Origin of the sequence: Moorena sp. SIO3A2 (assembly GCF_010672265.1) — a bacterium.
Taxonomy (GTDB): Bacteria; Cyanobacteriota; Cyanobacteriia; order Cyanobacteriales; family Coleofasciculaceae; genus Moorena; species Moorena producens.
Map to the genome: position 1 here is coordinate 173,015 of NZ_JAAHHC010000007.1, position 115,343 is coordinate 288,357.

The following is a 115,343-nucleotide window of genomic DNA, read 5'->3' on the forward strand; positions in this document are numbered from 1 at the left end:
CATTGGGGAGTTCCTGGCAAGTGCAAGTCCTGTGCCAGAAACGTTTGACCAAAGCCACCTGCTCCCAGCTTGCTGATGATTTTGTAGCGACCGCCTAGGGTGTTTGGGGAATTTATCGGTTGATTGTTCATGGTTGAGGTTTGATTCTACTCCCTATCCCAGAAGTCGCTACAGGTTTACAGGTTTCTATAAGCCGGAGTTTAATTTTAATTTTAAGCAATCAGCTATCAGCTAATGCGCTACGCGCACGCTACGCGAACAGCTATAGCAGAAGTCATTTGTCAGAAGTCATTTGTCAGAAGTCAAACTCTTGCGCTTACAAAGGGTGTGAGACTTTTGTCATGTCCTAACTGCCCTGGCGACTGCTATATCAGCTAATGCGCTACGGGGAAAGTCCCAGGGTCGAAGCCTGTGCCACGCTACTAGATCGGTGCTTTTGAATAAAATAAGCTGACGGCTGACCGCTGACGGCTGAATGCTGACGTTTAGTTCATTTATTAATTTTAACCGTATACACCCAGTCTTTGTATTTTGGTTCCCGATTTTCGGTAATTGCTGCTAGGGTATCCTTGAGCTTTTCAGTTATTGGTCTGTTTGGAGATAAGTGATAGTTTTCGATTCGTTTAACTGGAGTGATCTTTGCCGCTGTTCCACTCAGAAATACTTCATCAGCAATAAATAGTTCTGATTTATCAACTGGTCGTTGTATAGTTGGCAAGCCCATGTCTTTAGCAAGGGTTAGAATACTATCCCGAGTAATTCCTTCCAGGATATCCTGGTCGAATCCAGGGGTAATCAGCTGCCCATTTCTGACCAGAAAGATATTCATCCCAGAAGCTTCCGATACTTTTCCATCAGAATTCATCATAATGGCTTCATCAAAGCCAGACTCTACTGCTTCGCTTTTCGCCAAGGAAGAGGTAATATAAGCTCCACTAATTTTACCTCTCAAGGGTAAACTTTGGTCTTGTTGTCGATACCATGAACTAATCCGACAGCTAACTCCCTCAGGAGATAAATAATCTCCTAATTCTAATCCATAAACAAAAAAGTCTTTTTCAATATTATGCAGTCTCGGGGAAATTCCTAAATCTGAGGTATAGACAAAAGGGCGGATATAAAACGATGTAGTTGGTTTATTTTGTTTGATAAACTCAACGATAATAGTCTCGATTTTATCAGGAGGTAAATTGTAGTGTAATAACCGGGCACTATTACTTAGGCGTTGGCAATGGCGGTCTAACCGAAACAGTAAACATTGCTGTGGGTTTTCTGGGTCAGGGAGACAGCGTAATCCGCCAAAAGCTCCCGTGCCGTAGTGCAAGGCATGGGTAGCAATGGAAATTTTGGCCTCAGCGAAAGGGACAAATTTGTTCTGAAAGTAAGCAATGGGCAAAAAATCAGGCATAGTTAAAATCAGTGCTTCAAGATTAATTTATCTCAGTTTAACGAGATGCTGACAGCATGGTCTCAATGGGGTTTAGCCTTCTTGTCACCCCGTCAGGAGGAACTGGCTCCTCCCCACGACCTACCCAAAACCCTACACCGGACACCCTATCTAAGTTTCACCCTTGTTATCATCCCCTGAGCATCGGTGGGTATGGTTGACAAAAACTTTTTCATGTGCTAAGCAAAACTCAGCACTCACCACTGACCTACTCAGCACTGATAGGTGCATCTCACTTTTGTTGTTTGACCCGATGGTGCGTTACGGGCAGCAACCTAACCCGGGCGTTGAGGCTGAAAATTAGGGCGAGCTCCCCTAACGCACCCTACAGAACATTTTCAAAGATGAGATGCACCCGCACTGATCCACGATGTTCCAGTTACAAGGAGTGAAATCTTGGCTGAACCGATTTATATTCAATTGACCTGGGAAGACCCAGAAACGGGCGAGTTAAAGAAACCTGTTCTGAGACCGCCAATTGCTGTTGGTCGAGAAAATGACCATTTGCCAGAACACTTAGCAGGTCAATCTGTGTCTCATCTGGTACTTCTTGACAAGGAAATTTCCCGGTATCACGCCCTGATCACAGTGGCTAATACCCAACTCTATATTACTGACCGCAGCGCCAACGGTACGTTTATTAACGGGCGGAAGATTCGCTCTGGTATTCAACCTTTCTCAAGCAAGGACACCCTGCGGATTGGTCCGTACAAAATTACAGCGACCTTGAAACGGGAAAATGATCTCAACGCCACTGCACAGAACTTTGACCAGACGAGTCTATTAGGTGAGAAAAGTGTCACCAACTCTCTGCCCAAGAATAAACCTGTGGTTTGGTTGATTGGCTTAGTGGTACTGTTAATAATGGGAGTCGGCACTTGGTTCGTGGTCAGCGGTCTGCTGGAGGGGTTAAAACCGGGAATGCAAGATGAGAAAAACGATTCCTCTACAAATTTAGAACGGGTAGTCCACAACAGTTAGTTACCTCAACTAGTTACCTCAACTTTAGCCATGAGATTCAATAGTTATGGAAAATGAGAGCTAAATAGAACGTAACCTATGGAATCTCTTCTAAATGTTCGATTTTCCATTAACCCTTTCCCAAGAGCTAGGCTTCGGCGTTGCTTGGGATTGGTGTTGCTAGGTGTACTTACCCTACTGCTCACCCTATTACCAGCCTCTACCTTAGCACAGGAATTCTTGGCAAATGGTAAGGAGAAAGCTCCTGTGGTGGTGGATGGTATTGAGTTGTTTCAAGTGGGCAACGCTGGCAACTTTAGCGCTACTGAGCGAGCCGAGCTGATCAATCAGCGGTTAGCAAAGGAGGTGAAATCTCTACAAAAACCTGAATATGTGGACATTGAATATGTCGGGCAAAACGAGGGGATTCTTCGTACCAAGTTTACCGAGCGCATTATAGTCACGATTACCAAGGCAGATCAAATTCCTGATACTGATCCTCTTGAGCAAGCCGAGAAATGGGAGAAGCTGATTGAAAGGGCAATCCGGCAGGGCAAACAACAGCGCATGCCAGATTATAGTCGTCAGGCAGTAAGGTTTACAAGCATAGTGCTGGTGTTGTTAATCCTGTTGTACTTGCTGTTACGCTTGTTCAGGCAATTTGCCTTGCGGAAACTGACCTCCTGGCTAGGGAATCCCGCTTCTCCTTTTTTCCCTTGGCACGACCCAGCCAAATTATTTCTCGGGGCAGCCCTGTTAGGTTTACAGGTTATCCTGTGGACTACAGTTATCTTAACTATTAGTGATCTATTTCCCCAAGTTCGCAGTTGGCGTTATGAACTGTTAAACTTCCTCAAGTCTCCTGTAATTGGTCCGGGAGAAAGCAAATATTCTGCGATCCAAGTGCTGCTGTTGGTGGTATTAACCGTTGTGCTATGGTTTGGGGTTAGTGCCCTCACCAGGCTATTCAGGCATTACATCTTGGGTAAAACTGGCGCTGATTCAGGGGTGCAAGACGTGATTGCTCTCCTGACCCAGTATGTCCTGACGTTTTTGGGCATGATTATCATACTCCAAAGTTCTGGGTTGGATTTGAGTTCCCTAACCATTTTTGCTAGTGTCTTAGGGGTGGGGATTGGCTTTGGTGTGCAAAATATTGCTAACAACTTTATCAGTGGCTTAATTATCACCCTAGAGCGACCGATTCAACAGGGGGATTTTATTAAGGTAAACGATTTAGTGGGAACTGTGCAGCAAATTGGTTCCCGCAGTACAGAAATTTGCACGTTGGATAAAGTCACAATAATTGTGCCCAATGCCCGCTTTTTAGAAACTGAGGTAATTAACTGGAGTCACGGTAACCCGATTTCCCGGCTCAAGATTCCAGTAGGAGTGGCTTATGGCTCTGATGTGGAGCAGGTCAAGAAGGCACTCTTGGCAGCTGCCAAGAGTCACCCGGAAGTGTTACTGAGGCCCTATCCCCAAGTTTGGTTTCAGGAATTTGGTGAGAGTTCCCTCAAGTTTGAGCTGTTGGTCTGGACTGGAGACCCCAAGCGACAGCCTAAAATCAAGAGTGACCTCAACTACCGGATTGAGAAAAGTCTGCGTCGCTATGATATCCATATACCATTTCCTCAACGGGACCTCCATGTGCGATCGCCTCAGTTAGAGAAATTGCTCATGGCTTGGCTGGGGGAGCGTCAGCCAAAACCGCCAGAAAACCAACTCTATATTCCTAATGGGTATCAGTCTGAGCCGCCCACCCAGGATTCCTTAGTTTCAGGTTTCCTAGAGCCGATGGATGAGGTAGATCTAGACTCTTACCCTACCGCTCCTTTGCAAGAGGATATGGTAACACTGGACATTGAAACCTTGGTCGAGGAAATGCGTCAACCAGGAGGGTTGGAAATTAAAGACCGTCGCTATCGTCTCAATAGCTATGGATGCTGTTTTGTGGGGTCAGAAGCCGTAGATTGGTTGGTAAAACGGTGTAATTCTACTCGGGAAGACGCAGTGACTGTTGGACAGATACTGATTAATCGAGGTATTATTCATCATGTTGCAGATGATCATCCTTTCCGAGATGATTATTTGTTTTACCGTTTTTATCTAGATGAGAATTAAGGTCAGCTATCAGCTATCAGCTATCAGCTTTCAGCTATCAGCTATCAGCTTTCAGCTATCAGCTTTCAGCATTCAGCTATCAGCTTTCAGCTTTCAGTTATCAGCATTCAGCGATTAGCGCTTTCAGCTATCAGCTATCAGCTATCAGCATTCAGCTATCAGCATTCAGCGATTAGCGCTACGCGCACGCTACTTGAGGTGCTATTAGCTATCAGCGATTAGCGCTACGCGCACGCTACTTGAGGTGCTATTAGCTTTTAACTTACAGGCAAAGGCCAACGGCTGACCACTGACCACTGACCACTGACCACTGACCACTGAAGGCTGACCGCTGAAGGCTGACCGCTGACCGCTGACTGCTGACCGCTGACCGCTGAATACTTAAATTAATTTCAATAACATACTAAAGAATCGCGAGTATCAACACCAGTTATCAGCATTCAGCGATTAGCGCTTTCAGCTATCAGCTATCAGCTATCAGCTATCAGCTATCAGCATTCAGCGATTAGCGCTACGCGCACGCTACTTGAGGTGCTATTAGCTATCAGCGATTAGCGCTACGCGCACGCTACTTGAGGTGCTATTAGCTTTTAACTTACAGGCAAAGGCCAACGGCTGACCACTGACCACTGACCACTGACCACTGACCACTGAAGGCTGACCGCTGAAGGCTGACCGCTGACCGCTGACTGCTGACCGCTGACCGCTGAATACTTAAATTAGTTTCAATAACATCCTAAAGAGTAGCGAGTATCAACACCAGTATCAGTTATGGGATTAGTAGCAGAAGCATTTTTGCATAGCTCCCGGTATTGCTTAGAATCCAAAATTGCAAAGGTGAAGTCAGCGCCGGTAATATTTGCTCCCTTGAAGTTACATACATTAATGAATGCATAGCTAAAATCTGCTCCCTGTAGATTAGCATTAGTGAAATTAACTTTGGTAATGTTCGCACCCTTAAAGTTAACATTGCTCAAGTTGGCTGACTGTAAATTGACACTGCTAAAAACAGCGTTATGGAAGTCTTGACCGGATAAATCCTGACCGCTTAAATCAGTGTTTGCAAAGGTAGCTTTAATGGTGGCAGCGCTTTGGGCTTGGGCTGGCAGAGGCAACACTAGAATAGTTAGTGCTAGTAGAAAGGCTGCCAGGTGTAGAAAGTACTTGCAGTACTTCATGAATCGCTCTAATCCTCCTTTTGATTAAAAGTTGCTGACAAGGGTAACTATATCAATCTCTGTGAGAGTTGTGAATAGGTAAATATAGGGCAATTGTCAGCAAGGTTTGAGGGAGATTGCTTATGGTTTTAAGGCAAGAGGCAAGAGGCAAGAGGCAATAGGCAATAGGCAAGAGGCAAGAGGCAATAGGCAAGAGGCAATAGGCAAGAGGCAAGAGGCAATAGGCAAGAGGCAAGAGGCAATAGGCAATAGCGATGCATCAAGAGAAGGATATTGAGAGCATAAATGAATTGTGAGAATTTTTGTTCCCTGTTCCCTGCTCCCAGATCCGCTGTTCCCAGATCCGCTGTTCCCGTTGCTATAGACAGACATGAGTCATCTTGGTAAAGGTTTATCCCAGATTACGTATTTCAATAAGTAGTATATAAGTTACGGAATTCTGTTGGGAAGCGATTGACATGATTGTCACGCTACGCGATGAAGCGTTCGCAAAGCGTGGCCCAAAGGCCTCAGCTTCCGCGCTTATGCGATCGCATTCTGGGGCACTTTGCGATTGACCTTGGCCTTTAGGCCACGCTACGCGAATGGTCACGCTAAAAGCGATGCTCGGTACGAGCCGCTACGCGAACGCAAAAAACAGACTTTACTGAGTATTAGGACTTACGCATTTGCCCCCTAAATCCCCCAATTCTGGGGGACTTTGACATCATTACCCCCCAAAATTGGGGGGCTAGGGGGGCGAAATCAACTTAACCGCGTAAGTCCTGAGTATAAATACTTGTTTATGATCCTCTGACCCATTGCATTCCCATGTGGGTACTATAGCAAAGGAAGTATTGTTTAAGACATCGTCTTTTGATTGAAAGGGAGCAGGGAGCAAGTAATAGGCAAGCTAGCAAGAGGCAAGAGGTAAAAAATCCTGTGTACCTGATTAGGATAGAAACGCTATAGTCTTATTTTGTTTTTGTAATTTATTGTTCAAACTCCTGAATTTTTTTCATGTATTTTTTTGATGCTCCTTCAGATAATTGAAGTCTTTGTTCTTTTTTAATGCGGAAATATTCATTATAAATTTCCTGACTTTCTTTCTGCTCAAGTAAATAATCATAAGGACCTTTGCCAGACAAAAGTTTAACTAATATAGGTGAGATTTCAATAGTGACGAATAAGGCAGTGATTAGCCAATTAATATTACGAATATTCGGATCGTCTTTAGATAGTTCTTCTAAAGCAACAAGACGGGCTAAGAAGCCATCTGATTCTTTGTCAATTTCTTGATTCAGTTGTTCTAAGTTACTCTCTGGTGACTGCAAAATCAGGTTACGTTCTTGCCTAAGCTTATCTATTTGTTCCTCTTTCTCCTTAACTTTATTATCTAATTCAATAAATTGTTGTTTTATTTCATCTGCATAATTTCGTTTGTCTTTATAAACAATTCCTTTTCCAAATTGGCCTGTTCCCTGTGTACCTTCTGCTTCTGCATTAGCAACATTTTCGGCGTCTTCCCATTCATTTTTGTACTTGTTTTTTTCTTGATTTAAGGCTTTAATTTCTTGTTCTAATTCTTTTATTGGTTCGCTAACTTTTTCTTTTCTTGCATCATCTTTTTGTTGTTTTATTTTCTGATTAATTTCTTTTTCAAAAAGCCTCAATTCAAGGGGTTTAGCCACCACAAAGCTTAATAATAAGGCTATTACTAATCGAAGACTAGTTGCTGCAATAAATGACAATTTTAAATTTGATTCCGATTTTTTTCTCTTAGAGCTTAAAATTAAAAAACGATCTAAGTTAAAAACTATAAAACTCCAAAAAATTCCTCCTACACAAGAAGCTGCTACAGAACCGAATACTGTATAAAGAGCATAACCACCGGAAAAAATAGCCGTTGTTGATGTTAGCAAAACCGTGGTACCAATTGCTGTATATTTATATCGTTCTGTCAAACATTCTTTTTGGGCCAAAATATGATGATCTGCACCAGCAGACCATAGCAATAATTTTTCTAGTGAATTTAAATTATCTTTAATTGTTGGAGCCTGTATTAGGTGTTGAAGTTCAGCTGGTAAGGCAATTTCGTTTATAAAAGTACCAACCGCTTCAACACCATAAGCATTAAGAGCACTTTTGATATTTTCTGTAGCTCGTTCCTGGATTTGATCCCGTTGTTGTAAGAAGTCTAAGACATTATATTCTTGAGCATAATTACGGAAGTAATTACCAACCATCGGTTCTAATACCCTATTCACAAGGTTTTTAATGGAGCTATATTTAACCGCACCATTAGACAAGCAGCTAAGAACTCCTCCTTGTTCCTCAAATTGCTCAGAACTATTAGCATTTGGTGAACCCACACGAGAGATCATTTTAGGAGAATTTTTTGGAGCAATATTAATAACCTGTGTGACTTCAATTTTAAAAGTAAAGCCATCTTTAGAGCGAAGGTCTAAGGTTTTCAAATTAGAATCGTAGTTGGTTGCTGGTTTATCTCTATTCGTCCATTCCAAAGTTATTTCATGGGCAGGAACTATTACTATACTTTTCACTCTTGTATTGATAGGATGTGTTCCAGCTTCTATTGGTATGTTCTGAATCCCTTTATACCCAATTGGAACGATATTAAACTGATAACCATGAGTAGTTTGCTCTTGATTTGCTTGGCTATTCTTACCAACATTTGAGATTAAAACTCCAACTGTTCCAGATTTAATATTAGTTAAAGGAACTTGTTCAACTTCCACAAACCAAGGATTTAAACTCCAAAAACCTTCTTCGATAAATTCTTCTTGTAAACCTCGATAGCCACCTTTTTCAATAAACTCCTGTGGCTCCTGAAACTTATTATGTCCCTTAATAACTGCTCCCGCAATCTCCCCTCCTGGTAAGGGCTTACCATCAAAAGTGGTAACAATACCAATTTTACCTGATTCAACTCTGTAAACTTTTAATTGTTCTGGCTTCAGTCCATATTGCTTGGCATTGTCAGTAGTAACTACTGTAAATAGTTCAGTGTTTATTCTATAGTAACCTTCAGTAAGAATTGCTCGCTGTTTACCTTGTTGACCACCGTTTTTGACAAAGGCTTCAACATTCTGAAAATTATCGCAATCTACAGCTTTACCTAGTATTTGTCCTGGTGGTAGTTCAGCACCATCTTGAGCAATAACTAGCCCTATCTCCCCTGATCGAATATTAATTAATGGTACATTGTGAACTTTAAACAACTCTGTATTAATGTAGTGAATTCCAGGAGGAAGAATTGCTAATTGGTTCCCTTGTTGACCGCCGTTTTTGATAAATGCTTCAGCGTCCTGAAAAGTGCCACATTCAACAACTTTACCAAAGTTCTGACCAAGTGGAAGTGGCTCACCATCCCTTGCTTCCACTAACCCTACTTCATTAACTCCAATTTTGATAAGTTCAACTCTCTTAATTTTGAAAAGTTCTGTATTAATTGCGTATTTGCCAGTAGTAATAATCTTTAACTGTTGGCCTCTATATCCTCCATTTTTAATAAATGCTTGAGCATCTTCAAAATTGTTGCATTCAACAGCATCACCAAAGGTTTTTCCAATCGGAAGTGGCTTGCCATCTTTCGCTTCTACTAAGCCAATTTCATAGTCATTAATGTAAGTAATTGGCCTTATTTCAACAGAAAACAGTTTAGTATTAAGGCGATAAATACCATTTTTTAAAATACCTAACTGCCTACCCCGTTGACCACCATTTTTGATAAAGGCACGACCATCTTGAAAGTCATCGCATTCTTCGACAACTTTACCAAACATTTTACCTGTGGGAAGAGAATCACCATCGTTGGCTGTTACTAATCCAATTTCATCTTTATCAATCTGTATAGCCTTTTGTATGACAACTTTATACGTCAACGGAGAGCGAAAATGTCGTCCAGGACCAAGAGTATCAACCTGCCAACCCATTTCTCCATTAAGAGCAATTTGACGATTAGATGGTAAAGGACTACCAAACTTTTGATAAACAATTCCCATCTCATCTTGAGAGATTACATAAACGCCAGGTGCCCGATCAATTGCCATAACAAAAACTCCACTTAATTAGTTAACTAGTTATTTAAAATAATAGTCTTTCCCTACCTTAATCGTTATTATTTGAACGTGAGTTCGAGGAACTGGACAAAGGTGAAAGGTAAGCATTCAGCTCTCAGCTATCAGCTCTCAGCTCTCAGCTCTCAGCTTAAGCGCTACGCGCACGCTACGCGAACAGCTCTCAGCTAATGGGCTACAGATGGTGCTACTTGAGATGCTATCAGCTAATGGCTTGTGGCCACGCTACGGTAACAGTTTCTCCCCATAGCGTGAGCCTTGGCCTATGGCCACGCTACGGGAATGGCTGACGGCTGACGGCTGACGGCTGAATGCTTACGGTGAAAGAAAGGCGCTCGACTAGATTTGAAGCCATTGAGTCTCAGCCAGCTATGACCAATATTGTATCGCGTTTGGATATCACCCGTATGTTCTGTGAAGTAGACGACTTTTTTCAGTTGTTTGAGTGTTACTGGCAGCAGTTGCCCCAATTACCTTCCATTGCAGGGGAACGATCCTGTCGCTCTCGAATGAGTCGAGGGTGAGATGATGACCATCGTGATCGCTTTTCATGGTTCTGGGTTCCCTAGATTCAAAAAGTAGTATATAAGATTACGGAATTCTGTTGGGAAGCGATTGACCTTGGCCTTTAGGCCACGCTACGCGAATGGTCACGCTACGCGATGCTCGGTACGAGCCGCTACGCGAACGCATTCTCGGGCAGTTCCGGTACATGGAAAAACAGACTTAAGGAGTGACACCGAAGCGATAAGGGAAGCGTACCCATTCTCGGCCAGGGTAAACGCCTAGAAATTTGGATCAAAAGTTACAGCTAAAAGGTAAACCATAGTATGCCCAATAGTAATCCTTGTTGACGATTTCTTGGGAAAGAATAGAAATTCAATAATTCACAAATTAGAAATTTTGTCAAGCACATTTAGAGGGAGCAGGTCAGTTTTGTAAGAACAAAAGTACTATTAAGCCCTAAAACTTGGAAGTTTTGAGGTAAGCATTCAGCCGTCAGCTAATGGGCTACGCGCACGCTGCGCGAACAGCTAATGCGCGTAGCCCATTAGCTGAATGCTTACCATTAACTCAATTTTTTTTTGAAATTCGAATAAATCCCATCCTAAAGAAGTTTTTTTGTTCAAAGTCAACGAATTTTCCCCTGACTTTGAACAAAAATCAAAGTCGGATTTGCGTACGCAACCAGAATTTAGAGTACTCTCAAATCGACCTTGGATAACACGGCCAATAATTGAGCAATGTTTTGGGCTTATTGAGAATCAACCGGGTGATTAGAGATTTTTGATACTATTGTTTACTTTTTAACTGTAACTTTTGATACACAATTAGAGGCGTTTACCCTGTTTATGAGGTTTTATATGAGGTTTATGAGGTTTGATATGAGGTTTGATATGAGGTTTATGAGGTTTATGAGGTTTGATATGAGGTTTGATATGAGGTTTATGAGGTTTGATATGAGGTTTGATATGAGGTTTATGAGGTTTGATATGAGGTTTGATATGAGGTTTATGAGGTTTTATATGAGGTTTTATATGAGGTTTTATATGAGGTTTTATATGAGGTTTATGAGTTGACAAATACTTTTAATTAGAGTTAATCTTTATATCAAAGGAAGCAAACTTTCCTTTCTCGAATACAATTACGAGTTGTGAAACAGATGAAAAAAACCATACCCTTGCATGTCTAGCGCGTACTAAAGAATCAGTTGCCGTGGGAATAGGTCTTGCGTTGCAGAACAAATGAACTATGTACCATCAGAGCAAGCTTAAACCCATGAGGGGGCTAGAGATTTAGTACAAATGTTCTGCATAAGTGACATGCTCCCAAACAGACTTGAGGAGTTACACCGAGCGGAAGTACTCAACGCAATTTTATAGCTGCTATCAACAGGGAGTGCTGGGAAGATGGTGCCCGATGGTATCCTCACTAAATGGCAACAAAAAAAGAGTTGGGGCTAGGATAAATAGAATGATATATTGACTGGCCTAAAACTTTTAAAACAGGCTTTTTTTGCTTGTCAAGTCATTTTTAATACTGTCTTGTTGAGGGTTGCTCAGGGTAAGCTATTAGCCATCAGCCATCAGCTATTAGCCATCAGCTATTAGCCATCAGCTATCAGCCCTCAGATATCAGCTATCAGCCATCAGCTTATGCGCTACGCCCACGCTACTTGAGGGGCTATCAGCTCAGTTCGCTGATTGGGAGCTGATTGGGAATAGTTCCCAATCATTATTTTGGTCATCAATTCGGTCATCAAGGGTGTTATGGAAAATAGCAAAATAACCACAACCCAACTATCTTTACCCAAAGGCGGCGGAGCGATTCAGGGCATTGGAGAAACGTTTCAGGCTAACGAATTTACAGGAACAGCAGGGCTGTCGATTCCGATTCCGACAACTCCTTGCCGGGGTTTTGAACCGCAGTTGAGTGTTCAGTATAGTTCTGGTTCGGGAAACGGGCCTTTTGGTTTGGGGTTTGCTCTAGCTATTCCTATTGATATGGGGGCAGGAAGTCAAGGAATGCCAATCGCCGCTACTCGGAATAGGGTCAGCTCGCCCGATAGAGGGAACCGGAAAAACCCTAAGAAATTTGAAAGAGGGGGAATTGTTGAGGAGTTTTGGCAGCAATGGAGCCAACATCAAGAGGCTCTTTATCGGTGCTGTCTGCAGTTGATGAATTTCAACCCAACGGATGCGGAGGATGCCCTGAGCCGGGCTATGCTGAAAGCTGTTGAAAAGGTGAAAAAGTTTGCGGGGAAAATTGCTAACTTCAAGGCTTGGTTGCGGAAGCTGACTTACAACGTATGCATCGATATTATCCGAGAACGTTCTCGGGGCCCTGCGGCTGTAGAAAGCATCGAATGGGTGGGGAATACGGAGGAAATGAGTACGTCGTCTGCGGTGGAGTCGCCAGAGACCTTTCTGGAAAGGGAGGAGAGATCTATAGAGATACGAAGAGTGATCGCTTCTTTACCCGAAAGGATGCGGGAAACGTTTATTTTGCATTTTTATGAAGAGCTTACCCATACAGAAATTGCCGAGCGGCAAGGGATATCCTATGACAGCGTATGTAAGCGCATCTCAATAGCTCGCAAAAAGCTCAAACAGATGTTGAGCGCCTATTTCATTGAGTCGGAAGTGGCTGTGCCCAGCACGGCAAGCTCGGAAGCGGGTATCCAAAAGTCGGGCAAGAAATCAGAAGATTGGGCGGAAGCCTCAGTGCAGCCGAAGAAATCGCCTACCCCAGGCGAATATGGAGAAAAGCAGAAGGAAAGGTCGGCTGAAGAAAAGAAAGGGTTAGAGACGGCGACGGATTCGGCAGAAATAGAGTGCGCCGAGGTGGTAGTGGCAGAAAAACCAGAGCGTGTCGATGGTGCAGTCGGGCCAAGGGAACTGGTTGACGAGAATATTTCTAATTTGATTAATGTTAGTGACGAGCTACCCCTATGCTCAAGAGAGGCTGTTGCCTTGCCCAGTTCGATGTTGGATGAAACTTGGGCGGAAAGGGGAGGGGCGATCGCTTCGTTATCCAAGCAATTGCGCAATAGGTTTAGTTTGCATTTTTATCGAGAGCTTACCCATCCTGAAATTGCTATGGGGCAAAAGTGGATAGTCCCAAATTCGAGGATGGCTCCTGTTTCCTTGCAGGATTCTACAAGGGATGATATATGGACAGAAAAGGGAGGGGCGATCGCTTCGTTACTGGAACGAGGGCGCTCTAGGTTGATAAGGGGTTTTTATCAAGAGCTTACCCATCTAGAAAAGACAGAACAGGATTTGTGGAAAGCTGACGCTATTGTCAATACAGTCTGTTTTGTTGCTGAGTCAGGACTTACGCAAAGCCCCCTAAATAACCAAATTATGGGTAACTTTGACATCATTATTCTCCAAAATTGGGTGTTTAGGGGGGCAAAACCAACTCAACTTCGTAAGTCCTATGAGTTTGACACGGGATGAGAGATTGAATGAAAATTAAGGGGGCGATCGCCTGACTGCCTGACACATCTGTGTGAAAACTAGGCTGATCAGGTTCTACACTAGGCTGTTCACTCTAGGACTTGATTGATGGGATGAGTTCATGCATAATCTGTGTGAAGAGGTTGCCAGGATCTGCCCATGATACAAGGATACAAAAGCTCAATTGAGCGTCTGGCCAATTTATTTAAGCAAAGCCGTGATCGTTGGAAGCAAAGAGCGAGTGAGAAGCAAAAGAAATTGCGAGCACAAGAAATCCGGATTCGGGACTTAGAGAAAAGTCGAGCCCTGTGGAAACGACGAGCCCAGATAGCGGAAAAGGAAGTGCGAGGGTATCGTCAACAGACCTCATCCCCATCGCTTAGCCCCCTGTCTGATCAGACAGCAGTCCCCCCCCGTCCTTAGGCGGCTCTGCCACCGTTGGGATCGTTGAAACCCAAGGCACCCTGTTAGCCAGCCACCATTATGGAGCATTGACGATTAGCTTAGCCATCTCGTTTGTGGTTGAAAGTTTAAGCAGTTTCCGGGGAGCCTCGAAAAATTTTGCCCTATTGAGTCGGTTCATCGGTCAAATTTTACCGAGTTATAGTAGTATTCGGCAATGGGTATTGCGGATGGGACTATACTTGCTACAGCGTCCGTGCGAGTATCGTCACGACTGGCTATACATTGCCGATCTTACCCTGGAATTAGGGGCTCACAAATGCTTAGTAGTGTTAGGAATCAGCCAAGCTCGGTGGAAGCAAATCGTCGAGCAATCAGCTGGGAAATTGTGCTATCAGGACTTGTCACTACTAGCGTTAAAGGTCATGAAGAGCACTAAAGGAGACTTGATCTACCCCATCCTCGAAGCGGTTGGTGACCAGGTCGGGGTCCCCTTACAGCTTGTCTCAGACCAAGGCAGTGATCTCTATAAGGGCATTCGCTTATACCATCAAGCTCATCCTTCTGTGCAGGTGACCTATGATGTGACTCATCAAAGTGCCCGATTACTCAAAGGTGAGTTAGAGCTCGATCCAATCTATCAGCGCTTTGTCAGTCGGTGTACCCGTACTCGTCAACAGTTGCAGCAGAGTCGATTATCTTTTTTAAGACCACCCGCACAACGATCCAAAGCTCGATACTTCAATATTGACACCTTATTGAAGTGGGCCAAACTCGTATTGGCCTATCAGAAGCAGCAGGATTTCTCAAGGGTCAATCCTGGCTACTGCTTAGATTCGAGTGCCTTAAAAACCTTGAGTGAGCAGTTGACTACTGAGGTCAATGCGGCCTTAAAACCCCTTAAACAAAAGCCATTTCCTGACCAGAAAGCCTTTATTGAAGCCCTCAAAGGGTGTCTTTCAGAGGCAGTTTTCTGTGACGTTGGTTCCTTAATTTGCCAAACCGCTGACCTCGGTAGACGGTACTTTGAGGAAAAATTGGGTTGGGTGTCGGACTATCAGGAGGCCCTCGAACCCTTCAACCAGATGCTTTTCTTAGTGCGCACCCTCCAATACCAGCTTAAGCATCAAGGGTTTAACCAACACTCGAAAACAGACTTTATCAAACAAACAGCTGATTTAACCTTATCGAAACGATTAGAGGACTTTTTGGCCAAGTTAATTGCCTATATTGACCATGAAACCACAGCATTGCCTCCTAATCAGCCCCTACTTGCCTCTTCTGATCTCATCGAGTCTGTGTTTGGTAAATATAAACTGTTTTCCCAAAGGTCATCCCTGAAGCATATGGGGCATTTACTCTTGACACTGCCTCTGCTCACCACCCAGTTGACCTCTGAACTTGTTAAAACTGCCATGGAAACAGTTTCCTTCTGTGATGTCCAACATTGGTATCGACAGCACTTTGGAGAATCTCCCTTGGCCAAGCGTCGGGCTATTTTTCAGACTACAAAAATTGACATATAAACTGCATGAACTTTTATCGGCATAAGGGATTCAAACTCAACAGCCTAGTTCTACACTGTAATGACCGGATGCGCGAAAACCAGATCTGGTCGTAGTAATCAGACTTGGCTTGATGGCTAGCAAAGCATGGTTGTGGATCAAGAGGCAACAATGGTACTGGCGTTAAAAGTAGCCGACCTTTATTGACTACGCCCTTGAGCCAACGCAGACCAATTTTGAGATAGCTGAGGCCTCGAAACCAATGGGGATCTACCTGTCGCCGTAAGCCAACAAGAAGAACAGCCATGCCACGGGCGGTGGTGGCGTAAAGCAAGGCCACGGCAGCCACGGGCATAAGCCGCTAAGCGTGCAACAGCTGAGCGAATGCGAGAGTCTTCGAGCTTCTTTGGCTCCGGATTTGCGATTCTATAAATAGTTCCTCTACCCTAAAACGCAAACCGTATTGCCACAAAGAAAGTAAGGTGGGAGGCTGATCGGTAATAACGGCCCAGGGCTCCTTGACCCCTTTGACCTTGGCTAATACAAGATTACAACGATGTACTCCATCAAGCCATAGACCAACATTACGATAAAAGACAGCTTCTCCTAATGGTGGCCAGAGATAGCTGACTTCAACGGGATAGCGATGGGGGCCATGAAGCAGTACATCACAGGGCAATCGTAGGCAGTAGTGCCAATTGCTAGCTTGTAACCAACTAATCAGATCGTGGTTTGCTTTGCCCCGATGGGCTTTCAACATCACATCAGGATGTTGACTTCATAGCCACTGGCTTCGACGTAACTTGGGTCGATATGTATCGAAGGCTACTGCCGCGCTGTTGTGTTCCAGTACCCGCCATAGGAATGGTACGGCGCGACCACAACAGACCACCGATAGATGAATCATACAGTAGCGATTCCAATTGACTGTGGTATCGAGGGCAAGATCTAGACGGTGAGACTGCCAATCTTTTAAGGCGAGTAAAAAAGCGGGGAAAATAAGCGCGACTTCACACAAATGGCGAGTATTGCTCAAAAAGCGCTGCCAAGGCGCGTTCAACACTTTGGGCAAATTTGGCACGACTCGGGACATAAGGCTCCGGTGGCCGGTTGGCAAAACTATCCACTACAGATTAAGGCGCTGGCCAAAAGGCCACGCTACGCGAACACCATCCAAGCATTAGCTTTGATATGACGCAGTACGCGGTAGCGGCTGTATTGACGCAAAAAGTTAAATAGCTGATTATAAAGTTGGGTAGAGTAAGACATGCTTGCTGTTGAGCTAGTTGTGTAGTGACTCTTGCGCTTGCCTATCACTCTGCCCCAATTCTAGCAAACAACGTCATTGCAAGCTTTGAGCCACTTGTGTCAGGCAGCCAGGGCGATCGCTCTTTCCCGAATAGCTACAGGAAAGCAGGTTTTCCGAATAATCTCATCCCGACCTGACTTTGACGGGCTAAAAATGGAAAGCGAGAACTTCCGTAAGAGGAGGCAGGCAGACGAGGGAAAGGGATTGACTTGGATGGGGTATACGTAAAAAAAACGGGAATGCGGGTAAAAAATTCAGAAAATCAACAAGGAAAACGTCTGGTAGATGAGAGTGACGAAGATGACAAGGGATAAAGCTTGAGTCCAATGTGGTCAAAGCTTTCTCTGGGAGTTAGAATCACTCAGGTAATTGAGCAAAAATAAACAACACGAAACAGAGGACAAATCCAATGTTAAATTTAGTGAAAAAGACAGTTGTCACAGCCATCGCATGTCTGTTTACCATGATGCTTTTTACATCGGGATCGGCCATGGCAGGGAATTATCTGGGATTCAGCACTCCAAATTGTTCCGGCATACCAGTTCTTGAGGCTGATAATCCTATTGAAGCCTGCTTTGCTCAACCCGGTGTTGTATCATGGTGGGATTATGCCGAATGTCATCCGTGTGATTTCTGATTAAGTGCTACCCATGTAGCGATTGGAGTGGAAAAAAGCGCATTAACTGTTTTGTTATCAGAGACTAACTCAAGCCTTATAGCGCTTTTCAAGTTGATGGAATACAAAATTGTATTGACTTGCTATTCGGCTCAACAATGACCTGTAGTAAACTATCTTGAAAACCGCTGTAACACTCCACTCCTAACCCATACTCCTTAAGGGGCTCCCATTCCTTGGAAGTACCCTTAAGGGGTGAAAATACAGCTACAAGAAAGATAGACTGTATAATAGACTGTATAAGGGATAGAGCTTTTATGCCTTTGATAAAATTGAGGTGTTTATGAGGTTTGAGATTCATCAGATCAGTAGCGAGGTCTGACCAAAGTTCCATGGATCGATTCAACCCATAGAGACCCATATAATCCTATCCAAAAATAACTGTGTATTTTAACAGAACGTTTCTTTTCATTCGGGCGACAAATATACTCATTAACTCTCATTTTTTTTTGGGAAATATTTTCCCTGGAAACTGGCTAGGTTATAAGCGAGAGTAATGAGCGAAATAATAGCCATAAAACGCGGCTTATTAACTATCGTATTTTGTCAGATTATATTATCCAGTTTTGTAATGTTTGAACATTGTTTCAATACCCCAACGATTCCCATAAAGCGACTGCATCAAGACAATTATAAAGTCAGTTGACTCTTCTGGAGACTTGTCAGGATATAGCGTTTCTAGGACTCATGAGGTACAGTAACAACAATGAGTTAACCAGTTATGAATATTTTCTTGAGTCACCTTCAGCATTGCGGAGGTAATCCCATCAATTAAATCTTTATAGGTTCTTGCTCCGATTTTTTTTAAAGTACTTTTAACTTTTGATCAAAAATTTTATATCGGTTCTCTTGGTGCGCGTTCACGCTTAGCTTTGAAAAAGCGCGGGGTCGCACCGCGAAAATTCGGGAGAGTAGGGGGGTAAATAAACTAGTTTAGCTCCAGCTTCTTCAATCACTTCTCTTACCATTTCTCCCAAATGGATTTTGGCATTATCCATAACAACACAGGCATTATCCCAAAGTTTTGGTACTAATTTTGGCCGAATAAATCCTTTGATAGTTGTGAACTTCTTGTTTTATTATTTGCTTGATTGTAAGAAACCACAACAGTTTTGCGCTTAACTTAAGCAAATTCAAAAACCTTTGAATATTGCGTACTCTGCTTTCATATTTTATTGGCTGTGGAAAGAGTTTTGCCAATCTCGATAAGCTAACATTTCGATGGTCTTGCAGGAGCAAGATTAACAATTGTAGAGTTAAATATTGGCAAGTATTCAGATGAGTCTCGAAGACGGTTTGGTAGAATTGTTCGCGTAGCGTGGCCGAAAGGCCAGGGAACATTATTGATTTTGGGGAGGTCTCATACCTCCCTATTTTTATAGATAAGGATTGGCTTAAAGCATTATTTTCTCTACTTTATAGCTCCCTTGTCACCCCTTGAGAAAAACCTCACAAACGTCTCTATTTTAAGTGAGGACTTAATGCTCTATCCATTATCCAGACTGTTTTATAGCCTTGTTGTCACCCCTTGATAAAAACCCTTGACAATTAATAATATAATCGTTATGATTATATTATTAATTTCAAAACCACTTTTGAACTATGCCTGACAACTTTCGCCCGAATCAAGAAAACAATCCTGAGGAAATCACTCCTAGTAATACTCCTCAGGAACCTTCTCCAAAAAAATACCCCGTTCAGCACATTCTTAAGGGCTCCCGCCGGGCAATAAGCAACACCATGTATACCCTTTCTGCACTGCGTTATGCCCAAATTTCCGACTGGAGCCCCCTTCAGCCGACGGGAATTCCTGGCGAATTCATCACCACTATGACGAAGTACATAATTCTAGATTAGACTAACTTAGTAGGGGGGGTTTCCCCCCTAGCCCAAGAATTAAGTCTGTTCGCCTAGGGTGGCCTTTGGTCAATTGGATCGGATTATTTCTGGGTTAGTGTACGAAGTTCAGGCATAGTAAAATTTCCTAGCCGTGGAAGGTATTTCTGCGGCTATTTTTTTTGGGGAGTTTAAGGTTAGAAGGTTTAAGGTTGAAGGTTAGAAGGTTGAAGGTTAGAAGGTTAGTTAGAAGGTTGAAGGTTAGAAGGTTGAAGGTTGAAGGTTGAAGGTTAGAAGGTTGTTCGCGTAGCGTGGCCTATTGGCCAAGGTTAGTTAGAAGGTTGTTCGCGTAGCGTGGCCTATTGGCCAAGGTTATGAGGTTGTTCGCTTTTGGTGTTCGAGAAGGGTAGGTTATTAGGTTGAACGCGATGGACGCGCGTCCCGCTTTTAGCGATCGCGTGGCCTATTGGCCAAGGTGATTAGGCGTTGCATATTGTCGTGGAATGGGGATGTTGGTGGAATGGGGATGTTGGTGGAATGGGGATGTTGGTGGAATGGGGATGTTGGTGGAATGGGCATCTTGCCCGTTCCATTTCTGACGGATGAATGCTTACGGGATTCCTAAATATGATCAGACGAATACATTCCTTATCTACCGAATTCAAAACTGCTATAATAACAAAAAGAGGTAATCAATAAAATGGAAAAGCTGACGGTTACTGCTACCCAAAAAGAGTTAATTAACCTAGTTGAATCAGTCACAGAAGAAAACAAAGTTTATGAAATAGAGGTTTCTAATGGCTCTGCTGTTTTAATCTCTCGAAAAAACTATGAAAGCTTACAAGAAACATTAGAATTACTTTCCATCCCTGGAATGAGGGAAAGTCTACAAATATCCCTTGAACAAATAACCAATCATGAAACCTACTCCCTCGATGAAGTCTTGGGAGACATTGATTAATGGTTGTAAGCATTCAGCTTAAGCGCTACGCGCACGCTACGCGAACAGTTCTCAGCGTTTTTCATAACTATAAGGTAGACAGGATTTTTTTCCTGTTCCCTGTTCCCTGTTCCCTGTTCCCTGTTCCCTAAAACCCAATAATTTGCACCTCACCCAATTGCAAACCGCTGTATAATGCTCGCTAACTAACCATCACACGCCGATTGTACTCCTCAACCAACTGTGCCTCATGTTCACCATGGAAAAATGACAGCAGAGCAAACCGTCGTCCTTTAATAACATCTGTAACCTCGTGAAGCAGGGAACAGGAAAAAATCAAAGCACTGCCTGTTTCCGGCTGATATAAATCTAATCCGTATTCTGGAAATCTTAAATAGCCCCCTTCATAGTTTTCCACATTCAAATTAATAGTCATAGCAAAGCGACGGTAGGCAGTTCCTTCCGTAGCATCATCCCGATGGGGTCGAAAATATCCCCCAGTATTAGCATCATAGCAACCAATCCGAAAACTCTCAAATCGAGTAATTTCAAAATGAAAAGCTTTCTTGATTGCAGGGCGAACCTGTTGACGGATGAAATATCTTAAACGTTGATGGGTTTCCCCTTCTTGAAGAAAATGGTCTCTCCGTCTTTTATAATCATCGTCCTCAATGGGAGTCAATTCTCCCTTATGCTCAATCATTGAATAGGACTCTTGATTGCCTTCAGTTTCCCAAACATTAATTAGGGTTTGACAAAACACCCGATCCAAGACATTAGGAATAAATAAAACTGGCGCTTGATTAGTAATTTTACGGGGAGCTTCTGGAGATTTATTCATTATAGTTAATTAATTAAATAATAAAGGGAGTAGGGAGTAGGGAGTAGGTAAGAGGTAAGAGGTAAGAGGTAAGAGGTAAGAGGTAAGAGATAATAGGTAATAGGTAATAGGTAATAGGTAATAGGTAATAGGTAATAGGTAATAGGTAATAGGTAATAGGTAATAGGTAATAGGTAATAGGTAATAGGTAATAGGTAATAGGTAATAGGTAATAGGTAATAGCTAAAAAATCCTGTGTACCTCATAAGCTATAAGAAACCATATATTTAATTATCAGTAGGATGCGTTATTTCAGGCACCCTACTGGGCTGTTGCCTATGGGAGCATGTCAGTTTTGTTAATCCCTGATTCAGATCCCCCTAAATCCCCCTTAGTAAGGGGGACTTTTGAATCTAATTCCCCCCTTTTTTAAGGGGGGTTAGGGGGGATCTATATACATAATTACAAAGGTTACATGCTCCCGTTTCCTATTGCCTATTGCCTTGGGCGTAGCGCTATACTTCACCAGTCCTAGTTATATAACATGACCTGGATGAAAACCAGGTTTTGGAGGACTGTAGAGGTCTTCGAGAAATGGCGGTGGTGGTGGTCCTTCCCGCAGAATGATACAGTCGTGGGGTGGCGGTGGTCCTTCCCGCACAATGATCCAGTCCTCGATTGGAGGAGGTCCTTCTCGTATAATTGGGAAGTCTCGTATGTCATGGATCAATTTCGTCCCCCCCTTGATGTCTTTAGTTTTTTCGTGACCAAAATTGGTCACATACTCTAACGATTGATCATCACTGGGAGAATCCAGTTCGTAGATTTTAACAAAACTCGCGGAATTCCCCACCTTCTTTAAAGGTGTTGAAGTTACCGTAAGGATAGGGTCGCCTTTATGGTTAGTCGATTATGGGTAAAAGGGTTAAAACTTTTTGATTAAGGCTCCACTATCCTAAGGTTTCGTCTCTGGGATGGATAGCGAGACGAGGACTTGTTGCGAATCGTGTTATAATAAAGTTGGTCGATGACCCGCCTGACTGACTAAAAGGCTACCTTAAAGGTGTAAAAGTACTAGCAGAGCTCAGGGAAGAGACAAGCCCCGGCTGGTTGGCCATAGAGCCGTAATTCCAAGGTGAGTCTGTCGAAAAACTATACATCTGCGGAAGGCGGATGTCTGCCTGTGGACGCTGAGTAAGACCAACGCTAGCTTGCTGGTTGAGGCATCGGCGGATGAAGCGGGAAGCCCATTTGACGAATAAGACCGTCCCTGATTTGAGTTGAGATTGGAAGCCCCAGCCTCAGCGAAGCAGGCTGGGGTACTTCACCCATGTTGCAATGTAACGTTAAGTGGACAAATTTAACACTATAGCGGTTTTGAATTCGCTGAGGTACACAATTTTTTGATTTTAGGGAACAGGGAATAGGGAATAGGGAACAGGGAAAAAATCCGGCGTTGCTGATTCTGGGTATGGTTTCGCCCCCCTAGGGCGTGTTTTCTTGCCTCGGAGATCCCCCGTTGGTCCCCCTTAAAAAAGGGGGACTTTGAGTATGGCTCCCCCCTTTTTTAAGGGGGGCTGGGGGGGATCATAATCTTGCGGAAAACTTTGAAAACACGCCCTAGCCCCCCAATTTTGCGGTGCGACCCGTGGCGAATTTAATTCGCCAACGGAAAGCGCACCGGCGGGGGAACAAAACTCTCAAAGTCCCCCGCCCCCCTAACCCCCCAAGCGAGGGATTGCTCGCTTGGGGGGAATTAGCGGATGCTTCGCTTTTTTAAAGATGGGGACCCACGGGGGCTTTAACAAAACCACATGATCGCGCATTCATTCCTTGATTCAGCAACGCCAAAAATCCTGTGTACCTAATAAGTATTTAAAACGCTATATTTTAAAATTAAATTACCAAATTTATGGCTATGATTATTGACATTTATCAATTTTGTCTAAAGCAATCTTGGCTTTGAAAAGAACTCTCCAATAGGCTAAATTACTAGTCCATGCTGTTCGATGTAACAAGGTGGGAAGAGATTCTCCTGGAGTTTTAGAGTTATCAAGGGATGGTTCTAACGAGTTATTTTTATCCTGCATAGTGGTATATAGCGTTTGGATCTGGGTTGTAAACACACGAATTGCTGAAAAAGGCAAAAGGCAAAAGGCAAAAGGCAAAAGGCAAGAGGGGAAAGAGTAAATGTTGCGTAGGGTGCGTTAGGGACGGGCGAAACCTTATTTTCTCGGTAGAAAGTGTTAGGAAATTCCGTCCCGTAACGCACCACCCAAATAGCAAAAATTAGATGTACCCGAGTATGGAGTAGGAAATAGGAATAAGATTTGATTATTTAATCACTGAAAATTATTGTTGTTATTTACAATAATAAGTTGTTTTTTAGTGCTACAAGAGCTCAGTAAAATTCAGAGTTTACCGACAACTGCCGCTAAGTCTATAGGGGTTTACTAGTAAGCGTGAAGTAAATTTATAGCAATTCTCTTTCCCATGAGGGACAAAGGGATCCCCCTAAATCCCCCTTAAAAAGGGGGACTTTGAGGTTGATTATTACACCTCATACATGCAATAAACGCTATAAATTTTCTTCCCGACTCCCGATTCCCTTCCCCCCTTAATAAGGGGGGCTAGGGGGGATCCCTGCTCCCCCTTAATAAGGGGGGCTAGGGGGGATCCCTGCTCCCTAAAACCTATAAAGACGCCACTAATTCTTTTTGATCTTGCCAATGGTCTGACCACTGAATGCGATCAGCACTAAAGTGAAGGGGATCATTGTTTGGCCAAGGGGTGTTAATTGGCTCTTCAATAATTTCAAATTCACCATTATCAAAGGGAAGTCCTTGGGCTTTTACTTTAGGCACAACTCGCTCTCGAATTCCTTGAGATGCTTGAGTTAAGGCCCGATGGTGACAGTAAGGATTATTCCCTCTGCGGTCAAAGAACACATGAGCGGTCCAAGAGCAACCACCGCGACATAGTTCAGCAAATTCGCAAGTCTTGCAGAAACCCCACAGATGGGATGTCCCTTTGGGAGTATCGGCTCCTAGGTTAAACCGCAATTCTTCAGTTTCTTCAATAATTTTCCTGAGAGAGTGGTCTCGGATATTACCTCCGGTGTAAGCTGAAGTCGGTAAGGAGGGGCAACCTTTGATCGCACCATCGGCTTCAATACCCAAGGTAGAGAGTCCAGCTTGACATCCCTGCCAAAATGTCCAGGGATTGCTATCTCCTCGCCCTCGCAGTAATCGCTCGTAGGGACCGTAATAGCCTACATTATTTCCGGCCTGTACTTTCACCCCTTCCCCATAAGCCCGCTCAACTACACGAGCAATCATGGGATATAAATCCAGCAGTTCATAGGGTTGGAGCAGAATGTCGTAATTGTCAGCTGCATTTCCCATGGGTACAGTTAACTGAATCTGCCAGGCGAAGATTCCTGCATCCCTAAGCAGCTGGTAAATCTGGGGAAATTCTGGTGCGCTGAGGCGATTGATTTGAGTATTGCAGCCGAAAGGAATACCAGCTTCCTGGAGATGGCTCATGGTCTTAAATGCCCATTGCCAAGAACCCTTTCTCCCCCGTAAGCGGTCGTGGGTTGGTTCTAAGCCATCCACAGAAACGGAAACTACCCGAATTCCAGCCTCTTTCATCCGGCGGGCTGTCTCTAAACTAATCCCAAATCCACCAGTGGTCATACCACAAACCATTCCTGCCTCGGTAATGGCTTTGGCAATCTCTAGCCAGTCCGGACGTAAGAAGGCTTCACCCCCAATTAAGGTGACTTCTGTAATCCCAACTTCGGCCATCTGTCTGACCAAATCCAGAGCTTCCTCTGTAGACAGTTCTTTTTCCCGTGCATGACCAGCACGAGAACCACAGTGCTGACAAGCTAGGTTGCATTTAAGAGTAATTTCCCAAACCGCATAACTAATTCGGCGATAAGTCATAACTAAGCACGTTTGTATCTAGGTTGTAAACACACGAATTGCAGGAAAAGGCAAAAGGCAAGAGGCAATAGGTAAGAGGGGTAAGAGTGTGGGAAGTTTGGGGAGATGGGGAGATGGGGAGATGGGGAGATGGGGAGATAGGGAGATGGGGAGATAGGAAATATTTTTATAGCGTTTATCTTACTGACGAGGTACAGTAAATTTTCGTCTTACCCCGACACCCGACTCCCGATTCCCGATTCCCGACACCCGACACCCGACACCCGACACCCGACACCCGACTCCCGATTCCCTCGGTGCGCTTTCCGTAGGCGAATTAAATTCGCCACGGGTCGCACCGCTCCCGACTCCGTAGACTATGAAATATTGTCTGTGTTCGCGTCTTTTGAAATGTAAGCAATTTGATCAGGAGGTAGGGAAACCCCATACAATGCGATCGCTTGAGGAGGTTTCGGTCCAGGCTCGATGACTACTCCATAGACGGGCTGAATCGTAATAGGTGGCTTATGTTTGGGTGGCTCAATCGGATGTATAGGTCCCCATGGCCAACCACAGTAGCCTCTAAACACGCCACCAACAAGTACTTCTAGGTCTTCTTCACTGAGATGCTTGAAATTATCGTCTAAATCTCTAAGCTTATTCTCATCGAGAATTTTAGCTGTGGTAGTTTCCAAGTCTTCTGGTGTGAAATCAAAGCCAGCATCTCGCACCATGGTTTGGTAGTCTTCTGGACTTGCAGCATCTTCAAGCTGGCTACGGAAATTTTTATCAGCAGCTAAGCGCTTAAAGAAAAGGATTACACTTTCTAAAAACATAAACGTTCTCCAACCGTCAATACTATAAATAAAAATCCCATAGCATAAATTTGTCTCGCCAATCTGGCTAAATTTACAAATCTTATTAATAAAATACACAGGATTTTTTCCCGATTCCCTGTTCCCGATTCCCGATTCCCGATTCCCTGTTCTCTACTCCCTTTTGTAAGTTCATGTAGGGTGGGCAGTGCAGCAGACAGATTCAGAAGTTTGCAAAGCGCGTTGCTAGACACTGCCCACCCTACGATTAATGACTTTTGTAACTGATTAACTGCACTTGATATGACTCTGCTACCTCTACCGATCTTTTTTTTAAAACCTGGGAACTTTCACTTCACCTGTGCGTCTGGGGATGGTGTTTGGGAGGGTGTCAACTCTGATAACTAAGGAGTTGAGCTGTCTGGAAGAGTTATCTAAATCAGGAGAGTTGTGTTCTATGTCTAGTGCGTCTACTTGGAATTCCACGAGCACTGCCATGTTGCTGTTGGGAATAGTTACTGGTGTCACTGCGCCGATGGTAATTGCGGTACCAAACCAAACTAGCTTTATTGATATTCAAGGTCATTGGGCAAAACCGTTCATTGAAGGGTTGGCAGCAGAAAACCTGGTAAGTGGATATGCTAATGGCACCTTTAAACCTGATCAAGCTGTTACTTACGCTCAGTTTTCTGGGATGGTGAGCCAAGCTTTCAGCGAAAATAATTTAGCCTTGCCCAAAACATTTGATCGTGAAGCGGCTGAGTATTGGGTAAGTCGTAACCTAACTGAGCAGGATAAATCCAACCGCCAACTACGTCCATCTTCGCCACTGTCTCGGGGACAAGTATTGGTGTCATTGACTAATGGTTTGGGTTTAAATGGTTTGGGTTTATACTCTAGTAGTTCAGTAAAGAACACCCTCTCTTCCTATGAAGACCTATCCCGAATCCCTGACTATGCCAAAGATAGCGTTGCGGCTGCTACCGAAAAGGCTATGGTGGTTAACTACCCGAATGTAACCTATCTTGATTTTGGTAAACCTGCCACCCGTGCTGATGTGGCAGCCTTTATTCATCAAGCTTTGGTGAATCAAGAGGTATTAGCTCCCCTGTCTAGTCAACATCCAGCCTCTCAATATATTGCTCAGCTGACGCAAGAGACTAAACCTGTCACTGACGACAGCCTGATGGAGGAAACTGAGCCAACTGAAAAAACTGAGGGGACTGAGGGGACTGAGTCCACTGAGTCAATGACTACTAAAGATGAACTCCCAGAAACTAAGGAATATCAAGTTTCCAAAGGCACAGTGATTAATGTAGCCTACACAGTATCAGAAAAATTGGCTGTGGAGCGTGGTGAAACCATTGATATGACGCTGTTAGTGGCTGAAGACATCAAAAATGAGCAAGGAATAGTATTAATTCCAAAAGACAGCGAGATTGAGGGTCAATTAGTACCGCGTTATAGTGGTTCTCAGTTTCTTGGTACTCAGTTTGTGGCTCAAAAACTTAAAATTGGTGAATTATCCTATAACACCATCAATGCCACCTCGAAACTGGTTACTGATGCTAAGCCTGATGATACGGAGAAACAAACATTAGAAGGTGCTGCGGTTAATATTTTGACTGGTGTCTTAACTGGTGGTGATTCTAATCAAGAACCCGAGCAGCAAAATCCAATGATCATTAATCCGGAAGAGGATTTACCACTAACACTGGGTTCTGATTTATATCTGCAAGTAGCTACTAAAACGCGAGAAATGCCAGAAAGCCCAGAAGCCCCAGAAGCTATGGACACTGAAGAAATCCCAGAAGCTATGGACACTGAAGAAATGCCAGCAACACCAGAAGCCCCAGCAGTTCTTGAAGCACCAAAACTTGAGCTTCCGCAAGTGCCACCCTTACAGGTTCCAACTCGTTAACCAACCTACAAAAGTTCCTAGTTAGTGCCTAGTTAAGGACTCAGAAGAGACATGCGATCGCATGTCTCTTCAATTGTATCGAGGCAAACGCTTAACAGTCGGACAGACTATCAATACTGAGGGGAAGCATTTCTCCGTTGATCGTCAGTCCTAATAACATCGGCTCTTGGGGTTCTATAAACTTGCCAGTCAGTACACAACGCTCTTTGCGCTCAGCGATCGCTTTAATGGTGGCTCTGATATCAGACTTACAAAATTGAGGTCGATAATCACCGGACTTGTGCTGGACATAGTTCCAGAGAATATCTCGAATCAGAGCTTGATACCCCTGACTGCCAGAAAGTTCTTTGAGTTTATCTTTCAACTGTCGCTCCAGGCGGATGCTGGTAACTTCCATATCAGTGGTTGAGTTTTGACGGGTGAGTGTAGGCATTAATTTTTTCCTCCAAATATCTGGACATTCCCGTAATACAAGTGTAGTATTTAAAAAGCGGCTTGAAAATCGTTTTTCACAAATTTCGCCTTCAAACATTTCATCTTCTATGAGTCATCATTTAACCTCCTCCACCAATTGCTCAGATATCAACTGCTTCGGCGGTTCGGGATTCGGGGCAATATGGGTGGAGCTTTTGTTTAGGGGCAAATATGACTCGATCGCACAGGGAACAGTCGAGTATAGAAGGCATGATTCACAACCAATCAATTGTCGGCCAGAGATCAATCTGAAACTAAATAGACACAGCGGGAGGTATAGGCGAACGCTAGCAGTACTGACATAGCAATCAGCCTACCCTAAAAAATCTTAAACGCCCCCGCTCCTGACAAACAGAAGCGGGGGTTTGGTTTATGAGGAGTCAATCCGTGACAAGCACAACTGAGGTGTTGAGGCAATCGGTAGTGGTTTTTTCCAAAAACTACTTACCCATTAATCGAGTCAATATCAAACGAGCGATTGCTCTGTTGGTTACCGGGAAAGCTGAACCAATCGATTTCTTTGGTGGTAAGGGCTACAAAGTCCGTTCTCCTAGTGTGGTGATCTTGGTACCAAGCCATATCCGCTTGATAGTTACCGAAACTGAACCAACTTGGCGAGTTCCTCCAGTAAATCGGCGGGAGGTCTTAAGACGGGACAAGCATCGGTGCCAATACTGTGGCAGCACCAAAAAGCTAACCCTCGACCATGTCATGCCTCGGTCAAAAGGCGGGAAACACAGTTGGGACAACGTCGTTACAGCATGTGAGCGTTGTAACAGCCTTAAAGGCAACCGCACTCCCCACCAAGCGGGAATGAAATTACCCAGGCAGCCCAAAGCACCCATGCATCCAGCTGTTGCTTTTGCGGAACAGTTTTGGCGTCAACAGCAAATCAATCGGTTAGAGGAGGAAGTTACAGGTAATGCTGAAACTGATTTATACCGAAAATAGCTTTTATCTAGAGCGTTTGGCTCAATCCCTAGAAGAATGGGTAACAAAACGAACCCTTGTCTCGCTCCGTGCGGGTGCAAGTTTCTATATCGAACCCAGCACTGCGTCATTTTTGCTACCAGCTAACTTGCCCCACCTCAGGGAATTAGAGGTGTTTGTGGAGCAAGACAAAACCGATGCGATCGCATTATCGATTTGTGATGCGGAATATGTTGAAGTAAGCCTACAAGGCACCTGGCTAACGTCAGATCCAGAAGATGAAGAGGGAATTTTTGTAACAGCAATGAACTATGCTGTTGAGTTTTTTCTCTATCAGCTGTGGCAAGAGGCTAACCATCGGGCTTCTGTTCCGAAGGATTGATTAAGAGGCGCACTTAGGTGTGCCTCTTTTTTACAGTTTTCTTTTAACAGTTCTCTTTAAACTTCTCAATGTCGATAGGCACCGATTTCTGGTTGAAACGGTACCACTTCCTGGTGTACCTCTACCCCCAACTGCTCTAACATCCCTTGCAAAACTGGGTCAGGAGATAACCTTAAATAGCTAGCCGTTACTTCTAAAGGGACATGGCGATTACCCAAATGATAAGCAGCTCGCAGCAAATTCACCGGTTTTTTGGCAGTGACAGTCAGTACCGGTTCTGGTTTAGCAGCAATTCGGATCATCACCTTCGTATCTTCAGCTTCCAGTAAATCCCCATCCTGCAAGACACTGCCCCTAGGCAAACGCAAATACAAATTTTCACCATCCGCTGTTTCAAAGCGGTGGCGAGTTCGGGTACGCTCCTCGGCTGTCAAGGAGAGGGTAAAGCCGACTTTAGTATTCTGATTAGCTCTGAGGCGTTTCGTAAAGGTGAGCATGGGCAATTTACCATTGCTTAATTCAGACTTCTGTTTAAAACAAATACCAAGTGAAGTGAGCAAAGGTAAGCTATCAGCTATCAGTTATCAGTTATCAGCATTCAATTATCAGCATTCAGTTATCAGCATTCAGTTATCAGTTATCAGTTATCAGCGGTCAGTTATCAGCGGTTAGCTGATTTTATTCAAAAGCTGAATGCTTATGATGGTTGACACTCCCCGCCCTGGAAGGACGGGGATTCTTGCTTCTACGAGGTGACTTGTAAAACCCTTGCCGGAGCCAGAAAAAATAGAGGTCTCCTCGACCCAAGCGTAGTTGGTCTATGACCCAGGTTTCGGTGTGCCGGAAACGAAACCTTATCAGAGGGTCGCCTTAATCAAAAAGGTTAAAACTTTTTACTCATAGCCGACTAACTATAAAGGCGACCCTCTGAATACGGTAACTTCTAACCCCACCGTACCTAATCTAGTTAACAAGTTAGATAAACTTTTTCTTGATCTTATGTTTTCGTAGATATCCAAATCTAAGAATTTGATTATGCAATAAGCTGATATCTTAGCTTATTTTTTACATCATCTACTTATTTTAAGATCATGTTTATCTATAACATTATTTTTTTTTATCTTAACACGATGCGATCAAACCGTCAAGTCTTAATTTCAAAAAAAGCCGTCCCTAGAAGTTACCGTAAGAATAAAGAAGCCTTTAAAGGGGGCAGGCTATGAGCAGAAGGGTTAAAACTTATTAATTAAGGCTTCAAAATTCTAAGGTTTCGTCTCCTATAAGGACGGGGCTTTAAACCCAAATTTTTTGGTAAATCCCCAAACTTTCAATTATGTAACATCTCGAACTATTAAATTATCCCAAATGAGGTTTATTTTAAGCTGACCGCTGACCGCTGACCGCTGACCGCTGACCACTGACTACTGACCGCTGACCACTGACTACTGACTACTGACCGCTGACCGCTGACCGCTGACCGCTGACCGCTGACCGCTTTTGCCCACCCTACAAGCTTGACATATTGTCAATTTTGTTGTAAGCGAACTAGTTCATTGTGGATGCGCCGTTGTAACTTCTGATCCGATTGGGCGCTAACGGTAATGGAATTAAATCGAGATATGGTCAAGTCATGACTTTCAGCAATGGTTTTCGAGCGCTTACAGTAGTTTACAGCCAGATCTTGGATATTTCGACGTAGACCTGCGATGGTTTTTACTTGGGTGCAGTTAATTTCAGGAACTATCTTGTCTTTGTCTTTGGTTAATTCCTGAATATCCTCATAGACACCTTGACGATTTTGATCGATCGCCAGAACAGCTTTGGCGTAATTCTTCAATTCCTGACTCTTTACTGCATCTGACGCTACTGTGGGGATAGCTGCGGTGGGGTCAGGGTCTGGACTGGAAGAACATCCAACCAAAACCACTATCATTCCGGCAAGCCATCCCAAGGGATAGATAAATTTGTTCATTAGCCGTTTTCTGGGAGATAAGCGACCTGCAGTGGCTAGCCGAAAGCTGGATTAGCCTATTTTTTACTATTACTAGTGGCTAGCTATTATGGTTGTTTTCAAGGTAACTATACCACTATAGGTCTAAACTTGATTGATAATTCCCAGGTGTGCAACTCGTCTTACTGCTTGCCCAAGAGGAACGTTGAGACCCTTACGCTTTTCCCAAAACGATTTAATTATGGTTGACGTTATGGTTTAACTTATGGGTCAAGGGAATAAGTGGCTGATGATTCGAGCTATCCCCAGCTAAAAGCTAGCGTCAAATTTGGCTTGTTGAATACGCACTAATTCACTTTGAATCTGTTCCCGTAAACTTTGATTATCTTGCATCTGAATAGTAATTTCGTTGAATCGTTTATTTCCTCCTTCGGGAAAATACTTAGAAACAATTCCCTCTGACTGTTGGCAGTAATCTTGAGCAATCTCTTGGGCGGTGGAGGGCAGCTTATTGATGCTGTCGGAGTCATCGCAGAAAATTTCTGGTTGCTCTCCTAGGATTGTGGTGATTTTTTCATAGGCAGATGCGCGAATAGGCTCTATTTGTAATAGAACTTCAGCATATTGAGTGACGTCATTAGGACTAATGTCAGAGGTGACATCTTGAGCATAGGCTGAAGTTCTAATCACAAGGGTATAAGAGTCTTCAGAAAGCTCAGGGATAAATCCAGAGAGCAAACTAATAGCAGTAAGTCCTCCCACAAGGAGAGATTGGGAGAAAAGTTGGGTCAACCTAAGTTTTAGAGAGTTAGCAGTGAGCATGATGATAGATTAGGAGCAAAACAAACAATAACCAAAACCACTAAGGGCTAGTTTAATGTGAATTAATTTATGGGTGGTAAGTTCCTCATAAGGCAAGATATTCTGGGGATTGGGAATGTAAGCTATCAGCTATCAGCTATCAGCTATCAGCTTTGGGCTTTTGGCCAGGCTACTGGAGATGCTTTTAAATAAAATAAGCTGACGGCACCTCAAGTAGCGTGAGCTTTTAGCTCACGGCTGACGGCTGAATGCTTACTTGGTAAATATGAAGCATGAGTATAAAAAGAATTTAACCTTCAATCCTTTTAGCTAGCCTGGGTGAAGCCACTGACGGTTCTAAACTCTTGAACTGTTACAGATTTCACAAAGTTGTATCACCTTAGTTTGTAATGTTGAAAGGGGGTCTGCTCCGGTTTTGAGGTAATGGTCTAACTCCAGCAACACCCCCAGAGTGGAGATCAGTTGCTTGGGGGAAAGGAACTCCACGTCTTGTTTGAGGAAGTAAACTCGTTTGGGGTTATTGATATTGGCAGTGTTAGCGATCGCATTTGGATCAGTTTCCCCCTCACTTACCAGCAACTTCACCCACAACCAGGTACGAAACTGGGTAATTAAGGTAGCGACAATCTTTAAAGGAGGTTCATTGTGGTTGATCAAGGCAGCTAACAACTCTAAGGCTTTTGCCCCATCCCCTTGCCGAATCGCCTCTGCCAGTTGCAAGGTATTTTGAGTATTAGCCACTACCAGGGTGGCAACGGTACTTTCTGATAAGGGTTGGCTATCATACAGCGCGTAGAGTCGTAATTTTTCCAGTTCGTTGAATAACTGTCGGGTGTCATTGCTAACGGATTCGGCTAAGAGAACAGCCGCACTATTGGTTAGTTTGATCCCAAATTCAACGGAGTACGACTTGACCCGATGCACTAGCTGCTGGGTTTTCCAGGGGGGAATCAGAGCAAACTCCTGAATCTCGGCGTACTGTTGCAGTAATTTCGTGGACTTGAGTCGTGGATCTGGTCGATGGGGGGTAGTTAGTAACAAAACGGAGTGTTTAGGAATGACTGGTATAGTACGCTCTAATTCTGCCAGTAAATTGTCCGAACATTGCTGGCAAACGGTTGTATCGACTAACCACACTAGACGTCCACCCATGCCAAACGGAGGAGTCATGACTTGATTCAAGGCTTGAATTACAGCATCTGGTTGGTCTGGGGAAATTTTGTCATAGTTAAAACTAGCCCAGTTGGGGTCAACTAAGGATCGACGCAGTTTGTCCACGGCTTGAGCCATGGCAAAGTCATCCTTTCCCCAATAGAGTTGACTACTCCCCCGCATAAATGACGGGGGATTCTAATAAGGATGTTTCGTGACGGGATGAATCCACGTCACTCCACGCTGTTTTCTTATTAACTGACCACAGGACAACCCTGTGGGGACGAGTCAAAACGCCCCTACCCAGTCGGTCTAGGCTAATACCTAGCGTTCTGCTTACTTTACGTATTATATTGGCAGCACCATTACAATCCGCATTGACATACCAATTCATTGTGGTTCGGTATAAACCACGCTTAGTTCTTCTCCCTGACGGTTTCCAATCATCGGGTTTTTCACCATATTTTGGCAGATAGTCACCATCTAAGAACGATGCTTTACTGGTATAACTTTCCTCTGTTTCTATGAACTCGATTCCATACTGTTGACAAAGCTGAGCAATTCTTTCTTTGAGTCTAGCTGTAGGAATTGGCACAAACTCCGAGTTAGTCTTTTTGCCTAGCCTTATCTCATGTTTGCCTCCTTTATTCCAACCAAAAATTACTCGACCAATTTGATTTTCCAAGCAATGATTGACAACCAGTCTTGCGGCTTTGTTAATTCCATCACGCATCTGACGGTTACGTTTTTCAGTTATCGCCGCTAGGTGGTTAGACCAAAATCCTTGTGGTTTGTCTTGTTTGATTGTTGATATCTGTTTGTTATACCAACGATTCATCGATTTGATGTGCTTACCATCAATAATAAAGCTAGTTCCTACATTAGAAACACAGGTTAGCCAATTATCCAATCCTGGGTCAATACCAAGTACATTATTTATTTCTACACTTGGTGTTTCTATTCCTTTGTTATAAACCAACTCAACATAGAAACATCTATTCCTTGGCAGTATTCTTAATTCTCTGATGTCATCAAATTTAATATTGCTAGGAAGAGGTAATCTAAAACTATCAATGCCAAACCAGCACTTTACTTGTCTGCCCAATGGTATTCTTATGTTTCCATCTATTAATCTTAAGGCTTGCTTGGGATAACTGACCAATGCCAAACCTCCCTTTTTTCTATACTTGGGCAGTCTTGGTCTAGTCTCAATCTTCCCTTCTCGGTATGCTTTAATCAATTCTTTGTAGGATTTAAAGGACTCGTACACTGAACGAAGTATTTGTTGTGCTGCTTGGGAGTGAAGTGCCTTATAGTGACGATTGGTTAGGTGCGCTTTCCGTTGGCGAATTAAATTCGCCACGGGTCGCACCTCTTGTATTCTTTTTCTAGCTCAAACTTGTCGATGTAGCGATTAGCTTTAAAGTAGAGTTGACGGGCAAAGTAGATGCCCATGTTTGTCAATCTCTGAGATTGTGTGCATAAAAAGTTGAGAATTGCCAATAACTCAAGATCTGGACTCAATAAAACTTGCTGACAGCCGTACACTTGGATCACCTCCTCGCTAATTACTCATTATACTATAAACAGGACACATAAATGTGTCGGCTGTGAGGGCTCGCTCGGTTTCATCCCCTGCTTAAAAGACAGGGGCTTTCACCATCGCTTTTTGGTAAATTCCCATATCAGAACACGTAAGGGGGCAAAATTGGACGATACATATCAAAGTTATCTAAATCGGGTCACACGGCTGACCCTAACCGCAACCTATCAATCGCAGTTACTCAATATCCAAGAGTCACCCAAGTTTAAACGTCTCCCTAATGGCAGCAGAGAGCCTGCCCCTTTTCCTGGTTACACTGTAATCACACCACCTTGGGAGGAAGAGACGAATAATTCAACATTCTATAATAACATGCAGCAGCTCCAAAAAGAGCTGATCCAGCAACTAGACCCGGGTTTAATGGTACCCATACCCCCGGATAGTTTTCATTTAACCCTGGCTGACTTGATTTGGGAAAATGCTTACCGAGATGCCACGGCTGAAAATCCACAGTTTGAAACTCAACTGCTTCAGTCGATACAGGCAAGTTTCGACAAGTATGTCGGTATCAGCCAGGAAACGTCTTTAGCAAATGGTGGTAATCCCATTAGCTGGCAGCTGTTGGGCTTAATGGTCATGCCCAGAGCGATTGGTGTATGTCTAGCGCCCAAGGATGAACAGGCATACAATCGGATTGCGCAACTGCGTCGGTGTATTTATCAAAATTCTGATTTAATGGCTCTAGGTATTGAACAGCAATACCATTTTACGGCTCACATCACTCTAGGATATTTCGGAGATATCCCCCAGGAATTGGATAGCGATCGCATTAGCAATATCCTATTCGAGTTAAGTGGCCAAGCCCTAGAAGTAGAAGGGAGTGTACTATCGATTAGGCAGGCTCAATTAAGGAAGTTTGACAATATGATGCGCTTCTTGCGGGAACCGGAATGGCCAGTTTTGGAGTTTTGAGTGGGTAGCGTGCTGAGTGTTTAAGTTGGAGCAGAGTATGGGTTGGGGATTGAGATGAAAGCATTGTCGATGCATCCGATTATGGAGCAAAGTTTTGCCATTATTGACCAACAGATTGGGGAGCATCAGTTTAATCGAGCTGAGTATGCTATTGTGCGCAGGGTAATCCATAGTACGGCTGATTTTGAATTTGCCCAACTGCTTCGGTTTAGTGAAAATGCGATCGCATCTGGTATTTCTGCACTGCGGCAGGGAGCACCAATTGTTACAGATGTCGGAATGGTCAAACAGGGGATAGCCAGTATGGTGGCAAAAACCTTTGGTAATCCCCTGATCGTCGCAGTAGACCAGGCACCAGTAGCTCTGCCAGGAAAGACGCGCACGGAAACAGGTTTACTCCGATGTTTTGAGCAGTTTCCAGGGGCTATTTTTGTGATTGGTAATGCCCCTACGGCATTGTTGGCTTTATGTGAGCAGTTGCCCCACTCTCAGGTCAAACCAGCTTTGGTGATTGGCGCAACGGTTGGGTTTGTTTCAGTGCTCGAGTCGAAAGCTGCTTTGGCAAAGATATCTATCCCTCAGATTCGGGTTGAAGGAGCTAAAGGAGGGTCTCCAGTGGCTGCAGCTATTTTGAATGGATTAATGGTATTGGCTTGGGATAGTGAGTAATAAAACATCCCAAAGGTCACCCATCCATGTAGTGGGCATTGGTTTAGATGGAGCAGCTAGCTTAACTGATCAAGTCAAGGAGCTGGTGGAACGAGCGACGCTATTGGTAGGAAGTCAGCGCCATTTAGGTTATTTTCCCAACCACCAAGGGTCACAACTGGTATTGGGGAATTTTGCTGACGCTATTGAATTAATTCGTAAGCAGCTCGATAGTGCTGATCACGATACCCTAATCGTAGTGTTGGTGAGTGGTGATCCATTGTTTTTTGGCTTAGGACGATTGCTCCTAAGCCAACTTCCCCCCTCAAGGCTGAGGTTTCATCCCCATGTCAGTGCGATTCAGTTAGCCTTCAGTCGGATTAAGGTTGCTTGGCAAGATGCTAAGGTAATCAGTGCTCATGGCCGTTCTCTCGAACAACTAATCCCAGCCTTGAAGCAGGGAGTTGACAAGATTGCAGTGCTGACGGATGGCAGCAATACACCTGAAGCGATCGCTAAATTATTGCTAGCGCTAGATTTACCCAGTGGCTACCAGTTCTGGGTATGTGAAAATTTGGGAGGTATGGATGAACGGGTGCAATGTCTTGGTGTAGAAGCAGTATTGAACCAGACCTTTGCTCCCCTGAATGTGGTGGTATTACTACGTCACCCTGATTCCCTTGACCAATCCCTGGATCCAGACTCGTTACCGATACTGGGATTACCAGATCAGACATTTACTAGTTTTAGCGATCGCCCTGGTTTAATGACCAAGCGAGAAATCAGGCTGCTGTTACTAGGAGAGTTAGCACTCAAACCAGGGCAAACAGTTTGGGATATTGGTGCAGGAACAGGTTCGGTTTCCATTGAAATTGCTCGTTTATCGAAGACATCTCAGGTGTATGCTATTGAAAAAACAGCCATGGGTAGTGCTTTGATTGAGCAAAATTGTCAACGTTTAGGTGTTAATAATGTTACATCAATTCATGGATCAGCACCGGATGTTTTGAAGGATTTACCAACACCAAATCGTATTTTTATTGGCGGTAGTGGTGGAAATTTGCAATCAATTTTGGATTACTGTGATACTCGCTTAGAGCTCGATGGTATTATAGTGTTAGCGTTAGCAACAGTTGAGCATACTAATACAGCTTATAGTTGGTTTGAGTCTAAACGTTTACCTCCTTCCGAGCGCGGGATTAGAGCAAATTCCTTCCCCCCCTTATTAAGGGGGGTTAGGGGGGATCACTGGAATTATCAATGGTTACAGGTGCAGTTATCAAAGTCGGTACCTGTGGGAAAACTAACTCGGTTTAATCCTCTCAATCCGATAACTATTTTGACAGCTTGGAAGTGCTGAGTTTGAGAGTTAATAAATTCCTTTTTCTTGCGCCTTTGCTTCAAAATATTCTATTACATCAATCCTCAAAGGCAAAGTTACTGGTTGCTTTAATTTCTTGGCATAAGGATTGGGGCGGCTTTTCATGTTGGCAAGGTCATATTCTGGTTTCATGGTTTTATCATTGATAGTATTGACTTTGATTTTTAGTTGTTTTTATGAAATAATTATGATTACATATTTTAGTTATCGGTAACAAGGCATAATCAGTAATATTCGCATTTTCGAACTTATGGCTAGCAGTAAAAATCGGTCTTCTATCTCAGAATGATCTTCTTCCCAAAACTGGATCCCAGCTAGTAGCAATAGGCAATCAACCCACACAAAAGATTAAAGGGTTGGCACTTTCGGGTGGATCTCATTTTTATTCTTTGACCTAACAGTGGTGCGTTACGGGGCTGAGTGTCTCAACTCTAGCTACCGAAAAAATGAGGGCTCCCCTAACACACCCTACGGAACTACTTATCCAAAACTGATGTCCAGACCTGTAGATTCCCTAACCAAGAATTGAGCTGCCCACGATTACAACCCGCAGCTTTCCCTTCAGCCTCTAAACTAATGGAATGATTTCCTGAGGAAACAGGGCCAAGATCAATTTTACCTGAGGTCAACGGAAGCCTACTGAACTGGCCAGATGCGCCCCTCCACCCAAGGGTATCTGTAGAAGTAACACGCTCACCGTCAAGGTAGAAATGGATTTTTATTGGACTGCAATGAGTAGGGGGGACGACATACTGGACTTTTAAGACACCGCGCGTTGTTACATCTATTGCGAAGCGGTTACTGCATACTTGGCCACTGCCAGTACAACTTACTTTTTCTGGACCAAAATTTTGAGACTTGGTAATCTCCTTAGGAAATAAATTATGCCAATTCGTGATCACAGCTGCCCCCAGTAGACCAACCAGGCCAATTACAGCGACAATTATCTGTATCCTATGACTTTTATCTTGACCACTCATCCCACTTTACCAAAGGTTATGATCATCGACGTTCGATGACTTTTCGTTTTTTAGTTTTACCTAATTTATAATTATATATTATAAAGAGTAAATATTAAATGGGTGGGTGGAAATTTTTTCGAGTCTGTTACCAGTTTATGTAGTAGGGTGGGCAATGCTTTATACAAATTCACCAAGCTGGGCTTTGCACCTTGATAAACACTGCCCACCCTAAAATTAATAACTATCCTGCAAGATTCCAGTATTAATCAACTGAAATCTGGCTGGCTTAATCCACTGTCAAAAACCTGACCGATCAAGCAGTAAAATATCTAGCGATGGGGTGATAAGCTACAATTGCCGTGGTAGATTGCTCTGGATACAACTGCTCACTCTCATCCATGTATAACTTGATGCGATCGCATTCCAACAAATCCAACTGCTTGTACTGATCCTGGAGATTTGGACAAGCGGGATAGCCAAAACTATACCGTGAACCCTGATAGCGCTGAGCCAACACATCCCGAATACTATCGGGTTCTTGATCTGCGAACCCTAACTCCCGACGAATCCGAGCATGACTCCACTCCGCCAAGGCTTCAGCCATTTGTACCGCCAATCCGTGGTAATACAAATAATCGGTATATTGATCACCATCAAATAATTCCTTAGCGTACTCTGTGGCAATATCACCCACAGTTACCGCCTGCATGGGGAACACATCGAATTGACCTGCTCCTGCCAACTCCTTCGGTAAAAAGAAATCCGCTATACACAAACGCTTACCAGACCGTTGCCGAGGAAACTCAAACCGTGCCACCTCTTGCAATTCCTGCGAGTCTTTAGCACCTTCGGGATTCATCCCTTTAGCATCATAAATTATCAAGGAATTCCCCTCAGCTAAACAAGGAAAATATCCATACACCACCTGGGGATGTAACAAGTTCTCAGCAAGAGTTTTTTCCTTCCATTTGTCCAGAATTGGGTCAACCTTTTCCTTCAAAAACTGATTATACTCTTCCCTCGACTGGTCCTTTGGCTTCCTAAACTGCCATTGTCCAGCAATCAACGCCTGCAAATCCAGATACCATAAGACTTCCTCGAAGGAAATATCCTCTGGCTGAAGTATCTTGGTTCCCCAGAATGGCGGTGTTGGACGCTCAATATCCAAGGTTACCCCTTCCGAACGATTAGTATCTACAGGAGTTGAAAGGGGAGTTGCTGGTTGAGAGTTGTCTTTTGAACCATTCTCCTGCAACTTGTCAACTTTTAACTCGGAAGAAGCTTCAACCGCTACACCATTCTCTAGCTCATCGATAAAGCCTTTACTATCATCCCAGTTACCAGCTGCTTTTGCTGGCATTAACTTATCCATGAAATGGAGGTCAGAGAAGGCATCTTTACCATAAACCACCTGACCATTGTAGGTATTCTGGCAGTCCTTATGGACAAACTTTGGTGTTAGGGCAGCACCCCCTAGAATAACTGGTACCGTAATTCCCCGCTCATTAAAGGTTTCCAAATTATCCTTCATAAACGCAGTAGACTTCACCAGTAGCCCACTCATGGCAATACAGTCCGCATTGTGCTTTTCATAAGCATCAATAATATTGTCCACTGGCTGTTTAATCCCCAAGTTAATCACTTCGTAGCCATTGTTGGACAAGATGATATCCACTAAATTTTTGCCAATATCGTGAACATCTCCTTTCACCGTAGCAATTACAAAGGTACCTTTAGCATTTTTCCCGGCTTCGGATTTTTCCATATATGGCTCTAAATAGGCCACTGCTGCCTTCATGGTCTGAGCGGATTGTAATACAAACGGCAGCTGCATTTGCCCGGAACCAAATAGTTCCCCTACTACTTTCATACCGTCCAGCAAAAAGGTATTGATAATCTCCAGGGGAGGATATTTTTCTCGGGCTTTCTCCAGTTGTTCTTCTAAACCAATCCGTTCCCCATCAATAATATGACGCTTGAGCCGCTCTTCTACCGATAGGTTTTCATCCTGAGAGCGATCGCGTTTTGTAGTTTTCCCTTCAAACAGGGTAGTCAACTTGGTCAAGGGGTCATAGGTACACACATCCCCATCAAACTCCCGCTGATCATAAATCAGTTTTCGACAAACCTCTTGATGCTCTGGCTCAATCTTGGCTAAGGGTAAAATCTTACTAGCACTAACAATGGCTGCATCCATCCCCACTTGCATTGCTTCGTGCAAGAACATGGAATTAAGCACAATTCTTGCTGCTGGGTTTAGTCCGAAGGAAATATTAGAAACCCCCAGCATAACATGACACCCAGGCAATTCTTCCCGAATCCGACGAATGGATTCGATTGTCGCTTTGCCGTTTTCCCGGTCTTCCTCAATGCCTGTGGAAATTGGTAGCGCTAGTGTATCAAAGAACAATTCATGAGCTGGGATACCATATGCGATCGCATCGTTATAAGCACGTTTAGCAATTTCAAACTTTTTATCTGCTGTCCGGGCCATACCATCTTCATCGATAGTACCAATTACCACTCCCGCGCCATAAATTTTAGCTAACTCCAGTACCTTATAGAACCTAGGTTCCCCATCTTCGTAGTTAGTGGAGTTCAGGATACACTTACCCCCAACCACCTTTAAGCCAGCCTCCATCTTTTCCCATTCCGTGGAGTCCAGCATCAGGGGTAAGGTGGAATTTGTGACTAAACGGGAGGCCAATTCGTTCATATCCCGAACTCCATCCCGTCCCACATAGTCCACGTTAACATCTAGGACGTTAGCCCCTTCCCGGATTTGGGATTTAGCCAAAGATACCAATCCATCCCAATCTTCTGCATTCAGCATGGTGCGGCACTTTTTAGAACCACTAGCATTGAGCCGTTCACCAACAATTAGGAAAGAATTATCTTGCTCATAAGGCTGGGAGCTGTAAATCGATGCTGCTGACGGTTCATGCTTAGGATTTCGCTCCTTCGGGGTCAGGGTTTGGGCAAATTCTGCTAACTGTTCAATATGAGCTGGCCTAGTACCGCAACAGCCACCAATAACTTGTACTCCCAAATCCTCTACAAAATGCATCAGTGCCATCCGCAGTTCCATGGGAGTAAGCCTGTAGTGAGCGTGCCCTCCGACATTTTCCGGTAATCCAGCATTAGGGATACAAGAAACCACAAATGGGGAACACTCAGATAAGTATTTGATATGTTCCTTCATTTGCTCTGGCCCAGTGGCACAGTTAAGACCAAGGATATCAATCGGGTAAGGCTCTAGAATCGTTAGCGCCGCATTAATTTCTGACCCCACCAGCATAGTACCCATCACTTCCATAGTGATCGATACCATCAGTGGCAGTCTTGCCCCTTTTTTTTCAAATACCTCTTCTATGGCATTCAGGGCTGCCTTAATTTGGAGCACATCCTGACAAGTTTCAACGATCAGCAAATCAGAACCGCCATCATACAACCCTAAGGCTTGTTCCACATAGGCGTTCTTCAAGGTATCAAAATCAATATGTCCCAGGGTAGGGAGTTTAGTACCAGGACCCATCGACCCTGCCACAAACCTAGGTTTTTCTGGAGTGGAGTATTCCGCTGCCATCCGTTTCGCTAGTTCCGCAGCTGCTTTATTTAGGTAATAGGCTTGGTCAGCTAGATCATATTCTGCCAGTACAATCGAGGTACCCCCAAAGGTATCCGTTTCAATCACATCTGCTCCCACCTCCAGGAAGCCCCGATGCACCTTTTCCACTGCTTCTGGTTTAGTATGGACAAGGTACTCATTACATCCCTCGTACTCAGGTCCACCAAAGTCTTCAGCGGTGAGGTTTTGGGTTTGGAGAGACGTTCCAGTTGCCCCATCAAATACGATAACCGGGCGCTTTGGGCTATGGAGGTGATTGAGAAAAGGGCTATTCATAGATTCAGTTATTTGTTGACTTCAGTGGTGTGTTGACCGTTGACAGTTTACGGAATTTTATTCATTTATGTCGGCTCTTATAATTAGTTTATCAAAAATCACCCAAATTATTTTATTTAATTTTTGCTATAATTTAAATTTTAGGTCAAATTAGTTTTTTTTCAACAGTTTATGTTTATAATTTCAAGGGTTTAATTAACTTCAGTTAAAGGGTGAAACAAACAGTAATTTACAAATTACATTATCAAATAATTAGTATAAATTCAATAGTGTGCAACGTTAATAAACTAGTTTCGTAAACCCATTAAACCAGATTTATAGCGTTGATAATACTTATAGTTAACAGATGCAGCGCTAACGACTCAGTTTACGTCGGCACGGATCTCTTGGAAAAGCCCAAGGGATAGTCGGTCCCTAAAGTGCAGCACAAGTTAGGCAGCGCAGGGATTAAAAACTTGGCTATACTTTGGCTAGCCGATTGTACCAAATTCCAGAAACTGCTGAAAGACAATCTCCTCTAAAAAATGCTATAATATAGAGTAATTATGTGATGGAAAAGACCATGCAAGTTAAAGACTTGACTATTGATGAGTGTAAGCTCCTCATCCAAGAAACAGTCACTGAAACTCTAGAAGCACTGTTGAGCGATCCTGATAAAAATAAACAACTAAGACCTGAGGTTGTGCAGGAGTTGATTGATTCGCTTCACCGCACTCAACTTGGAGAGCCTGGTATTCCTGCAGAAGAAGTAGCTGAGAAACTTGGCTTGAATTGGTAATGAGCTACCGCGTAGAGTTTACAGCAAAGGCAATGGTCGGGTTGGAGTCAGTTACTTAAAAGAACGAACTAGTTTTTTTTATCCTAAAGCTGCTTTTGCCCAGTGGGTTGCTATAGCAATCCATGTCGGAATTGTGAGAATTTTTGATTCCCTATTCCCTATTCCCTATTCCCTATTCCCTATTCCCTACTCCCTACTCCCTACTCCCTATTCCCTGATTAACCCATTCAACCTAGACTCTGAATTTCAGCCAATGTGGCAATACAACTAGAAATAAATCGTCTGTAATAACTATAGAAGGCTTGATTCCCAATGGGGAAAAACACAAGGAGAAATTAACATGGCAGTTATCAACGGTGATAAGGGGAATAATACTCTCGTTGGTACTCGGTTTGACGATGAGATCAATGGTTTTGATGGCAGAGACGTACTCATCGGCAACAGAGGTGATGATACCCTAAATGGAGGGGATGATTCGGACTTACTATTTGGTGGAAGAGGTCACGATTCCCTCAACGGTGGCGGACATGATGACTTCCTGTTCGGAAACCAGGGCGATGATATTCTTGATGGCGATACTGGCAATGACAGGCTGTTTGGGGGGAGTGGCAACGATAACTTAATGGGTAGCTTTGGCAAAGATACCCTCAACGGTGGCAGTGGTGATGATACCTTAGTTGGTGTGGATATCTTTGACGAACAACCTGGTCAGTTGGAGAGGGATACCCTCACTGGTGGTTCAGGCAAAGATACCTTCGTTCTCGGAGATACTCAGACAGTTTATTATGATGATAGTCAAGTTCGATTCATCATTCAGCCCCCTCCTACAGAACCCCCACCAAGCTACGCTTTGATTACTGACTTTGAACCTGGTAAAGATGTTATTCAGCTGAAAGGAGCCATAGAGTATACATTAGAAGATGTTGAGCTTCTTAATGGCGTTTCCGGTCTAGGAATCTTCTTCGATGCTGACGGTTTTGATGGTAACGGTTCTGAGCAACTGATTGGTATTATCCAAAGCGAAGAATCCTTAGATGGCCTGCAAATTAATATTGGTCGGGCAATCACGACTATTTCTTGATTTCCCAGAAGAGAGTGTCGGAAGTGTCGCAAGTGTGGGTAAATTTTGAGTGGTAATTGGGTATCGAACGATGGGATCGCCTCAAGCAGAAAATGCGATCGCGTAACGTGGCCTTAGGTCAATCCCGTAACCTAACCTAAGCCAATCGCATTCATCCCATCCTTAGATACCCTCAACTTTTCCCTGTTCCCTTCTTTATATCTTAACTAAAAATGCTATCGCTGTTTCAGCTTCCGGCAAAAGGAGCCCCACATCTCAATACGTAGTATGAGTGTGGGAGGAATTTTGCGCAGAGTCTTTCGGCACAGGTAGGCGAGCTATGAAGCTTCTCAGTAACTCGGAGCAGGTCATCCCCCTACGATTGACCGTAGGTCACGCTACGCGAACAGCCTCTTCCTGTAATTGTCTTTTCTCAAAATTGGTCACTCTGACCACAAGCTTTTGATCTTTCATTATGGGTTGACGTTTGTTGCTACAAATGCTATCTTAATAGTAGGTCGAGAAACAGGAAAAGTCAATGAGAACGGCGTACCAGTACAGGCTAAGGTTAACCAAGCAACAGAAAGCTGATATAGAAAGGTGGTTGGACATGTTGCGCTGCCAATACAACTATTTACTTGCTGACAGGTTTAACTGGTACGAACAAAATCGCTGCTCTATTAACTCATGTCCTCTTATCTGTCATTTACCTGAACTCAGAAATAATCCTGATTACTTTTCCCAGAAGCGAACATTACCTCAACTGAAAAAAGATCGACATTGGTATAAGGAAATCCACTCTAACGTTTTGCAGGACTGCGTAAAAAGGGTAGACCTTGCCTTTAAGAGATACCTTAAGGGTGATTGCAATGGGAAACGAAGTGGGAAACCTAGATTCAAAAACAAAGCCAGATATAGGTCTTTAACCTTTTCTGCTTTTTCTAAAGAGCCCATAAAAGAAAACAAACTGAATCTTCCTAAGTTTGGTTGGGTCAAAATGATCTATCATCGCCCCATTCCTGATGGGTTCAAGATTAAGACAGCCACCCTGACCCGTAAAGCTGACGGATACTATGTGACTTTGTCGCTGCAAGATGATACCGTTCCCAGTGTAATTCCAATAGAGGAAGTGTCTAATCCTGTTGGTATAGATATGGGTCTCAAATCCTTCTTGGTGAAGTCTGATGGTTCAGAAATTCCTATACCTCAGTATTACCGAAAAGCTCAAAAGCGATTAAAGAAGATCCAAAAGGCTGTTAGCCGTTCAAAGAAGGGCAGTAATAATAGAAAGAAAGCTGTAACTAAACTAGGAAAGGCTCACAAAAAGGTAGCTGACACCCGAAAAGATTTTCATTTTAAAACTGCAAAAGAGTTATTAAACAGTCATGACTTAATTGCTCATGAAAAGTTAAATATAAAAGGCTTGGCTAAAACTAAGCTAGCTAAATCAGTTTTAGATGCTGGGTGGGGGCAATTTCTGTCAATTTTGTCAACCAAAGCCGTTCGCGTAGCGTGGCCTACGGCCATAAATGCTGGGTTGATATCAAAAGCAGTAAATCCCCGAAACACCAGTCAAAACTGTTCTAATTGTGGCCAGAAAGTTCCAAAAAAACTAGAAGACCGAATCCATTCCTGTCCTCATTGTGGATATACAGCGGACAGGGATGTAAATGCGGCCATCAATATATTGAATTTGGCGGTGGGGCATCCCGCTAGTAGTAGTGCGGCTCGTTCCTAATAGGAGCCTTTCGTAATAGAAAGGGGTATGATTAGGGGGATTCGTGAGGTCTAACCTCAAAAATCCTAACTATCCTCAGGATGTGGGTGAAAGTCCCACCCTTGTCGCGACCCTAGGCCGGGTTCCCCGGCCTAGAGTCGCGCCTCTGGAATTGGTCTTACTCAGCGTCCACAGGCAGACATCCGCCTTCCGCAGACGTATAACTTTCACGACAGACTTACCTTGGAATTACAGCACTATGACTAACCAGCTGGGGCAAGTCTCTTCCCTGAGCTCCGCTAGTACTTTTATACCTTTTGGCCTAAAACTGATAGGATATTAGACTGTTTGCAAGGTAGCCTTTTAGTCGGTCAGGCGGGTCAGCGACCAACTTTATTATAACACGAATCATCACAAGTTGTCGTCTCGCTATCCATCCCCAACCTGAACGTTCGCGTAGCGTGGCCAAAGGCCAGGTTGGGGAATTCCGCGAATCTTGTTAAAATTTTACTAGTGCATCACTACCATCGGATTCCACCTGAAAACTTAGTTGCACTTTGTACCGGGTCTCACTTAGCCTATCATCAGGGGGTTTTTCCAGGGCCAACCCATCTAATTTTTTTGGACAAATGACCAAAATTATGTACTGAGAATTTAACAGGAGGATCGCTGTCTAAATAAGTAGCGATCGCCAACTCGCTTATTAGTCATAATAATTCTACAAACTTAATAATAATTAATAAGTTGAGAAGCTCAAACAAACATTTAATTATGTCAAAATGAGGGTAAGTACGTCAGTTGTGAGTGCTGAAGGGTCAGTAAGACCAAAAATTTTGATGACTTTTTTTATTTGATTAGTTTTGTTATTATTATTTGCCCGTGGGAGTCTAACGTAACGAGAATTCCTGTTAGAATTATTTGCTCTGATTATATCCTTATATCCTATTTCCCCTAAAGCCCTTATGTGCCCAGATGTTTCTATCCCTCAACCAGACCTCAGTAGCAATGGTTCAAACTCCCAAACCATGACTAATGTCAGTGGGTCGGTCTCACCACTGGTAAACTCAATTCCGCCATTGTTAGGAGCTTCTTTAACAGAGTTAACCAGCTGGATACAAGAACAGGGACAACCGGCTTATCGAGGGCGTCAGTTACATGGATGGATTTATGAAAAAGGAGTGCGATCGCTTTCTGAAATTTCCGTCTTTCCTAAACAGTGGCGTAACACCGTAGCCGATGTCCCCATTGGTCGCTCAAGGTTACACTACCGCTTAGAAGCAAAGGATGGTACGGTAAAATACCTGCTCCAGTTATCAGATGGTCAAATTATTGAAACTGTGGGTATTCCCACACCAAAGCGTCTGACCGTTTGTGTGTCTTCTCAGGTCGGTTGTCCCATGGCTTGTGACTTCTGTGCTACTGGTAAAGGCGGATTCACTCGCAATCTGGCTCGCCATGAAATTGTCGATCAGGTTTTAACAGTGAGGGAAGATTTTCAGGAACGAGTCAGCAATGTCGTGTTTATGGGTATGGGAGAACCCTTGCTGAATACCGAAGCTGTGGTCGGTGCAGTGAAGTCTCTTAATCAGGACCTGGGGATTGGAGCGCGATCGCTTACTATTTCAACAGTTGGTATTCCCGGTCGTATCCGCCAACTCGCTCAGCATCAACTACAAGTTACCCTTGCCGTCAGTCTACACGCCTCAAATCAGCAGCTACGGGAGCAACTGATTCCTAGTGCCAAGCACTATCCTCTCAAAGCACTATTAGATGAATGTCGAGACTATGTAAACTTAACCAGTCGCCGAGTGACGTTTGAATACATCCTTTTGGGTGGACTGAATGACTGTCGAGAACATGCTGTTGAGTTGGCTAAGAACCTGAGGGGGTTTCAGAGTCATGTCAATTTGATTCCCTACAATCCCATTAGTGAAGTAGATTACCAGCGTCCTAATTACCGCAGGATTCAAGGCTTTGTTGAAGCTCTTAAGCAGCAACACATTGCTGTCAGTGTACGCCATTCCCGTGGTCTTGACAAAGACGCCGCTTGTGGACAACTTAGAGCATCTAGAAGTAGTTAGAAGTAATGTTTTAAGGTCATGTTTTAAGGTCATGTTTTAAACGTTGGTTAGATAGGATGGAGGCGAACAAAATATAAGCGATGCAGCGCGGTCTTGGGGAGCCAGTGCGGTCTTGGGGAGCCAGTGCGGTCTTGGGGGTTTCCCCCATGAGCAACTGGCGTGGTTTCCCCCATGAGCAACTGGCGTGGTTTCCCCCATGAGCGACTGCATCAAGAAGGGACGTTTTACTAACCCTTCTGTTAAAAACCTACCCTTATGAGTTCGCCCCCTCACCCCCTCATTACTTAAGCACTAGGAGCATAGATGCCAGGGGCATAAGCCTCAACCACCCTGCCAGTGCGAGAGCAGCTAATCATTAAATAATCACAGACGGGGCATTGAGTCTGGGTTAGGTGAGTGTTTTGATAATAAATCCTTTGAGCGCTACTGCCACAATTAGGACAGTAAACTTTCTGTGTTATCTGCATGTTAAACCTTGTTTGATTCAGTCAGTTATTAAAAAATGACTGCCTCTAACAAGCACCGACCCTGGTTCAACCATCTACTAGTACCGCTTTGCGAAATTCAAAATGAATTCTTCAGGTGCGACCCAAGGGCGATTTACTCGCCCTAGGAGGCGCGCACCTTAAAATTAACAAAGCTGATGATGTCAGCTTTTAGTTTGTTTTGAATGGTAGCTTTATTTGTGCCGTCTTGTACTAGTTAGGTTTGACCACTCAACTGATTAATCTGGAGGCAGTAATCGTTAATCTTTCCTTAACTATTGTAGTTAAGTCTTATTTTTTTGGTAATTAATTTAACAATACTTATTAATAGTGTTTACATGTTTTAATATTTCGGCCAAATTGGCACTCCAAGACTAGGTGATTTTTATTAAAAATAAGCTTCTCTCCTAATTGATCCCTAATTGATCCCTCAGGATTTTATGTGATTTTTTATACAAATGATTGAGAATATCTACCGTAGATAAAACGAGTTTGATGACCAAAGATGTGAGATATGATACCGTACTCGGTTGATTACTGATCATATCCGAGTACGGGTAATTGGATCGGGTAATTGGTCATTGGTAGTTGACGATTATCGATCCATCTGTTAAATGGGTTAACCAATCCGTTGCCCCATCTTCAATAGCAGACATTAGCAATAGCCCTATTGCTGGAAATTAGAGATGTCCCGACGGGATGGTTTTATGAAAAGCAAGAGTGTTATAAGGGGATAGCTTGGTAAAATTTGGGCAGTATGGTGGTAGAGAGCTTAGGAAATAGACTACTTAAGTATTAATGGCAAACAGAATATCTGATCAATTAACACTTCTAAACTAATAATGAATAAACACTATATCTTTTTTACCAGAAATACTTTACCTCAACCCAATGCTGCCCACTTAGTTCATGATGTCAATTCCGCCAATGCTGCTGCTAACCTTGGTTATTCTACTGTTTTAGTCTATCTTCACCCCCCAGAGAAATCCCTGAATCCCTTAGACTGGCTGTATCCGTTTCGGCTCCAACAGCCACCGGAAAATCTAACCAAGTTTTACAGTATTCAGGATCAGCTCAAGGTGGCTCCCCTAGCTATGCCTTGGCCCATTGGTCACATGAAAGGGAAACTGACTAGCCCCAGCACAATCGTTTGTCGTTACTATTTTCCAATTCATATTTTTACCCATACTCAAATCTTACACACCTTGGATTGGAATTTAGTGAAAACAGCCATCAAATATGGTATACCAGTCATTTATGAGCGGGAACATTATAAAAAAAGTGACTATGATCAATCGATTGTCCAAAACCCACTTTTTCAAGTCGCAGTCACCGTAGCTGATAATATTCGGGACGATATGATTCGTAGGGGTATGCCCCCAGAAAAGATTATCAAACTCCATAGTGGCTTCAATCAGTCTTTTTTAGTAAGACAACCAGAACAAGCCTCTGAATGGCGCAAAAAACTTTTGGTGGATAACCGTCAAAGGTTAGTGGTCTATTCAGGAGGACTCTATCGCTTCAAAGGGGTAGACTTATTAGTTGATGTTGCTAAAGAATTACCACAGATTCAATTTGTCTTTGCTGGTGGCAATCAATCTCAAGTACAGTCTTATCAGCAGCTAGCTAGGGAAAAACAAGTTAACAATGTTACCTTCTTAGGTTATATTCCCCACCAGCAGCTTCCCAGCTTACTCCAAGCTGCTGATGTGTTGGCTCATCCTCACTGTTCTGGTGAGGCGGCTACCTTTACCTCTCCTCTGAAGCTCTTTGAGTATATGGCTTCAGGAACTCCGATTGTGGCGACGGAAATTCCCCCGTTGATGGAATTTAAATCTTCGAGTGCTATTGCTGGCTGGTGTGAACCAGATAACCCAGTTCAATTGACTCGTTGCCTCCAGCAGGTATTAGAAACCTATCCCAGAAACGTGAATGGTTATGCCGCTCAAATTGAGTGGGGGCGTCAGTTCTCTTGGGAAAATAGAATTGCCAAAATTATGAGCAATGTAGCAGAATCTATACATCCTATAATATCTGATTAATACGGTTACCCTTAGGGTTAAAGTAAGCTATCAGCTATCAGCTATCAGCTATCAGCTATCAGCTATCAGCTATCAGCTATCAGCTATCAGCTATCAGCTATCAGCTATCAGCTATCAGCTATCAGCTATCAGCTATCAGCTATCAGCTATCAGCTAATGCGCTACGGATGGTGCTACTTGAGGTGCTTTTGAATCAAAGAGGTAAGCATTCGAATAATGCTGAGTTAAGTCACAGCGCTTGTGGCCTATAGCAAAAACTAGAAGCTTGTGCCACAAAGCACCTCAATTAGCATGGCCAAAGGCTTTTCACCAGACTTTCAATTCTCATCAATCTCTCAATAATTAAATTCTATCGTTCCCGTAGCGTGGCCATAGGCCTGCATAGGTTTATGTTAAGCTGACGGCTGACAGCTGACGGCTGACAGAGGAGTACCCACCAGCCCCTGATAAGTGGGTATAAAAAACCCACTTACTGATCTCAATTTCGGTTATGCTTACTACAAATACTTGCCGATCTCGAGACCTCGAGATCGGGTGATGAGGTGATGGGGAGATCAGGTCAAGAATAGGAAAGAATAAGACATGACCACATGACAAGGTCAGCCCCCCTCTCCTGATCATTTAATGTCTAATCTAAGGACTTGATTAAACACCTTCTAAGATCACTTTATCAAGGAGCAGTTAACTAGATAGACTCATGACAATGCCGAACTTTTTAATCCTAGGTGCAGCTAAGGCTGGAACTACCTCAATTTATCGATATCTAAAGCAGCATCCGCAAATCTACATGAGTCCTTCCAAGGAACCTAGGTTTTTTGCTTTTGAAGGGGAAACTTTAGATTTCCGTGGGTTGGGAGATGAAAAAGAAGCTGATTTTATTGTCACTGATATTGACGCCTATCGTCAACTATTTAAAAAGGTAACTAATCAAGTAGCTATTGGTGAAGCATCTACAAGTTATCTCTACCTTGCGAAATCTGTTGAACGCATAAAGTACTACATTCCTAAGGCAAAACTGATCGCAATTGTTCGAGATCCAGCAGAAAGAGCCTATTCCAACTATTTACATTTACTCAAGCAAGAGCGCGAACCACTAACGGATTTTGCTGAGGCTCTTGACCAAGAAGAGAAGCGCATTCAAAATAACTGGTGGTCCTTCTGGCACTATAAACACCAGGGACTTTACTATGTCCAAATTAAGCGTTATTATGATACCTTTGAAAAAAGCCAGATTAAGGTTTACCTATACGAAGATTTGAATAATAATCCTCTAGGTATGCTGAAAGATATGTTGGGTTTTTTGGAGATAGACGATACCTTTACCCCAGATATATCTGAAAAAGTTAGGCAAGCTCCTCGCCTTCCCAAGAACAAAGCGTTGGAATCATTTTTGAACCAACCGCACCCAGTTAAATCAATTCTCAGTCCATTGCTTCCTGCTAGCCTAAAGGATAAACTAGTTAACAAGATTAGATATTTAAATCGTGGTAAACCTAAGTTATCATCAGCAGTGCGGAAGCAATTGATTGAATTCTATCGCGAGGATATCCTCCAGCTTCAAGATTTGATTGGTCGGGATCTGTCCCAATGGCTAAAGTGTTGAAAATTAAGTTAACAAGTAAGTTTACAATTAGAATTTGACAATGAAGTTAAGTAAGTTAAGCTGTAAGCAGTCAGCCGTCAGCCGTCAGCCGTCAGCCGTCAGCTTATTTGATTCAAAAGCACCGATTGCGCTACGGGCACGCTGCGCGAACAGTAGCACCTCAAGTAGCGCATAGGCTGATAGCTGATAGCTGATAGCACCTCAAGTAGCGTGGCCAACGGCATTTAGCTGATAGCTAAATGCTTACGTTAAGCTGAAACTAAGCTGATCAAATTATTATCAACTTCAAATTGATGAGTTAGGAAATTAAGCTATGTCCAAAACTATGGACAAAAAAGTTATCGGTATGATCAGTAGCTATAAGGCACTGAAACCCAGTCCTGTTGATTGGCTATGGAAACAAACCCCTCGTCCTTTGGGGGTTTGGAAAAATATTCAAATGATAGCTACTGCACCTCAACCGGATTTTTTACTGCTATACAACTTTAACGAATTTTCTGACATCAAACCAGTTAAACCCAAATTTGGCAATTTTTTTGGGCTAGCTCACAAGCCCGCTGAGCCTAAGGTCGCAGATCTCAAGACTCTCTTGCGGGGAGTGCCGAAAGAACGGATTATTTCTTTGGTGCGAGAACCTCCCTTTCCAGAACGGGAAGAGATCCGAATTAATGAATATAAACAAGCTCAGGAATACTGTGGCTATGTATGTGGTCCTGATGATTTTGCGCCAATTCCTGACTATATGCCTGCTATTTCATACCACAACAATTCGTTTCGTGAATTGAATGAAATGGGACCGCCTGAAAAAGCTCGTTCCTGTTGTTGGATTACCTCCGGTATTGCTCGCACGGCTAATCATCGTCAGCGTTTGGCGTTTTTGAAGCTGTTGAGGGACAGTGATCTAGAATTTGACGTGTATGGACGGGATTTGCCAGACTGGGTAAACGGATATGGAAAAGTAGGGAATAAGTGGAATGCGATGGCTCCTTATTACTACAACCTGGCGATTGAAAACTATGCTGGTAATGATTGGTATGTGAGTGAAAAGTTGTGGGATGCTTTATTAGCCTGGTGTTTACCCATATACTATGGTGGTTCTGCTGCTGATAAATTATTGCCTCCAGGAAGCTTCTTGAGACTGCCAAGTGAGGATGAAAAGGGCTTAGCTTACATTCAGGAGGTGACCGCTACACCGGATGCATGGCATGACGCTCTAGATGCGATCGCAGAAGCACGTCAAATCATTTTACATGAGTTGAATTTACTCAACTTCTTGTCTAAAGTAGTGGAAAAACTGGGGTAAGTCTAGATGAGCACAGGAATTTATACATTGGCTAATGATGTGGTTTACAACCAACTGGTAGCACTGCTCAATAGCATAGAGGTTAATGCTGGGAAAGAGACTCCAGTTTGTGTAATTGCCTACAATGATCAATTAGACAAGGTCCGTCAAGAAATTGCCACCCGAGATAATGTCACCTTGCTGGATAATCCAGAACTATTTGCCCGTTGGGAAGAGTTTTCCTACCGTGTTTGGAAAACTCACCCTGACGCTTTACAAGAATGGCAAGCACAAGGCATGAAGACGAAATTCTATCGGGTTGGTGAAAATCATCGTTACTGTGCCTTTGATCCACAGAGTCCATTTGAAAAATTTATCTATCTGGATGCTGACACTCTGCTGATGAATTCCTTAGATTTCGTCTTTAAGCAGTTAGATGAGAGTGATTTTGTGGTTTATGACTTTCAGTATAAAGACCCAGCACATATTTTTAACTTAGCCTCACCGAAGTTACTGGAACTATTCCATGAATCCCAGATTAATTCAGAAATTTTCTGTTCGGGATTTTATGGGGCTAAGCGGGGATTATTTCCTGAAAAGCAGCGAGAATGGTTAGTTTCTCAGTTAGCTAATGGGGAAGCAGAAGTTCTCTATAAGCGAGCGCCTAACCAATCTGTACTCAACTACATGAGGATGAGGTCTGGGTTATCTATCCATAATTTTTCTCTGAGTTTGCCTAAAGATCAAAGAACAGGCAATTCGGTAACATCTCCTCACTTTGAGGTTCGGGATAATCTACTTTATGATCATGGGAATCGGCTGACTTATCTTCATTACATTGGAATCAAGTCAAAAGTTTTCAATAAACTGTGTGCTGGGGATAATATTGACTTTCCCTACCGGGATATTTTCTTACATTACCGATATTATCATCAACCAGAGAAACGTCCTCAGTTTACCACTAAAGCTAAACCTTACAACCAGCCTCCTAGTTTAACCGCTCAAGTATTCAAGAAGTTAGGATTCACTCGTTGAGGCAGATTTTATGAATCGTGGAATTTACATCACTGCTAATGACCGGGTGATTGAGCAGTCTATTGCGTTACTAAATAGTATCCGCTGTTATGATAGCGATACCCCAATTGTTTTGATTCCCTATGATGACAATTATCAAAACGTCGTCCAAATTCTCCAAGAGTCCTATGGAGTAGAGATTTATCCAGATTTGGAGTTTATCGAACGCCTGTCTACTAAGCTACACGAAATTTTCGGGGAAGGATTTTTTGCTAGGCCGAATCAGTTCCGGAAACAGGCTTGCTGGTTTGGAACTTTTGATGAATTTATTTATATCGATACCGATATAGTTGTTTTTGAGAAGATAGCTGATAATCTTAACTACCTGGCTGACTATGATTTTATTTGCTGTGATTACCAGCATGTCGGGGGAATCACCAATGTTTTCACCCCTAAAGTTATTGAAGATAAGATTTTTAGTGAAGCGGAACTGAAGGATATCTTTAATGGGGGGTTTTGGGGAGCCAAGAAAAATAAGATTAGTGAAGAAACCTTATATGAAACCTTTGCTGAGTGTGCGGCTCATCCCGAGTACTTTGACTTTTCCCAGAAAACCTCCGATCAGCCGATTATCAACTATATGATATTGAAGCAGATGCACCACCGATTTAATATTGTGCGTAGACCAGGGGGAGCTCCAGGAAATTGGGCAGGTAGTAAACAATTTCAAACCCAAGGAGTACGACTTATTGATCCAAATTTGAATCAACCCCTACAATATCTACACTGGGCTGGTATTCGTATTCAGCCTGGTTGTCCTTACTGGGATATCTGGAAACATTACCGCTATTTGAATGAACCTATGCCAGAGGATGAGTCTTTGCAGACTAAAACTCAGAAGAGCTTATGGGAACAAATTACCAACAAATTACACAAATCACTGAAAAAATAAAGCGGATTTAGTCCTAAAAGGGTGACAAAAAGGATTAATGGAATAGTGTCAGATGTCAGTTTGATGGTAAGTGACTCACAACTTCCTCTGTCAGGTCTGATGCCGGAGGAGCAGAAGATGTTGAGTCGGTGCTGATTAAACCGAAATCTGAAGATAAATAAAGTACTAAGGTGAAGGTTATAGCTAAGATAAGTTTTTCTAACATTTTACACTCCTCTAGTAGCAACGTCATCTAGTAGTAACGTTATTAAGTAGTTACCCCTATCTTCAGTATCCTGAATTTTTCTTCGATCGTAGGTGATCCTGTGGTAATAGGGGTTGTGACAATTGTCATAAGGTCAGGTGACGTAAATCATCGACAAATAGTTTCTTTTGTGCGAATAAAAATAGCTAGAGAGTTGGTTCACTCAGAGATGGGGTGATGGGGTGATAGGGTGATGGGGTGATGCGGTGAAGTTAATTCAAGTTAATTCAAGTATGGGGAAGAATTTGGGAGATCAAGGATTTTGATATCGGTATAGTTGTGTCGAAATACTTTGTCCTAGTCATGGTTTCTCAAGTTTGTGAGAAATCTGGGGTTACTGGTTACCACTACACTGCTATAGTCAAAGCTACTCAATTGTTCGGTCAGCAACAGACCTAACCCTCCAGCTCCTACTAATCCGACCATGACAGTCTCCCGGATGCAGACTTCCCAGCGATAGAGGATATAAGCTAGGAAACGGGGCAAGTTAATCGGCAGTATTCCATAGAGAAACAGTAGCGTTCCCGGAGTTCCCTGGGCTTTCAAGGCTTCTAAAGGAGGCTTTTCCAGGTTTTCATTGGTTTCTGTCATTAATCTGCCTAGAATACCGAGGTTGTTTAATCCGAGTGCGATCGCACCAGGTAAAATTCCAGGAAACAGGACAAACAGGGCTACTATTGCCCAAATCGGTGCGGGAATGGCTCGGCAAAAGAGTAGGACTATCCGAGTTAGCACCAGTATTGTCCAACCTTGTACCGACGCAATAGTTAATGCCTTAGGATTGGGATTGAGCAATCCACCAGGAAGCAGAAAATTATGGGCTGCTGGAAAAGACAGCACCATCCCAGCAATACCAGCACCAGCAATCCCTAGTATCGACATGGCAAGGGTTTGGATGGAGAGAGTCAATAACTGTGGGAATTGCAATCCATTAATTTGTGGTGGAAATGACCCTTGGGCAATATCTCCCAAAAGTTCCTGAGTACGGGGAGACCAAAGCTTGCTGAGTCCGGGACTGACATACCAAAAGCTCAAAAAGCAAAGGCAGACTAAAATCAAAAGCACCCTTAGATTAATCCGACGGCGCAATATAGCACTACTGATATCGACTGCGCCGTTTAATCAGACCAGAACATAGAAAAATGTCCACAGTTGCTCGTAACGCAGGGACTGTAAACTCAGAAACATCTGATCACCTAATCCTCCAGCACCAATAATCCCCAGTACTGTTGCTGAGCGAATGGCACAGTCAAAGCGATAGACACTGTAGGAAAGAAGATTGAAAAAGGCTTGGGGAATCAGACTGTAGAGAAGTGCAGTTAAGGGGGATACGCCACTATTGAGCAAGGCCATTAACGGTTCCCGTGGGGTTTCATCCAGAATTTCTGAAAAGACCTTGGCAACGATGGCACCATAGGGAATAGCGATCGCAATTATGGCCACTAGGGGATCTAACCCCCAGATATTGAGGAAAAATATCCCCCATATCATCTCATGAATCGCTCTAGGAAAGGCCAGCAGTCCCCGCATGGCTAGCCAAATACTGTGGTGCATGGGCCAGTGAGGAAAGACGGTCAACCACCACACTTGTGACGTTAAAATTCCTCCTACCATCCCCAGCAAGATACTCAGAAAGGTTCCGCAAGCGGCATAAGCGAGGGTGGTAAGAGTGGCATTCAGGGTCAGGCGCAAAAACTCAGGACTAATCTCTGGGTGCCAACTAGCCCGCAAAAATCGCCAGAGTAAGGGAAATCCACCGGGATTGAATAGGTCTTGTTGAAATATTCCAGCTTGGTAGGCGGAAAGAGCAATAGCAACAAAAAACAACAGTCCCCACAGCCGAAGTAGATCGAGTAAGGGTGGGCGAGATAACTGCTTCACCATTAAAACTAACGTCAATTTTGTTACCCCTACTCCCTACTCCCTATTGCCATTAACTGAGGATGAAAATCTCTGACCCAATTGAGAACTGCTATATTTTTTGATATGCTTAATTATCTCTGTTCTGTCACTCTCCGCAAACTTTTGTATTTTCGCGCATTCTATAACTTTTGTAGTTCAAACGATTGCCAGATTTTTTTCTAGCAACAAATACAGTATCCAAGTTTTTCTAATAGGATAGCTTGTATTGATTGACTGATAAGGCTTGTGTAGATTGGCTTCCCGGAGAGTGACAAAAGCCGGAGAGTGACAAAAGAGGGTTATAGCATTTTTCAATTAGGTGAGGTACAAAGTTTCGGTTTTTAGGGAATAGGGGACATGTAACAGCGAACATGGAAAAAATTTTGTGTACCTCATTATACTATAAAACACTAGAATAAATTAATAACTCAAAATAAAATAAATATAAATTTTTGATTTTATTTGAAGTTTACCGGTCAGATTGCTGGTAATATTGATTTTGGGCTTGCTAACAAGTCAACCATTGATATTGCTGAAGCATGATAGTAGTGCTCGCAAACCAGAAAGGGGGTGTTGGCAAAACAATGGTTACCATCTGACCCAAAAATTGGCTCTTGCACACTTTTGGCCAAACTTCCGCGCACCCCATAGCGGTTCCTGGGGGATATCTAAGAAATTTAACACTATTTTTAGATGATGCTCATTTCATCAGCAAATCCGGGAGAAGCAACATCCAGCGGAGCTCTTAGAGGTGGCTAATATTGCTAAGAAATGTAATGCTCTTGTTCGATCATGCTCATGTCATGAGACAATCGGGTAGAAGCAGCTGACCGTAGTGATTGATGATGTTCTATGATCATCAACAGGATAATTCCCACCTACTACTACAAGATCTATTACCAGATTTTTTTGTGTTAAGCTAATCACTGGCAATCTAAATTCACAACACCACAATGAAATAACAAAAAGCGTTCAAACCAAGTCCCAGAAAGCGGTTTCCCTGATTTGTAACTATCTGACCGAAAAAATTCCTAGCCATTACCAGCGATCGCTAAATTAACGGCAAGCTTCAATAGTCAGTTGAAGCAAAAGTATCGCTTGCTAGGTTATTGGATTGATAAATTTTTGGTCAACAGAGGAAATCCGAGATTAAGAAGAGTTTAAGGAGAAAAAAATTGACTGTTTCCCAAGACAAAACGCAACTGAACAACCATGGTTTAGGTTTAAATTCCGTAGATCCAGAGGTCTTTGCGATTATTGAGCGGGAAAACCAAAGGCAAAAAGACAATATTGAATTAATTGCGTCAGCTAACTTCGTTAGTCGCGCTGTATTAGAAGCCACTGGCTCGATTTTGACCAATAAGGTGGCTGAAGGATATCCAGGTCGTCGCTACTTTAGCGGCTGTGAGAACATTGACGAGTTGGAAAACTTAGCAATTTCCCGTGCTAAGGAATTATTTGGAGCCGCTCACGCCAATCTTGAACCCTACACAGGGTCTCAAGCTAATCATGCAGTTTATCTGACTGTCCTTAAACCGGGCGATCGCATCTTAGGGATGGATCTCGGTCATGGGGGGCATCTGAGCCATGGTGCGAAATTTACCATGACAGGTAAAATCTATGACTGTCATTTTTATAAAGTCGATCCACAGACAGAGCGTCTGGACTACGATCAGATTCTCGCCCAAGCTCAAGAGATTCGTCCCAAACTAATTATTGCTGGTGCGAGTTCCTATCCCCGCATCATTGATTTCCAACGCTTTCGGGAGATTGCTGATCAAGTCGGAGCCTATTTATTGGCTGATATCGCCCACATCTCAGGATTAGTTGCAGCCGGATTACATCCTTCTCCCGTTCCCCATGCTCATTTCGTCACCACCAGCACTCAGAAAACCATGCGTGGACCCCGTAGTGGCATGATCTTGCTGGGAGAACATTCCGCACCAGAATTTGCTCGCAAGATTGATAGTGCAGTCTTTCCTGGGGTACAAGGCGCTGTTCACGTCCATGCGATCGCTGCAAAAGCTGTGATGCTCAAAGAAGCCATGTCTGACAGCTTTGCTGCCTATCAACGTCAAAACCTCGAAAATTCCAGGATATTAGCAGAAGATTTGAAGTCAAGGGGATTTCGCCTGGTTTCTGGCGGCACTGATAACCATCTGATGCTTCTCGATCTCACTGAGAAAGGTATCACAGGTAAAGAAGCCGAAGATCGCTTAGCTAGCGTCAGGATTACTGTCAACAAAAACCTGCTTCCCTACGATTCCCAGAAGCCTACCGTCTGTAGCGGTATCCGGGTAGGAACATCCGCAATCACAAGCCGGGGATTTGGTTTTGAGGAAATCCATTGCATTGCCGAACTAATAGATAAAATGCTGAGCAGCGAACCGACAGTTAATACCATTGCAAAGGTTCAAGATGAAGTCAGTCGGTTATCAAAGAATTTGGGTCTAAAACCCCGTCCTTCTAGGACGGCTTTTAAGTTGACATTTTCATAGCGCTAGAGTATGATTTGAACATAGGGTACAGGCTGAAAAACCGTTCGCGTAGCGTGGCCTTTGGCCTTGGCGCAACCGGGAGAGAGACCCGCCACTGCTAGACCTAAAAGAAGTAATGCCCGGAGGGAAGGGAAAGTCCTCCTTAAAAACCCAACCATCAATTAACCGTTGGTGTGTGAACCTGAGCTTTGCGAAATTAGAGAATGAAAACGGTACGGCGGGGCACGCCGGAACCAGGTGAAAAGGAGGGAACAGACTTTTTAAGGCACTCCTAGTAAGTAGCCAAACGCGATCGCGAGAATTGCCCGCTGGGTCTATCATGAACTGAACTAGAATCTTTGTCTTGACGGGTTTCCGGTTTAGGTATTGCCTACTTTTTGGCGGCGTCAAAGATTAGGACATGATGGTTTAAGGCAGCTCGTTGATCTGGGAATCCCCGCTCTTCCAGGGCGGGGAGTGTCAAGTCGCCTTCATCCCCACATCGATTCGATTTACGAGCAAGATCGGGACAGGTTTGCCCTCGAATCCCAATACCAACTTCTGTGATTTCGCCCCCCGACCCCCAATTCTGGGGCAGAAATACAGTTCAACTCCCCCAAGTACCCCCATCTTTCAAAGTCCCCCAGGATTGGGGGATTTAGGGGGCTTTACCCAAAGTTTCTCTGAATTTCCTGCACATCAAACTCTGAAAACATCAGCTATAGATCCATATCATGACCACAACAACAGCAAACTCTGAACAAGCCACAGAACGCGCCAGAGTACATTACAACAGTGAAAATGCTCGTAATTTGTATGAAATTGCCATTGGCAGCGACACCTTAAATTTAGGGATGTACGAGGACGATCCAGACCGCCCCATCGCTGAAGGGATGGCGAAAACCACTGAGTGGATGGGGGCACAAGTACAGAACCTCAATCCCGATTTCCGTGTGCTTGACCTGGGTTCTGGATATGGGCCAGCCGCACGGCATTTAGCTGGCAAATATGGCTGTCATGTCACCTGTCTCAACATTAGCGAGGAGCAAAATCAGGAAAATGAGCGGCGCAATCGTGAACAGGGTCTTGACAATCTGATTGACATTGTGTACGGCAATTTTAAAGACATTCCATTTGACGATGCCAGCTTTGACCTAGTTTGGTCTCAAGATGCCTTGTTCCACTCTGACGGGCAAGATCGCGTCCTAGAAGAAGCCTATCGGGTGCTTAAACCAGGGGGACAGTTAATGTTTATGGATATTCTGCAAGCAGATGATTGTCCAGATGGAGTGTTAAAGGATTCACTCCAACGGGTTAATATCCATCACGGGCGTTTGGGTTCTTTCCATTCCTATACTAGTAAAGCCGAAAGCCTGGGTTTTGAGACTATCAACGTGATCGACAAATCCTATCAGTTGCTGGTTCACTACACTAAATTGAGGGATTCGGTAATTGCCCATTACGACGAACTCAGCCAAAAATGTACCCCAGAATTTTTAGAATCTTCTAAGAATGGCTTATGTCAATGGGTTGAATCTGCTGAGAAAGGTCTGTTTACCTGGGGCTTATTTCATTATCGCCGTCCAAATGCCTAGTTATAGCACTGTTGGCAGGTAATAGGTAATAGGTAATAGGTAATAGGTAATGGGTAATAGGTAATGGGTAATAGGTAATAGGTAATAGGTAATAGGTAATAGGTAATAGGTAATAGGTAATAGGTAATGGGTAATAGGTAATGGGTAATAGTTGATTTTATCCACACTTAATTACTTATTACTTGTTACTTATTCCTTGTGTACCTTCCCCTGCACTCAAAACCTAAAGCCCACTTGTTGGAGTTACGCCCAATAAATTATTAGGCGTTTTTCAATAGGTAATGATAAGTGTTGCAAAATAGAAAGATTCAAGTAATGAACCCTCAAGAAATTGTTAAAACCCATCGCGACCACGTCTTTTTTTCCTGGGTACCTCAGAAAAACATCCAAAATCCCATCGTTATGGATCGTGCTGAGGGCGTTTACTTCTGGGATAAAGATGGCAAACGTTACCTGGATTTTTCCAGTCAGTACGTCAACATGAATATTGGCCACAGCCACCCCAAGGTGATCGCAGCCATAAAAGACCAAGCCGATAAGCTTGTGTTTGCCCATCCCGGTACTGCTACGGAAATTCGTGCCGCAACAGCAGCTAAGTTAGCAGAAATTACACCAGGGGATCTCACCAAGACTTTCTTCACCCTGAGTGGGGCTGAAGCCATTGAAAATGCCATCAAAATAGCACGACTGTACACGGGTAGGCATAAAATTGTCACCCGATATCGCAGTTATCATGGCGCTACCCTCGGTGCAGGAATCGCTGGAGGAGACCCCAGACGCTTGGCTCACGAACCAACTATTAGCGGGATTGTTAGAGTTCACGACCCCTATGCTTACCGTTGTCCTTTTGGCTACGCACCAGAAGGAAATCCCCAAGTTTATATCGATCACGTAATTCAAACCATTGAATTTGAGGGGCCAGAAAATGTCGCAGCCATCCTGATGGAAACGATTACGGGTTTCAATGGTTGTATTATTCCCCCCGATGGCTACTGGCAAGCCCTACGGGAATATGCTGACCAGCACGGCATTTTACTCATTTGCGACGAAGTTATTGCAGGCTTTGGTCGCACTGGGAAAATGTTTGCGATCGAGCATTATGGGGTGGTTCCCGATATTATGGCAATGGCTAAGGGACTCACCTGTGGCTATGTTCCGATGGGGGCAGTGATAGTAAGGCAGCATATCGCCGACCACTTTGAAACCAACCCCTTCGTCTGTGGGCTAACATTCAGCGGTAATCCCATTGGTTGCGCTACAGCCCTGGCGACCATGAAGGTTTATGAAGAAGAAAATCTGGTGGAAAACAGCCGGATTATGGGCGATCGCATGGCAGAAAAGTTACAGGAAATGAAGGCAAAACATCCATCAGTGGGGGATGTCCGTAGTTTGGGACTGTATGGATTGATTGAGTGCGTCAAGAACCGAGAAACAAGGGAACCTTTGGCTCCTTGGAATGCTAAACCCCACGAAATGGTGGTCATGGGTAAAATGGCTGCCCGTCTTCGAGAGCTTGGTTTGCACGGTCTGATGCGTTGGAATTGGGTGTTTATGTCTCCCCCACTTTGTATTAATGAAGAGCAGCTTGAAGAAGGGTTTGCCATCATTGATGATGCTTTGAAAATTGCTGATGAAGCCTACGAAGGTTAATCACCTCATCGATAGTTGAAATAGGAGAAAGTTCCCATGCAAATTGGATTTATTGGTCTGGGTAATATGGGCAGTGGTATGGTTGCCAATCTGCTAAAAAAAGGCTTTGAAGTTGCGGTGTACGACATCCAACCTGAAAAAGCTGAAGCTTTAATTGCAGCGGGAGCAAGTTGGCGCAATTCCATCCCAGAGGTAGCAAGTGATGCGGATGTGATCATGACCAGTCTGCCAGGGCCAAAGCAGTTGGAATCTGTGATGTTGGGAGATGCTGGAGTAATTGCCCATGCCCGTCCTGGAACGATTTGGCTCGATACTGGAACCAATTCCATAGAAATTATGAACAAGATTTCTACCTTGGCATCCGAGCAAACAATTGACTCCATTGCAGCCCCTGTTTCTGGAGGCGCACCAGCAGCTCAGAAAGGAACAATGTCAATGTATGTGGGGGGAAATGAAGCAACGTTTGACAAAATCAAAGGCATATTAGAAGCCATTGGTTCGCAAATTTATTATGTAGGACCACTCTCCCATGCTATCCTTTCCAAATTGCTGATTAATTATCTTTGCTTCATCAATACTAAAGCCCTGGGAGAAGTGCTGTCTTTAGGACAAGAAGCAGGAATTGATCCCAAACAACTCACAAACATGATTCAAGCAGGTTCGGGTAGTAGCTGGGTCGCGGAAAAATTACTTCCCTCTATATTAGAAGGGAATCCGGGTCCAGCATTTACCTTGAACTTAGCTCACAAGGATGCCTGTTTAGTTAATGAACTCAATCAAAGCTTTAAAACCTCTCTAGAGTTTTCAGAACGTCTATGCGAGGTCTTACAACAGGCTTGTACAACCTATGGTGGGGATAAAAGTTTTACTCGGATGATGGATTTGTAGTAGCAAGAAGAAAGCGATGAGTTATAGTAACTTGGCGATTGACCTTTCCCAACAATATCAAATCTCCAAAGTCCAACAAGACCACAGAAAACTGTTCGTTGATTGGGGCGACGGTCATCGAAGTACTTTTCACTATATTTGGCTTCGGGATAACTGTTATTGCTCTGGTTGTGGGGATCCCAAACATGGCGAAAAGCGTTTTCGGCTCGTTGATGTTCCCTTAGATATAAAACCCCTGTCAGTTCGTTGGGATAGTGGCAACGCACTGGAAATAGTATGGAAACCGGACGGTCACAAAAGCATCTATGATGCTCAGTGGTTGCGACAGCACTGCTATTCTGCTACCGAGAGAGAGCATCGTCAGCATCGACCTATTCTTTGGGATAGCAATATTGTTACTAACCTGCCCCAGATTGCTTATGAAGAAGTCCAAACTGGGGATAAACATCGGCTACAACTACTAAAACACCTGAGAGATTACGGGATTTGCTTTGTGCGAAACGTGCCTACTCAGAAGGGAGAACTCGAATCTTTGGCTCAGTCCTTTGGTCCTTTATTGGAAACCAATTACGGGCGTGTTTTCGAGATTGTTGTAGACCCAGAGGAAAGCCAGAAAAGTGTTGCTAACTCCCAAATTAACCTCATACCCCACACAGATGATGCCTATCAATATGCACCACCTGGAATTATTTTCTTCCACTGTTTAATGGCAAACAACGATGGCAGCGGTCAGTCTACCTTTGTGGATGGTTTCCAAATAGCAGAGGTGCTGCGTCAGGAAGATAGGGAGGCATTCGATCTACTCTGTCGTTACGAAGTTCCCTTCCGAAAATATTATAGCAATCGCATTGATATGCGGTTCAGCAGTCCAGTTTTTTGCCTCGATAGTGGTGGTAATTTGAAGGAAGTTCGGATTAGCAATTTATTTCCTGCTCCCTTGGACTTACCAGAGGAGATTATCGAGCCATTTTATGCCGCATACAGAAAGCTAATGCAGCTCTATACCCATCCGAAATACTGCCTCAAACAAGGTCTACAACCAGGAGATCTGGTGATGTTTGACAACCACCGTATCCTACACGGACGCAATGCAATCGGAATACAAAACCAGCGCCGCCATTTGCGCTACTGTTCAGTAGACCGGGATTATTTCCAAAGCTGGCGACGGCTTCTTGAGAAAAATCTCAGCTTTCAGGGATAGGTTGCAAATCAGGAATGGCTTGGCGGAGTTTCGAGAAAGACCAGGCACCCTCGCGCAATAGCTGAGCCGGTGACCCTGTAAAATCAACCAGGGTAGAAGGTTGTTGTTCGGGGTTTGGCCCTCCATCCAGAACCAGTGGAACTCGCTCTCCCAATTGTGCAGCTACTTCAGGGGCTGTTTTCTGAGTCTCCATCCCTGAAACGTTAGCACTGGTTACCGCTAGGGGAGCCCCAACCTGACGCACCAATTCCAAACAAAGGGGATGGTTAGGGATTCGGACTGCTACTGTGTCTTTACCTGATGTCACAAATGGTGGCACAATGTCAGTCTTGGGGAAGATGCCAGACATTGCCCCCGGCCAAATTTTACGGAGTGACTCGATGGTACTTTCAGGAATTTCTTGAGTCACTTGTTGCAGTTGTTCAAAACTGGCGACATAAATGATCAGGGGTTTATCTGGCGATCGCGATTTCACCTCGAAGATCTTTTTAATACCTGATTCCTTAGCAATGCTGGCTCCAATGCCATAAATAGTATCGGTTGAGAAAACCACTACATCGCCCTTTTTGAGCAAATCAACTGCTTTATTTCGTGCCGCTTGATCATCAGCAGGTAAAATCTCTGTCATAGGATCTTCAAATTTTTGTCGAGCTATTGAATGTTTCTATGGTATTATAAAATATTGTACAAGATTAGCTTGCCACAAATTCTTCTTTGAGGAGCTGTATGGTATCTAATCCCGAAATATTATCAACTACGAAAAGTACCCTTAGCGCGATCGCACTAGGTAGTAACCTCGGTGATTCTCAAGCCACATTAGAAGCTGCTCTGATCGAACTCGATCAAACTCCAGGCATTACTGTCAAAACCCGCTCCAGTTGGTACAAAACTAAACCTATTGGACCTGTGCAACCAGATTATATCAATGGTTGCGCCCTAGTGGACACACAACTAAGTCCCCAAAAGTTGCTAGAGACTATGCTAGAAACAGAGCAAAAGTTTGGTAGAGTTCGTGTGGAACATTGGGGAGCAAGAACCTTAGATTTGGATTTAATCTTGTTTGGTAACCTGATTCTAGATACTCCTGATATAACAATACCTCACCCACGCATGAGAGAGAGAGCCTTTGTGTTAGTGCCGTTGGCCGAAATTGCTCCTGATTGGGTAGAACCAGTCTGGGGAATGAAAGTATCCCAACTTCTCGAAAGGTTAGATATTTACGGAGTTACTCGGTATTAATTTTTAGGATATCAAATCCGGTTGATAGACTATAATAACAACCGAAAAAAATAAGGCAAGGCAACCTAACCTAATGCCGATGAATGATAGTCTATAGATTTGTATATAGATTTGGTTTAAAACCAATACAAAAACAATGCTGATGGAGTAAATCAAGCAGTATAAACTTAAAAACAATGGTGAACAAAGACAATGCTGAAAAAAGCTTTAGTGACCGGATCAGCAGTGGGAATTGGAAAAGCGATCGCTATTGATTTAGCTAGTAAGGGATTTGATGTTGCATTTCACTATAACCGCAGTGAACAAGCAGCCAAGCAAGCTTCTCAGGAAGCAGCGACTCACGGAGTAAAAGGGATCGCCCTACAAGCAGATATCACCAAACCTGATCAAGCCAAGTCGTTGGTAGAAAATGCAGCAGCACAACTAGGGGGTTTATCGGTAGTTGTTAATAATGTGGGCAACTATTTGAGTAAACCTACTAGCCAAATCTCAGTAGAAGAGTGGCATTCTGTAATTGATTCCAACCTCAATACTACTTTTTATGTCACTGGAGCCGCAATTCCCTACCTGAAGTCCGCAGGTTGGGGTCGCATTGTTAATATTGGTGCTGCCAGTGCCCATAATGTCACTGCCCGTGGTACTAATACAGCTTATATGATCGCTAAAACTGGCATCATTATTTATACTAAGTCCCTTGCTAAAGAGCTAATTACAGATAAGATTACTGCCAACGTGGTATCTCCAGGAATAGCAGAGAATTCCTTTGAATACGATGATGATTGGCAGGATGCTATGCCTAAATTACCAGCAAAACGCCCTGCTACATTGTCAGAAATAGCCCATGCTGCTTGGTTTTTTATCAGTCCTGAGGCTGATTACATCACAGGACAAGTAGTAGAAGTTTCTGGCGGCTGGAGTTTATAGTATTACCAAGCGATGCAGCGCGGTCTTGGGGGTTTCCCCCATGAGCGACTGCATCAAGAGAAGATAAAAACATTTTTAATAGGATAAACATGCTTACTATAGAACATCTATACGAAATTAATGAACAGTATAAGGATTCCTTAAACGTAAAAGTTGAAGAATTTACCATTGGCAACAAACATTTGAATTTTAATTCTCAAAAAGCTATCTTAGGAGTAGTTAATCTTTCTAGTGATTCTTGGTACAGGGAAAGTGTCTGTTTAAGTTCAGAACAAGCGATTCGTCGTGGCATAATGTTAACAGCCCAAGGAGCGGATTTTGTAGATATTGGTGCTGAATCTACTTTGCCCCATGCTGAGAGGATATCTGAAAAGTTGTTTGATACTGAATTTTGCCCCCCTATCCCCCCAATTCTGGGGGGAAAAAGAATTTATTTGCTGGTAAAAGTCCCCCAAAATTGGGGGATTTAGGGGGCTTTGATGTAGCAAATGAGACTGCTCAGACAACCTCTGAGAGAGTAGAAGATGTGAGGCAACAAAGTAAAATTTTGCCTGTGCTGGAAGCCCTCCATCAAGAAGGTGTATTAACTTCTATTGAAACCTATTATCCTCAAGTGGCTAGGGAATGTTTAAAAGTTGGAGCAAATATCATCAATTTAACTGGTTCCCAAGACAATCAGGAAATTTATAAACAGGTATCCGAGTTCGATGCTGGGGTTATCATTTGTTACGTTCAAGGAAAAAACGTCAGAGAAGTTGATGACTTTAATTTTGGCAACGACCCAACCGACTTAATGTATGATTATTTTGCCAAGAAAATTGAAATAGCTACTCAACTTGGTGTTAGGAAAATTTTTGTTGATGCCGGGTTAGGTTTTTACTACAAAAATCTCGAAGATAGCGCCCTACGCATCCGTTTTAAAATGAAAACCTTTTTAAATACTTTTCGTCTTCGGAAATTAGGGTTTCCCGTGTGTCATGCCCTCCCCCATGCTTTTGAATGTTTTGGAGAAGAATTCAGAAGTGCTGAACCTTTTTTTGCAGTGCTAAGCTGTTCGGCATTTAAATTGGTATAATAAAAATTAATAAATAACCCAATAATAGGAAATATGCCAGCAAAAAATTATCTGACAGCAAAAAACAATACTTCAAAAAGCCTTAAAAATAGAAGAAAATGGAAATATTAGAGAACGTATTTNCCAAGGTCGTTTGGCGATTTACTACCGAAGATGCACGAGTCAAACTTAAACACCTATATCCTGTATTTGAACTTGATGAAGACCTAGAATCTAATGCACCAAATTAGCTGTGCCACGCCACTACGCACTCTTTCCCCTCTAGCATGCATGCCTCTTGCCTTTTGCCTTTTGCCCCAAGAAGTGTGTTTACAACCCAGATACAAACACTATATATACTCAAACGGTTACGGCTGATTTAGCCAAACGAGCTTGCCAAGATTCCACAATTTGCTGAATTGTTTCTTCCAAGGACACGGAAATATCCCAACTGGGGTAATGCTCGCGCATCTTACTCAAATCGGAGTAATAGCAAATATGATCGCCAATTCGATTCTCTTGTAGATAGGTATAGTGCATCGCTTTACCACTATACTTCTCTGCCAGCTTAAACGCTTCTAGAATTGAACAGCTATTGCCTTTTCCGCCACCGATGTTATAAACTTCAGCAATTCGAGGTGCTTCGATAAAAGCGTGAATAAACCGCGACACATCCAGAGAGTGGATATTATCCCGTACTTGCTTACCCTTATAGCCAAAAATCTTGTATTCCCGACCTTCGAGATTACACTTGACCAGATAACTGAGGAAACCGTGGAGTTCCACACCGGAATGATTTGGTCCGGTCAGACAACCACCCCGTAAACAAGCTGTGGGCAGATTAAAGTAGCGACCATATTCCTGCACTATCACATCAGCAGCAACTTTCGATGCCCCAAACAAAGAGTGCTTTGATTGATCGATGCTAAAGCTTTCAGGAATGCCGTTGGTGTAAACCCGGTCCTCATAATCCCAACGGGTGTCTAGTTCCTTAAGCTTAATGGTATTGGGGCGATCGCCATACACTTTATTGGTAGACATGTGTACAAAGGGCGACTCTGGACAAGATTGCCTCGCAGCCTCTAGCAAGTTCAAAGTCCCCACTGCGTTGGTATCAAAGTCAGCGAAAGGAATTGCTGCGGCGCGGTCGTGGGAAGGCTGGGCTGCTGTATGTACAATCGCGTCTGGCTTGAGCTGCGCCATTAGGTCTAAAATACCTTTGCGATCGCGTATATCGAATTCATGATGAACAAAGTCTTGAATTGTCTCTTGCAACCGCTGCTGATTCCAGCGTGTATCCCCTTGGGAACCGAAGAAAACAGCCCGTTGATTATTATCAATACCGTGAATTTGCCAACCTTGCTGAGCAAAGTAACCACAAACTTCAGATCCAATCAATCCTGAGGAGCCTGTTACCAGTAATTTTTTCATAGAAAAGCTTAATTTTTTAGGTAAATAATTTAGATTGAAAATAGAGTGTTTATCATAGTAATGAGGTGCACAAATTTTTTTTCCCTATTCCCGACTCCCCACTCCCCACTCCCCACTCCCGACTCCCTAAAACCATAGACACAACATTTCCCCATTACTCCCTTTCCTGGCGTTGACATAAAAACCTTAGAAAAGTAGTATGGGGAGAGACTGAGATCAACAGGACCATCGAAGCCCACTCCTAAAGGTAAGTATCTAGATAGTAATAGCTAGATAATATTTAATTTGAGTTTAGTAGTTTAGTTAATTAAGGTGTAGGTAGCCCCGATTTAAATGTTGATAGTTTTTTATAAACCAATTCGGAAAATAAGCCCTTAGTTAGGTTCCACTTAGTTATTCTTACTAATCGATAGCTTTCAGGAAAATTATGTTAATTGGTAGAAAACGTTTAATCCTTAATTTACGTTTAGTGAATAATTATGGGCTGATCTAGCGTTTCTTATAGCTATGAGGTACACAGGATTTTTTACCTCTTGCCTCTTGCCTCTTGCCTCTTGCCTATTATCTGCTCCCTGCTCCCTGCCTTACTAAGGGGGGTTAGGGGGGATTCCTGCTCCCTTTGTCAAAGTGTTTATTTAGCATAACAAGTACGGAATACCCAAACTTTTGCCTAAATCTTGCTAGTATTATATGAGAAAGGAGTTGTTGATTACTATGGCTTAGCAATAAGGGAGACTCTAACAACATCAATCCCCGCAATAGCATCCCTAATTTTCCCCGGGAACTATAAACATCCTCCTCTGACAAAATATGTCGCCCCACTAGTTTTGCATAAACTCGCACCACCAAGTCCGACTTAATCTTCTGCCAAATGAATGGGGGTAGGGGAGTTGCTAACAAGTCATGAGTTAGACATAGTCCAAACAAAAGTAGTCGTTTTCCTCCCCAAGCAGTGGCACGGGCTAAAACCTTTTCCCAATCTAGATTAGGATAGGCGCGGATCACCTCAGCAATATCACAAACTTTCGATAATTCTTTTTGATGATGATGGGCATCTTTTGCTACCTGAACACACAACACCACTAGCAAGTCTTCCCATGCCAGATGCTCTACGGTCTGGTCCATCAGTTGGATCGGCTGTTTGTCCTGCCACAGGGCCTTAAAATCAAGGCGAAACGGAAAATAGGGTTGAGTCAGATTACGATGTACATCAAGGTTAACTAGAGTCCCCTCATGGACATAATTTTGCGACCAGGAAAAGCTGAAGCTACCCAAATGATACCCTAAAGTTCTCAAAACCTCTTTAATTGATTCAAAATCCTGTTCGCTAACTAGTAAATCTAAATCAACAAACTCCCGCAAAGCTAAATCACCATAGGCTGCTGCTGCTAAAGTAGGCCCTTTATAGGGAATAGCGGCAATACCGCGAGCTTCTAGTTGGGGTAATAGCTTAACCAGGGTTCTAGTAAGAGACAAATTATATAAGGTAATTGAGCGTACCTTAGCTTGCATATATTGCCATAAATCAGAGGGAATTTGAGTGCATTCTAGGTAACTAAGATTTCTAACTAATAAAGGCAGTACTTTCTGCTGCTGTGCCATCCCAACAATCCATAGCCAATCTAAATCCTGCTGGACTAATAGTTGGATCTGATCAACTAGGTCAGGGTCTAATTTAGTACGGGCACAGCACAATAACAGTTTAGCTTCTGGACGGACTAATTGAGGAGCAATACCCAAGCCTGATTTTAGCAATTTTTGTATTTATATTAAATTCAAATTTTTTCAATACCGGTCACTTTGTAGGGTGGGCAAAAACCGTTTGATTGTTTTGAGTATTAATGATTATATTACTTTGCCCACCCTACTTTAATTCGTCTTTGTAGGGTGGGCAAAAACCGTTTGATTGTTTTGAGTATTAATGATTATATTACTTTGCCCACCCTACTTTAATTCTTTACTATTGCCTATTGCCTATTGCCTATTGCCTATTGCCTTAAAGGGATAAGCAATGTCGCTCACTCGTCCTGAGAACTGCTATAACTCAGGGAACTGGAGAAGTTTTTTAGCCTTCAATCGGAGTATTTGTGTAAAACTGAGATGCATGCCCTGGTCTGTTTCCCGTTCGCTACTATGCATTTGTGCTTGCCAAGACTCGGCATAAAGCCCTCCCTGAGTGACTAATTCATCGTGACTACCGGACTCGACAATTTTTCCGTCTCGCATCACGTAAATTAAGTCAGCCCGCATCGCCAAAGTAAAGCGATGGGTGATTACAATAGCAGTTTGTCCTTGGGCCAAGATACGAAAACGATTTAACCAGTCCATTTCTGCCCAAGGGTCCATGGCGCTGGTTGGTTCATCTAGGATAATAATCGGAGCTTGTCTAAAAAAAGCTCTTGCTAGTGCTAACCTTTGCCACTCACCACCACTAAGATCCACACCTCCTGGGAAAGATGTTCCTAGCAAGGAATTGTACTCTTGGGGAAGTCGTAAAATTCGCTCGTGAATCCCGGCGGCTTGGGCTGCTGTTTCAACCGCTGGTAAGTTTGCTGATTCTGCTAAATTACCAAAGGTGATATTCTCAGCAGGGGTAGCCACATGACGCAGGGGAAATTGAAACAGTACTGTAATTGCCTTGCGCAGATCTGCTACCGAAAAGTTTTTCAGGTCAACACCATCTAGCTCTACACTGCCGGATTCCGGGTCATAAAAGCGACACAGTAGTTTAGTCAAAGTGGTTTTACCGGCACCGTTATCCCCGACAATCGCCACAATTTTACCTGCGGGAATTGTCAAGTTGAAATTTTCTAGCACCAGGTGTTGACTACCGGGATACTTAAAACTTACCTGTCGAAAGCGAATTCCCTGCTGCAAGGATGAGGGAATAGTTTTAGGCTGAGGCGGATCAACAACCTTAGGCTCTAGATTAAGAAATGCGAAAAGATTGCTAACAAATAGGCTGTTTTTATATATTTCTCCTATATTACCTAGCAAGGATTTCATTAATTCTTGTCCTCGGTTAAAAGCTTGATAAAATAGGGCAACATCTCCCATGGTAATTAATCCTAGGAGCATTTGCTGTCCAATCCAAACTATAGCTCCACTTAACACCAGTAAGGTAATTAAGTTAGCACCAAAGCGTCCTAAACTTCGCTGTTTAATCAGTTGCAGATGTTCTAGGCGCAATCGTTGACGCAAGGTTTGATAAGCAGTGCGAAAATGGGTTCCCAGTCCAAACACACGCACTTCCGCCGCCGCCGCACTATGGGTAAGCACAATCTCATAATACTCCAGCCAACGCCGGTCTAGGGTGGTTTTCTGCCACCATTGATGATGGTGGCGATTGAGACGTAGCACAACGTAAAAACCCGGTAGAGTACCAATTACTATGGCTATCGGTAGCAAGATACCATAGGGTAAAAGAATGGCAATTACCGAAATCAAGGTGATGCTGCTTTGTAGTAAAATCCCCAGGTTTTCCATTAAAGCCAAAGAACGACCTCCAGCCCCACTCCTAGCTCGATTTAGGTAGTCGTGGTATTCTGAGGACTCGTAGCAGGCTAAATCAATGGCTAAGGACTGCTGATGTACTAAATCACTGATGTAATCTTGAACTATTTCTGCTTGGGCGGTGCGCACCCACTCGCTAATCCCTTTGAGGATTTCAGTGAGTAATAATACTCCCCCGAATAAAGCAATAGGTAACATTACCAAGCGAATAGTCTCCGGTTGTAATCCAGCCCCTACAACTGCGACTAGTCTATCCACTAGCGATCGCGTTAAATACAATGTCGCAACAGGTAAACATCCTTGTAATACCAATAAAATCAGCCAAGCAATTGTCCAATGGTGAGCAGATTGCCAAATTAGACTCAGGGTTTTTGGTAAATAGGAAGCTAGTTGAACAGTACTACGTAAATTTGAAATCAAAACTGATTAATTTTTAATTTTTAATTTTTAATTTTGAAAGACTGTTGATCAAGTAAATCTGCTGACAGCGATTAGTGATTGACTATTGGTGGGTTACGGCGGACAGCTATCTTAAAAGGTGAGTTTTATACTATTCGCCGCCTAACCCACCCTACGACTAATTACTGACGGCTGACCGCTGACGGCACCTCAAGCAGCGTGCGCGTAGCGCATATGCTTACAGATGGTTTTCTACCAATGCCAAACTCTTTGGTAATTCCTCTAAACCAGGACGACGCACGAGATAGAAAAACGTAACTTCCTTAAACAAAGCCGCGCACTGCTGCACATGGGCTTTAACAATTTCAGGAGCATTTAAGATTTGGGTTTCCCTGGTGTGACGCACCAAAGCAGCAAACGCCATTTGAGGGTTTACCGGTTTGATACTATGCTCAGAACCATAGGCCAAAATATAAATACGTTTTAAAGGTAAGGGTGTGCTTTGGAAACCCTCCTCAAACCTATAGCGAAGCTTATCAGCACCCACAAAAATAGGAGACAATTGTTCCGGCTTATGTCCTAAAGCATCTACCGTTGGTTGCCACAGTTTGAATTGAGGATAGGCTGGTAACACCATCGGCTGTTGAGCGGTGGTATTCACTGCCATTACATCATCGGTTAAAACCGGATAGTTTTGGCAATGGAAAGCATCTGCCAGGGTTGATTTACCTGCACCAGAGTTTCCCATGAAAGCAATCCCTTTACCATTGATATTCACACAACTAGCATGAAGTACCAATAATCCCCTTTGTCGCAGTACTGCTGCCATAGCAGACCCTACAATTGTCGGGCGTACTACTGAGGGGTCTTGGTCTGTTAAGGGATACACTGTAATTTCTCGACCCTGACAAATCAAGAATTTGCCCACTCCCTCTATGTAGCCAAGGACGCGCTCTTTCTCGTTAATAGTTTCGTGAGATAAGTCTTTTATATCGCCAAAACGGATCATAAGATCTGGCTGTCCTTGGGATGGTAATAATTCCGGTAACCTAATCTCAGAATGGATGCATAAACCAAAGGCACTATAACTGTACATTATTATTTATTGTTTTAATTAACTAATTATGAATCTGAGGTATAGTCATTTTTTTTACCTACTTCCTAGTATGGTGGGCAAACGTTGGCCCACCATAATCAATAAGACAGAGAATTTATTCTCTGTCTTAAACTGTGTTATATCTATGAGCATTAAAGATTGATTGACTTCAATTACTTTGGGTGCATCTCAGTTTTGCCAAAATATCAAAATCATGATATTATTGGAAGTCAACTATTTTTAATAATTACTAAAATTTATGAACTTGAGTCCGGAATAAAAGCAAGAGCTAAAAGAACATTTAAAAGCTGTCGCTCAACTTTTAGATCGCCACACACCCCCAGGAAATAAGCAAAGATTTGAGGATATAGAAACAACCTTAAGAGACTATATCCAAGAAGAAGTTTCCCCCATGAGCGACTGCATCAAGACAGGAGAAAAGTTACTCTGGTCAGGAAAAGTGGCAGAGACTTTAGAGTTATTTAGCGGTGCGACCCCGCGCTTTCTCAAAGCGCTAGGGAACGCGCACCGTGGGGCTTAAAAAAGAAAGTAGCACAAAATTTTTGCAACTATAGAGAAACTCATAAAAATCGAATAATTAACTATGAATACTATCAGATATAGCGAATTATTTCACTAGGTTCAGGAGCAATTGAATCGGGCATTAAGCAAATAGGAATGCGATTTCAAATATCAGGATCACAATGGAATATTAAAAATGTTAATAAGATTCTTTTTTTACGCTGTGCTTACTTAAATGGAATGCTTTATCAATGATGTTTTTACAAAGATGATATGCACCCATTACTTTTTCCTTGTCATCTTAGAGATGACAAGGAAAAAGTTGATCAAACTCTACAAATGAATAATTAATTCAGGTGAGTTAGGGTTGTGTGAAGTCACTGGAACCAGTACTGTTGGTAGTAATAGTTCCCGATGTTAAGATGATAAAGTCTTGATCAGCTGTGACACCTTGAGATAGAGTGATCTCTTCCACGTTACCGTGAATAATGAGATCGGGTTGAGTGTAAGTTTTAGTCATTGACTAATCTCCTGTAGATAATAGAACATTTGGATTTGGTAAATACAACCTGACCCTGTGACCCGTAAATCACTCTCAAACTGTCTTCTGATTTTTAGACAGTTTATTGAGTGCTAGGGTCAAGCTTGCACCCAGCCAAATAGTCATTTTTTCCTGAGACGTTAGATTCTTAGCTGAGATTAATTTTTGATAGGTCTTTTGCACAGTGTTGGTGTTTACATAGTTATTAATGGACTCAAGGGGTGTTCCCATAATCCCTTCCAGTTGGGCGCGATTAAATTCCAGTAAACCATGAACAAAATTGTCACTGAGATCCCCTTTTCCTCCTCTCCACTGTATCACCTCTGGAAGGCTTCCCCTCAAAGCACGGCGCATAACCATTCTACTCCATCCCTGACGCAATTTTTGCTCGGAAGGAAGTGCTAAACAAAACTCAATTAACCGCTTATCCATAAAGGGATGACGGGCTTCTATACCAGCAGCAGCAGCGCAGCGATCAATTTGTTCCAATACTAAGGTGAATACTCCCGCATTTAAAGCCTGGAATTGGTTTTTCCTAACGGTTAATGGGGTATATGGTGGGGTAGACCAATGTTTTAATCGTTCTTGTAAACCAATGCGTTCAGCAAACTCTTGGTTAATTAAAGGTGTCGATTTATTACCAGAAACCTGGAAAGGTTGATATCGCCTTACCCACTTTTTGATCAAATCTGGCACTATTGGTCGCAAACCATGCTGAACTAATAGTTGTTTGCGAGACAGCCCGATGTGGCGATGAATTTGCTGGATGGCTTCGATAAATTCTAACCAACCAAACTGTTTAGCCAATTTACGTAGAGTAGGAATGCCGTGAATTTCTACTAAAGTACTAGCTGAAGTACCAAAGTTATGGGCCAATGTTTTGGTTTCCTGGGCAAAAACTGCCCATTTTCCTTGAGAGGCTAATTCGGTGAGTCGATAAATGCCGTGGGAAACTATATTATCACCATCATGTCCATCTAAAAGAATACGAACCCCTTGTTTTTTAGCAATTTGAGTCAATCGCCACGGAAAATAATAATTGGGGCCAGGAAACGCCTCATCCTCATACTCAAAAATCTGATCAATGTCTGAGAGAGGTCCTATTTGGTCGCCAGCAATAAAATGGGGTATAAACTCCCCTTGATTTAATACTGCCTCAATAAAGGATCGTTCATCGCATTGTTTGAGGGTATCAAAAACACAGGAAAAGGTATGTAATGGCGGCTTTTTTGTCTCAGCTAATAAATCCCGTGCGACACAAGTAATCGACGAGGAATCTAAACCACCACTTAACTGAGAACCAATGGGAAAAGCACTACGTAAACGACAGCGCACCGCCTCGGTAAAGATTTCCCGAAAGGCATCTGCATAGGCTTGATCGGATTCTAAATGCAGTTCTTTGCTTGGATCTAATGACCAATAAGACCAAGTTCGCAGTTCAGTTTGATTAATAATCAAACTATGGGCTGGAGGTAAGCGGAAAACATTTTCATAAGTAGTAATAACCTTGTCCTCTAGCATTAACATAATAAAGTCAGCAATCCGGACTTCGTTAATGCGTTGAGGAATCTGAGGTAGGCAAAATAAAGCCTTCATCTCAGAAGCAAACAAAAAAGCTTTCTCTGCTTGATAATAATAGTAAAAAGGCTTAACACCAAGATGATCTCTGGCACAAAAAAGCTGTTGCTGAGACTGATCCCAAATGGCAAAAGCAAAATCCCCCAACAGGTATTGGGGACAGTCCTTTCCCCATCGGTGGTAGGCGGCTAAAATTAAATCGCTGTCGGTAATTTTTTCCGGCTCTTGCTCTGCTAATTCCAAGGTAGTAATTAGCTCATCCCGATTATCAATGCGAGCATCAGCGGTTAAAATACAATTACGCTCAGAATCCACTAGGGGTTGGACTTCTAGCAAAGACTCCGGTGTTGTCCACAACATCCGATGACCAAATCCCACCTCCCCCTCACACCAAACATTAGCTGCGTCAGTTCCCCGATGGGCTAAGGTATCTAACATCTGGCTGAGATCGGTTTGCTTTACTGCACAACCATCAAGATCAAAAATTCCAACAATACCACTCATGGTTAATGCTTTCCTAAGGATGGTAGGGTTTTGAAACGAGTTAAATCCGGCAATTGACCAATGACAACTAAGCCCTGATTTTCCACCCAAGCGTGAGCTTCTAGCTGTCCTGATTCTCCCTTAGCAACCCCAATACGTAATTGAGGAACATAGCCATACTGAACCATTAAGGTATAGGTTGTTAAAGCCCTTGCTAAACACTTGACTTTCCCTGGCATATAACGGCTAGTTATGTTTACAGCCCACAGGATGTGATTAAGTTTAACCAGATTGGCTGTGTGAGTAAAACGATAGTGACTTATCTGTTCTAAGCGCTGGTGTAAGGTTTGAAAGGATAAAAACTTCAACCCTACCCGAACTAACAGTAACATGATAAATGTTTTTACCAAGAGCAGATAAAGTCTAGGGCTAAGGTTGAGCAATTTCCACAGATGCTTCATCAATGACCTCGATTAGTCCTTTAGTGTGCATTTTTTCCAGCAGAGAGACGATATCTGGGTCACAAACTTCAGGAGTAACCCCGTATTCTTCTACAATTGCAGCACTAATATCAGCGAATTTTTGGGGCTTTTGGATTAATTGCCAAATCCTCGCACCAACTTCAGTTAACCCGTAATAAACACCAGATTTATAATCAAGAATGACTACTTCTTCAGCCGTTAAATCACAAGCAAATTGATCTTTAGCTGCTACTACGAGGCAAGAATGGGAATTTTCACCACTAAAAGTTATCATATCTAGTTATTCGTAAATACAATTAAATTGCACCAAAATCTTTAACCCCATAAAAACCAATCCGTTTAGACTGGCGACGGGTAAACTCTCCCACTGAAGAGTTGCCATTCGGATCTATCACCCCTGTTACCTGCTGCCATAACTCAGCCGGAGCCAAGGATACCTTATAAATGCGATCGCCACTCTTGCACACGTGATACCACTTGCTTTCCTGGCACTGACTACACCAAAAAGCCTCTAGCCACTCTCCTTCGATAGCTACCGTGGTTTTACTGGCTATCAGCATCAAGGCATATTTTTGTGGAACACCACGCTCCTGAAGTTGTCCTGCTCGATCGGCAAACAACCGATACTTTTGACTAACGCTATCAAGGTAGCAACCATGAATGGGACATAAAATAGCTCTTCGTTTAGAACGCTTCCGGTTGCGTTGACATCGTTTGGTTTGAGGTGTTGATGGTGGCATTAGGGAATTTAGAATGCGCGAATTTAGAATGCGCGAATTTAGAATGAAGAATTGAGAATGAAGAATTGAGAATGAAAAATTTAGAATGCGCGAATTTAGAATCGGGAGGCAAGTGTAGAACAGGCATCTTGCCTGTTGCCCAACCCTAGAACCGGCATCTTGCCTGTTTCATTTCCGGGCAGCCAGGATGGCCACCCCACTCCTATTCATTCCGCCCCTCAGCAATGCCCTTATAGCTGATACGCGACACGCTGATAGCTTACATTCAACTCACAAAATTTTCTGAATACGGCCTCTTGCCACTATTCGCGCATTCTAAATTCGCGCATTCTAAATTCCCGATTCTCTACTCCCTACTCCCTTCTTCTCCAAGAAGTCCCACAAATTCTCGCAAAGCCACACTAGAACCAAACTGCCATCCCTTATTAATGTATTGGGGAATTGTTTCTTTCACCGGGAAATTTGGAAAAATTTCGCTGGTTTGAACCTCTAAATAGCGGCCACTTTCAAATCGATAGATGTGAATTGTGTCCGCTTTGTAAATCCAAACTTCTGGAACAGCTAGAGGAATGTAGTCGTTAATATCAGTAATTGAAGTCAGGTCAATTTCTAGGGCGAGATCCGGTGGTGGATCTTGGCTCAGGTCTAGTCTTCGCTTTCCTAAAATTGCTTGGTAATTTTGGATGTAGAAACAAGCATCTGGCTCCACTCCAGGCATTCCCCCTTGCCTGAGGGTAATGGGATCAAAGCTCTGCCAATCTTTTCCTTCATAGCGTAGCAGTGCTTTAACTAAGTCAGCCAGTATATCAGCTTGGTTACCGTGTTCAGGAAGAGGAGCCATGAGCAAAATCTGATTATCTCGAAATCGCATGCGAATACTAGCCCGGTCACCAAGCTTTACCAACAGCTGCTCATAGTCTTCCCAAGTTCCTGGGAACCGCAATTGAGTTCCAGGAGCTAGATCAATAGTGGTTGGGGTGATGGTGGGCAACATATCGCAAAGGGAACAGGGAATTTAGAATTTAGAATGCGCGAATTTAGAATCGGGAATCGGGAATCGGGAATCGGGAATCGGAACCCACCCCTAACCCCTCCCAGGAGGGGAACGGTAATCGGGAGCAGGTGGAAGAAGAGTGGCAAGTGTAGAATAGGCATCTTGCCTGTTTCATTTTATTTAAAAGCTAATAGCTGATAGCTGATAGCACCTCAAGTAGCACCTCAAGTAGCGCATTAGCTGATAGCTTACCCTAAAACTCTTCCCCCTACTCCCTATTCCCTGTTCCCTGTTCCCAGATCCGCTGTTCCCTACTCCCTACATTACAAATCATCAGGATTGACCCCAAGGCTACGCAATCGTTCTGCCAATCGTTCAGCCCGTTGGTGTTCCTGTTCAGCCCGTTCTGCTGAAGTTGGAATCCAATTACCAGCTTCATCATACCAACGCAGCCACAACCCTTCTGTTTCTTGATATTTCCCCTGCCAAACTCCTAACCCTAATTCCAGCCTTGGAAACCAAAATTTCGGTTCAGAAAGTTCTACCGCCTGATACTGTATGGGCATTAATTGAAACACCTGCAACTGGTTGTCATAACGGTCAAAAACTACATAGTAAGGAATCCGCATATACTGCTCATAAGCTTGCCATTTAGTAGGTGGCTTGTTCGCAGACCTTAGGGTTTGTCCTAAATCTTCGGCTTCCGTACCTGGTGATAGGAGTTCCACCACCAAAAATGGCGCTATTCCTTCCTGCCAAACCACATAACTCCAGCGCAGGTCTTGTTGTTGTTGAGCGGGAGTCACACCCAATACCAGAAACCAATCCGGTCGCTTGTGCCATAACGAATGACGGCTATCGTAATATAAATTCAGGTCTGTACCAATGAACATTTCCTCCCTGGGATAGTTGGGAGGTTGGCAGGTTTCTCGCAATAGTTGGGGTTGGAAGTCATGAAACTCGTCAGGCAAACCAGGCTCCTCTGGGTCTTCACTAGGTAGATCATACATAGTGGGCATAGTTTCCCTGGGAGGACGGGGTGGGTCAGTGTGGTACATGATCCTCTGTTGAACCTGATAGTTTGAGCATAGCATCTTGAGCTTTAGGGAATAGGGAGCAGGGAGTCGGGAATTTAGAATTTAGAATGCGCGAATTTAGAATCGGGAATTTAGTGCGTAGGGTGCGTTAGGGGCGGGCTTGCCCTGATTTTAAACCTCGTAGCCAGCGTTGGGATAGTCCGCCCCGTAACGCACCACCAAGTAGAATTTAGAATCGGGAATTGGGAGCAGGGGGGACAAGAGTGGCAAGTGTAGAACAGGCATCTTGCCTGTTGCCTCAACTGTAGAACAGGCATCTTGCCTGTTGCCTCAACTGTAGAACAGGCATCTTGCCTGTTGCCTCAACTGTAGAACAGGCATCTTGCCTGTTTCATTTCCGGGCAGACAGGATGCCCACCCCACTCCTATTCATTCCGCCCCTCAGCAATGCCCTGATAGCTGATAGCTAATAGCTGATAACTCACCCTAAAACTCTTCTCCCTCGGTGCGCTTACAGTCGTCGAATTAAATTCGCCACGGGTCGCACCGCTCCCGACTCCCTCGGTGCGCTTACAGTCGTCGAATTAAATTCGCCACGGGTCGCACCGCTCCCGACTCCCTGCTCCCTAAAATAATAGACACACAATCTCCCCCTTAATCACTTTCCTGCTGTTGACATCACAACTAATGAAAAGTGGTGTGGGGAGAGACTGAGATCAACAGGACCATCGAAGCCCACTCCTAAAACTTAAGGATCTAGATAGTAATAACTAGCTAGTATTTAATTTTAGTTCGTAGGGTGGGTTAGGCTGGGCAAGGATTTTGAGAGATTACCAATCAGTTTTTATCCGCGCCGTAACCCACCTTCTTTAAATTTCGCGCCTGACTACGGACGCTTTTTAATTAGCGCGGGTTGCCAATTTTATTTTTTAGATGATTTCCTAAACAAACCAGTCAAACAAACTAGTAAACTAAACTATTAGTAGTTAGGCACCAATTAGTTATTCTTATTAACTGAGATCTGTCAGGATAATTGAGCAAATTGGTGAGATAATTTGTGGGATAATTTTGTTTAATCCTAAACATACTTTTATTAAACCATATAATCCCCATCCTACCCTTTATCTAGATATTAATAACTAGATAATAATATAGTTGTTAATTGGCTTTTATGAAATTAGTTAATGTAAGCATTCAGCTATCAGCTATCAGCTATCAGCTATCAGTTATCAGCTTATGGGCTATGGACAGGCTACTTGAGGTGCTTATGGGCATAGGGTAAGCAAAGGGAACAGCTTTTGAATAAGCGATGCAGAGGTGCGACCCGTGGCGAATTTAATTCGCCTACGGAAAACGCACCATTACGGTCTTGGGGGTTTCCCCCATGAGCGACTGCATCAAGACAACAGGTAAGCATTAGTTTAATCTGAGTTATGGAAAGCTGTTCGCGCAGCGTGAGCTTTTAGCTCACGGCTGACCGCTGACGGCTGAATGCTTACTAGTTAATTAATAACTTATATAGCACTACGCATTCAGATGTTTAACATTCCTAAACTCCGAAACTTAGTCATAGCTTACTTCTGACTTCTGACTTCTTACTTCTGACTTGCGCCTAGCGCTATAGCGAGCACCGATTGAAATAGATTATTTACTAAAGCCAGTCAAAAAAAATAGTCAAACAAACGCTTATGAGTTAGGCGTTAGGCACCAATTATTTATTCTTAGTAACTGAGATATTTCAGGACAATTGAGTAAATTGGTGGAATAATTTGTGGGTAAGCATTCAGCAGTCAGCAGTCAGCAGTCAGCAGTCAGCCATTCGCTACGCGAACAGTAGTGTGGCCATAAGCCATAAGCCTTTAGCTGATAGCTGATAGCTGATAGCTGATCGCTGATCGCTGATAGCTGATCGCTGATAGCTGATCGCTGATAGCTGACATTTGTGGGATAATTTTGTTTAATCCTTAATTTAATTTTATGGGACAATGTTTCCAGGAATTAATACTATCAAAAAACGGCGCATAAGTCAAGGTCATAAGGCAAAAGGCAATAGGCAATAGGCAATAGGCAAGCTAGTGCTGTAGGGAGCGGTTAGCGATAGCGTAACCCCACAAAAGCCTCACGCTTTGTTGGGTTTCGTTGCCTCAACCCAACCTACGCCATGATCTAAAGTCAGTCAACCAGGGGAAATTGCTTATCCTTTTGCCTCTTGCCTTTTGCCTCTTGCCTTTTGCCTCTTGCCTACTCCCTCGGTGCGCTTACAGTCGTCGAATTAAATTCGCCACGGGTCGCACCGCTCCCGACTCCCGACTCCCGACTCCCGACTCCCTACTCCCGACTCAAGGCTTCACAAAGAACCTGATCATACTGTTTAGCAATCACTTCAGGAGTAAAATTCTCTAGTAAATACTCACGACCAGCCTGACCTAGGGAGTTTACTAACTCCTGATTAGCGGCCAGAGAGCGGATATAGTCAGCCAGACCTTGGCTGTCTCCATTCACGAAGCTGGCACCGCACTTAGCCTTGGCAATCAGCTCAGTTAAGTACGCTTGAGGAGAGCAAATTACCGCCACGGGAACCCCAGCAGCTAACGCAGAGTAGAGTTTGCTAGGAGCCACTAAGGTTTCCATACCAGGAATCACACTTACTAAGGAGAGATCGCAAGCGGTTAATGAGTAAGGCAGCATGTCTTTGTCTTGGTAGGGCAAAAACAGAAAGTTAGTTAAACCTAAGCGCTTCACGTCCTCGATTAAGGCTTCTCGCTTCGCACCACTACCAATACAGACAAACTGAATCGGTTCGTCTTTCAGTAATTTAGCAGTCTCAAGAATCGTGTCGATATCATGGCAGCGCCCCATATTACCAGAGTAAAGCACCGTGAATTTATTAACTAAGTTGTGCTTCTGGGCAAACCAGTTATCTGGCTTGGGGAGTGGCACAATCACATCTGGGTTAGCCCAACTGTGAATCACTGCCACCTTGTTAGCCAATTTAGGACAGGTATCTATGACTCGTTGCTTCATGGCTGAACTAAGGACAATAATTGCCTCGGCTTTACGCCAAACCCGACGATTGAGACCTCTCCAAAATCGAGCCAAGGGATGATCGTGACCAATGACTCCTAACTCCACAGCAATGTCTGGATAAAAATCGTAAATTAGGCAAACATAGCGCATACCAAAAATCCTACGAGCCAGGTAGGCAACCACAGGGAAAAACGGTGGCGCAGTCGTTAATAACACCAAATTACGACGACGACAGTTTTTAACTAAGTGCAAGAAAGCTCGCACAGCGAAAATTAAGCCATTAACAGCTTTGCCACGAATCCGCTGAGGCCACAGTTGAGCTGAACGCGATCGCTTAATTTGTACTTTTCCCAATTTTTCATACATTGGTGCAGTGGCAGTCTCAAAAGCATAGCCTGGTTGCCCAGTAAACACCTTAATATCCATCCCTTGTTTGCCCAATTGCATCACCAACTCTTGAATTAGCTGGCCAGTCGCAGCATAGTCAGGAGGGAAAAACTGAGTTAGTACAGACAGCCGCAGAGACTGGTCACTAACTGTATTTGTTGGTAACCAGTCTTTAATTGGGTTTGATGTTTTTAGTTGTTTAAGTAAAATCATAGCTCCACTGATAGTCTTTTCAATTGGTTGAAGTACTTTTGTTTTAGGGAGCAGGGAACAGGGAGTAGGGAGTAGGGAGTAGGGAATCGGGAATCGGAAATCGGGAATCGGGAGTAGGGAGTAGGGAGTAGGGAGTAGGGAGTAGGGAATCGGGAATCGGGAAGAGGAGGCACGCGGAGATAGCGCGCGGAGTATGGGGAGATGGCCATCTGGCCATCTCCCCAGCCACATTTAAAATTCAGATGTAATTAAGATCTGTAGCGTTTCTCGTACTAATCAGGTACAAAGAATTTTTTCTCTGCTCCCTGCTCCCTGCTCCCTGCTCCCTGCTCCCGACTCCCGACTCCCTACTCCCTGCTCCCCACTCCCTGCTCCATGGAAGAGCCATGAACAGACTGCCATGCTCTCCAAATCACCAATCCCAGTAAAATCGTTGTACTACCGACAATTACCGGACTGCGAGGAAACTGAACAGAGACTAGGGCTAAACTGCCAGCCCATAACGTGAGGGCGTAAATCAGTAACACCGTTAGTCGATGAGACAAACCTGCCTTTAACAAACGATGATGGAGATGGCGTTGATCAGCCTGGAAAGGTGAACTGCCGTGACATAATCTCAGGGTAATCACAGCAGACATGTCTAAAAGGGGTACTGCCAAGACCAGAAAGGGTAAGAGGACTGTGGTAGCTACGGCACTCTTGACCAATCCAATCACACTCAGGCTAGCGATAGTGAAACCGATGAAGTAGGAGCCACCATCTCCCATAAAAATTTGGGCTGGATTGAAGTTGTAGTACAAAAATCCTAATAAACTCCCTACTAATGCCGCACTAATTAGTGCGGCCTCGGTTTCGCCCATGAACAAACTGAGGAGCAAAATCATCACCCCAGCAATACCAGCCACTCCTGAAGCCAAGCCATCCAGTCCATCAATCCAGTTAATCCCGTTGACAACCCCTGTCAGCCAGAGGACGGTAAGAGGTAAGCTGAGCCATCCTAAGTGTACAATTCCCACTCCTGGAAGGCTGACAACGCTAATCCCCAGCCCCATTTGCCAAGCGACACTAGCAACGACCGCTTGGAGTAACAAGCGCGTTAACGGCGATAAATTCACCAAGTCGTCTGTGACGCCAATCAAGAAAAAGCAGAAACTGCCGAGAAGAACTGCCCAAACCTCTGAAGAAACGTCAGGGGGAAAATCAGCCAACCCTCCTAGACTCCAGACTAAAAACAGAGCAAGTAAGGTGCCAGCACAAATAGAAATTCCCCCTAAACGCACCATCGGTTGTCGATGCACTTTACGCTCGGCTGGTAAGTCAGTGTACTGATACTTGATGGCAGCCGCTTTAACTAAAGGAATAGTCTTGAAAACAATTAAAGCGGCAATAATGAAGGCAACTACATAATATCCAAAGGAAACCATGGTGCAATAGCGTAAGAATTATCAGATCTCAGAACCAGGATTTATAGCACTACGCATTCAGATGTTTGACATTCCTAAACTCCGAAACTTAGTCATATCTGATTTCTGACTTCTGACTTCTAACTTCTGACTTGCGCGTAGCGCTATACCTAAGGGGCTTGTACTTCTGAAGCATCTAATTCTTGTATAAGCTGATTTCCTTGCTCTAATAAACTTGGCCACTCTGCACAATTAGAAGCCACACAAGAATCTAGCTGCTGCACAAGCTGTTGAGCAGCCTCGACCTGCTTTGCGTTATCCACCAATGTTGCCGTATTGCCTGATACATTGGTACCTGTGATGTCTGAAACATTAGGACCAGTAATATCTGAAATATTCAGACCAGTAATATCTGACAAGTTATTCGCCAGCCCAGGCAAAACTGGAGTGAATCCCACCGCCAAAGCAGTGATTGCCAAAATACTGGTAGTTTGATTTTTAATTGAGGAAATGAGTTTCATGATTTACCTCTGTGAATTTACCTCGTGAATTTACCTCGGTGTAACGTGTTAGCTTGCCTTAAAGGCAGTTGAGTCTAAACCAGAATCTCATAAAATGAGATCCACCAGAGAGAGAACATCGCCAATTGAGCCACCAACACCCAAAACAAAACGGGCTCCGTCACCTTGACCAGCAATATCTCTTACGGCTGGAGTAATTACAAGAGGGATACCTTTAAAAGGGACTATTGATGCCCCTATTGCTAAATCTTGTCCCGTCCACTCTGTAATTAAACTTACCGACGGGAGCACTCCCACACCCAAACTACCAAAGAAACCAATACTGTTTTCCCCATTAGTTATTTGTTCTACACTGCGAAACCGACCTGTACCAGCTCCTACAGTGATTACTACACGACTAAAAGGGTCATTAATGTTACGTCTGAGGTTAAACACCTTGGTAACTGCCCCGTAGTAGGTATTCTCGAAATCATTAAATTCAGTCGGACTACCTTCTGGTAATCGTCCCACGTTAATAATTCCTTCTCCTCCTAAAGCAACAGCCCATCCCGGAGCAAATTGAGCATGCAACTTGGCATTCACACCGCCACTACCAAGGGGTCGGCTACCACCAAAACTAGCGATCGTATAGGACAACTGTAATCCCACTGAGTCCCTCGCGTCGCCAAGACCGAAGCCAAATCCTAATGTTCCATCCCTACCACCTCCAATCAAACCACCGCTATTATTGCTAAAGCGCGTGCGAGATTGAAAGCCAAAGCCAACAAAGCCTCTGTAGTTATCAGCTCCAAATCCGGAGGGATTGGAAATGTTAAACCCTGGAGAAATTGAAGAAGTCTTACGGAAATTAGGCGCTAATTTGTAAGAATCTAGTTGCTTTTGTAACTTGCGGATTTGCTCTTGAGTTGATGGAGGAATTGGGGAAGAGTTTGGGGATTCAGAGGAGTCACTAGATTGAGAAACTAGTGTTCTCGATACTAGTTGATCAGGTGTATAGGCTGGAGTAACGTCAGCACCACTGGTTCTAGAGTGCCAAGTCAAAGATGAACTAGATCCTAACCATTGACTGGAAAAACGGCTTCTTGTTGACGTTAATCTTGCTTGAGTTGTACCGGTTTCAGTTGTTACCTTGGGAACCGAGTTAACTTGATTACCAGCAACTATTCCAGCTCCCAAGACTGGAGTTGCTAAGTTAGAGATGGCACCGAGATGGTTAATTCGTTGTGGACTGGCTTTAATCTCAGGGTCAGTAGTACGGAGGGCCACGGGAGTTGCTCCCAGCATTACATTTACCGATGGACCCTTAACAGTAGGAACAGAGGTTCCTAAATCCTTGTAGTTAGATTGTGAATTAGCAGTTGCTGGAGCTTGACCCCCTAGAAACCAGGGAGTTAACACAGCAAAACTGTAAGTTGCAAGCTTGGAAATGTGCATCATGCCTTAAGCTGACTCTGAATTTGAGTGTCAGTCCGTAACGTTTGAATAGTCTAAGTGTGGTGTAGCGCACTCCCAGAAAAACGATGCAGTAATTCAGAAGTGTTGAACATTAATAAAACTTAACAAATATCTAGGCAAAAATAGGTTATTATTTACTAATATTTACCTATTGAATAATTTTAAATTATGAGTGATTCCATTAAAAAAATCATCAAATATATCCTCAAAGATTTACCTAAAAATGATGATCCAGTCCTAAATACTAAATTATTCGTAAGTTGTTGGGTTGGTTATTGTTTGGATCAAAGCTTAAGCAGTATGAGGGATTTATTTCAACGATTAAATTATACGGGAATTAATCTTCATATTTATACTTTTTCCAAAGCTAGCAAACAAAGAAGTATTGAACCATGTCTTGAGGCAGTCGCTCATGGTTTGAAGTTACCGTAAGACAGTTGAGCCTTAATCAATGGAGGCGCGCTTTCCTATGGCGAATTAAATTACGGGGTCGCGCCTCAAGTTTTAACCCTTTTTTGCATAACCTACCAACCATAAAGGCTCAACTGTCTTAGGTTTCGTCTCCGGGGAAACCCCCAAGACCGCGCTGCCTCGCTTTTAATAATTTTTGAAAAGTTACTTCAAAAAAAACAATTTAATAAATCTCAATTTAATCCCTCCAATAAAAATAGCGCAACGCTACCAAATTTGTCCGATTGATTCAACAATAATAACTCTAACCAGCAAATTACTTTTTAAAATTGGTTATAGCCAAGTTAAACTAATTAGTGGATTAAATTTATCAACAGGAGTTCCCGAAGATACTTTAATAAATTTTGGCTCAAATCATGACTATAACTATGGACAAGAAATGATAGATGCATTGCCCAAAAATGCTATAGCCGTAATGGATAGAGGCTTTGCTTCTCTAAATTTTATCAAACAAAATAGCCTAATGAATAATTATTTTGTGCTAAGATTACCTAATAATTATAAACTACAGTTTTTGGAAAAATCTGAGTTTATGAAGGTCGGCACTGGTCAAAAATCAGGAATTTACAGAGTTATTAATTTTTGTGATCTAGAAAATAGATCTGAATATAAGACCTCTCCAAAAACTTGAAAGTATCTCAGTAACTGCTTTTCAGCCCTCAAATTGACCAAGTCAATTAAACCGTTGAATTAACGCTATAATAGGCTTTACGAAGCTATTGATATTAATTTATCACCAAAACTATGAGCAGATATAACCTCAATTGTTTCAGCACTTTCAGAGGCTTTTGTTACTTGTAATACTAAGGCTCCTGTTCCTGGGGGGGCGACATGAGAGCTAAAAAGTAGACTGTATAAGCTTCATAGCTCTCATACCTCGTAAATAATTATCGAGCTTATGACGACTTAAACGCATCAAATTTTCAACTAATTCCCAACATTTATCCATAAAATTAATCCACTTTTGGCCATAATTACCAATATAAAAACTGGACGGTGCGCTTTCCAATGGGCGAGTAAATCGCCCTTGGGTCGCACCGCTATGTCTTTTAGTTGTTCGCCCATATTATTTGACTCTAGCCACATACTTTTGAACTCCTTTTTTATTAATTTTATCTCCTTGAGATGTAGCAAATAGATAAGCAAAAGATCTTAAAAGAACTAAAGACAAAAAACGTTTTCCTACTACATTACTGCCTTCCATATTATATCCACCACTTTGATAATCTCGAAACATTTCTTCAATACCAAAACGTTGTCTTGATGCAGTCGCTCATGGTTTGAAGTTACCGTAAGACAGTTGAGCCTTAATCAATGGAGGCGCGCTTTCCTATGGCGAATTAAATTACGGGGTCGCGCCTCAAGTTTTAACCCTTTTTTGCATAACCTACCAACCATAAAGGCTCAACGTAATCAGGTTTCGTCTCCGGGGAAACCCCCAAGACCGCGCTGCATCGCTTTTTATAAGCAGCAATTGCTTCCGAGGTACTGCTCATATTTGTTATAATAAACCAACCTTCTTTTGTTACGGATTTTCGATAACTCTTTTTCCATTTACAGGCGATATTAAATCCAGCAATTTGTTTATTTTTTGTCACTTTTACATTTTCAAAAAATAAAGATATTCCCGGTTTTAATCCACAATTTTTTAAGGAAATCCAACCCGAATTATTAAGTTCAATTTTTTCCGATTCTTTTAGTCTTAAACAAAATGTAAAACCTTGTGTATCTAGCCATTTAGCCAATTTTACTGAACAAAATTCTCGGTCTCCTTGACAACATCATAGCTATCAAATAGCCCTATAATAGTTGATAAGCTGTTATGCATTTAAGCTGTGATAACAGCATTACCTTGATTTTTAATTTTTCGATCCCATTTAATAACTAATCCTCCTTCATTTAAAAGATGATTGAGCAAAATTTATAACTCTTCGATAGATTCAAAAAGACGATTAGCAATATATTCTTTAGCTGAATGCCAAACTAATTCAATTAAGTTATAGTCTGGGCTATATTTTGGCAAATACTCTAAATGTATATTAGACATCTCCAGAAACTCGGTTTTGACCCAGGCAGTGCAAGGGTTTGAGGTTAATTTTTGGAGATGTCTATTAGGCATTTCAGTTTCTATTTTATCGATATATTCGGCTTTCTTATGAAAACTAGCATTATCCAAAATAATTACTATTTTTGGTCCTTTTTTAACAAAGTATTCTTTTTTATTACCTGCTTTTATCCATTCATTGATTAGCTCTTCATAAAAAAGCTTTAAGACTTCATAAAAACTTTTACTATTGCTTTTTTTAAGAAAATCTACAAATCTTTTCTTATCTGAATATCGTAAAGCTCCCATTACATTTACTCTGCCTTTTCTTCTGTCTCCTCTGACTTTTTTTCGCTTCCCCTTTTTACACCAGTTTTTCCTCCTTATTACTCTTAAACTGAAACCACTCTCATGAGGGGCTGTGTGGCGAACCTGCGTCGCCACCTTGAAAGCCCCGTCCCAAAACCATACCTGTAAAAGCTCTGGGTTTTCTTTTTCTATTTTTAAATATTCGGATAATTTTTCTTTGAATGCTTTTCTTTTTTCAGAATCTCTCTTCGATTCTAAGCTATACTTTGACCAGACGTAAACGTACTTTTTTTTTTCTAATATCCTTCGCACTTGTGATCCACTTAATTTAATTCCTGTTACTTTTTCTAAATAGGTTGCTAATCTTTGGGCTGACCATCGCCCAAATTCATATCCTAATTCTTGTGGTTCTTTTTCGACCGTATCTAATCAAATATCTATGTACTTATCTGTAGCTTTTTGATGATTACCTTTCATTCTTTGATCTTTAAGGGTTTCTAAGTTATCTGGGTCTCCGTGGACACACCAGTAACAAACTTTATTTTTTGAGCAGCCAATAAAATTAGCAATTTCTTGCTGTGTTTTGCCATCATTTAATAATAGCAAGATCAGAAGTCTCTCTCTAATATATCCATTTTCTTCTATTTTTAGAGCTTTTTGAATTTTTGGTTTTTGCTCTGATGTGAGATGATTTTTAGCTGGCATCTTTTTTTATGGAATTGTTGTTAACTCTATTATACCCAATTTAAATGCGCAACAGCTTATAATTTTTTTTTGCTCTGAAAAATTACTTGAACCAAGTTTTGAAAGAAGTTCAAAATAAATTGGGATTGCTCGATTTTTATAAATTAGACTAATCATCAATAAATTTTTGTCCTTCCAATTAGTTCTATCGAGGGCTAAATAAATTTTCTGCTGTTTATTAAATCTTTGAAATATCCATTCTCTAATAATTGGAAACCACAAGGATTTTATTTGAAATATTGGTAAGGACAAAAATCTCTGCAACTTTTTACGTCTTGATCTAAATTGAATGGGTAAAGGTAATGACTCTGCGATTTTTTCAAGTTTAACATTTTTGGTATCTTGTATAATAATGACTACAAGGTTAAGAAATAATAATTGAGATTCGGAAAGTAGATTTTTTAGATGTTTTTGATATAATTCTGGTAGCATTTTAAATTGATAGGTCGTCTTGACAATTTCTGACCTATCTTTTTTTACCATAATTCGCTCAATTTAATATATATCAAGGGTTACAGGGCGCTTGTCGCCCCCCCAGCTCCTGTTCTCAATCTTACCAAACCGCATATTGTCAAAATTACCTCAGAATATTTACTAGAATTTAGGCGAAACCTTTCTCCCGCTATTTTAAAAATTTTCACCAATCTAATTACGTGTTCTACAAATATTCTGTTTGAAGATAATAGCTTGTTATATTTCTTTTCCTGTGAGGTTAATTCACCATTTTTTGGTTTTTTATGGGGAGTTTTTATTTGTTCTTCTCCAAGGTGCGCTTTCCAATGGCCGGGGAACCCGGCCTTGGGTCGCACCTCTATATAAGCTTTGTCTCCACTCAGTCGTTGTTTATCATCAAATTTTTTTAAACTTTCCCGACAAATATTTATATCACTTTTGGGGCCAGGTTTACCCACCACTACGTCCACAATATCTTCCCCTTTTGGCAACACAATAAAGCGGTGCGACCCAAGGGCGATTTACTCGCCCTTGGAGGCGCGCACCGTTTGGTTTTTAAATGTATGACTTTTCTTCTTACCAGAATAGAAATTTTTTTGCTGATTATAATCTTTTGGTCTTTCTCTGACTTGTTCAGCGCTATCTACTATTAACTCATATTCAGTCAAAGCTTCCCGAATTATCTCCGACTCTTCTTCGCACTTTTTTACTTGTTCTAATAGCGATGCAGCGCGGTCTTGGGGGTTTCCCCGGAGACGAAACCTGATTACGTTGAGCCTTTATGGTTGGTAGGTTATGCAAAAAAGGGTTAAAACTTGAGGCGCGACCCCGTAATTTAATTCGCCATAGGAAAGCGCGCCTCCATTGATTAAGGCTCAACTGTCTTACGGTAACTTCAAACCACTCGCTATTGCATCAAGACAAAGAAGCTGGTAGAGCTTCTCTCAAAAGAGATTGCCAGTAGTTAAAAGTAGAGTTTGCTGTAGATTCACTCACCTGAAACTGTAGTCCTAGAAGTTGAAAGTTTATGTGATGTCGTAAGTAAATTAACGTCAAGACTATTTGGTCTTCAAGCGATGCAGCGCGGTCTTGGGGAGGCAGCGCGGTCTTGGGGGTCTCCCCCATGAGCGACTGCCGTGGTTTCCCCCACTCGCTATTGCATCAAGACAGTGATAATTTTTGTGAAGCACCTCCCCCAGGCTTAATTAGCCGGACTTTTTGATTTTGATTTTTTTCTTTATGTTGACGATGTAATAACTTGGCTTGTTCTATCAGTTGATAGAGTTGTTCATGATTTATCCCTAGCAATCGTTTAGTTTGTTTAGGATTTTTCTGGATATAATCCCAAGTATAGCTCATGGATGATATTCCTAAAATTAATTTATCATCCTCTTATTTTACCATAACTTTATTTGTTGGAGAGGTCTAAGGGTCACAGTGGTTAGAACCAGAAGACAGTGAGTGGGATTTGGGCCTTTGGCTTGGGGTGGCGCGACGGCGAGGAGTAGTCATTGTAGGGGTAGTAGTGACAGGGATGTCCTTCGTCATCCCGAGAACTTTAAATGAAGAGCCAATTTACCAAAGCAAATTCCGGATTTTAGTAGAGCCTGTTAATGCTGAAAATGACTTAGGCAATTTAACGCCTGGTTTAGGGAACCAAAACATTAAATCTAGTTTAGACTACCAAACCCAAATTCAAGTCCTGCGTAGTCCTGAGCTAATGGAAGTAGTGCTCGCAGAAGTACAAAAAACCTATCCCGAAATTAGTTATAATTCCCTAATTGGCAATTTAAAAATTACTCGCTTAGGGAAAACTAAGATCTTGGAAATCAGCTACCAGGGAAACGATCCGGATCTGATCCTCACTATTTTAGAGCAATTAGCCAAAGTCTACCTGAACTACTCCCTGAACGAGCGCCAGACTAACTTACGCCAAGGGATTCAATTCATTGAAAACCAGTTACCATCCTTACAAGCCAGGGTAAATCAACTCCAAAACCAATTACAAGCCTTTCGAGAGCGATATCAGTTTACTAACCCAGACAGCCAAGCTGAACTAATCGCTTCTCAAATTACCGCCTTGAAGGAGCAAAACTTAGCCCTTGAACAACAATTAGTTCAAACCCGCTTCTATGTTGGTTCTCTACAAGAAGAAACTGGAGCTCTGGCGGCTCTTAGTGACGCTCCACTATCTCAGCAAATCATTGGTCAGTTAAGAAATGTCGAAACCCAAATCGCTGGGGAATTAACTCGCTTCCAACCACAAAGCACAGCGATTCGACTTCTCCAAAATCAACGGCAAAATCTCCTCCCGATCCTAGAGCAAGAAGCAGAGCGAATTTTAGGCTCCAAGTTAGCAGAAGGTGTAACTGAGGTGCAAAGGCTTGAAACCCAACGTCAAACCTTATTAGTTGCCCAACAACAGCTAGAACAACAGGCTCAACAAATGCCTGCCTTAGCCAGACAATACACCGACTTACAGCTAGAAATACAAATTGCTAGTGAGGGGTTAAACCGTTTTCGGGCTACCCGCGAAACGTTGCAAATCGAAGCCGCCCAAACCGAGATTCCTTGGGAAGTAATTGAAGCCCCAGTTCGGCCAGTGGTTCCGATCTCTCCTAACATCCAACGTAGTCTAACCTTGGGAGCTGTAGCTAGTATTGCTGTAGGCATTGGTGTGGCTTTGATTTTGGAAAGATTAGATAACGTTTATCACAATCTCGAGGAACTAAAACAGCAAAGCAAACTCCATTTGTTAGGGAATATCCCCATTAATAAACAAATAGCAGCAACGCCAAGTAATAACTCCCTAGCCAAAGTAGGAGGTTTATTGTCTAAACCTTTTACGTGGCTAATACCAGCTTTGAAGCAAAAATCAACGCCTTACATCTATTATGGGGACTCCCAATCCTCACACTTTTTGGAAGCCCTACGAGTACTCTATACCAATATTCAATTACTGAGTTCAGACCGCCCAATCCGTTCTCTGGCAATCAGTTCAGCTCTGCCTGGGGATGGTAAGTCAACCATTGCTATTTACCTGGCTCAAACAGCGGCAGCCATAGGGAAAAAGGTGTTATTAGTTGATGCAGATTTGCGTAAACCCCAAGTTCATCCAAGATTGCAATTATCCAACCAGTTGGGATTAAGTAATTTAATTCTCCAAACCCTATCCCCTGAAGACGTAATTGAGCAAAAGTTACCTGTAGCTGGCTTATCAGTCCTAACCTCAGGTCAACTTGTTCCAGATCCTACCAAGCTGATATATTCCCATAAAATGACACAATTGATGGCAGGTTTCCACGAAACCTTTGACCTCGTAATTTATGATACTCCCTCAGTTTTGGGATTAGCAGACGCTAGCTTGCTTACTTCTCACACCGATGGGTTGATTCTGGTAAGTCGCATTGGGAAAACAGATCGTTCTGCTCTGACCCAAGCTCTTGAGAATCTGAAACTGTCTCAAATTCACGTTTTAGGCATTGTTGCTAATGGTGTTAAAGGTGACTCTATTAGCCCTTACAAGTACTACAAATCCGGTTACGGAAACAATCACAAAGAACAGGATTGGGAGGAGGAGGAGAACCTTACCCCGACATTGTTCAAGTAAAAGGGAATCGGGAATCTACCTCACCTATTTTAAACATGCTATATGACCCACCTATTGCTACTAAAATCGCTACAATCAACCAGTGCTTATGCTGGCGTAATCCTGGGATTATCAAGGAGGGAATTGACCAAACTCAGTTAGTGCTTGATGATGGTGAAAATGAACGTCCAGACTTTTCGTTTCTAGTCCTTGGGGATACGGATTCAGATACGAAATATGGAGAGAAGCTGCAAGCACAAATTGCTCAACAATTACGTGAGCACATGGATACTTGTTGCTTTACGTTACACACAGGGGATCTCGTTTATCCCTTTGGGTCGGGTGAGTTTTATCTGGAGAAATTTCTTAAATTCTACCGAGAGGTTTTTGGTATTAGGAGTCCTGTCAAAAAAACTGACACTACTCGACTAGTCTTTAATCACCCGATTTTCCCTGTACCAGGAAATCATGATTACTATGACCTGACTTTTCTGCCCAGATTATTTGCTCAGTTAAGTTTACCTCTACGCCGTTGGTTAAAATCTCAGTTAGGGTTGACGCTAGGTTGGGATAGTTCTAACCAAGGCAAAGCCTATGCTCAAGCTTTTCTTGATTGCTTGAGTCAACCTCACAAGCGCAGTAATTTAGCTGAGTACCTCAACCAACACTATACTGCCAAGACCGAAACGGGAAGATGCCTGCGCTACCAACCTGGTCACTTTACCCGTCTACCTAATCGCTACTATACCTTTAGATATGGTGGCATTGACTTTTTTGCCCTTGATTCCAATACGTTTTGTATTTCTGGCTCTTCGTCTAAACCTAAGGCTGATCCTGACCTAGAGCAACTAGACTGGTTACAGCAACGGTTAATTGATTCTTGGCATGATCCTCAGGTAAGGGGACGAGTGATCTATCTTCATCACTCTGCCTATTCAACGGAAACAACCCGATGGGAGCAGCCAGATGCGATCGCAGTTCGTGGCCATTTACGCCAAGTATTGGATCAGGTGGCTGCTGCTATTGGTTCCCTACCGGAAAAACGGCCACTGGTAGATTTAATCTTAAGTGGACATGCCCATTGCTTTGAGCATTTGCGTACCCTTGATACTAAACATGCTGACTCCAATTTAAATTGGCTAGTTTGTGGCGGAAGTGGTGCTAGTTTGCGGGGTCAGCGCAAAGATGAGGTTGAAGTGATGGAAATTAGTCAGAGCGGTTATGTTCAAATGGTGGCGCGATCGCTTTTATTTATCGGACGCAAAGGTAAAGGCAGAACAGCCCGCTCTCCTCATACGTTCCTACGGATTGATGTACATCAGGGTGTGCCCCCTAAGTTTGTAATTCGGCCATTTGTAGTTGAGAAACTCAAGAATAAGTGGAGTAGTAGTGCCATCAAACCCTTTGTGATCCAGAATTTATAGTAGTTCTCAATGCTAGCTCCCCATCTCCCCATCTCCCCATCTCCCCACACTTCCCATACTTCCCACACTTCCCACACCTCCCACACCTCCCACACTTACCTGTCTTAATCTGGTACTATTTATATAGTCATAGGTCAAAACAACAAATGAGTAAACTGCGCAACATACTAATGGGTGCTGGTATAGCAGCAGTAGGTGCGGTCGGAACTAAAATGGCTGTGGATTATTTCCGCAACCGTGTTGGCGTTCATCTATACCGATGAGGGTCGTAAGATGGTGGCTAGCGTGGGATATACTCCTGATGCAACGGATTACAATATCAATTTAGCTTGCGGCAAAAGAAGCCCCATAACTGCGATCGTGTTACGTGAGTGTGGGGGACGAAACCTTGTAGACGGGAGCCAAACTAATCGGTAGGTTATGAGTAATAGTTTTAAGTTGTCTGAAATAAGGCTCCCGTCTACTTACGGTAATTCCAGGGATGAATTTTGCACAGGGTATGCATGGAATTGCTATAATATATTTACTGATAAACAAAGCCGTTCGCGTAGCGTGGCCTACGGCCTTAAATGCTGGTTTGTTAGCAAAACAGTCTTAAAAAAAAGACCAAGAAAATAGAGCGGCAGCGATGCAGAGGTGCGACCCGTGGCGAATTTAATTCGACGACTGTAAGCGCACCTAAGCGGTCTTGGGGGTTTCCCCCACTCGCTATTGCATCAAGAGAGGGCAGTCCGTTCTTAAAGCCCAGCGCCTCCTAAGCAATAGCTGGATTGGCGCTTGTTGCCTACACTGATTCTATAGAATCAGTGTAGGAGCTGTCACACAGCACACCCTTCGCTGTTGAAGTGAATGGGGAACAAATTACCTCCGGTCAAGATCAAACTGGCGGAGCTGATGAAGTGGATTTTGTCCTAGCTGGTAGTTAAATCGGATTTTTCATTGGATAATCTCTGAATAATAAAAGCGATCGCTTGTCTACGGTGATAAGCGATCGCTTTTATTTCAAGCTAAACTATGATGATCTATACCAATTGTCATCAGGAGTGAGGTACACAGGATTTTTTTCCACTCCCGACTCCCTCGGTGCGCTTACAGTCGTCGAATTAAATTCGCCACGGGTCGCACCGCTCCCGACTCCCGCGCAACCCAGAACGAAAGTACTGACCCAATTGAAAACTGCTGTAAGCTATAGAGTAAACCATTTTTATTCCTTCCGGTCAATGAATAAAAATAAACGACCGAGAGAACAAATTATTGCTGATCTCAGTATCAATTATGTGGAACGATATATATTCTTATGTGGTTACTCAGTAGAACGAGTTGAGCTTGAGTACACTTATGGTTTTGACCTGATTATCTTTACCTATGATGCCAATTGTGAACTTGAAAATGGTAAAATTTACGTCAAGCTAAAGGCAACGGATTTTCTGAGCATGCTAGCCGCCGACCAAGAAACCATAGGCTTTCCCCTAGGACGCTCAGACATAGAGCAATGGTTAAAAGAACCAATGCCATGTATCCTAATTGTATACGATGCTCAAATCGATCTAGCCTATTGGCTGTACTTGCAAGCCTACTTTGAAAACTGGGAAAACTTTGACCCATGGCAAATGGAAGGAACGATTACGGTTAATCTTCCTAAAAAGAATATTGTCAATCAAGATGCCATTAAAAAGTTCGCTCGATATAAAAATGATGTGCTGCGACAGTTACCGGGAGTAATTCGTCATCGTGCTTAGAAAAGTTATTTTTCAAGAGTGTCAGCAGTCAGCATTCAGCCTTCAGCTATCAGCGGTCAGCTATCAGCGGTCAGCTCTGAGCAGATCAAAAAAATGATTACCTGTTTTCTTGATGCAAAGCGCGAGTGGGGGAAACCCCCGCAGGTCGGCGCTGCATCGCTTGTTCAAAAGCATCTCAAGTAGCGTGGCACAGGCTTCTAGCCTGTGAATTAGCCCATAAGCTGAATGCTGATAACTGATAACTGATAGATGATAACTGATAACTGATAGATGATAACTGATAGATGATAACTGATAGATGATAACTGATAAATAATAGCTGATATAAATTTAACTATTAATAGTTATAAAAAGGCATGATAATCAAGGAATGAAAATGCGATCGCCTTTCGGCCACACTAAGCGATTGGCCTTTCGGCCACGCTACGCGAACGCACAAAACCATCCTCTGGGAAATTCCCATAAACCTCAAAATTAGGGAACCTTTTCAGGGGAGGCTTAGTCGATAGATAGAGCAATCCCCTTGAAAAGCTGAATCGGATTGCTATATATATCTAGCGCCATATTAATGGCTACCGGGTGCAATCAGATCTGTTGCAGATATTGACCCATGAGGTAATTTATGCATAAAATCCATTTTTGGGCAATTGCTCCGCTTAGTTTGCTCGGATTATTTGAAATAGCGCTTCAGTCTAGCTCAGTTCTGGCTAACCCTTACTCCAATAACACTCTCCAGAGAGGTTCTCAGGAGCAGATAACTGTGCTAACCAGTAGCTCATCCTTAGCTAAATTCAATACTGAGTTGCTTGGACTAACCAATGCTGAACGGCGAAAAGCTGGCTTGCCACCATTACAGCTTTCTGCTGAGCTAACTCAAGCCGCACAGCTACACGCTGAAGATATGGTGCGCAATGGTTTTTTCAGCCATACTGGTTCAGATGGTTCTAAAATAAGCGATCGCGCTAAAGCAGCAGGTTACCTCTATTCCTATGTTGGTGAAAACATTGCCGCAGGTTACCCGACTCCTGCTCAAACCATTAGGCAATGGATGAAAAGCTCTGGTCATCGCCGTAATATACTCAAGCCTCAGTATCAAGAAATTGGCTTTGGTTATGTCAGCGACCCTTCCAGTCCCTATCGCCACTACTGGGTGCAGGTGTTTGGTTCCCCTCGTTAATACTCAGTCGGGAGTCGGGAGCGGTGCGACCCGTGGCGAATTTAATTCGACGACTGTAAGCGCACCGAGGGAGTCGGGAGCGGTGCGACCCGTGGCGAATTTAATTCGACGACTGTAAGCGCACCGAGGGAGTCGGAATCCTCGTAAACCCCCTTAATAAGTAAGGGAGTTATATCATGTCAGGATAATTACCCTTAATAAAAATCTCCCCATCTCCCCACACCTCCCACACCTCCCACACTCCCCACACTCCCCGCTTGACTCTGGGGTTAGATATATGCCTCCATCCCTTCACAAGAACAAACCAAATTCCTATCCCCAAAGGCATTATCAATGCGCCCTACCACAGGCCAAAACTTGTGTTCCCTTAACCAAGGTGCCGGGTATGCCGCTTCCTCACGGGTATAGGGATGGGACCATTCACTGACCATCAAGGCTTCTGCAGTATGGGGAGCATTCTTCAGCTGATTGTCGGTTTGGTCTACTTGACCCGATTCAATTGCTTCAATTTCCTGGCGGATGGCAATCATGGCATCACAGAAACGGTCGAGTTCCTCCTTCGACTCACTTTCAGTAGGTTCCACCATCATTGTCCCCGCTACAGGCCAGGATACCGTTGGAGCATGGAAACCATAATCCATCAGGCGTTTGGCAATATCATCCACTTCGATGCCCGCAGACTTTTTAAGCGATCGCAAATCCACAATACACTCATGAGCCACTAATCCATTGTTCCCCTTGTACAGAACAGGATAGTAAGGGTCTAACCGCTTAGCCATGTAATTAGCATTAAGAATAGCTACCTTAGTCGCCTCAGTTAACCCCCCACTCCCCATCATGGCAATATACATCCAGGAAATAGGTAGAATGCTGGCACTTCCCCAAGGTGCCGCAGAAATGGCACCAATAGATAAATTTGAAGGTTGAGGCTGTAAGGTTTTGGGCAGGAATGGTACTAAGTGAGGCATCACCCCAATTGGTCCCATACCAGGTCCACCCCCACCGTGGGGAATACAGAAGGTTTTGTGCAGGTTCAAGTGACACACATCTGCCCCAAAGTCCCCCGGACGGCACAGTCCCACTTGGGCATTCATATTCGCCCCATCCATATAAACCTGTCCCCCATGGTTGTGGACAATGGCACAGATCCCTTTAATCTCTTCTTCAAACACACCATGGGTAGAGGGATAAGTCACCATCAGAGCAGCTAGGTTTTGGCTATGGTGCTCGGCCTTATTCCTCAAATCATCTAAATCAATGTTGCCCATCTCATCACAAGCAACAGCCACCACCTTTAAACCAGCCATCACCGCACTGGCGGGATTGGTTCCATGGGCAGAAGTAGGAATTAGACAGATATTGCGATCGCTTTCTCCCCGGTTTTCATGGTACTTACAAATAGTGAGTAATCCTGCATATTCCCCTTGGGAACCAGCATTAGGTTGAAGAGAAATGCCAGCAAAGCCAGTAATTTCTGCTAACCATTCTTCCAGCAGCTGGAATAGAATTTGATATCCCTGAGTTTGGGAGACCGGAGCAAACGGATGAATCTTACCAAATTCCGGCCATGTCACTGGCATCATCTCAGCAGTGGCATTCAGCTTCATGGTACACGAGCCCAGAGGAATCATCGACGTGTTTAGAGCCAAATCCTTACTTTCCAGGCGGTGCAAATAGCGCAGTAACTCCGTTTCTGAGTGATAGCGGTTGAATACTGGGTTGGTTAAGTAGGTACTATGGCGAGCAAACGGTTCATTAAAATCAGCTGCCACCTTACGTGTTACCTCAGCCGCCAACTCTTCCACAGTAAAGAGTAGGGATGCACTGCTTGGTTCCCCTAAACTTGCAAAAATTTCCCACAAGTCTACTAAATCCCTAGCCGTCGTTGTCTCATCCAGGGAAATCCCGATAGTAGTTGAATCAATAATACGTAGATTAATTTGACGTGCTTCAGCTGCTTCGATAATTTCTGACACAGAGCGATCGCTTAATTCTACGCGCAAAGTATCAAAAAACGGTTCTGAGCTAATACTGTAACCTAAGCGTTTAAGTCCCTCCGCTAGGATAACCGTTAATTGATGAATTCTCTCGGCAATACGTTTGATGCCTTGTCGCCCATGATAAACTGCATACATTGAAGCTATCACGGCCAAAAGCACTTGCGCAGTACAAATATTGCTTGTGGCTTTGTCACGACGGATATGTTGTTCACGGGTTTGCAGTGCCAAGCGCAGTGCTGGTTTACCATTAGCATCTTTTGACACACCAACAATACGTCCTGGTACTTGCCGTTTATAAGCTGCACGAGTAGCAAAATAAGCTGCATGAGGTCCCCCATATCCTAGGGGAACACCGAAGCGCTGGGTGCAACCTATAGCAATATCAGCCCCAAATTCTCCAGGGGGTGTAAGCAGGGCAAGGCTTAGAATATCAGCTGCCACAGTTACTAAAGCTTTAGCACCATGAGCCTTATCAATAAATTCCCGATAATCGTATATGGTGCCATCCGTTGCTGGGTACTGAAGCAGAGCTCCAAAAATCTCTTCGTCAAATTCAAAAGTGCGGTGGTCACCAACAATCACCTCAATGCCCAAAGGTCTAGCCCTGGTTTGTACCACTGCGATAGTTTGAGGATGACAGGTTTGGGAAACAAAGAAGTGTTTGGCTTTCGTTTTACACAGACCATAGCTCATGCTCATAGCTTCCGCTGCTGCTGTTCCTTCATCCAGCAAGGAAGCATTAGCAATTTCCAGACCAGTCAAGTCTATAATCATAGTCTGGAAGTTGAGTAGTGCTTCGAGTCGTCCCTGAGCAATCTCTGCTTGGTAAGGGGTGTAAGCCGTGTACCAACCAGGATTTTCCAGAATATTCCGTTGAATTACAGGTGGGGTAATGCAGTCGTAATATCCCATGCCAATGAAAGACCGGAATACTTGATTCTTAGACGCAATTTCTTTTAGCTGAGCTAGGGAAGCATACTCGCTTTGGGCTGGTGGTAACTGCAGGGGTTGATTAAGCCAAATAGCGGCGGGTATGGTTTGCTCAATCAGGCTATCTATAGTGGATATACCCAGGACGTTGAGCATTTGCTCTATTGCATCTGGATTTAGACCTATGTGTCGATTGACAAAAGCATCGGTAGATGGTATTGTTTGTGATGCGGAAAGAATAGGGTCAGATTTCAGCAACGACTGAGTATTTGCTCTATTTTTTTGATCCTGGATATCCAAATTCTGCATAGTAAACTAATTTGTGAATTAAGCAGCGAAGGTGGGGGTCACTTTTGAGGGCTGTGACCCCCTAAGTTGGTAAATCTATAGATACACAAAGCCCGGATGTATAACTAAAGCGATTTAGACCTAAAGCAATTTAGTTCTAAATATACACTATGAAAACCTAGGATACTACAACCTAGAGGTATTGCTAGATTGGTTCTAGATACACAACTTTATACAGCCGGGTTTAGTTATGACAACCCTACTGATCAGATTTTTACCAAAAAATTTGGGTCATTAGCCCCGTCCTTCCAGGACGGCTTTGTGCTAAGATAAAGACATAACAAAAAAATAGTATTCTAGATGAACATGATCTTAAATAAGTAGACAGTGTAAAAAACCTGTTTTGAGATAATCAGGTTGCACAATCAAGTCTAACGATTTGGAAGTCTATGAAAGTCTAAGATCCCTAAGAAAATGTTTATCTTAATATGTTAATTATTTTAGGTACGGTGGGGCACACCGAAACCTAGGTTATAAACCAAATACGCTTGGGTCGAGGCGACCTCTATTTTTCCTGGCTCCGGCCTGGTTAAATAAGTCACCCCATTGTTCGCGCAGCGTGGCCTACGGCCAAGCAAGAATCCCCGTCCTTTCAGGGCGGGGAGTGTCATAGTCTACTCTGCCTCGACTTTGGCACGGTACTCCTCAGGAGAAAGGACACCCTCCAGTGGGTTATCAGGGTCATTCAGCCGCACTTTAATTAACCAACCTTCACCATAGGGGTCTTCGGCAATCTGTTCAGGAGCCTCAATCATCTCCTCATTTCGTTCTACCACCGTACCCGATAGCGGTGAATATAGATCCGAAACTGCCTTGACAGATTCAATGGTACCAAAGTTTTTGTCATTTTCCTTGTTACCCTTCTCAATGGTGTCGTCAATGTCTGGGAGTTCCAGAAGAACTAAGTCACCCAGTTGGTCAATGGCAAAGGCGGTAATACCAATAGTGGCAATTTCGCCATCAAGCCGGACATATTCGTGGCTATCAAGGTATTTGAGGTCATCAGGATATTCAAAGGCCATGTCAACTCCAAAATCAGCAGCAATGCTAATTATCCTTCCTCATTTGTCTTTCGTCCAGCAGCTCTTTGACCACTGACCGTTGACTATTGACAGGGAACCGTAAGAAGTAGTAATGCACTCATGGTTAACTTATACCTACCTAAATCGTTAAAATACCATTACTAAAATATCACCACTAATTGGCAATCTATGGTATTATTCCTTTTATTCCGTCAAAAGGAATAATTTTAACCAAGACTGGCTATTGCTTTGCCTGTTTATGCCACAAATCACTAATAAATTAAAATCAAAATACATGATGTCAGATAGGAGCTGCTCCGATCTGGAAGTTCAGTAGGCAAGCATTTCTAGAGTTTCTCGTAAGTAACGACGTACGCGGCTATCAAGACTATAGTCCTGAAATTGTTCACCCAAGGGATGTTCCATTTGCCAGCGTTGAAATCCTGAACTAGCTGCTATGGCTTGTTTGAGACTGTCCCAAACTTGAGTGTCGTGATCTAATTGTCCGGATTCGGATTTAACGAAGCTTGCCATATGCACCTTACCAAAATTTAATACAGATGAATCTAGTTGGGTAATGCTTAAGTGGTGACATACTCCCACACTTAATCAAAGATTACAGTGTGGGCTTCTTACCAACTCCACCTAACGGTTTGGATACTCGGTAAGCTTTATTAACGACACGGGATGCCCCTCCGCGCCGGAACAATACAATAATCCGGAACAATACAATAAGTTCTATTTTTTAGGCACGTAGGTGGCGGTTAGCTCTTAATTTATTTTACCTACTACATCTAGTATAGACGATATTCAATTGTAATTGTTTCCTTATTCCATGCAATAAGAGCGCAAAATTAATCCCACATCTCAATGCGCATTGAGATGTGGGATTAATTTTGCTAGAAGCTAAATAACCTTTAACCTTCAACCTTAAACAAAACAACCTTCCCAGCAAGGGACCCCTGGGTAAGAACACCCCTCAGCCCTACTTCAGGGAGAGAGTCCGTCGCTTGGTTACCATCTGATAGGTTTCAATGATATCTTTTTCCGTCCAGTCGTTGAATTTATCAACACCCATACCACATTCGTAGCCAGCATTGACTTCCTTGACATCATCCTTAACACGCTTGAGGGAATCCAAAACTCCTTCGTAGATAACTTTGCCACCACGCCGCACTCGTAAACGGCAATTGCGCACGGCTTTGCCTGAGAGTACATAGCAACCCGCCACGGCACCACGACCCACTGGGAAGACAGCTCGAACTTCTACTTCACCCAATGGTTCTTCTACCTCTTCTGGCTCTAACAGACCTTCCATCGCACCTTGAACATCATCCAGGAGTTTGTAGATGATGTTGTATTCCCGCACATCTACCCCTTCCTGTTCAGCTGCTGGTCGAGCACCAGGAGCTAAGGTAGTGTTAAAGCCAACAATAACTGCACCACTAGCAGCCGCTAAGTCCACATCCGTTTCGGTGACTTCCCCAGGGGCAGCCAGTAGAACTCGAATTTGCACTTCACTTTGGGGCAGCTGTTCGAGGGATCCCAGAATAGCTTCCACCGAGCCTTGAACGTCTGCCTTCAAAATCAAGTTGAGTTCTTTGAGTTCACCTTCTTGAGCCTGGGCTGATAATTCAGTGAGGGTAACTCGCCGTGATTTCATGCGAGTTTGCAGGCGAGATTGACGTTGCTGTTGAGCTCTTTCACCAGCAACTGCCCGGGCTTCTTTTTCGCTCTCAAAGACTTCAAACTCATCACCAGCAGCTGGAACATCACTCAAGCCAAGGACTTCCACAGCAAACGAGGGAGTCGCTTGTGCGACTCGCTGTCCTCGGTCATCAAGCATGGCTCTGACCTTACCGAAAACTGAACCAACAACCAGGCTATCACCGATCCGCAAAGTACCGTTTTGCACTAAGAAGGTGGCAACAGGACCTCTGGCTTTATCTAGGTGAGCTTCAATCACCGTACCTTTTGCTGGTCGATCCGGATTAGCAGAGAGTTCTTCTAGCTCTGAGACCAATAGAATCATCTCCAGCAGTGAATCCAAGTTTTCCCTTTGGATAGCACTCACTGGTACCATGATCGTTTCACCACCCCATTCTTCTGGAACCAAGCCCCGTTCTGATAATTCTTGCTTAACCCGATCAGGTTGAGATCCGGCTTTATCAATTTTGTTAATAGCAACTACCATGGGAACTTCAGCAGCTCTAGCATGACTAATGGCTTCAAGGGTCTGAGGTTGCACCCCATCATCAGCGGCTACTACTAGCACAGCGATATCAGTTACTTTTGTTCCCCTTGCCCGCATGGCTGTAAAGGCTTCGTGACCGGGGGTGTCTAGGAAGACAACCTGTTGAATTTTATCCTCATGCTCAACATCTACGTGGTATGCGCCAATATGCTGGGTAATTCCACCGGCTTCTCCTTGAGCCACTTTTGCTTCACGAATGGCATCGAGTAGAGTCGTTTTACCGTGGTCAACATGACCCATAATTGTCACCACAGGTGGACGCCGCTCGAGGTTTTCCAGGTCTTGGACATCCAGCATTTCCACCTTAGTCGCAGCAGAGGCTTCTTCTTCCATCTCGACCTTGACTCCCACTTCCTCAGCTACCATTGTGGCAGTAGGAACATCCAAAGTCTGGGTAACACTCACAGCTATGCCTTTGAAGAAGAGCATTTTAACAATGTCAGTTTCTGCAATAGCCAGTTCATTAGCCAGGTCTCTAATGGTGAGTGAGTCTCTCAAAACAATTTGTTCTGGGCGTTTGGGCTGACTTTTCTGTGTACGACGGCGATCGCGATGATCGGACTTGTTGCTACTACTGGTTTTAGCAGGCTTCTTCTTGTGGCTAACACTCGCAGTATTTGCTTGGCTTTGCTGTTTTTGCAGAGACTTTGGTTTGGGAGGACGAGCCAGAGAAAGACTAACTGAAAATGAACCATCGATTTTGTTATCGATTTGATCTGATCCTGTTTCGAGATCATCTTCATCATCCAGAATCATTTTAGGTCGCCGCTTGAGTTTGGCGGATTTAGCCTTCTGGGCTTTGTCTTCGTCTTCTCCATTTTCTGCCTCCCACTCTTTCTTCTTAGCAGGTCGGGGGACAGATGGTCGCCGGAGCTTGACCTCCTTGAGCAGTTCCTCGGATTCATTGACTAAGGTGTTGGTGTCTTGATCAGAGACATCATCTGTCAGACCCGTTGAGTCAGCATCAATTGCTGAATTTTCTTTCTCAAGACCTGGTTTGCTCCTTTTTGGAGGTCGCTGGAGTTCAGGAACGGGTGGTCTTGGTGAACTAGAACGCTTTGGTGGTGATGTTTCCGAGGGCGTTGACTGTTTATTGATAACAGGGGATTTGTTAGGAGTTGGACTCTTTACTGACTTTGAACCGGAAGAACCCTTTTGGTTTGATTTTATCGGTCGCTCAACCTTAGCAGGCTGAGTTTTTGGTTGTGATACTCTTACAGGGGGTCCAGTTAATTTGGGTTTTTGTGTACTCTCCTGTGAAATGTTCTGGACTGGTTTAGTGGCTAGTTCTGGTTTAGCGGCTGGTTCTGGTTTAGCGGCTAGTTCTGGTTTAGCGGCTAGTTCTGGTTTAGCGGCTGGTTCTGGTTTAGCGGCTGGTTCTGGTTTAGCGGCTAGTTCTGGTTTAGCGGCTAGTTCTGGTTTAGCGGCTAGTTCTGATTTAGCGGCTGGTTCTGGTTTAGCGGCTAGTTCTGGTTTAGCGGCTAGTTCTGATTTAGCGGCTGGTTCTGGTTTAGTATCCTGCTTAATCTTGGTCTCCTGTTCAGTGACCTGCTTAGGTCGATTGAGAGTGCTAGGCTGACGTGGGGGTATAGCAGTCGGCTTGATGGGAGGTTGGGGTGGGATTGCCATTTGATTACTTCTCTGGCTAGAAGTATTGCCAGAACTGCGTTTGTGCTTACGAAGCTCCACAATTTGCTGCTTCCGCTCCCCTTTGGGACGTCGAACTAATTTACCAGAGCTTAACTTAGAACCTTTATTTGCCGATGACTCACCTTCGCTATTGCTTACAGCTGCTAGTTGGTCAGAATATTTTTCGGCTGTCGTGCGAATCCGTTGGGCATCCGATTCTGTAATCGTGCTACTGTGACTTTTAACTGCAATATTGAGTCCTTCACAGATGCTCAAAATTTCCTTGTTGTCCAAATTCAATTCCCGTGATAATTCGTAAATTCTGACTTTGCCGCTGTTCATGCACTATTCCCCTGTCGTACCTACTTGTTGTTAAACCATACTCAACTACTCGAATGACTTTTTACTTGATCAAGCTTTATTGGAAAGCTTAAACGATAAGATAAGCGATGCTCAACAGATAATCAACCATCCATGCTTTTTCGTTGGTGTGTTCACCTCAACGGTAGTTTGATAAGTTTATCTATTATCGCGTGCTTCTTTCCTGTGAAAAAAGCCAAGCAGCATTCAACATTGACGGTTCGGTTAAACCGCCTAATCAGCGCGTATGCCTTTAAAGGTAGCTAGCGTATAATCAAAGTAAATTCACCTCCTTAAGAAACCAGAGCATCAATAGAACTAATGACTTCCTTTCTATCCTAACGATTACTTATGTTCGCCGGACGAACATACATGGAAGCTTTTTCGGCTAGATTCACCCTTTAATTACCTAAATTGGGTTTGGTTGGCATGGTAGCTAAACGCTGCCATAAAGTTTCGTACAGATTTTTTGGCACCGATGCACGCAGTGATCGCCCCAGTCGGTTTTTCTTTTGAGCCGCCGCTAGGCAACTCAGTTGAGGACATAAGTAAGCCGAACGACCCATACCCTGATCTAATTGTACCTTTCGTGACGGATAGACTCGGACAATACGCCAAAACTCCTGTTTTGGTGCTACTTTCCGGCAGCTAAGACAACGTCGATAGTTGGGTTTCATACGGGTTTTCGGTTTGGAAAATCTCAAAAGTCCTCCTTCTTTAAAGGGTACGGTAGATGGAGGCTTGTAGGGCGTTTGCGATTGGGCAAACACCCTGTTTACGTGATTGACTTACCCAAATGAAACCAAAAATCAATGCCAGAGGGCGGTAAAAAGGGTGTGGGCTAACCGGTGGTGTGAAACCGGTGCTGTGAGCAGAAGATGAAAAACTATAGTAGAGATAGTCACACCCTTGAGAGAAGGAGGAATAACACAAGAAGAAAATCACCACACCCACCGGGAGTAAGGGGTAGAATGGGATAGGGGGTAGAGTAACCCAGCAGAAGTGGAAGGATTGAATAAGTCATTGGTTTGGAAGAAAACTGTCAAAGAATTCTTGACCACAGCCGAGACCCTGCACCCCACTACCATTCTAAACCGACAAGCTTAGGGGTATCATTTTATACCATTCCCATTCTCAACCTTGGCCAAACTTTCCTCACCTCAGGGTTAACCCCTAAAATTACTTATTCTTCTTGAGTACTCAAATCAAGCACTGGCTCAGCATCAAGCACATTTTCTGGTGTTTCTACTCCTTCTTGGTAATCTTCCTGTAACTCACTGCTATCGACATCATCTTCTTCTAGGCTCTCCTGTTTAGAAATGTCTGTAGTGTCTTTTTTGTATTCCGCAGCATCTTTAATGTCAATCTTCCAACCCGTAAGGCGGGCAGCAAGGCGAACATTTTGTCCTTCTTTGCCTATAGCTAAACTCAGCTGGTCTTCTGCTACTAAAACATGAGCTTGACGTTCTTCTGGATTGACTAGTAGCACCTGATCAACTTGGGCTGGGCTAAGAGCGTTAGCAATATAGGTAGATGGGTCAGGAGACCAACGAATTACGTCGATTTTCTCACCTCGTAATTCATTCACCACAACTTGAATGCGGGAACCTCTAGCACCAATGCAAGCTCCCACCGGATCAACATCTCGCTCCAGGGTATCTACAGCAATTTTAGTCCTTGGTCCGACATGACGAGAAGGAGGATTAGCTTCCCGTGCTACTGCAACAATCCTTACCACCTCATCGTCTATTTCTGGGACTTCGTTGCTAAACAGATCGACCACTAATCCAGCCGCCGCTCTGGATACCACCAGCTGAGGACCACGGTGAGGGCCTTCCCGGACTTTTTTGAGATAAACCTTAAAGGTGGAGTTAATCCGATAGTTATCATTGGGTAGCTGTTCCCGTTTGGGCAGTTCGGCTTCTACCTCTGGCCGACCAAAACCACTGCTGAGCGCCATAATCACAGACTGCTGCTCAAACCGTAGCGATCGAGATTGCAGAACGGTTCCTTCTAGGTCTTGAAACTCTTCCTTAATCAGCTTACGCTGCTGGTCTCGGAGTTTTTGAGAGAGCACCTGTTTGGTTTGAATCGCTGCCATGCGACCAAACTCTCCTTGGTCTGGAGTCACATCCAAAACCACTGAGTCTCCCAATTGTGCTTCAGAGGCAACTTCCTGGACTTCTTTGAGAGAAATTTGATGGTCACTATTTTGTACCTCTTCGACAATGGTTTTGGTAGACAAAACGCGGAAGCCTTCTTCTTCAATATCAAGATCGACTTCAAAGTTGTCAAAATATTCTTCGTCAAAATGAAATCGTTGGTCTAGCCGTTGAGAACGGCGATAGCGCTCATACCCTTTTAGCAGTGCTTCTCTTAATGCCTGTTGAACTGCAGACCTAGGTAAATTGTGGCTTTGACTAATTTCTTCTATCATTGCCTTAAGTCCAGGCAAACTAACTATTGACATCAGCAAATCTCCGTCTTAAATCTATCCATGGCAATTGTCTTGGGATTTAAAGTAAATCAAGTTCAACTTCAATCCTGAGCCTTGAAGCTTGTACGGGAGAAGCACTTGTAGATCATAGTCAAGCCATTGTCTTTACAAGTACTGCACGCCTACCAACCTTCAAGCAAAATTTAACCCCCATCATCGAGTTTTACTCTGGACACGAGCTGACGGGGAATGGCAAACGCACGACCCTTGAGATTGAGATAAACTCCGCTCTCATCCCGGCGAATTAACTGCCCACGCCACTCTTGCTGCCCCTGATAGGGTTCAAATGTCTGAACAATCACACCAAACCCTTTGAAAGAAATGAATTCTCGGTCTGTGGTTAAGTCCTGTGTGATCCCAGGACTGGAAATTTCCAAAACGTAGGTGTCTAAAATGATTTCCTTAGCATCTAACTGAGCTTCTAAAGCACGACTCATGCGTTCACAGTCATCCAAGCTAGTGTCACGGATGGGGTTGCGGATATAGACACGCAGCACGGGTGGGCGTCTGTTGGTCTGGAAGAGAGCCTCTACAATCTCTAATCCTAAATCTTGAGCCAATGGCGTTGCCAAATCGATTAGTTGTGGAATCAGGGGATGAGTCATGGCACCAATCCAATAAAAAAAGTGGGGTCAACCCACTTCATGGCAAAATCTTTTCCAAGAAGTCTAACCGCCCAAAAGCTTCTGCACATCTAGTTAGCACAAGCCCAATCTCTAGTTACTGGTCTTGAGCTATTGGTCACAAGGTCATGGGCTCGAAGACTCTAAACCCTAGGACAAACCGGAAACTTCCCGCAGAATCATTGATTAGGAGTTACCAGCTTGCCGTTGCTATGTTTGAGTGTGACAGCTCCCACACTGACTCGTTGAGTTCAGTGTAGGCAACAAGCGCCAATCCAGCTATTGCTTTCGGCAAAGCCGACGCTACGCGAAGGTCGCCGCTGGGCTTTAAGAACGGACTGCCCTCTCTTGATGCAAAGCGCGAGTGGGGGAAACCACGCCAGTTGCTCATGGGGGGAACCCCCAAGACCGCACTGGCTCCCCAAGACCGCTTAGGTGCCCTTGACCTAGGCGAATTAAATTCGCCACGGGTCGCACCTCGGCATCGCTGCCGCTCTGTTTTCTTGGTCTTTTTTTTAAAACTGTTGTGCTGACAAACCAGCATTTTTGGCTTTGTTTATCAGTACCCATATTATAGCAATTCCATGCATACCCTGTGCAAAATTAATCCCACACTCATGGCGTAGCATTGAGATGTGGGGCTTCTTTTGCCGGAAGCTAACGCAATTAGCAGCTCAAATGCTTGCCTGATCAAAACTTGAACATGGGGAGTGTTGACGTCTAATCCCTGCTTGGTGTCTGGTGCGTCGGCACTTTCCCACTCCAGAGCCTTAACCTCAGAGCAAGCTGACCCTAGAAGTCAACTTGGTTTTTGTTGACCCATAAGTATTTTAGCTTATGGGCATTATTCGGTCAAACTGTATGATGATCTCTGACTATTTACAATAATTAAAAAAAATGTTTATTTTTTGAATTTCTATATTTTTTGGCTCTACCGAAATTGCTATCTAAAACTTTTAATAAATAATTATTATAATCCTTATGGGGCTGGAGTTTTATTTGTTGAGATAATTTTTTTTATAAAAATACTGCCCAATCATCTTTAATGGTAAATAAGCGCGTTTTTATGCATACTAGGTTCGGTAGAACATATTTTTTTATTTTTAATTATCAATTTAATGGTTTTACTGTCAAGCAAAATAGTTGATATATCCGCATAGAATTTTAAAAAAATAATTAATTATTGGACTAATATTAACTTGATTTTAATACTGTTATTACTGAAATCTTTGACGAATTGCTCTGGTTTCATCTAAGATTTTATCTAAGTCTTCTTCAGATAAGCGCCGGACATAATTTATTTTGAATTCCTCTAACCAAGCTGTGATCAAATACTGAATATCCTGTAATCTATCCTTGGTCTTAATTTCTGCCCCTAAGGCTTCCCTTAAATTTTTCAGTAGGTGTTGCAGGAGTTCGTCGGCAACTGGGTCTTCTTGTATGAGAGTATTAATCCCATCATAGAGTGCCTGAAAAATGTTTTTCACCAATTCCTCTGTTAGTTGCTTCTGGAATTGTCCCAGTCCTGGTACATTCTGAAGTCCCTGATAAAGTGTGGACTGTTTAAGCCCCATGTCCACATAGTGTTTCATGAGAGCCTCTAGATCAGGACGAATTTTGGGTAAGACTTGATCAACCGTCATCTTTACCATGATGGTGGTGAGTTCTGACACTTCATCAATGTCATTAAGGTCAATGTAGGGGCGGACTTCCTGTTGAGACAACCATTTGGTAATTTCACCCCGGCTAATGGAGCCCTGAACTTCGTTAATAACTTGAATGACGACCACTTCTGTCATCTCTTGAGCAATACTGGCAACAAATCCGGAGCGGATTTCTCTGCTAATGGCACTCAGGTCTATTAATTTAGCTTGACCTAAGCGAATGGTAACAGGAATAATTCGTAACCACCGCCATAAGGGTATTAGTAAAAATATGTCATACCAGCGCCACAGCATGGCATCTTGCCACTTGAGTCCAGAATGACGGCGACTGATCAACCAGGTACGAGCCAAAAACTCGGTACTAAATAAAATAAAAAATGGGAAGTCAATCAGTCCGAATAGGTCTATAAATTCGCCATTTTCTCCAATTGGACGGTAATAGTTAGTTTCTATTAAGGGTTTAATCTCGGTGTTAAAAAATACCAAACCTTCCTCTTGACTATGACTTGCTAAGTACTTTTGAGTCCAGAACTGCATAAATGACTCTTTTGCTGAATCCTCAGGATTTGGTATCTGCTTACGCATCTTATTTTTAATCTTTTCCAAGTTTCCGGTTTTATTGGCTACTTGAAAAGGATTGGTGCCAATCATTTCTGAGCTAAGTTCGCGCAGCTCCTTGAGTTTTTTTTCTACTTCTATAGATTCTTCTATAGAAGATAATCCTATCTTGTTAATCTGGTTTTCCAGTTGATCAACTTTGTCCAAATATTTTTTGGTATCTCGGTTGTCTTCAATACCTTTAACTGGGTCGTAGAGCGGAGTGATATCAGGAATGGGAATCGAGACGGGAAAGCCTTTGGATTTGAGCGGACCAATGGTAAAGCTAAATACCTGAATTTTCTGATTTAGCCAGAAATCCCTTAAGGGGATATAGCTGAGGTCAAACAACACCAACAGCAGATTAATCAAGGCGATGATCGCCATTAATCTTTCAAACCAAAGAATGCGGCGAGTTTGAGCTTTATTAGGTAT

106 protein-coding genes and 14 pseudogenes (2 of these 120 running past the window's edge) are annotated in these 115,343 nt (G+C 43.3%); 50 read left to right on the forward strand and 70 right to left on the reverse strand.

Features of this window, described 5'->3' with window-relative positions:
* Nucleotides 1–131 carry the beginning of a tetratricopeptide repeat protein gene (locus F6K64_RS10210; protein WP_287265380.1) on the reverse strand. 1,699 nt of this gene lie to the left of the window's left edge, so 131 of the gene's 1,830 nt are visible here — the first part of the coding sequence; its start codon is at nucleotides 129–131; its stop codon lies beyond the left edge, outside the window.
* A 359-nt stretch (nucleotides 132–490) separates the two neighbouring features.
* Nucleotides 491–1,408, reverse strand: coding sequence for a branched-chain amino acid transaminase (locus F6K64_RS10215; protein WP_287265382.1), 918 nt, complete (start codon nucleotides 1,406–1,408; stop codon nucleotides 491–493).
* A gap of 435 nt (nucleotides 1,409–1,843) precedes the next feature.
* Between F6K64_RS10215 and F6K64_RS10220 the strand changes: the two genes are divergently transcribed.
* From F6K64_RS10220 to F6K64_RS10230, 3 genes are all read left to right on the forward strand, one after another.
* A complete protein-coding gene (locus F6K64_RS10220; RefSeq protein WP_008179504.1) occupies nucleotides 1,844–2,428 on the forward strand; it encodes an FHA domain-containing protein in 585 nt (194 codons plus the stop codon).
* A gap of 78 nt (nucleotides 2,429–2,506) precedes the next feature.
* Nucleotides 2,507–4,531, forward strand: a complete 2,025-nt coding sequence (locus F6K64_RS10225; protein WP_229419839.1) for a mechanosensitive ion channel domain-containing protein — start codon at nucleotides 2,507–2,509, stop codon at nucleotides 4,529–4,531.
* Nucleotides 4,521–4,649 (forward strand): hypothetical protein, encoded by a 129-nt coding sequence (locus F6K64_RS10230; protein ID WP_287253235.1) that lies wholly within the window; start codon nucleotides 4,521–4,523, stop codon nucleotides 4,647–4,649. Before F6K64_RS10225 ends, F6K64_RS10230 begins: the two co-directional genes overlap by 11 nt.
* Before the next feature lie 607 nt (nucleotides 4,650–5,256).
* Here the strand turns inward: F6K64_RS10230 and F6K64_RS10235 are convergent.
* The gene (locus F6K64_RS10235) at nucleotides 5,257–5,709 is read right to left on the reverse strand and encodes a pentapeptide repeat-containing protein (protein ID WP_008179508.1); all 453 of its coding nucleotides are present in this window, start codon (nucleotides 5,707–5,709) and stop codon (nucleotides 5,257–5,259) included.
* Between the two features lie 120 nt (nucleotides 5,710–5,829).
* Entirely contained in the window at nucleotides 5,830–6,081 is a 252-nt protein-coding gene (locus F6K64_RS10240) for a hypothetical protein (RefSeq protein ID WP_154659672.1), read from the reverse strand.
* 181 nt (nucleotides 6,082–6,262) lie between these two features.
* On the opposite strand from F6K64_RS10240, the gene F6K64_RS10245 reads away from it, so the two are divergent.
* On the forward strand, nucleotides 6,263–6,388 hold the full coding sequence (locus F6K64_RS10245; protein ID WP_267875562.1) for a hypothetical protein: 126 nt from the start codon (nucleotides 6,263–6,265) through the stop codon (nucleotides 6,386–6,388).
* A gap of 292 nt (nucleotides 6,389–6,680) precedes the next feature.
* Here the strand turns inward: F6K64_RS10245 and F6K64_RS10250 are convergent, their stop codons facing one another.
* Nucleotides 6,681–9,761: a DUF4407 domain-containing protein gene (locus tag F6K64_RS10250; protein ID WP_008182783.1), complete on the reverse strand. Its 3,081-nt coding sequence runs from the start codon at nucleotides 9,759–9,761 to the stop codon at nucleotides 6,681–6,683.
* Nucleotides 9,762–10,159: 398 nt separating this feature from the next.
* Between F6K64_RS10250 and F6K64_RS10255 the strand changes: the two are divergent.
* The 5 genes and pseudogenes from F6K64_RS10255 to F6K64_RS10275 all read left to right on the forward strand — a co-directional run.
* Nucleotides 10,160–10,364 (forward strand): annotated as a pseudogene (locus tag F6K64_RS10255) (IS982 family transposase); the annotation flags it as partial.
* 39 nt (nucleotides 10,365–10,403) lie between these two features.
* Nucleotides 10,404–10,577 carry a hypothetical protein gene (locus F6K64_RS10260; protein WP_154659753.1) on the forward strand — a complete coding sequence of 58 codons (174 nt, stop codon included), beginning with the start codon at nucleotides 10,404–10,406 and terminating at the stop codon, nucleotides 10,575–10,577.
* 1,481 nt (nucleotides 10,578–12,058) lie between these two features.
* The gene (locus F6K64_RS10265; RefSeq protein WP_008182775.1) at nucleotides 12,059–13,750 is read left to right on the forward strand and encodes an RNA polymerase sigma factor; all 1,692 of its coding nucleotides are present in this window, start codon (nucleotides 12,059–12,061) and stop codon (nucleotides 13,748–13,750) included.
* A gap of 159 nt (nucleotides 13,751–13,909) precedes the next feature.
* A complete protein-coding gene (locus F6K64_RS10270; RefSeq protein ID WP_008177637.1) occupies nucleotides 13,910–14,173 on the forward strand; it encodes a hypothetical protein in 264 nt (87 codons plus the stop codon).
* A gap of 68 nt (nucleotides 14,174–14,241) precedes the next feature.
* Entirely contained in the window at nucleotides 14,242–15,678 is a 1,437-nt protein-coding gene (locus F6K64_RS10275) for a hypothetical protein (RefSeq protein ID WP_008177632.1), read from the forward strand.
* 13 nt (nucleotides 15,679–15,691) lie between these two features.
* Here F6K64_RS10275 and F6K64_RS10280 read toward each other — a convergent pair whose 3' ends face one another.
* From F6K64_RS10280 to F6K64_RS10290, 3 genes are read right to left on the reverse strand one after another with little or no spacing between them, the layout of a single operon-like run.
* The gene (locus F6K64_RS10280; protein ID WP_229414470.1) at nucleotides 15,692–16,012 is read right to left on the reverse strand and encodes a hypothetical protein; all 321 of its coding nucleotides are present in this window, start codon (nucleotides 16,010–16,012) and stop codon (nucleotides 15,692–15,694) included.
* A 6-nt stretch (nucleotides 16,013–16,018) separates the two neighbouring features.
* Nucleotides 16,019–16,417 carry a hypothetical protein gene (locus tag F6K64_RS10285; protein ID WP_008183801.1) on the reverse strand — a complete coding sequence of 133 codons (399 nt, stop codon included), beginning with the start codon at nucleotides 16,415–16,417 and terminating at the stop codon, nucleotides 16,019–16,021.
* A gap of 18 nt (nucleotides 16,418–16,435) precedes the next feature.
* Complete coding sequence (locus F6K64_RS10290; RefSeq protein WP_131826979.1) at nucleotides 16,436–16,675, reverse strand: hypothetical protein; 240 nt, start codon at nucleotides 16,673–16,675, stop codon at nucleotides 16,436–16,438.
* On the opposite strand from F6K64_RS10290, the gene F6K64_RS10295 reads away from it, so the two are divergent.
* Nucleotides 16,676–16,852 carry a hypothetical protein gene (locus F6K64_RS10295; RefSeq protein ID WP_008183803.1) on the forward strand — a complete coding sequence of 59 codons (177 nt, stop codon included), beginning with the start codon at nucleotides 16,676–16,678 and terminating at the stop codon, nucleotides 16,850–16,852.
* 523 nt (nucleotides 16,853–17,375) lie between these two features.
* The gene (locus F6K64_RS10300; RefSeq protein WP_287265385.1) at nucleotides 17,376–17,603 is read left to right on the forward strand and encodes a hypothetical protein; all 228 of its coding nucleotides are present in this window, start codon (nucleotides 17,376–17,378) and stop codon (nucleotides 17,601–17,603) included.
* Nucleotides 17,604–18,327: 724 nt separating this feature from the next.
* On the opposite strand, the pseudogene F6K64_RS10305 reads toward F6K64_RS10300, so the two are convergent.
* Both F6K64_RS10305 and F6K64_RS10310 read right to left on the reverse strand, forming a co-directional pair.
* Nucleotides 18,328–18,703: pseudogene (locus tag F6K64_RS10305) on the reverse strand (transposase); the annotation flags it as partial.
* Nucleotides 18,704–18,710: 7 nt separating this feature from the next.
* Nucleotides 18,711–18,983: pseudogene (locus F6K64_RS10310) on the reverse strand (hypothetical protein); the annotation flags it as partial.
* 261 nt (nucleotides 18,984–19,244) lie between these two features.
* Between F6K64_RS10310 and F6K64_RS10315 the strand changes: the two are divergent.
* Nucleotides 19,245–19,499 (forward strand): hypothetical protein, encoded by a 255-nt coding sequence (locus tag F6K64_RS10315; protein WP_287265387.1) that lies wholly within the window; start codon nucleotides 19,245–19,247, stop codon nucleotides 19,497–19,499.
* 426 nt (nucleotides 19,500–19,925) lie between these two features.
* Here F6K64_RS10315 and F6K64_RS10320 read toward each other — a convergent pair whose 3' ends face one another.
* The gene (locus tag F6K64_RS10320) at nucleotides 19,926–20,057 is read right to left on the reverse strand and encodes a hypothetical protein (protein WP_267872026.1); all 132 of its coding nucleotides are present in this window, start codon (nucleotides 20,055–20,057) and stop codon (nucleotides 19,926–19,928) included.
* Between the two features lie 121 nt (nucleotides 20,058–20,178).
* Here F6K64_RS10320 and F6K64_RS10325 point away from each other — a divergent pair, with 121 nt between their 5' ends.
* A complete protein-coding gene (locus tag F6K64_RS10325) occupies nucleotides 20,179–20,439 on the forward strand; it encodes a type II toxin-antitoxin system Phd/YefM family antitoxin (RefSeq protein ID WP_287265388.1) in 261 nt (86 codons plus the stop codon).
* Entirely contained in the window at nucleotides 20,439–20,570 is a 132-nt protein-coding gene (locus F6K64_RS10330) for a hypothetical protein (protein ID WP_287265390.1), read from the forward strand. The genes F6K64_RS10325 and F6K64_RS10330 overlap by 1 nt, the downstream gene beginning before the upstream one ends.
* A 50-nt stretch (nucleotides 20,571–20,620) precedes the next feature.
* On the opposite strand, the gene F6K64_RS10335 is transcribed toward F6K64_RS10330, so the two are convergent.
* The 3 genes from F6K64_RS10335 to F6K64_RS10345 form a co-directional block, all read right to left on the reverse strand.
* On the reverse strand, nucleotides 20,621–21,259 hold the full coding sequence (locus F6K64_RS10335) for a 2OG-Fe(II) oxygenase family protein (RefSeq protein WP_287265391.1): 639 nt from the start codon (nucleotides 21,257–21,259) through the stop codon (nucleotides 20,621–20,623).
* 5 nt (nucleotides 21,260–21,264) lie between these two features.
* A complete protein-coding gene (locus F6K64_RS10340; protein ID WP_287265393.1) occupies nucleotides 21,265–21,504 on the reverse strand; it encodes a hypothetical protein in 240 nt (79 codons plus the stop codon).
* 269 nt (nucleotides 21,505–21,773) lie between these two features.
* Complete coding sequence (locus tag F6K64_RS10345; RefSeq protein WP_287256888.1) at nucleotides 21,774–22,091, reverse strand: hypothetical protein; 318 nt, start codon at nucleotides 22,089–22,091, stop codon at nucleotides 21,774–21,776.
* Between the two features lie 795 nt (nucleotides 22,092–22,886).
* Here F6K64_RS10345 and F6K64_RS10350 point away from each other — a divergent pair.
* On the forward strand, nucleotides 22,887–23,018 hold the full coding sequence (locus F6K64_RS10350; protein WP_287253327.1) for a hypothetical protein: 132 nt from the start codon (nucleotides 22,887–22,889) through the stop codon (nucleotides 23,016–23,018).
* 142 nt (nucleotides 23,019–23,160) lie between these two features.
* On the opposite strand, the gene F6K64_RS10355 is transcribed toward F6K64_RS10350, so the two are convergent.
* The 4 genes from F6K64_RS10355 to F6K64_RS10370 all read right to left on the reverse strand — a co-directional run bounded on the left by F6K64_RS10355 (nucleotide 23,161) and on the right by F6K64_RS10370 (nucleotide 26,236).
* The gene (locus F6K64_RS10355) at nucleotides 23,161–23,328 is read right to left on the reverse strand and encodes a hypothetical protein (RefSeq protein WP_287265395.1); all 168 of its coding nucleotides are present in this window, start codon (nucleotides 23,326–23,328) and stop codon (nucleotides 23,161–23,163) included.
* A gap of 603 nt (nucleotides 23,329–23,931) precedes the next feature.
* Entirely contained in the window at nucleotides 23,932–25,188 is a 1,257-nt protein-coding gene (locus tag F6K64_RS10360; protein WP_287265396.1) for a nif11-class peptide radical SAM maturase 3, read from the reverse strand.
* 356 nt (nucleotides 25,189–25,544) lie between these two features.
* Entirely contained in the window at nucleotides 25,545–26,003 is a 459-nt protein-coding gene (locus tag F6K64_RS10365; protein WP_048815242.1) for a Nif11-like leader peptide family natural product precursor, read from the reverse strand.
* Nucleotides 25,994–26,236 (reverse strand): hypothetical protein, encoded by a 243-nt coding sequence (locus F6K64_RS10370; RefSeq protein ID WP_154659772.1) that lies wholly within the window; start codon nucleotides 26,234–26,236, stop codon nucleotides 25,994–25,996. Before F6K64_RS10370 ends, F6K64_RS10365 begins: the two co-directional genes overlap by 10 nt.
* A gap of 203 nt (nucleotides 26,237–26,439) precedes the next feature.
* Between F6K64_RS10370 and F6K64_RS10375 the strand changes: the two genes are divergently transcribed.
* The gene (locus F6K64_RS10375; RefSeq protein ID WP_161603161.1) at nucleotides 26,440–27,903 is read left to right on the forward strand and encodes an S-layer homology domain-containing protein; all 1,464 of its coding nucleotides are present in this window, start codon (nucleotides 26,440–26,442) and stop codon (nucleotides 27,901–27,903) included.
* A gap of 91 nt (nucleotides 27,904–27,994) precedes the next feature.
* Here F6K64_RS10375 and F6K64_RS10380 read toward each other — a convergent pair whose 3' ends face one another.
* Complete coding sequence (locus tag F6K64_RS10380; protein WP_044493063.1) at nucleotides 27,995–28,336, reverse strand: hypothetical protein; 342 nt, start codon at nucleotides 28,334–28,336, stop codon at nucleotides 27,995–27,997.
* 413 nt (nucleotides 28,337–28,749) lie between these two features.
* Between F6K64_RS10380 and F6K64_RS10385 the strand changes: the two genes are divergently transcribed.
* Nucleotides 28,750–29,328 carry an HNH endonuclease gene (locus F6K64_RS10385; protein ID WP_008183838.1) on the forward strand — a complete coding sequence of 193 codons (579 nt, stop codon included), beginning with the start codon at nucleotides 28,750–28,752 and terminating at the stop codon, nucleotides 29,326–29,328.
* Nucleotides 29,300–29,689: an alr0857 family protein gene (locus tag F6K64_RS10390; protein ID WP_008183840.1), complete on the forward strand. Its 390-nt coding sequence runs from the start codon at nucleotides 29,300–29,302 to the stop codon at nucleotides 29,687–29,689. The genes F6K64_RS10385 and F6K64_RS10390 overlap by 29 nt, the downstream gene beginning before the upstream one ends.
* A gap of 65 nt (nucleotides 29,690–29,754) precedes the next feature.
* Here the strand turns inward: F6K64_RS10390 and ureE are convergent, their stop codons facing one another.
* From ureE to F6K64_RS10415, 5 genes and pseudogenes are all read right to left on the reverse strand, one after another.
* Complete coding sequence (gene ureE / locus F6K64_RS10395; protein WP_008183842.1) at nucleotides 29,755–30,186, reverse strand: urease accessory protein UreE; 432 nt, start codon at nucleotides 30,184–30,186, stop codon at nucleotides 29,755–29,757.
* 1,028 nt (nucleotides 30,187–31,214) lie between these two features.
* Complete coding sequence (locus tag F6K64_RS10400; RefSeq protein WP_008183844.1) at nucleotides 31,215–31,661, reverse strand: DUF4168 domain-containing protein; 447 nt, start codon at nucleotides 31,659–31,661, stop codon at nucleotides 31,215–31,217.
* A 288-nt stretch (nucleotides 31,662–31,949) separates the two neighbouring features.
* Nucleotides 31,950–32,462, reverse strand: coding sequence for a DUF4168 domain-containing protein (locus tag F6K64_RS10405; protein WP_008183846.1), 513 nt, complete (start codon nucleotides 32,460–32,462; stop codon nucleotides 31,950–31,952).
* A gap of 336 nt (nucleotides 32,463–32,798) precedes the next feature.
* Nucleotides 32,799–33,797 carry a DNA polymerase III subunit delta gene (gene holA / locus F6K64_RS10410; protein WP_287265398.1) on the reverse strand — a complete coding sequence of 333 codons (999 nt, stop codon included), beginning with the start codon at nucleotides 33,795–33,797 and terminating at the stop codon, nucleotides 32,799–32,801.
* Nucleotides 33,784–35,162, reverse strand: a pseudogene (locus F6K64_RS10415) (RNA-guided endonuclease InsQ/TnpB family protein). Before F6K64_RS10415 ends, holA begins: the two are co-directional and overlap by 14 nt.
* Nucleotides 35,163–35,322: 160 nt before the next feature.
* Here F6K64_RS10415 and F6K64_RS10425 point away from each other — a divergent pair.
* Genes F6K64_RS10425 through F6K64_RS10435 form a run of 3 tightly spaced genes read left to right on the forward strand, consistent with a single transcriptional unit; the run spans nucleotide 35,323 to nucleotide 38,137 of the window.
* On the forward strand, nucleotides 35,323–36,129 hold the full coding sequence (locus tag F6K64_RS10425; RefSeq protein WP_044493066.1) for a DUF1868 domain-containing protein: 807 nt from the start codon (nucleotides 35,323–35,325) through the stop codon (nucleotides 36,127–36,129).
* Between the two features lie 54 nt (nucleotides 36,130–36,183).
* Nucleotides 36,184–36,798, forward strand: coding sequence for a cobalt-precorrin-8X methylmutase (locus F6K64_RS10430; protein WP_008183858.1), 615 nt, complete (start codon nucleotides 36,184–36,186; stop codon nucleotides 36,796–36,798).
* Nucleotides 36,791–38,137 (forward strand): bifunctional cobalt-precorrin-7 (C(5))-methyltransferase/cobalt-precorrin-6B (C(15))-methyltransferase, encoded by a 1,347-nt coding sequence (locus F6K64_RS10435; RefSeq protein ID WP_008183861.1) that lies wholly within the window; start codon nucleotides 36,791–36,793, stop codon nucleotides 38,135–38,137. Before F6K64_RS10430 ends, F6K64_RS10435 begins: the two co-directional genes overlap by 8 nt.
* Nucleotides 38,138–38,152: 15 nt before the next feature.
* On the opposite strand, the pseudogene F6K64_RS10440 reads toward F6K64_RS10435, so the two are convergent.
* The 3 genes and pseudogenes from F6K64_RS10440 to metH form a co-directional block, all read right to left on the reverse strand.
* A pseudogene (locus F6K64_RS10440) lies at nucleotides 38,153–38,290 on the reverse strand (antitoxin); the annotation flags it as partial.
* Nucleotides 38,291–38,634: 344 nt separating this feature from the next.
* Nucleotides 38,635–39,138, reverse strand: a complete 504-nt coding sequence (locus F6K64_RS10445; RefSeq protein ID WP_008183865.1) for a hypothetical protein — start codon at nucleotides 39,136–39,138, stop codon at nucleotides 38,635–38,637.
* Nucleotides 39,139–39,433: 295 nt separating this feature from the next.
* Entirely contained in the window at nucleotides 39,434–43,024 is a 3,591-nt protein-coding gene (metH, locus tag F6K64_RS10450) for a methionine synthase (protein WP_008183867.1), read from the reverse strand.
* 562 nt (nucleotides 43,025–43,586) lie between these two features.
* Between metH and F6K64_RS10455 the strand changes: the two genes are divergently transcribed.
* From F6K64_RS10455 to rlmN, 5 genes are all read left to right on the forward strand, one after another.
* Entirely contained in the window at nucleotides 43,587–43,802 is a 216-nt protein-coding gene (locus tag F6K64_RS10455) for a hypothetical protein (protein ID WP_044493068.1), read from the forward strand.
* A 133-nt stretch (nucleotides 43,803–43,935) separates the two neighbouring features.
* On the forward strand, nucleotides 43,936–44,073 hold the full coding sequence (locus F6K64_RS10460) for a hypothetical protein (protein ID WP_154659773.1): 138 nt from the start codon (nucleotides 43,936–43,938) through the stop codon (nucleotides 44,071–44,073).
* 69 nt (nucleotides 44,074–44,142) lie between these two features.
* Nucleotides 44,143–44,883 carry a calcium-binding protein gene (locus F6K64_RS10465; protein ID WP_008183872.1) on the forward strand — a complete coding sequence of 247 codons (741 nt, stop codon included), beginning with the start codon at nucleotides 44,143–44,145 and terminating at the stop codon, nucleotides 44,881–44,883.
* A gap of 517 nt (nucleotides 44,884–45,400) precedes the next feature.
* Nucleotides 45,401–46,600, forward strand: coding sequence for an RNA-guided endonuclease InsQ/TnpB family protein (locus tag F6K64_RS10470; protein ID WP_008183874.1), 1,200 nt, complete (start codon nucleotides 45,401–45,403; stop codon nucleotides 46,598–46,600).
* Between the two features lie 1,004 nt (nucleotides 46,601–47,604).
* The gene (gene rlmN / locus F6K64_RS10475; protein ID WP_287265473.1) at nucleotides 47,605–48,660 is read left to right on the forward strand and encodes a dual-specificity RNA methyltransferase RlmN; all 1,056 of its coding nucleotides are present in this window, start codon (nucleotides 47,605–47,607) and stop codon (nucleotides 48,658–48,660) included.
* Between the two features lie 284 nt (nucleotides 48,661–48,944).
* On the opposite strand, the gene F6K64_RS10480 is transcribed toward rlmN, so the two are convergent.
* Nucleotides 48,945–49,127, reverse strand: coding sequence for a replication restart DNA helicase PriA (locus tag F6K64_RS10480; protein WP_071986879.1), 183 nt, complete (start codon nucleotides 49,125–49,127; stop codon nucleotides 48,945–48,947).
* Nucleotides 49,128–49,987: 860 nt separating this feature from the next.
* Here F6K64_RS10480 and F6K64_RS10485 point away from each other — a divergent pair.
* The 6 genes from F6K64_RS10485 to F6K64_RS10510 all read left to right on the forward strand — a co-directional run bounded on the left by F6K64_RS10485 (nucleotide 49,988) and on the right by F6K64_RS10510 (nucleotide 56,038).
* Nucleotides 49,988–51,187, forward strand: coding sequence for a glycosyltransferase (locus F6K64_RS10485; RefSeq protein ID WP_008184352.1), 1,200 nt, complete (start codon nucleotides 49,988–49,990; stop codon nucleotides 51,185–51,187).
* Between the two features lie 697 nt (nucleotides 51,188–51,884).
* Nucleotides 51,885–52,790 carry a sulfotransferase family protein gene (locus F6K64_RS10490; RefSeq protein WP_008184350.1) on the forward strand — a complete coding sequence of 302 codons (906 nt, stop codon included), beginning with the start codon at nucleotides 51,885–51,887 and terminating at the stop codon, nucleotides 52,788–52,790.
* Nucleotides 52,791–52,830: 40 nt separating this feature from the next.
* Nucleotides 52,831–52,965 carry a hypothetical protein gene (locus F6K64_RS10495; RefSeq protein WP_267872030.1) on the forward strand — a complete coding sequence of 45 codons (135 nt, stop codon included), beginning with the start codon at nucleotides 52,831–52,833 and terminating at the stop codon, nucleotides 52,963–52,965.
* Between the two features lie 138 nt (nucleotides 52,966–53,103).
* The gene (locus F6K64_RS10500; RefSeq protein ID WP_008184342.1) at nucleotides 53,104–54,093 is read left to right on the forward strand and encodes a glycosyltransferase family 10 domain-containing protein; all 990 of its coding nucleotides are present in this window, start codon (nucleotides 53,104–53,106) and stop codon (nucleotides 54,091–54,093) included.
* Between the two features lie 6 nt (nucleotides 54,094–54,099).
* Complete coding sequence (locus tag F6K64_RS10505; protein ID WP_008184341.1) at nucleotides 54,100–55,107, forward strand: Npun_R2821/Npun_R2822 family protein; 1,008 nt, start codon at nucleotides 54,100–54,102, stop codon at nucleotides 55,105–55,107.
* A 10-nt stretch (nucleotides 55,108–55,117) separates the two neighbouring features.
* On the forward strand, nucleotides 55,118–56,038 hold the full coding sequence (locus tag F6K64_RS10510; protein WP_008184340.1) for an Npun_R2821/Npun_R2822 family protein: 921 nt from the start codon (nucleotides 55,118–55,120) through the stop codon (nucleotides 56,036–56,038).
* A 55-nt stretch (nucleotides 56,039–56,093) separates the two neighbouring features.
* Here the strand turns inward: F6K64_RS10510 and F6K64_RS10515 are convergent, their stop codons facing one another.
* From F6K64_RS10515 to F6K64_RS10525, 3 genes are all read right to left on the reverse strand, one after another.
* Nucleotides 56,094–56,243 carry a QAALIT motif small membrane protein gene (locus F6K64_RS10515; RefSeq protein ID WP_287256278.1) on the reverse strand — a complete coding sequence of 50 codons (150 nt, stop codon included), beginning with the start codon at nucleotides 56,241–56,243 and terminating at the stop codon, nucleotides 56,094–56,096.
* Nucleotides 56,244–56,579: 336 nt separating this feature from the next.
* Nucleotides 56,580–57,317 (reverse strand): PhnE/PtxC family ABC transporter permease, encoded by a 738-nt coding sequence (locus tag F6K64_RS10520; RefSeq protein ID WP_008184339.1) that lies wholly within the window; start codon nucleotides 57,315–57,317, stop codon nucleotides 56,580–56,582.
* Nucleotides 57,318–57,404: 87 nt separating this feature from the next.
* On the reverse strand, nucleotides 57,405–58,181 hold the full coding sequence (locus tag F6K64_RS10525) for a PhnE/PtxC family ABC transporter permease (RefSeq protein ID WP_229414487.1): 777 nt from the start codon (nucleotides 58,179–58,181) through the stop codon (nucleotides 57,405–57,407).
* Nucleotides 58,182–59,359: 1,178 nt separating this feature from the next.
* Here F6K64_RS10525 and glyA point away from each other — a divergent pair.
* Complete coding sequence (gene glyA / locus F6K64_RS10530) at nucleotides 59,360–60,682, forward strand: serine hydroxymethyltransferase (protein ID WP_008184337.1); 1,323 nt, start codon at nucleotides 59,360–59,362, stop codon at nucleotides 60,680–60,682.
* A gap of 2 nt (nucleotides 60,683–60,684) precedes the next feature.
* On the opposite strand, the gene F6K64_RS10535 is transcribed toward glyA, so the two are convergent.
* Nucleotides 60,685–60,840: a hypothetical protein gene (locus tag F6K64_RS10535; RefSeq protein ID WP_287251726.1), complete on the reverse strand. Its 156-nt coding sequence runs from the start codon at nucleotides 60,838–60,840 to the stop codon at nucleotides 60,685–60,687.
* A gap of 555 nt (nucleotides 60,841–61,395) precedes the next feature.
* Between F6K64_RS10535 and F6K64_RS10540 the strand changes: the two genes are divergently transcribed.
* Nucleotides 61,396–62,256 (forward strand): SAM-dependent methyltransferase, encoded by an 861-nt coding sequence (locus tag F6K64_RS10540; RefSeq protein WP_008184334.1) that lies wholly within the window; start codon nucleotides 61,396–61,398, stop codon nucleotides 62,254–62,256.
* On the opposite strand, the gene F6K64_RS10545 is transcribed toward F6K64_RS10540, so the two are convergent.
* The gene (locus F6K64_RS10545) at nucleotides 62,257–62,421 is read right to left on the reverse strand and encodes a hypothetical protein (RefSeq protein ID WP_044493191.1); all 165 of its coding nucleotides are present in this window, start codon (nucleotides 62,419–62,421) and stop codon (nucleotides 62,257–62,259) included. It lies immediately after the preceding gene.
* Nucleotides 62,422–62,544: 123 nt separating this feature from the next.
* Between F6K64_RS10545 and F6K64_RS10550 the strand changes: the two genes are divergently transcribed.
* From F6K64_RS10550 to F6K64_RS10560, 3 genes are read left to right on the forward strand one after another with little or no spacing between them, the layout of a single operon-like run.
* Nucleotides 62,545–63,906, forward strand: a complete 1,362-nt coding sequence (locus F6K64_RS10550; RefSeq protein WP_202799204.1) for an aminotransferase class III-fold pyridoxal phosphate-dependent enzyme — start codon at nucleotides 62,545–62,547, stop codon at nucleotides 63,904–63,906.
* 36 nt (nucleotides 63,907–63,942) lie between these two features.
* A complete protein-coding gene (locus F6K64_RS10555; protein WP_008184329.1) occupies nucleotides 63,943–64,794 on the forward strand; it encodes an NAD(P)-dependent oxidoreductase in 852 nt (283 codons plus the stop codon).
* A gap of 16 nt (nucleotides 64,795–64,810) precedes the next feature.
* Nucleotides 64,811–65,995: a TauD/TfdA family dioxygenase gene (locus tag F6K64_RS10560; protein ID WP_008184327.1), complete on the forward strand. Its 1,185-nt coding sequence runs from the start codon at nucleotides 64,811–64,813 to the stop codon at nucleotides 65,993–65,995.
* On the opposite strand, the gene F6K64_RS10565 is transcribed toward F6K64_RS10560, so the two are convergent.
* Nucleotides 65,979–66,623 carry an L-threonylcarbamoyladenylate synthase gene (locus F6K64_RS10565; protein ID WP_008184324.1) on the reverse strand — a complete coding sequence of 215 codons (645 nt, stop codon included), beginning with the start codon at nucleotides 66,621–66,623 and terminating at the stop codon, nucleotides 65,979–65,981. The genes F6K64_RS10560 and F6K64_RS10565 overlap by 17 nt on opposite strands.
* A 98-nt stretch (nucleotides 66,624–66,721) precedes the next feature.
* Here F6K64_RS10565 and folK point away from each other — a divergent pair, with 98 nt between their 5' ends.
* The 4 genes from folK (at nucleotide 66,722) to F6K64_RS10585 (ending at nucleotide 69,233) form a co-directional block, all read left to right on the forward strand.
* The gene (folK, locus tag F6K64_RS10570; RefSeq protein WP_008184322.1) at nucleotides 66,722–67,234 is read left to right on the forward strand and encodes a 2-amino-4-hydroxy-6-hydroxymethyldihydropteridine diphosphokinase; all 513 of its coding nucleotides are present in this window, start codon (nucleotides 66,722–66,724) and stop codon (nucleotides 67,232–67,234) included.
* A 192-nt stretch (nucleotides 67,235–67,426) separates the two neighbouring features.
* On the forward strand, nucleotides 67,427–68,158 hold the full coding sequence (tmpR, locus tag F6K64_RS10575; protein ID WP_008184320.1) for a bifunctional dihydropteridine reductase/dihydrofolate reductase TmpR: 732 nt from the start codon (nucleotides 67,427–67,429) through the stop codon (nucleotides 68,156–68,158).
* A gap of 89 nt (nucleotides 68,159–68,247) precedes the next feature.
* Complete coding sequence (locus tag F6K64_RS10580; RefSeq protein WP_008184318.1) at nucleotides 68,248–68,628, forward strand: dihydropteroate synthase; 381 nt, start codon at nucleotides 68,248–68,250, stop codon at nucleotides 68,626–68,628.
* Nucleotides 68,616–69,233, forward strand: a complete 618-nt coding sequence (locus F6K64_RS10585) for a dihydropteroate synthase (protein ID WP_008184317.1) — start codon at nucleotides 68,616–68,618, stop codon at nucleotides 69,231–69,233. Before F6K64_RS10580 ends, F6K64_RS10585 begins: the two co-directional genes overlap by 13 nt.
* 339 nt (nucleotides 69,234–69,572) lie before the next feature.
* On the opposite strand, the gene F6K64_RS10590 is transcribed toward F6K64_RS10585, so the two are convergent.
* The 4 genes from F6K64_RS10590 to F6K64_RS10605 all read right to left on the reverse strand — a co-directional run bounded on the left by F6K64_RS10590 (nucleotide 69,573) and on the right by F6K64_RS10605 (nucleotide 75,651).
* Nucleotides 69,573–70,643, reverse strand: coding sequence for an NAD-dependent epimerase/dehydratase family protein (locus tag F6K64_RS10590; protein WP_009149822.1), 1,071 nt, complete (start codon nucleotides 70,641–70,643; stop codon nucleotides 69,573–69,575).
* A gap of 597 nt (nucleotides 70,644–71,240) precedes the next feature.
* Nucleotides 71,241–72,398 (reverse strand): nucleotidyltransferase domain-containing protein, encoded by a 1,158-nt coding sequence (locus F6K64_RS10595; RefSeq protein WP_009149821.1) that lies wholly within the window; start codon nucleotides 72,396–72,398, stop codon nucleotides 71,241–71,243.
* 282 nt (nucleotides 72,399–72,680) lie between these two features.
* Complete coding sequence (locus tag F6K64_RS10600; protein ID WP_009149820.1) at nucleotides 72,681–74,576, reverse strand: ABC transporter ATP-binding protein; 1,896 nt, start codon at nucleotides 74,574–74,576, stop codon at nucleotides 72,681–72,683.
* Between the two features lie 217 nt (nucleotides 74,577–74,793).
* On the reverse strand, nucleotides 74,794–75,651 hold the full coding sequence (locus tag F6K64_RS10605) for a hypothetical protein (RefSeq protein WP_009149819.1): 858 nt from the start codon (nucleotides 75,649–75,651) through the stop codon (nucleotides 74,794–74,796).
* Between the two features lie 424 nt (nucleotides 75,652–76,075).
* Between F6K64_RS10605 and F6K64_RS38845 the strand changes: the two are divergent.
* Nucleotides 76,076–76,428 (forward strand): annotated as a pseudogene (locus F6K64_RS38845) (hypothetical protein); the annotation flags it as partial.
* 106 nt (nucleotides 76,429–76,534) lie between these two features.
* Here the strand turns inward: F6K64_RS38845 and F6K64_RS10620 are convergent.
* From F6K64_RS10620 to F6K64_RS10665, 10 genes are all read right to left on the reverse strand, one after another.
* Nucleotides 76,535–76,693 (reverse strand): lasso peptide, encoded by a 159-nt coding sequence (locus F6K64_RS10620; protein WP_009149818.1) that lies wholly within the window; start codon nucleotides 76,691–76,693, stop codon nucleotides 76,535–76,537.
* Nucleotides 76,694–76,768: 75 nt separating this feature from the next.
* The gene (locus F6K64_RS10625) at nucleotides 76,769–78,796 is read right to left on the reverse strand and encodes a lasso peptide isopeptide bond-forming cyclase (RefSeq protein ID WP_009149817.1); all 2,028 of its coding nucleotides are present in this window, start codon (nucleotides 78,794–78,796) and stop codon (nucleotides 76,769–76,771) included.
* Nucleotides 78,797–78,798: 2 nt separating this feature from the next.
* Entirely contained in the window at nucleotides 78,799–79,236 is a 438-nt protein-coding gene (locus F6K64_RS10630; RefSeq protein ID WP_044494525.1) for a lasso peptide biosynthesis B2 protein, read from the reverse strand.
* On the reverse strand, nucleotides 79,205–79,531 hold the full coding sequence (locus F6K64_RS10635) for a PqqD family protein (protein WP_009149815.1): 327 nt from the start codon (nucleotides 79,529–79,531) through the stop codon (nucleotides 79,205–79,207). Before F6K64_RS10635 ends, F6K64_RS10630 begins: the two co-directional genes overlap by 32 nt.
* Nucleotides 79,532–79,553: 22 nt before the next feature.
* Entirely contained in the window at nucleotides 79,554–79,997 is a 444-nt protein-coding gene (locus F6K64_RS10640) for a hypothetical protein (RefSeq protein WP_009149814.1), read from the reverse strand.
* 346 nt (nucleotides 79,998–80,343) lie between these two features.
* Nucleotides 80,344–80,991, reverse strand: a complete 648-nt coding sequence (locus tag F6K64_RS10645) for a Uma2 family endonuclease (protein WP_009149813.1) — start codon at nucleotides 80,989–80,991, stop codon at nucleotides 80,344–80,346.
* A 43-nt stretch (nucleotides 80,992–81,034) separates the two neighbouring features.
* The gene (locus F6K64_RS10650; RefSeq protein ID WP_267872083.1) at nucleotides 81,035–81,166 is read right to left on the reverse strand and encodes a hypothetical protein; all 132 of its coding nucleotides are present in this window, start codon (nucleotides 81,164–81,166) and stop codon (nucleotides 81,035–81,037) included.
* A gap of 148 nt (nucleotides 81,167–81,314) precedes the next feature.
* Nucleotides 81,315–82,049, reverse strand: coding sequence for a Uma2 family endonuclease (locus F6K64_RS10655; protein WP_165691866.1), 735 nt, complete (start codon nucleotides 82,047–82,049; stop codon nucleotides 81,315–81,317).
* Between the two features lie 1,231 nt (nucleotides 82,050–83,280).
* Entirely contained in the window at nucleotides 83,281–83,445 is a 165-nt protein-coding gene (locus tag F6K64_RS10660) for a hypothetical protein (protein ID WP_154659900.1), read from the reverse strand.
* A 380-nt stretch (nucleotides 83,446–83,825) separates the two neighbouring features.
* Complete coding sequence (locus F6K64_RS10665; RefSeq protein WP_009149811.1) at nucleotides 83,826–84,014, reverse strand: hypothetical protein; 189 nt, start codon at nucleotides 84,012–84,014, stop codon at nucleotides 83,826–83,828.
* A gap of 223 nt (nucleotides 84,015–84,237) precedes the next feature.
* Here F6K64_RS10665 and F6K64_RS10670 point away from each other — a divergent pair, with 223 nt between their 5' ends.
* Complete coding sequence (locus tag F6K64_RS10670; RefSeq protein WP_154659899.1) at nucleotides 84,238–84,390, forward strand: hypothetical protein; 153 nt, start codon at nucleotides 84,238–84,240, stop codon at nucleotides 84,388–84,390.
* On the opposite strand, the gene F6K64_RS10675 is transcribed toward F6K64_RS10670, so the two are convergent.
* The 5 genes from F6K64_RS10675 to F6K64_RS10695 form a co-directional block, all read right to left on the reverse strand.
* Entirely contained in the window at nucleotides 84,357–85,655 is a 1,299-nt protein-coding gene (locus F6K64_RS10675) for a glycosyltransferase family 4 protein (RefSeq protein WP_131827258.1), read from the reverse strand. The genes F6K64_RS10670 and F6K64_RS10675 overlap by 34 nt on opposite strands.
* Entirely contained in the window at nucleotides 85,652–85,864 is a 213-nt protein-coding gene (locus F6K64_RS10680) for a hypothetical protein (protein ID WP_131827259.1), read from the reverse strand. The genes F6K64_RS10675 and F6K64_RS10680 overlap by 4 nt, the downstream gene beginning before the upstream one ends.
* Before the next feature lie 138 nt (nucleotides 85,865–86,002).
* Complete coding sequence (locus tag F6K64_RS10685; RefSeq protein WP_009149809.1) at nucleotides 86,003–87,079, reverse strand: glycosyltransferase family 4 protein; 1,077 nt, start codon at nucleotides 87,077–87,079, stop codon at nucleotides 86,003–86,005.
* A gap of 149 nt (nucleotides 87,080–87,228) precedes the next feature.
* On the reverse strand, nucleotides 87,229–87,579 hold the full coding sequence (locus F6K64_RS10690) for a hypothetical protein (protein WP_009149808.1): 351 nt from the start codon (nucleotides 87,577–87,579) through the stop codon (nucleotides 87,229–87,231).
* An 87-nt stretch (nucleotides 87,580–87,666) separates the two neighbouring features.
* Nucleotides 87,667–89,016, reverse strand: coding sequence for a hypothetical protein (locus F6K64_RS10695; protein WP_143764229.1), 1,350 nt, complete (start codon nucleotides 89,014–89,016; stop codon nucleotides 87,667–87,669).
* 186 nt (nucleotides 89,017–89,202) lie between these two features.
* Here F6K64_RS10695 and F6K64_RS10700 point away from each other — a divergent pair, with 186 nt between their 5' ends.
* Nucleotides 89,203–89,466, forward strand: a complete 264-nt coding sequence (locus F6K64_RS10700) for a hypothetical protein (protein ID WP_009149806.1) — start codon at nucleotides 89,203–89,205, stop codon at nucleotides 89,464–89,466.
* 104 nt (nucleotides 89,467–89,570) lie between these two features.
* A pseudogene (locus F6K64_RS10705) lies at nucleotides 89,571–90,118 on the forward strand (transposase); the annotation flags it as partial.
* A 190-nt stretch (nucleotides 90,119–90,308) separates the two neighbouring features.
* On the opposite strand, the pseudogene F6K64_RS10710 reads toward F6K64_RS10705, so the two are convergent.
* The 7 genes and pseudogenes from F6K64_RS10710 to F6K64_RS10745 form a co-directional block, all read right to left on the reverse strand.
* Nucleotides 90,309–90,772, reverse strand: a pseudogene (locus F6K64_RS10710) (hypothetical protein); the annotation flags it as partial.
* A 187-nt stretch (nucleotides 90,773–90,959) separates the two neighbouring features.
* Nucleotides 90,960–91,277 (reverse strand): annotated as a pseudogene (locus F6K64_RS10715) (IS4 family transposase); the annotation flags it as partial.
* A gap of 56 nt (nucleotides 91,278–91,333) precedes the next feature.
* Nucleotides 91,334–92,563 (reverse strand): annotated as a pseudogene (locus tag F6K64_RS10720) (IS630 family transposase).
* Between the two features lie 54 nt (nucleotides 92,564–92,617).
* Nucleotides 92,618–93,034: pseudogene (locus tag F6K64_RS10725) on the reverse strand (IS4 family transposase); the annotation flags it as partial.
* 80 nt (nucleotides 93,035–93,114) lie between these two features.
* A pseudogene (locus F6K64_RS10730) lies at nucleotides 93,115–93,780 on the reverse strand (HARBI1 family protein); the annotation flags it as partial.
* Nucleotides 93,781–93,985: 205 nt separating this feature from the next.
* Nucleotides 93,986–94,132: pseudogene (locus tag F6K64_RS10740) on the reverse strand (helix-turn-helix domain-containing protein); the annotation flags it as partial.
* A gap of 84 nt (nucleotides 94,133–94,216) precedes the next feature.
* Complete coding sequence (locus F6K64_RS10745; RefSeq protein ID WP_009149795.1) at nucleotides 94,217–94,414, reverse strand: hypothetical protein; 198 nt, start codon at nucleotides 94,412–94,414, stop codon at nucleotides 94,217–94,219.
* A 109-nt stretch (nucleotides 94,415–94,523) separates the two neighbouring features.
* On the opposite strand from F6K64_RS10745, the gene F6K64_RS10750 reads away from it, so the two are divergent.
* The 5 genes and pseudogenes from F6K64_RS10750 to F6K64_RS10770 all read left to right on the forward strand — a co-directional run bounded on the left by F6K64_RS10750 (nucleotide 94,524) and on the right by F6K64_RS10770 (nucleotide 100,984).
* Nucleotides 94,524–96,665: a GumC family protein gene (locus F6K64_RS10750; RefSeq protein WP_287265403.1), complete on the forward strand. Its 2,142-nt coding sequence runs from the start codon at nucleotides 94,524–94,526 to the stop codon at nucleotides 96,663–96,665.
* A 35-nt stretch (nucleotides 96,666–96,700) separates the two neighbouring features.
* On the forward strand, nucleotides 96,701–98,068 hold the full coding sequence (locus F6K64_RS10755; RefSeq protein WP_287265404.1) for a metallophosphoesterase family protein: 1,368 nt from the start codon (nucleotides 96,701–96,703) through the stop codon (nucleotides 98,066–98,068).
* A 146-nt stretch (nucleotides 98,069–98,214) separates the two neighbouring features.
* Nucleotides 98,215–98,395: pseudogene (locus F6K64_RS38850) on the forward strand (hypothetical protein); the annotation flags it as partial.
* A 716-nt stretch (nucleotides 98,396–99,111) separates the two neighbouring features.
* Entirely contained in the window at nucleotides 99,112–99,807 is a 696-nt protein-coding gene (locus F6K64_RS10765; RefSeq protein WP_202799246.1) for a DUF4365 domain-containing protein, read from the forward strand.
* 622 nt (nucleotides 99,808–100,429) lie between these two features.
* Nucleotides 100,430–100,984: a CAP domain-containing protein gene (locus tag F6K64_RS10770; protein ID WP_287265406.1), complete on the forward strand. Its 555-nt coding sequence runs from the start codon at nucleotides 100,430–100,432 to the stop codon at nucleotides 100,982–100,984.
* Between the two features lie 269 nt (nucleotides 100,985–101,253).
* Here F6K64_RS10770 and gcvP read toward each other — a convergent pair whose 3' ends face one another.
* From gcvP to F6K64_RS10820, 10 genes are all read right to left on the reverse strand, one after another.
* Complete coding sequence (gcvP, locus tag F6K64_RS10775) at nucleotides 101,254–104,223, reverse strand: aminomethyl-transferring glycine dehydrogenase (protein WP_287265407.1); 2,970 nt, start codon at nucleotides 104,221–104,223, stop codon at nucleotides 101,254–101,256.
* 479 nt (nucleotides 104,224–104,702) lie between these two features.
* A complete protein-coding gene (locus tag F6K64_RS10780; RefSeq protein WP_287265409.1) occupies nucleotides 104,703–104,873 on the reverse strand; it encodes a hypothetical protein in 171 nt (56 codons plus the stop codon).
* 3 nt (nucleotides 104,874–104,876) lie between these two features.
* Nucleotides 104,877–105,284, reverse strand: a complete 408-nt coding sequence (gene gcvH, locus F6K64_RS10785; protein WP_287265410.1) for a glycine cleavage system protein GcvH — start codon at nucleotides 105,282–105,284, stop codon at nucleotides 104,877–104,879.
* 330 nt (nucleotides 105,285–105,614) lie between these two features.
* Complete coding sequence (locus tag F6K64_RS10790; RefSeq protein WP_071107112.1) at nucleotides 105,615–105,818, reverse strand: hypothetical protein; 204 nt, start codon at nucleotides 105,816–105,818, stop codon at nucleotides 105,615–105,617.
* A 451-nt stretch (nucleotides 105,819–106,269) separates the two neighbouring features.
* The gene (gene infB, locus F6K64_RS10795; RefSeq protein ID WP_287248486.1) at nucleotides 106,270–109,509 is read right to left on the reverse strand and encodes a translation initiation factor IF-2; all 3,240 of its coding nucleotides are present in this window, start codon (nucleotides 109,507–109,509) and stop codon (nucleotides 106,270–106,272) included.
* A 419-nt stretch (nucleotides 109,510–109,928) separates the two neighbouring features.
* Entirely contained in the window at nucleotides 109,929–110,204 is a 276-nt protein-coding gene (locus F6K64_RS10800; protein ID WP_044492698.1) for a YlxR family protein, read from the reverse strand.
* A gap of 506 nt (nucleotides 110,205–110,710) precedes the next feature.
* Nucleotides 110,711–111,997: a transcription termination factor NusA gene (nusA, locus tag F6K64_RS10805; protein WP_287262948.1), complete on the reverse strand. Its 1,287-nt coding sequence runs from the start codon at nucleotides 111,995–111,997 to the stop codon at nucleotides 110,711–110,713.
* Between the two features lie 170 nt (nucleotides 111,998–112,167).
* Nucleotides 112,168–112,629, reverse strand: a complete 462-nt coding sequence (rimP, locus tag F6K64_RS10810; protein ID WP_008182529.1) for a ribosome maturation factor RimP — start codon at nucleotides 112,627–112,629, stop codon at nucleotides 112,168–112,170.
* Nucleotides 112,630–113,034: 405 nt separating this feature from the next.
* Nucleotides 113,035–113,217: a hypothetical protein gene (locus F6K64_RS10815; protein ID WP_131827260.1), complete on the reverse strand. Its 183-nt coding sequence runs from the start codon at nucleotides 113,215–113,217 to the stop codon at nucleotides 113,035–113,037.
* A gap of 647 nt (nucleotides 113,218–113,864) precedes the next feature.
* A protein-coding gene (locus F6K64_RS10820; RefSeq protein WP_008182523.1) for a hypothetical protein crosses the window boundary here: on the reverse strand, nucleotides 113,865–115,343 show its 3' portion. The gene runs 36 nt beyond the window's last position; only the last 1,479 of its 1,515 coding nucleotides appear in the window; its start codon lies off the right edge, out of view; the stop codon is at nucleotides 113,865–113,867.

Bases quoted from the DNA above. Each gene is read 5' to 3' on its own strand.
- F6K64_RS10690 (WP_009149808.1), bottom strand. From the start codon at position 87,579: ATGAAACTCATTTCCTCAATTAAAAATCAAACTACCAGTATTTTGGCA.
- F6K64_RS10800 (WP_044492698.1), bottom strand. From the start codon at position 110,204: ATGAAACCCAACTATCGACGTTGTCTTAGCTGCCGGAAAGTAGCACCA.
- F6K64_RS10560 (WP_008184327.1), top strand. From the start codon at position 64,811: ATGAGTTATAGTAACTTGGCGATTGACCTTTCCCAACAATATCAAATC.
- F6K64_RS10695 (WP_143764229.1), bottom strand. From the start codon at position 89,016: ATGATGCACATTTCCAAGCTTGCAACTTACAGTTTTGCTGTGTTAACT.
- F6K64_RS10390 (WP_008183840.1), top strand. From the start codon at position 29,300: ATGCTGAAACTGATTTATACCGAAAATAGCTTTTATCTAGAGCGTTTG.
- F6K64_RS10660 (WP_154659900.1), bottom strand. From the start codon at position 83,445: ATGCTTACCTGTTGTCTTGATGCAGTCGCTCATGGGGGAAACCCCCAA.
- F6K64_RS10700 (WP_009149806.1), top strand. From the start codon at position 89,203: ATGAGTGATTCCATTAAAAAAATCATCAAATATATCCTCAAAGATTTA.
- F6K64_RS10335 (WP_287265391.1), bottom strand. From the start codon at position 21,259: ATGAATAAATCTCCAGAAGCTCCCCGTAAAATTACTAATCAAGCGCCA.
- F6K64_RS10645 (WP_009149813.1), bottom strand. From the start codon at position 80,991: ATGTTGCCCACCATCACCCCAACCACTATTGATCTAGCTCCTGGAACT.
- F6K64_RS10470 (WP_008183874.1), top strand. From the start codon at position 45,401: ATGAGAACGGCGTACCAGTACAGGCTAAGGTTAACCAAGCAACAGAAA.
- F6K64_RS10680 (WP_131827259.1), bottom strand. From the start codon at position 85,864: ATGGCCATCTCCCCATACTCCGCGCGCTATCTCCGCGTGCCTCCTCTT.
- F6K64_RS10225 (WP_229419839.1), top strand. From the start codon at position 2,507: ATGGAATCTCTTCTAAATGTTCGATTTTCCATTAACCCTTTCCCAAGA.
- F6K64_RS10385 (WP_008183838.1), top strand. From the start codon at position 28,750: ATGAGGAGTCAATCCGTGACAAGCACAACTGAGGTGTTGAGGCAATCG.
- F6K64_RS10365 (WP_048815242.1), bottom strand. From the start codon at position 26,003: ATGTTTTTAGAAAGTGTAATCCTTTTCTTTAAGCGCTTAGCTGCTGAT.
- nusA (WP_287262948.1), bottom strand. From the start codon at position 111,997: ATGTCAATAGTTAGTTTGCCTGGACTTAAGGCAATGATAGAAGAAATT.
- F6K64_RS10465 (WP_008183872.1), top strand. From the start codon at position 44,143: ATGGCAGTTATCAACGGTGATAAGGGGAATAATACTCTCGTTGGTACT.
- holA (WP_287265398.1), bottom strand. From the start codon at position 33,797: ATGCGGGGGAGTAGTCAACTCTATTGGGGAAAGGATGACTTTGCCATG.
- gcvH (WP_287265410.1), bottom strand. From the start codon at position 105,284: ATGGCCTTTGAATATCCTGATGACCTCAAATACCTTGATAGCCACGAA.
- F6K64_RS10565 (WP_008184324.1), bottom strand. From the start codon at position 66,623: ATGACAGAGATTTTACCTGCTGATGATCAAGCGGCACGAAATAAAGCA.
- F6K64_RS10485 (WP_008184352.1), top strand. From the start codon at position 49,988: ATGAATAAACACTATATCTTTTTTACCAGAAATACTTTACCTCAACCC.
- F6K64_RS10270 (WP_008177637.1), top strand. From the start codon at position 13,910: ATGATACAAGGATACAAAAGCTCAATTGAGCGTCTGGCCAATTTATTT.
- F6K64_RS10555 (WP_008184329.1), top strand. From the start codon at position 63,943: ATGCAAATTGGATTTATTGGTCTGGGTAATATGGGCAGTGGTATGGTT.
- rlmN (WP_287265473.1), top strand. From the start codon at position 47,605: ATGACTAATGTCAGTGGGTCGGTCTCACCACTGGTAAACTCAATTCCG.
- infB (WP_287248486.1), bottom strand. From the start codon at position 109,509: ATGAACAGCGGCAAAGTCAGAATTTACGAATTATCACGGGAATTGAAT.
- F6K64_RS10320 (WP_267872026.1), bottom strand. From the start codon at position 20,057: ATGCCCATTCCACCAACATCCCCATTCCACCAACATCCCCATTCCACC.
- F6K64_RS10510 (WP_008184340.1), top strand. From the start codon at position 55,118: ATGAATCGTGGAATTTACATCACTGCTAATGACCGGGTGATTGAGCAG.
- F6K64_RS10515 (WP_287256278.1), bottom strand. From the start codon at position 56,243: ATGTTAGAAAAACTTATCTTAGCTATAACCTTCACCTTAGTACTTTAT.
- F6K64_RS10625 (WP_009149817.1), bottom strand. From the start codon at position 78,796: ATGAGTGGTATTGTTGGAATTTTTGATCTTGATGGTTGTGCAGTAAAG.
- F6K64_RS10630 (WP_044494525.1), bottom strand. From the start codon at position 79,236: ATGAAGCATCTGTGGAAATTGCTCAACCTTAGCCCTAGACTTTATCTG.
- F6K64_RS10240 (WP_154659672.1), bottom strand. From the start codon at position 6,081: ATGTCTGTCTATAGCAACGGGAACAGCGGATCTGGGAACAGCGGATCT.
- F6K64_RS10650 (WP_267872083.1), bottom strand. From the start codon at position 81,166: ATGAAACAGGCAAGATGCCTATTCTACACTTGCCACTCTTCTTCCACC.
- F6K64_RS10675 (WP_131827258.1), bottom strand. From the start codon at position 85,655: ATGATTTTACTTAAACAACTAAAAACATCAAACCCAATTAAAGACTGG.
- F6K64_RS10605 (WP_009149819.1), bottom strand. From the start codon at position 75,651: ATGTACAGTTATAGTGCCTTTGGTTTATGCATCCATTCTGAGATTAGG.
- F6K64_RS10380 (WP_044493063.1), bottom strand. From the start codon at position 28,336: ATGCCTACACTCACCCGTCAAAACTCAACCACTGATATGGAAGTTACC.
- F6K64_RS10360 (WP_287265396.1), bottom strand. From the start codon at position 25,188: ATGACTTATCGCCGAATTAGTTATGCGGTTTGGGAAATTACTCTTAAA.
- F6K64_RS10500 (WP_008184342.1), top strand. From the start codon at position 53,104: ATGTCCAAAACTATGGACAAAAAAGTTATCGGTATGATCAGTAGCTAT.
- F6K64_RS10635 (WP_009149815.1), bottom strand. From the start codon at position 79,531: ATGATAACTTTTAGTGGTGAAAATTCCCATTCTTGCCTCGTAGTAGCA.
- F6K64_RS10235 (WP_008179508.1), bottom strand. From the start codon at position 5,709: ATGAAGTACTGCAAGTACTTTCTACACCTGGCAGCCTTTCTACTAGCA.
- F6K64_RS10455 (WP_044493068.1), top strand. From the start codon at position 43,587: ATGCAAGTTAAAGACTTGACTATTGATGAGTGTAAGCTCCTCATCCAA.
- F6K64_RS10285 (WP_008183801.1), bottom strand. From the start codon at position 16,417: ATGTTGAAAGCCCATCGGGGCAAAGCAAACCACGATCTGATTAGTTGG.
- tmpR (WP_008184320.1), top strand. From the start codon at position 67,427: ATGCTGAAAAAAGCTTTAGTGACCGGATCAGCAGTGGGAATTGGAAAA.
- F6K64_RS10330 (WP_287265390.1), top strand. From the start codon at position 20,439: ATGGTTGTAAGCATTCAGCTTAAGCGCTACGCGCACGCTACGCGAACA.
- F6K64_RS10445 (WP_008183865.1), bottom strand. From the start codon at position 39,138: ATGAGTGGTCAAGATAAAAGTCATAGGATACAGATAATTGTCGCTGTA.
- gcvP (WP_287265407.1), bottom strand. From the start codon at position 104,223: ATGCAGAATTTGGATATCCAGGATCAAAAAAATAGAGCAAATACTCAG.
- F6K64_RS10250 (WP_008182783.1), bottom strand. From the start codon at position 9,761: ATGGCAATTGATCGGGCACCTGGCGTTTATGTAATCTCTCAAGATGAG.
- F6K64_RS10295 (WP_008183803.1), top strand. From the start codon at position 16,676: ATGGCGAGTATTGCTCAAAAAGCGCTGCCAAGGCGCGTTCAACACTTT.
- F6K64_RS10280 (WP_229414470.1), bottom strand. From the start codon at position 16,012: ATGCCCGTGGCTGCCGTGGCCTTGCTTTACGCCACCACCGCCCGTGGC.
- F6K64_RS10325 (WP_287265388.1), top strand. From the start codon at position 20,179: ATGGAAAAGCTGACGGTTACTGCTACCCAAAAAGAGTTAATTAACCTA.
- F6K64_RS10580 (WP_008184318.1), top strand. From the start codon at position 68,248: ATGCTTACTATAGAACATCTATACGAAATTAATGAACAGTATAAGGAT.
- F6K64_RS10265 (WP_008182775.1), top strand. From the start codon at position 12,059: ATGGAAAATAGCAAAATAACCACAACCCAACTATCTTTACCCAAAGGC.
- F6K64_RS10685 (WP_009149809.1), bottom strand. From the start codon at position 87,079: ATGGTTTCCTTTGGATATTATGTAGTTGCCTTCATTATTGCCGCTTTA.
- ureE (WP_008183842.1), bottom strand. From the start codon at position 30,186: ATGCTCACCTTTACGAAACGCCTCAGAGCTAATCAGAATACTAAAGTC.
- F6K64_RS10790 (WP_071107112.1), bottom strand. From the start codon at position 105,818: ATGGCAAGCTTCGTTAAATCCGAATCCGGACAATTAGATCACGACACT.
- F6K64_RS10400 (WP_008183844.1), bottom strand. From the start codon at position 31,661: ATGAACAAATTTATCTATCCCTTGGGATGGCTTGCCGGAATGATAGTG.
- F6K64_RS10300 (WP_287265385.1), top strand. From the start codon at position 17,376: ATGTTAAATTTAGTGAAAAAGACAGTTGTCACAGCCATCGCATGTCTG.
- F6K64_RS10780 (WP_287265409.1), bottom strand. From the start codon at position 104,873: ATGACACTCCCCGCCCTGAAAGGACGGGGATTCTTGCTTGGCCGTAGG.
- metH (WP_008183867.1), bottom strand. From the start codon at position 43,024: ATGAATAGCCCTTTTCTCAATCACCTCCATAGCCCAAAGCGCCCGGTT.
- F6K64_RS10215 (WP_287265382.1), bottom strand. From the start codon at position 1,408: ATGCCTGATTTTTTGCCCATTGCTTACTTTCAGAACAAATTTGTCCCT.
- F6K64_RS10230 (WP_287253235.1), top strand. From the start codon at position 4,521: ATGAGAATTAAGGTCAGCTATCAGCTATCAGCTATCAGCTTTCAGCTA.
- F6K64_RS10340 (WP_287265393.1), bottom strand. From the start codon at position 21,504: ATGAGGTACACAGGATTTTTTAGCTATTACCTATTACCTATTACCTAT.
- F6K64_RS10505 (WP_008184341.1), top strand. From the start codon at position 54,100: ATGAGCACAGGAATTTATACATTGGCTAATGATGTGGTTTACAACCAA.
- F6K64_RS10495 (WP_267872030.1), top strand. From the start codon at position 52,831: ATGAAGTTAAGTAAGTTAAGCTGTAAGCAGTCAGCCGTCAGCCGTCAG.
- F6K64_RS10620 (WP_009149818.1), bottom strand. From the start codon at position 76,693: ATGACTAAAACTTACACTCAACCCGATCTCATTATTCACGGTAACGTG.
- F6K64_RS10355 (WP_287265395.1), bottom strand. From the start codon at position 23,328: ATGCAGGATAAAAATAACTCGTTAGAACCATCCCTTGATAACTCTAAA.
- F6K64_RS10375 (WP_161603161.1), top strand. From the start codon at position 26,440: ATGTCTAGTGCGTCTACTTGGAATTCCACGAGCACTGCCATGTTGCTG.
- folK (WP_008184322.1), top strand. From the start codon at position 66,722: ATGGTATCTAATCCCGAAATATTATCAACTACGAAAAGTACCCTTAGC.
- F6K64_RS10490 (WP_008184350.1), top strand. From the start codon at position 51,885: ATGACAATGCCGAACTTTTTAATCCTAGGTGCAGCTAAGGCTGGAACT.
- F6K64_RS10405 (WP_008183846.1), bottom strand. From the start codon at position 32,462: ATGCTCACTGCTAACTCTCTAAAACTTAGGTTGACCCAACTTTTCTCC.
- F6K64_RS10655 (WP_165691866.1), bottom strand. From the start codon at position 82,049: ATGTACCACACTGACCCACCCCGTCCTCCCAGGGAAACTATGCCCACT.
- F6K64_RS10480 (WP_071986879.1), bottom strand. From the start codon at position 49,127: ATGCAGATAACACAGAAAGTTTACTGTCCTAATTGTGGCAGTAGCGCT.
- F6K64_RS10315 (WP_287265387.1), top strand. From the start codon at position 19,245: ATGCCTGACAACTTTCGCCCGAATCAAGAAAACAATCCTGAGGAAATC.
- F6K64_RS10755 (WP_287265404.1), top strand. From the start codon at position 96,701: ATGCTATATGACCCACCTATTGCTACTAAAATCGCTACAATCAACCAG.
- F6K64_RS10430 (WP_008183858.1), top strand. From the start codon at position 36,184: ATGAAAGCATTGTCGATGCATCCGATTATGGAGCAAAGTTTTGCCATT.
- F6K64_RS10535 (WP_287251726.1), bottom strand. From the start codon at position 60,840: ATGGTTGGGTTTTTAAGGAGGACTTTCCCTTCCCTCCGGGCATTACTT.
- rimP (WP_008182529.1), bottom strand. From the start codon at position 112,629: ATGACTCATCCCCTGATTCCACAACTAATCGATTTGGCAACGCCATTG.
- F6K64_RS10540 (WP_008184334.1), top strand. From the start codon at position 61,396: ATGACCACAACAACAGCAAACTCTGAACAAGCCACAGAACGCGCCAGA.
- F6K64_RS10640 (WP_009149814.1), bottom strand. From the start codon at position 79,997: ATGCCACCATCAACACCTCAAACCAAACGATGTCAACGCAACCGGAAG.
- F6K64_RS10745 (WP_009149795.1), bottom strand. From the start codon at position 94,414: ATGAGCTATACTTGGGATTATATCCAGAAAAATCCTAAACAAACTAAA.
- F6K64_RS10770 (WP_287265406.1), top strand. From the start codon at position 100,430: ATGCATAAAATCCATTTTTGGGCAATTGCTCCGCTTAGTTTGCTCGGA.
- F6K64_RS10590 (WP_009149822.1), bottom strand. From the start codon at position 70,643: ATGAAAAAATTACTGGTAACAGGCTCCTCAGGATTGATTGGATCTGAA.
- F6K64_RS10815 (WP_131827260.1), bottom strand. From the start codon at position 113,217: ATGGGTACTGATAAACAAAGCCAAAAATGCTGGTTTGTCAGCACAACA.